Source organism: Paenibacillus crassostreae, assembly GCF_001857945.1.
Lineage (GTDB): Bacteria > Bacillota > Bacilli > Paenibacillales > Paenibacillaceae > Paenibacillus_AQ > Paenibacillus_AQ crassostreae.
The window spans coordinates 1,845,491-1,960,833 of the sequence record NZ_CP017770.1; the positions used below are offsets into that span (position 1 = coordinate 1,845,491).

The following is a 115,343-nucleotide window of genomic DNA, read 5'->3' on the forward strand; positions in this document are numbered from 1 at the left end:
AAGCTGCATCATACATACGCAGTTCGAGCCTTTCATCTTATTCTAGTACAATTTGAACCTCTTATTACTTCAACTTTGATCCGTTACAATTTCTCTACTTCAGCAAGCCGATCTACACTCACCGTGTGCGTATTGGTCGGACGTGACCCCACCTGCACGGTAGCCATACCATGAACTTCATCCACATGCTCTATCCAGACTGGATCTTCACCATCTAATTGAACAGCAATCGTCGCTTTATCGTTGAAGATATCCATTGCTCTTTTAACATCCATCATTTTTGCTCCTTTCATAACTTCTACTCTAATTTCACTCTCTTTCACTATCTTCTAGCAACTGTTCTAGCGGTATCTCGCCGATATACCCATTATCTATCGTTACTTCTCCGCCTCCCAGTCCTTCATTTACCATCCGATTAATTTCCATTAAATAATCTTCATCATCTGTATCATTCATCATTTTATCTTTCCCTTATCTACTTATGGTGGTTTGTATTTCTCCTACTCAATATACCCCATGTTATATTCTGTCATGCACTTCAACTGCAAACACAAATAAACCCAGAGAAAACTCTCAGGGTTTATTTGTATTCACACTATATGAGTTAATGGATCGCTTTCTTCTTGAAGCGTCCGCCTTTGACATCGTGAATGTTACCAATGGCAACGAATGCATTACTATCCCAATCAGATACAATCGTTTTTAACTTAGCTTCTTCAAGCCGAGTAATAACAACGAAGATAACCTTTTTACTCTCTCCAGAGTATGAGCCTTCACCCTCTAGATAGGTTACTCCACGTCCAAGCCGTTGAGTTAATGCATCACCAATTTCTTTGTATTTCTCACTAATAATCCAGACTGACTTCGATTGATCTACACCTTCATTGGTTACGTCAATCAATTTGAAAGCAATGTAATAAGCAATAAGAGAATACATAGCATGGTCCCATCCAAAAACAAATCCAGCACTACTTAGGATGAACACATTAATAAACATAACAACTTCGCCAACCGAGAATGATGATTTCTTGCTCAAAAGAATAGCGACAATCTCTGTACCATCTGTTGACCCACCTGCACGAATTACAAGACCTACACCAACCCCTAGAATTACGCCACCGAATACGGAACCTAGTAATGGATCACTTGTAAACGCTTGTACAGGATGCAATAGATAGGTACCTATAGACATTACAATGATAGAGAATAACGTCGATAATGCAAAGGTCTTACCAATTTGTCTATAGCCAAGAAATAAAAATGGAAGATTAAAAAGTGTTAGAAATATTCCTAATGGTAATCCGGAAAAATGCGATGCCATAATAGACAACCCTGTAATACCGCCATCAATAATATCATTGGGTACTAAGAAAATTTCCAGAGCAACGGCGACAAGACTTGCTCCAATCACCATCATTAGAAATCTAAATAGCTGTTTCCCTATTGAAGGTTGTGTGCTTGGTGGTATATTCGTTATTGCAGGAACTACTTTTTTAACTCTCTTTATCCCCTTACTCATCCAATTCCCCCTATAATTATCCACATCCTTATGTTGTATGACTAATATTATATCACAGCATCCTACGCAATTTTAGAAAACAGCAGCTATTTTATTGAAAAATATATCTTATTGATATAAAATAATTAATCTTTCATCATTTTTAAATTCATAATAATGGTGACAAAATACGACAAAAGACTTCTCCACCTTTCTGCAGAAGAGGTCTAGACTTAAAAGTGCTAAGCTGCATTTCTGTACTGTTCTGCATATCTTCCTCGAAATCTTTCTCAATCCGTTGGATCGTTGCCAAGTCAAATAACACCGCAGTCAGTTCGAAATTACTGAAGAAACTTCGCATATCCATATTCGCTGTTCCTACAGAGGCTAGAATTTCATCAGCGATGATGATTTTCGCATGAATGAATCCTTTGCGGTATTGATAGAATTGAACCCCTACCTCTAACAATTCTTCCACATAAGACAGAGTTGCAAGATGGACCCATAGCGAATCTGGCTTCCAAGGGATAATAATTCTTACATCTACACCGCTAAGTGCTGCTGTTTTGAGGCCTTCATTAATACCTGGATCAGGGATGAAATAGGGAGATGTAATCCAGATCCTTTCTTTAGCTATTGCTATTGCAGTGAAGCACATCTCTTGCAAGGCATCACGTATTTGGTCTGGTCCACTACTCAGTATTTGAACTTGCTGATCCTCACGACATTGATGTTCTGGGAAGAATGAGAGGTCCATCAGGTGCTCATTTGAAGCTAACCTCCAATCATGAAGAAATATAGTCTGTAGGAAATACACCGCATCACCTTCTAGCTGCAAGTGAGTATCACGCCAGAACCCTACTTTTGGGTATAATCCCAAATAGTCATCACCTACATTAAGTCCCCCTGCGAACCCCTTTTTTCCATCAACAATTACAATTTTGCGATGATTACGGTAATTTATTCGGCGATCAACCATAGCTATAATAGGCGGAAGGAAGAAATGAAATTCAACACCAGTCTCTTTAAATCGCTGTATAAATGATCGTTTCAAGTGGTAACTCCCAATCCCATCACAAAGTACCCGTACCTTGATTCCCTCTTGTGACTTCCGAATCATCACATCTTGAAATTCAGTTCCAATCATATCTGGCCTAAAAATGTAGAATTCCACATTTATGTGATTCTCAGCAGATTCCATTGCCTCAAGCATCGCATGATAAGCTATTTGTCCATCCGTAAGGATCTGGCTTTTATTACTTCCTGTTATAGGACTGCCTGGAATTTGAGATATATAGTCAAATAACCGCTTGTTGTATATAAAATCACTATTCTTCATATCTTCAACACTCTCGACAATATTAGCCACCTGCCATAAATGATCGCGAATGTCCTGCACTTGACTTGCTTTTACTGAACGAGTCTTTTTATGTATATTATATTCCTTCGCTACAAAGTAATAGACTATAAATCCAACCAGAGGACAACAAAATAATATTAATATCCATGCGAGTGCTTTGGCAGGATTTCGATATTCAATAATCAGAACAATAGCAACCTGAACGATAAAAACAAATAATATAATAATCAACCACATTCGTTTGATATCCTCCTTTTCAACAAAGATTCACTGTACCGTACAGCATTAACCAACATTTTAGAGATTTATTCAAGACATTTTGGCATGTTTAGCTAAACCATAGAATAAATAGTATATAAACGAGCTATCCCATTTCTTCACCTTAGTGAATAGAAAGGAGCGGCTATGAAAAGCATAAAATTTAAACAGCCATTAACGTTACTAATTGTTCGTGATGCACAACATGCCGTTAAGCAAGTACAACTCTCAAAGCCTTTACTCATTCTTGTTCCCACTGTTGCTATCTTGTCCCTTTCGGGCCTTATTATTTCTATGCAGGTCCAATCTTCACAATTGATCACTCGAATGGAGCAACAATTGAACCATCAGAACGTGACCCATCATCAGATGGAGATTACAGTCATCAATCGAGAAGAAGCCATTTCCAGATTACAAAATGAAATTATTCAGTTATCTTCAGAAGCTCAAGATATGAAAGACAAAATGCAACGTGTCCATGAATTAGAACAAGAGTTGCAGCAATTTATTAAGAAGAACGATACGAGCATGCTGACTGATAGTGACAGTAGTTATATGACCACCCAAAGTAACTTAACTAACGATCTCCCTATGCATGTAGGCGGTGAGTTCATAGCTGTATCCACTAGCGACATTATCAATCTCTCCGAAGAGATCAAGGATGACTATGAAGATCTCCGTAAGTTACTCGATACCATGGAGAGCAATGTACCTCGTACAATTGAAAAAGCACAAGAGACTCAAAATATGTTAGCAGGAATTCCGAATATATGGCCTACTTCCTCCCATGTTATTTCCTCGAGTTTCGGTTATAGGAAAGATCCATTTACGGGAGTAGCCGCTTATCACGCAGGGATTGACATTTCAGGAGATACAGGGGATCCCATCTATGCCGCAGGCGCAGGAACAGTCCTTGAAGCTGATAAACAAGGTGCTCGCGGTCTCTATATAAAGATTCAGCACCCGGATGGGTTACAGACTTCATATATGCATTTAAGCGACATTAAAGTATCTGTAGGAGATCGAATATCTAAGGGTGAAGTGATAGGAGAACTTGGAAATACTGGGCGAAGCACCGGTGCTCATCTGCACTTTCAAGTTGAAAAGAAGAACAATGTCGTAAACCCATTGAACTACATTAAATAAACTTATCAGGAGGGTTATGCTCTCCAAAAACTAAGTTACGCTTTCGATGCTAGTTTATTCGAAGTATATAGCAAGAAGTAATGCTCATAAACTTAGTTTATGCTTACGAAGCGAGTCTTTTTCGATGCATAACTAGATGTAAATCAATAAAAAAGACTTGGTTTATGCTTACGATGCTAGTTTTTTCGAAGATTACTCGAGAAGTAACGCTCAAAAACTTTTAGGAGGTGCAGTATGACGCGATCAAGACGGAATAACAAACAGAACAAAACGATGGATACGCTTATTGGACAAGGCTCAGAGATGACTGGAAAGTTGCACTGTGAGTCTAACCTACGAATTGAAGGGAAGTTTAATGGTGAAATAGAGAGTCAAGGAGAGGTAGTTGTTGGTGAAAATGCAGTAGCTCGTTCTAACATTCAAGCTAAAGAAGTTATTATTGCAGGTAAGGTGTACGGAGATATTGCTGCGGCGGGACGGCTTACGATTACACCTACAGGTCATATGTTTGGTGATGTATCTGCTACCTCTCTTATTATTATGGAAGGTGGATCATTAAGTGGTACAAGTACCATGAACTCAACGACAGAATCTGAGACATCCAAAGATATCGATTCACGATTTTTACAATCAGAAGTTAGTTGATCATCTAATAAGAAAGAGCTGTACCTCCCTTTTTTATTAAAAGGATGGTACAGCCCTTTCTGCGAAAAAAAATACCCTTTTATGTCGAAACATCTCGTTTGTTAAATGCTACCCATGCTAGTAGCATGAACACAACGTAGTATACTCCTAGTATCACTATTGAGAAGAGAAATGTTGACCCTCCCGGTCCAATAGATGAATTAATATATCCGCTTAAATTCATATGTGTGAATATGACATAATCCATCCATTCGTACTTATCTGGATTTAGAATAGCCAAGAGGATATCTTTAGTGAACAAGATCAATAATGACATAGAGATCGCAAAAGTATTGGAACGAAATAAGGTCGATATCATAAATGCGATCGTAATGATTAGCAATAGTTCAATATAATTAGCACCGAATGTCATGAACGTGTAAGTCATATCACTCCAAGAACTAGAGTTAAGGCCTAAGTTCCCCTCGTAACCGAACCAAATATTAGAAGAGAGAAATGATATTCCAAAAAGTAATAGGGTGCTCAATAGACTAAATAATATAACTGAAATATATTTAGACAATAGAATTTTCGAGCGACTCCAAGGACGAATCAGAAGCAACTTAATCGTTCCTCCAGAAAATTCACTAGCAACCGAATCAGCTGCAATAACAACACTAAATATAATATTCAGAAAAAATGTAAAGGACATCGAAAGAACAGTAACTTCCCAGACATTACTTTGTTCCTGTCCACCTATCAGAGAAAACACAAACGGCATCAACGCACTAAAGATAACTATAATACTCAACATGATCCATGTACGAATGCGGTAATATATTTTCATATTTTCATTTAATACTAGTTGGTAGAAGCTAGCCAATTTGCTCACTTCCTGTCATCTCCAAGAATTGATCCTCGAGCGAACGAGAAACTTCTTGTATACTATATACTTTGATGCCTGCTTGAACGAATCGTGCATTAATATCAGCCGCTTCTTCACGAGATACCTTTAATATAAGCTGATTATTCTCTACTCGATCAATCTGAATGATACCCAGTAATTCTGCAGCAGTTTCAGTCTGATCAACCTCAAATGCTATTTCAGTTGCGGTTACGGCCACGCCTACATCATTCTTCAATTTACGAACATCAATTAATCGCCCATTCTGAATAATAGCCACGCTATCACACATGAGTTCCATCTCAGATAGTAAGTGGCTTGATACGAATACCGTCGTACCTTCAATTTTACAAAGGTTCCTAAGATAATCACGTAGTTCACGAATACCTTGAGGATCTAGTCCATTTGTAGGTTCGTCCAAAATAAGTAATTTCGGATTATGCAAAATCGCTTGAGCTACCCCTAATCTCTGTCTCATTCCAAGTGAGTACGTTTTAACCTTGTCATGGATTCTATTATCGAGTCCCACAAGAGAAATAACTTCTATGATTCGTTGTTTCGTAATACCAGGCATCATTCGAGCAAAATGTCGTAAATTCTGATAGCCACTCAAATATTTGTACATTTCAGGATTCTCAACAATAGCTCCAACATTCGCTATAGCTGCTTCAAAATTATCCTTAATACTATGCCCACTTATCTTAATATCTCCCCGGCTAATCGATATTAAGCCCACCATCATTCGAATTGTCGTGGTCTTCCCCGCTCCATTCGGTCCAAGAAATCCAAATACTTGTCCCGGTTCAATTTCTAGGTTGAGGTTGTCTATGATTGCCTTTGAGGAAATCATCTTAGAGACGTCCTCGAACCGAACAACCGGTTCCTGTTCCATATTATTCACCCCTTTAAAGATAACTAGCACATAGACCATGGATTAGTCTCTATGTAGTTTAGCACATTATTCGCTCAATTATCTATAATTTGGAAATCACTACTTGGTTTACAGCCGATAACTTCACATTCAGAGCAATATCCCATGGAGATCTCATACTGATAAAATCCTGTTTTAAAAATGACAGTTGCCTTATCTACCGAAACAAGCTGCTCACAAAACACACAGAAAAACTGAAATCCTTCCATCATCAAAAAAACCTACCCCTCAAAGGATTCATCCCTGTAATTCGACAAAATCTACTGATCATGCCTTATAAGATACAATATGTATCATTAACAGTAATTTACTTGACATCCAGTATATTGTCAAGGATTTCCTTTGAATATTGAAGTTGGTTAATGTAATTTAGCCCACAATTTTCGACTGCCTTCATCCAATTTTTCAATATCAGAAATAATAAATCTGCGACCATCGGTACTCGTCAGTAACCAACTTATTGGGCTCATTGGATGTAAATTTTCAACCATTTCATTCATTCGAAAGCTAATTCTACCATAATTAGTGTTAATCTCCCATAACCATTCTTTACTATCTCGCTTTAAAGAAATAATATTCACGATAGTAGGAACCACATAATACCGCTGAAGTTCTTGCTCTGCCTCATTCCTACTCTTCTCTTCTAATCCTGAAAGATCTTCTATTATTGTAATTTCCACATCAGCTTCTGAGCGAACTGAAATATATTGACTAGGCATGGTCAATGGAAATATTCGAATCAATTTTACACCGCTATAATGCTTTCCGTCTTTATTCATTTCAAGTGTCCCAACAGCGTTCCTCATCAGCTCTATCAAATATTCCACTTCCTCCTTACTTCACTGATTCTCTACTGTCTGTAGATGCTCTTCAATTAATTGATGGACTCGTTCTTTCTCTGAAGATTCAATAACGTAATAATATATCCCATTTATCTTCTTGCCTTGGCCGTTTAACTCAAACGTTTCAATCTGATTCAGACCGGAGCGATAATCTGTTAGAAACTTTTTCATCTCATCGAAGGTTATATCTGTTTTTACATTGTTCCCAACTTCATCAATCATGGATTTGACATGTACGATATTCGTAACCTTAAGAGCATTCTTTATTATTTGCTTCAGGATCTCACGTTGTCTGGTGTTACGTCCGAAATCACCACGCGGATCATCATAGCGCATACGCGAATAAGCAAGTGCTTCATCACCACTTAATTCTAAATGCCCTTCTGCGAATTCATAACCTAAATACTGAAAAGAAAATGAATTCTCAACTTCTACTCCGCCCAGTAAATCTATAATTTGGCTAAAACCCTCCATGTTAACCTTAATGTAATAATGAATTGGCATGTCAAGGAAATTCTCCACAGTCTGAATAGTCATATTCACTCCACCAAAAGCGTAGGCGTGATTGATTTTATCTGTCGTACCATACCCTATAATTTCAGTTCGTGTATCTCTTGGAATATTGAACATAAGAATGGATTCTTTGGATGGGTTCACACTTAGAACTATCAACGTATCAGAGCGACCGACATCGTTCTCTCGCTGATCTACCCCCATAACTAGTACCGTGAAAGATTCCTGCTTATCCATTCTTACCGTCCTACTGCCCTGAGTATCCGTACTTATTGTGTTAGTAGTTGTCTGTATCGATTCACTGGGTTCACTAGGCTCTCTGGGTTCATAGATCGCATTAACAGTCGATTTCACAGATACATATAAATAGATTCCATATCCAACTATAATGAAAATAAATAATGATAACGCTATCAAAACTATTTTTACCCATCGTTTCATGAAGTTTTCCCCTTTATACTTCATTTAGATAAAGTTTAATGGAGGACAGATGTTTCACGTATATCGTCAACGATCGTACTTAAGTTTGGTCGGCCAACCGAGTAATACCTAAAGGGTGAACTCGCGATTTCCTCTGAACCATATACATTTCGACCATCAATCATGATAGATTGCTTCATGACAGACGCAAGTTCTACAAGTTCAATGACTGCGAACTCTGACCATTCTGTTAATAAGCAGATAGCGTCACAATCCTTAGCCGCTTCTAAAGCGCTCTTCGACCATTCGATCTCTGGTGCATCAAATATATTTCTAAAGTTATCAACAGCGATCGGATCATAGGCTTGAACATATGCACCCTTCTTGATTAGAGTACTGATAATATCAATCGCGGGTGCATCTCGAACATCATCTGTATTAGGCTTAAAAGCTAATCCCCAAACCCCTATTCTCTGACCATTCAATGTCCCAAGTGCATCCTCTAGCTTATGGATGACATTAAATCGTTGATCCTTATTCACTTCAACAACTGACTTTAGTAGTTTAAACTCATAATCTACATTCCCAGCGATTTGAATAAGTGCTTCTGTGTCTTTTGGGAAACAGGAGCCCCCATAACCAATTCCAGCTTGGAGAAAAGAAGGTCCGATACGCTTGTCATATCCCATACCTTCCGCCACCTTCGTTACATCAGCTCCAACCTTTTCACATATGTTTGCAATCTCATTAATAAATGAGATTTTAGTAGCCAGGAATGCATTGGAAGCATATTTGATCATTTCGCTTGAGCGAATATCCGTGATCACGATATGATCCGTTAAAGATTTATGAAGATTCACCAAAGTTTCTATCACCTTCGGATTATCAACTCCGATGACAACACGATCAGGGAATAATGTATCCTTGATCGCCGTGCCTTCTCGAAGAAATTCTGGTATAGACACGATATCGAATGGATGATCTGTTAATTCACTAATCCATTCCTTTACCTTATAGTTCGTTCCGACAGGAACCGTACTCTTTGTCACCACTATTTTATATTCATCCATCACAGATCCAATCTCTTTAGCAACCTGCTCAATATAGCTCAGATTAGCTTCTCCATTCGGCAATGAGGGAGTTCCAACAGCAATGATGATCATTTCTGAATTCCTTACAGCTTCCCCAATATCAGTTGTAAATGATAGTTTACCCGCTGCGACATTATGTTGCGCTAATTCTTGAAGACCAGGTTCGTAGATAGGAATTTCTCCATTCCGTAGTAACTCCACTTTACTGGAATCATTATCTACACATACCACATGATTCCCAATTTCCGAAAAGCAAACACCTGATACTAATCCAACATATCCTGTACCTATCACTGCTATTCTCATAAACTCACTCCTCTATTATTTCTTATGTATCTATAATGCAATCCTTAGAATGCATCTTTGGCTCTTAATAACATTCTTACCGTTCTGAGAATAATTCGAAGATCATACCAAATACTTCTCCGCTCTATATATTGAATGTCCAGTTCCACCATTTCTTCAAATCCAACACTATTTCTACCACTTACTTGCCAAAGACCTGTACAACCGGGTGTTACACGAAGCCTTTGTTTGTCATATGAGGTATAGTTCTCAACCTCTCTAACTAAAGGTGGTCTAGGACCTACCATGCTCATATCTCCACGAAGAACATTCCATAGTTGAGGTAATTCATCTATACTTGTTCTGCGAATGACTTTTCCGATTTTTGTAATACGAGGATCGTTCTTCATCTTAAACATGGCTCCACTGACTTCATTTTGATCGAGTAACTCATCAAGTAAGTCTTCTGCATTTGAGACCATCGAGCGGAATTTGAACATATGAAATCTTCTCTCATTTTTACCTACACGAATTTGATGAAAGAAAACAGGCCCTTTGGGATCTTCTATTTTAATAAGTAACGCTATAAATACAAATAAAGGGGACATAAAGAGGAGACCCACTAGAGCACCCATTATATCCATCATTCTCTTCATGAATATATATGATTTATCAGAATGGGAACGTTTAGGTACTACATGTGGGTAAGATAAGTGTTTCTCAAGGAGCAACTCAACTTCATTCCTTTGAGATGTTGGAATCATTTATATCCGCCCCCTACCCATCAACGATTGTTGTGTTGTTTGTTTCTCCATTAATTCTTCGAGAGCAGCTAACATTGGGAGTCTTAATTCACTATTCTGAAGGGCGAAATCCAAGGTTGTTAAAATAAACCCTAGCTTCTCCCCTACATCGTAACGGATACCTTCGAAATCATAAGCGTATACTCCTTGATGTTCATTCAGTAATTGGATGGCATCAGTCAACTGAATTTCTCCACCAGCACCAATTCTTTGTTCATCTAAATATTGAAATATTTCCGGTGATAATACATACCTACCCATAATCGCAAGATTAGAAGGGGCCGACCCTTGTGCTGGTTTTTCAACAAATCGATGAACTGAATTTAATCTACCTTGTGGGTTCAGAGGGTCTATAATGCCATAACGATGAGTATGCTGAGGTAAAACGGTCTGTACACCTACAATAGAGCGTCCCATGATCTCGTATTGCTCAATTAACTGCCTTGTGCAAGGTACTTCTGATACAACAATATCATCACCAAGTAGTACAGCAAACGGTTCATCTCCGATAAAGTTTCTAGCACACCATACCGCATGACCTAGCCCTTTAGCTTCTTTCTGTCTAATATAATGAATATCTACATTTGAAGATTTACGAACTTCTTCTAGTAATTCTAGCTTTCCTTGCCCAATGAGTGTTTGTTCTAGTTCGAATGCATTATCGAAGTGATCTTCGATCGCCCTCTTCCCCTTGCCGGTTACAATAATAATGTCCTCAATACCAGAAGCGATTGCCTCTTCAACGATGTATTGAATCGTAGGTTTATCAACGATGGGTAGCATTTCCTTCGGCATCGCCTTAGTGGCAGGTAAGAACCGGGTACCTAAACCAGCTGCTGGAATAATTGCTTTTCTTACTTTTCTCATCATTTTTCACCCTATCCTTCTATCTTTTTTTAAAAGCTCAGCGCCATAACAACGAGCTACGTTTTACCTTTTCATCTTCTTTAGTAACTATTGGCAGATTCTCTACTACAAGTTGTGCATTCAATTTCAAATCATTCACAAGTGCATTCCCGAATATTTTACCGATGGTAGCGTAAGATTCCTTCAATGCAAAGTTCCTTCGTATGACATGATGGGCATCAGATGAAATGAAATGTAAATAATTCTTCTTACATAAATGGAAACACCACTTCTGAACTTTTCTTCCGAAAAGTCCTGTAATTGAGTGAGCAGTAATTTGAAATAGAACACCTTGCTTGATTAATTGATCAACCAATCTGGGGGAATGCACGATTTCGGCATTTCGTTCAGGATGGGCAATAATCGGTGTGATATGATTTATCTTCAATTCGTGGAGTACATCGTTGAAATAGACTGGTACGCGCTTGAAGGGAAGTTCTAGTAACATATACCTACTATTCGCAAGTGTGCAAAGTTTACCTTGATACAATTCATGAATAATTAAAGGATGAACGTGAACTTCTTGCCCATACTTTATCTGTAGCGATATCTGACGCTGTGATAGTTCCAAATTTAACTGATCGACGGCTTTTTTAACGACTTCTGAAGGTGTAGTATACCTTCCATTCAGATGATGTGGAGTAGCAATAATAGTTGATATTCCAGATGACACTGCCATTTCTGAAAGTTCAATCGACTGTTGCAGTGTTGGGGGTCCATCATCAACGCCAGGTAGGATATGGCAGTGGATATCAATCATTTATCATCATCCTCAATATTATGATCACCTAAGTTCATTAAGATTTGTATTAATATTAATGAATATCTAGAACTAATGACACTTTGTAATGATTTATAGTAGAATAAATGAAAGTGTATTCACTATAGTCATTTACGAAATTAAAAAAATACATTAATATATTTATGCTTATGGATTGTTTGTTTATGTTTAGAGGTTAAGAAATAATCTAAATGGATCAACATTTTTTTCAAAAGAGACTTATTATACAATTGGTTTTCTTTAGCGTTATGAAAATCAACCCGATATTGAAATCTATGCTCATATATTCCTTTGGCTATAAGATTGCCTGTAAGGATAACCTTAGAAGTATTGTTTTCAATTTCAAATCCATATACTACATAGGAGAACATGGGCAGATCTAGATCACTTAAGAAGCCAATGGTATTATCGCCTAATTCCATTAAGAATATGGGACGACGCTTGCTGTTCACCTTTACGCCTCTAACCTCTCTAATATAGAGATGTGCGTTTAAAGTGAGATTAGCCCAATCATGAATGTTGGGTTTCATAGTTTCATTCCTTTTCAAAAAAAGTGGTTAATGTTTAGAAATAAACTATGCGGGTAATATATTACTGATACATTTAGTATCTACACACCTACTCGATGATACTTTAAGTATCTACTTTACTTAATTTACGATACAGAACGTATCATGTCAAGACTTAAATTTTATATCACTCACTTACTTAATAAATTACTAGTAGAATTCATAGACATAGGATTTTAACAGGAGGCTAATTCATGAATCATGAGAATCGTATTGCTCAATTAAGAGAGGCTCAAGGCTGGACACAGGAAGAGCTCTCGCGATCCATCGGTATAACAAGAGCTTCTCTCTCTCATTACGAGAAGAATCGAAGAAAGCCAGATTTTGAGATACTAACTAAACTCGCTGACGCATTCAATGTATCCATCGATTACCTTATCGGTAGAACAAATCAGTCAGACTTATCTATGGATGAAGGTGTTCGTGACTTTGTAGACAATCTAGAACTATCAGATAACAAACTGTTGGATAAATTCAATCTAACGATTGATGGACGTAGTCTTTCGGAGGATGAAGCTAAACGGTTTATTGCTTTTGTTCGTATGGAACGAACGCTGAAGTAGACTCCTGCATATAAATAGAAACGCCTTGGCCCAAAAACTTTTGAGGCAAAGGCGTTTCTATGTTAACAGTTCATGTGACCTGATGAAACATACTTACTTTTGTTCTACTCTTATGTATTCTTTCCACTTATCGGTTTGAATGCTGCATTGTTCCATAATTTTAATAATATCCAAATCCACTTTCTCCGGTATCCCTAGATTTAACCGGGCCTCATTTCGCACTTCTTTGTTTCCTTTCATCTAAGATACCTCTTTCTACTCAATTCTATTTAATATCACAGACCACAGTTTTCTTACTACCTAACTTAATAATTCATATTATATAATACTTATTTTTCAATTGTTGTCGTCTTGTGGGTTAATTCCCTTCGTTTAGGGTTCTTATTTTGTCGAATAAAAAAAACTTACTTACAAGGTTCCCCATTAGGTCCTTATAAGTAAGAAGAGTGTAATCAATCCTATTTTAGTTGCCACCTATACGAGTAAGCTCACGCATATTTGCTTCAAAAGCTGCTAGAAGTGCTTCATCACCTGTTAGTCCCTTGGCATGCACTTTCTCAATCATCTGTGTCATCTTTTTGTAATCCTTCGGAATCACTCTTACAAATTTACTCAAACACTCCGTCCAATGATCTAGTACCCATTGTCCAATAGTACTATCCGTACTAGAGACATGTTTCATAATCATGCCACGTAAATCCGCTGCTTCCTTGGTATCTTCAACTCGTTCGAGAAGCACCATTTCTAAGTTACAACGTTCAATAAAGGTAACCTCTGGGTCGTATACATAAGCGATACCGCCAGACATCCCTGCACCGAAGTTACGTCCCGTACCACCTAGAACGACTACACGCCCTCCCGTCATATATTCACAGCCGTGATCGCCAACCCCTTCAACAACGACTTTAACTCCAGAGTTACGAACAGCAAAGCGTTCACCAGCAATACCACGAATATAAGCTTCACCACTTGTTGCGCCATAGAATGCCGTGTTGCCGATGATGATATTCTCTTCCGCTTTAAATGTAGACTTCGGTGATGGCTTCACAATGAGTTTCCCCCCAGAAAGACCTTTACCTACATAGTCATTCGAGTCTCCCACAACCGTTAAGCTCAATCCCTTAGGAACGAATGCACCAAAGCTTTGTCCTGCAGTTCCCTCAAATGTAAACTGAATAGTATCATCAGGCAGACCAGCAGCTCCGTACTTACGTGTTATCTCACTTCCTAAGATTGTACCTACTGCACGGTTGACGTTGGTGATTGGAAGAACAGCTTCCACTACTGTACCATTCTCTAGTGAAGGTGCTGCTAGTTTTAACAACTGTTGCATATCTAGTGTTTCATCTAAACCATGATTCTGAGTCTTACTATTATAGCTTGTGCTATCTTCTGGTAGTTGCGGAGAATGAAGAAGAACCGAAAGGTCTATTCCTTCCTTCTTCCAATGACCCGTAGCCTTAATCGCATCTAAGCAATCTGTACGACCAACCATCTCTTGAATGGTACGGAAACCTAACTCAGCCATAATTTCACGTAAATCCTCAGCAATAAATGTCATAAAGTTAACTACATGATCTGGATCACCCATGAAATTCTTACGTAGTTCTGGATTCTGAGTTGCCACACCTACAGGACAGGTATCCATGTGACATACTCGCATCATAATACAACCGAGGGCCACCAAAGGAGCCGTTGCAAATCCATATTCTTCTGCTCCCAATAATGCAGCAACAGCTAAATCACGTCCACTCAACATCTTACCATCTGTTTCAAGTACTACACGATCACGTAGATTGTTCAGTATAAGTGTCTGATGGGTCTCTGCTAGCCCTAGTTCCCAAGGAAGTCCCGCATGGCGGATGGAGCCTTGAGGTGATGCTCCTGTACCCCCGTCATATCCACTAACAAGGATAATATCAGCACGACCCTTAGCTACACCTGCAGCAATCGTACCTACTCCAACTTCTGATACGAGCTTCACATTAATACTTGCACGTGGATTTGCATTCTTAAGGTCATATATCAACTCTGCTAAATCTTCAATCGAATAAATATCATGATGTGGTGGTGGAGAGATTAGACCTACACCTGGTGTAGATCCACGAACTTCCGCTACCCAAGGATACACTTTACGACCTGGAAGTTGACCCCCTTCACCTGGCTTCGCTCCTTGAGCCATCTTGATCTGAATCTCATCAGCATTTACAAGATAATTGGACGTTACACCGAAACGTCCAGATGCAACCTGTTTGATAGCACTCCGTCTAGAATCGCCATTAGCATCCGGAATATAACGAGCAGGATCTTCTCCACCCTCGCCGGTATTGCTCTTTCCTCCGATACGATTCATAGCAATAGCCATGCTCTCATGCGCTTCCTTACTTATCGAACCAAATGACATCGCACCTGTCTTAAATCTTCTCATAATAGATTGCACTGATTCTACTTCTTCCAAAGGAATAGCCTTGCCTACTGGCTTCAACTCTAACAGTGAACGAATCGTCAGACGTTGTTCATTCTCGCCTTGTACTAAACGTGCATATTTTTTATAGAGTGCATAATCATTCGTGCGAACGGATTGTTGTAGCAAATGTATCGTCTGTGGGTTGAAGAGATGTTCTTCCCCATCCTTACGCCATTGATAATCACCACCAGAATCTAATTCTTTATCATTCCCGTCCTTATCCGTGAATGCTCGATTATGATGAACCAATGTTTCCTTTGCTACTTCTTCCAGACCAATACCCTCGATCCGTGATGGTGTGCGGGTAAAGTATCGATCCACAAATTCCGTATTTAGCCCTACAGCTTCAAATATTTGAGCACCACGATAAGATTGAATCGTCGATATCCCCATTTTCGATAGCACTTTGACGACGCTCTTCGTAGCCGCTTTGATGTAATTATTTACAGCTTTCTCATGCGTGATTCCCCGTAACATACCTTGATTAATCATATCGTCTAAACTTTCGAAGGCAAGATATGGATTGACTGCACTAACTCCATAGCCTAGAAGAAGAGCATAATGATGTACTTCACGAGGTTCACCAGATTCAAGTAGGATACTTACCTTGGTACGTGTCCCCTGATTGATGAGATGATGATGGAGACAAGATACAGCAAGTAGCGCAGGAATAGCTACATTATCCTTATCCACACCTCGGTCGGATAAGATTAGAATATTATGTCCTTTAGCGATTACGCGATCTGCTGCTTCACAAAGGATATTTAAAGCTTCACGCATACCCTCCGCTCCATCCGAAGCAGGAAAGAGTATCGGTATCGTCATTGACTTGAATCCAGGGCGGTGCACATGGCGGATTTTGGCAAAATCCTCATTAGAAAGAACAGGTGAGTCCAATCGAATCTGACGGCAACTTTCCGGTTCTGGTTGTAGCAAATTACGTTCTGGACCAATCGTTGTAGCGGTTGAGGTAACGATTTCTTCACGAATAGCATCGATCGGTGGATTCGTGACTTGTGCAAACATTTGTTTGAAATAATTATATAGACGCTGCGGCCGTTCAGAGAAAACAGCTAATGGTGCATCATAACCCATGGAAGCAATGTTCTCCGCTCCAGTAGATGCCATTGGCTCCAAGACCTTCCGTAACTCTTCATAGGTATATCCAAAAGATTGTTGCAATTGTTGGACATTATCATGTTTCGGATTTGGAAGCTCAGGTGCGTCCGGTAATTCATCCAGATTAACTAGTTGCTCATCCAACCATTTACGATATGGTTTCTCAGCAGCGATACCAGCTTTGACTTCCTCATCGGAGATGATTCTACCTTCCTTCGTATCGACCAACAACATCCGTCCTGGACGAAGGCGATCTTTATAAAGAATATCTTCCGCTGGTATATCTAATACCCCTGCTTCAGAAGATAGAACAATCAGATCATTCTTCGTAACATAATAACGAGCTGGACGTAGTCCATTCCGATCAAGCATGGCTCCAATCTGAATTCCATCGGAGAATCCCATTGCAGCTGGGCCATCCCAGGGTTCCATAAGTGTACTGTGGTACTCATAGAAGGCTTTTCGCGTGTCATCCATGGTATCGTGATTATTCCAAGGCTCTGGAACCATCATCATGGCAACATGAGGTAATGAGCGTCCACTCAAATACAAGAACTCAAACGTATTATCAAACATTGCCGTATCTGAACCGTCAGGATTGATAATAGGTTTCACCTTCTCCAAATCATCACCGAACACATCACTTTCAAATAGCGACTGACGTGCATGCATCCAATTCACATTTCCACGTAGTGTGTTAATCTCTCCATTGTGAATCATATAGCGATAGGGGTGGGCACGCTCCCAGCTTGGGAAAGTATTCGTACTGAAACGTGAATGGATTAATGCAATCGCAGATTCAACGGATTCATCTTGTAAGTCCACATAGAATTGACCTACCTGAATCGTCGTAAGCATACCCTTATACACGATTTTCCGGCAGGATAGACTGGAGAGATAGAAGCTTTCCCCGTCCTTATCACCACTATAACGTGTTGCTAATTCCATACGTCGTCCAATCACATACAGTTTTCGTTCAAAAGCCATCTCATCCTGTAATGCACTATTCCGACCAATAAACACTTGGCGTACAAAAGGTTTAGCAGCCTTAGCGGATTGGCCCAAAGTATCATCAACGGTAGGAACATCACGGAAGCCCAGACAAACCTGGCCTTCTTCTTCAATAATATCCTTCAGCGCATTCTCATGAGCTTCTCGAATTTTCTGATCTTGGGAGAGAAACATCATCCCGACACCATATTGACCTAGCTCTGGAAGCACAAATCCTAACTGGGTTGCTTCTTTTACAAAAAAACGGTGAGGAATCTGCAGCATAATTCCAGCTCCATCGCCAGAATTAGGTTCACTTCCCTGCCCACCTCTATGCTCCATATTGACTAGCATAGTCAATCCTTGACTCACAATTTCGTGAGAGACCTTACCTTTAATATTAGCTACAAATCCCATTCCACAAGCATCTTTCTCATGCTGTGGATCATAAAGTCCCTGTTTAGGAGGGAGCACTGTATGTCTCATCGTCAGCAACCTCTCTGTATGAAATCATGATTCATGATGAATCAAATCCGTTACCATTAAATTGAAAATATTCCCTTTAAAAGATATTTCCATTTTGGTTTTATTATTTTATCACCATACAAATTGCTGAACAATCTAATTGTTTTTATGATTCCGATAAAAAAAATATTTTATAAAAAATAAAGACACCTCAGAATCGAAGTGTCTTATGCAATCATTTCCATTATTATGATGTTAAGAATTCATCTTCTTGTATACTGGCGTTATGTCTTTTCATTATGAAATACAAGAATGTCGCAATCAGGAATGCCGCTCCAAATATACACATGATACCGATGTGGGACCACATCATTCCATAATCACCTGTTGAGATAACTGCTTTATAACCTTGAACACTATATGTCATTGGGAACAATGGATTTAGTACTTTCAACCAACCTGGAAGAAGTTCGACCGGGAATGTACCAGCGCTTGTTGTAAGCTGTAAAATCAGAATGATAATAATTACAAATCGTCCTGGTTGATCCATCCATGTCACGAATGTCTGAACTAAGAACATAAATGTTAGACTTGTTATAATACTGAACAAGTAGAACATGGGTACATTTTGTACTTCAAGTCCCAGAGCGTACAGCACTAATGTTGCCGCTAACAGCGCTTGAAGTAAACCAATACTACTAAATGTTAACGTCCTACTTACAAATCGATTTAATCCAGATGCATTGGAAACACTAGACCCTTTAATAGGGATGACAATCGTTGTAATAAGTGCACCAACGAATAGACCAAGTGATAGAAAATATGGTGTAAAGCCCGTACCGTAGTTAGGTACCTCGTTCATTTTTTCTTCTGCAACAACCACTGGGTCGGCGAACATATTATATGTTTCCTCAGTCCCCTTCACTTCACCAGTCTGATCTGCTGCTTCATTTAGCTTGGTTCCCAATTCTTCTGAACCATCCTTTAGCTGAACAAGCCCATCTTTTAATTCACCAGCACCATCACTTAGCTGCTTCGATCCATCAGCAATGGTAATTACACCGCCATCTAATTGGCTCATACCTCCAACAAGCTGATCAGATCCAGTAGCAATCTTTTCTGCACCTCCAGCTAATTGTTGACTACCCGAGACGGCATCTCCCATCTTAGATCCAAACAATTGTAAGCCTTCAGCTAATTGCAATTGCCCTGCTTCTAATTGATTAGCACCCTCTACAAGTTTCTGCTGTCCTTGATACAGTTCAGTACTACCTTGGAGTAATTGCTGCGCACCTACATTCAATGCACTCGCACCTGTATGAAGTTGTGTTACACCTGTATGAAGTTCAGTTGCTCCCAGTACCAACTGTGTTTGTCCTTCGTTTAATTGAGTAGCACCTTGTGCTAATTGTTCTTGTCCTTGATGAAGTTTGTTACTACCTTCTGCTACAGCTTGACTCGCAGCTAACAATTTCTGTATTTCCGTATTCTGAGCAAGTTCGGGACTCGATTCTACTAATGTCTTCAGCCCTTGGGCTACACTAGACGCTCCTGTCGCCACTTGTTGACTACCGCTAACGGCATCTAGTAATCCCGCTGCAAGTTCAGCACTTCCATCTGCAGAAGTTTCAAGTCCACTCTGCAATTGAGCCGTTCCCCCAACCGTGGATTGAAGACCCACTTCCAGTTGCGAAGTACCGTCCACGGAAGATTGTAAGCCAGCCATGATCTTGGCACTACCTTCTGCTGATGAAGTAAGACCTGTTTGCAATTGTGTCGTACCATGTTGAGCCTGTACTGTACCATCTTCTAGCTGTTTCTCAGCAGCTAACAATTCGGCAAGTCCATCAGCAAGAGTTGAAGATCCGTTCTTGAGTTGTGTCGCACCTTCTCCAAGATCATTGACACCTTGGGACAGTGGCTGAATTCCATCTTGTAACTTCAATGCACCATTGGCTAATTTAGATAAGTTCTCTTTCAATAATAGTGCTCCGTCATCTAATTTAACAGCACCTTCTGTTATTTCATTAGCTCCAGTTCCAGCATCACTAAACCCTGTAGATACTGTTTCAATCTGATCAAATAATGTCTCTGTGTACACTTCAGTGACTTTCGCAGAGACTTTTGCTCTAATTTGTTCTACCGCCGTACTACCAATCTGTGATGCTAGGAAATTATAACCTTCGTTTGGTTGAAAAATAATCTCAGCAGGCTTTGGTTGCTCATTCAACAATGTTGTAGCTTTAGCAGAAAAGTCCTCTGGAATCAGGATCGTCATATAATATTTATTATTATTCATACCCTCTTTCGCTGCTTCCAAGCTGACGAATTCCCATTTGAAGCCATCGGTATTTTTCAATTCCTCAATTAACTCATCACCTACGTGTAGCGACTTACTTTCATAGGATGCCCCTAAATCTGTATTCACTACAGCAACGGGTAGATCATCCATTTTGCCATAGGGATCCCAAAAAGCACCTAAAAACATACCGCTATACATCACGGGGATAAATAGAATTGCGATCATAGATATTAGAAGTGTTCGATTTTTAACAGCAGCACCTATATCTTTTGAAAAAACAGATATTGATTTCATTATCAGTTTCTCTCCTCTTGGTTACAAATACATTGTGACTTAATTCCTCATCCGGTCAAGTGTGGGTAAATAAAAACTTCTCTTTTATATCGCGATGCTTACTTCTTTTTATAAAGCACCACTTTCAAAGGAAGTCCTTTTTAGCTAAATATTTGGTTATTTTTCCTCTAGCCCATCAGACAGGAACAAACGAAAATACTGCTTTATTTCTTCCTTACTTAATGGCGCACGATACTTACTAATTTCCGTGGATAGTGTAATATACAATTTCTTTAGTACCACGGACACAATTTGAGGATCACAAGGTTTAATCTCCTTATTCTCCAAAGCGATGTTCAATTCATGTTCTATATATTCCAGAACAACATTCTCTACTTTATCAAGTGCTTCTAATACTTGTGGCGTTCCGAAATCGTGGAATTCATGCGATAGCTTAATTAATAATTCATGTTCTCCACGAAACTCTAACAAACTATCCAATACTCTGTACAAATTATCAAAAAAAGACTTATCACGACTAATCTCCCGATCTGCAATATTCTTCATTTCGATAATAACACCATGCAAAATCTCATCAAATAGTTCTTCCTTATTAGCAAAAAAGGTATAGATCGTACCCTTACCAACATTCGCCATCTTAGCAACCTGATCCATCGTTGTTGCCTTGTACCCGAAATTTGCAAAAGATTGTGCTGCAGCAGTAAGCACTTGCTTACGACGATCCATTACAGCCATATCATCCCTCCTTCTAAATATAATATCCTATCAGAAACTGACTGATATTCTCATATGGTCAATAAGTCATTCATTACTTTATCATGTTTTTCATTTAAAATCCATATGTATTTTAAATTTCAACTATTCAAACTAAATATTATTATTATTCTTAACAAACCATTACATATCCCCACCTAAAGCCTAGGAAGAAGAATGGACTATAGTCTATTCATTATTCAGTGCATCTAACTTACAATATATACATAATTATCAATATCGGTGATCCGTTGAGAACATTAACGAATAAGAAGAGATGGTGAATAAATGAGAACATACAGAGTACTTCTATTATCCGAAGGATTCGGAACAGGGCATACCCAAGCGGCTCGCTCCTTGGCAGATGGAATGAGAAAACTTCAACCTCATTTGCAATGCAGAGTAATTGAGCTTGGTAACTTTCTAAATCCAACGATCGGACCTTTGATATTATCTACATACCGTAAGACAGTTAGTACTTCACCAAGTCTTGTAGGCTTACTCTATAGAAACAGATATAACAAATCATTAAATAGTGTCACGAAGCTTGCTCTTCACCGTATTTTCTACACACACGCTGCTCAAGTGATCTCACGGCTACAACCTGACATTATTATATGCACTCATCCAATACCCAATAGTGTCATCTCAAGATTAAGACAACAGGGAATGGAAATTCCTCTCATCACCCTGATTACAGATTACGATGTACATGGAACATGGATTAGTCCAGAAGTAAGTCACTATTTGGCATCCTCACCCAGAGTGAAAAACCTACTTATTGAACGTGGTGTACAGTCTTCTAATATCCAAACAACAGGTATCCCCGTTCATCCTAAATTCTGGGTGAGGGGGAATAAAGATCAACTTCGACAAGAATTGAAACTACAAAATATGCCTACTGTATTAATCATGGGCGGAGGGTGGGGCTTGACATTGAAACCCGACCTACTTCGTCAGCTAGCATCATGGGCAGACCGTATCCAGCTTATTTTCTGTTTGGGAAGCAATATTAAACTTTTAGACAAAATGAAAGAGAATCCAATATTTAATCATCCTCATATCAAGATTCTGGGATACACTCGTCAAATTGACAAGTTAATGGATGTATCTGATCTATTGATCACAAAACCTGGCGGAATGACGTGTACAGAGGGACTAGCCAAAGGGATACCTATGTTATTCTTTCAAGCCATCCCAGGACAAGAAGAGCAGAATAGTGAATTTTTCGTTCATCGAGGGTTTGCTGAAACGATGCACACTCCCTATGTAGTTCATCAATGGTTCCAACTTCTAACCCACCACTATGATCAAGTTGAATCACAAAGACAACAGGTTACACATCATGAGCCCTACCTTCAACCACATCACTGTGCACAAACCGTCATAGATATCGTTAATGGTCAATTACATAGTCAATCTACTACTAGAATGGCCGTCAATCCATAATACTTCTATACTCACTGTGGAACTCTACTTATAGAATGAATGGTTCCCAATCGTTCTACTAAAAGTACGCGTATGATGGACTGTCAAATCATCAGCTAACTGTAACGATAAGAAATAATATGTATCGTCACTAACTTCTTTGCGCCCATTTAACGCTTCATTCACAGCATGAATCGCATCCTCGTTTGGCACAACACGATCAAATCGACCATTTGCCACAGGACTGAATTGGTATTTCTGATGGATCACCTTATCAATTGTATTGGGAAAATTAGCTGACCGCAGCCTATTTAAGACAACATTCGTAACTGCTATCTTACCTTCGTACGGTTCGCCTTCTGCCTCTGCCATCACGATTTTGCGAAGCATAAGCAGTTCTTTATCAGTAACAGCGTATTGCCAAGTCGATTGTTCTTGCTCGTTCTGACTTAACATCTGCGTCCGAGTAAAGAATATTACATTTGGGGGGATGAGCTGAGTATTAACCATATTTACTTCATGCATATCTTCGGATTTTTCCGTAACTTCTGTAACTGCTTTAATTTCTGTGACTTCATCCGTCTTTACAGATTTATTCATCAAAGTACTATCTACTTCTAGATCCTTCGTGTCAGTGAGCAAAGACTTCTTATCTTTACTAATCGAAGAGTAGAAGGTTTCCTTATCTTCAAATGAAACCGCTAACATCGGCTTAAACATATACTCTTCTGTATCCTTGATCGTAAACTGCCTATACGTTTTCCCCTCATCCTTATCTTGTTTAACCTGCATCATAAAACTTATCGCAGAGAAACACACTAGAATAACACCAATCAACAGTGCAATCCAGCGGTTTTGTCTAATCATATTCATATTTACCTCTTACCTCCTAAAATTCCGGCACTCCCCTACTATGTAACCGAAAACATAGGTTTTAATAACCATTCTAGCAATTTTCGAAACATGCTTGTTACTATTGGGAAACGATCTACTCTATTATTCATAGACGCTCACGTCTAAAACACTCGTAGATAAAATACTAATTTACTCAAATGTGGGGCCGGTATTCACGTACTACCTTTGTGATTATAACTGTTTCAATTACATTCCTCAAGTCTCCCAAGTCAAAAATAAGAGCAAACGTTCCTATCGTTTACCCTTATTCTTAATAAATCTAGTAGAAACGTTTCTATTAAAAAGTGAGTAATATCAAGGCTTTGAGTCATCTTTCATTCAGCCTATTATTTGTGACAAAAGCGTGAAAGGATGCAGTGAAAATATTTTTTTGCCCTAATAAAATAGGCTCCAAATTCTGATAAATCTCTCTTAACAGCGATAATTAGCAACTTAAATAAATTCTTTTTGCAATTGTGTAGTGTAGAGTTGATAGTATTTTGTTCCCTGTTGCATAAGTTCTGCATGACTGCCGCTTTCCTCAATGCTGCCGTTCACCATCACTAGTATTCGATCTGCATGCGTAATCGTTGACAACCGATGTGCAATAACCAACGTGGTACGCCCTGTCATCAACCTAGATAATGCATCCTGCACAAGCCGTTCACTTTCATTATCTAGTGCAGCAGTAGCTTCATCAAGTAATAATACGGGGGCGTCCCTTAATATAGCACGGGCAATGGAGATTCGCTGTTTCTGCCCACCAGATAAGCGAATTCCCTGCTCACCAATCTCAGTATCCATGCCATCTTCCATCTGCATAATGAAGTCATATGCATTGGCGCTCCTAGCGGCGGCTATAATCTCATCTTCCGAAGCATCCACATTTCCATCAGCAATATTATCCCGAATCGTACCTGTGAAGAGATGATTCTCTTGAGGCACATAGGCAAAGTATCCTCTCAATTGCTGTAAGGACATATCTGTAAGTTTCCTACCATCAATTGACAACTCACCCAGTGTAATGGGATAGAACCCCAGTAACAGTCTGAATAATGTAGATTTCCCTCCCCCACTAGGTCCCACAATCGCGATAACCTCACCGGCGTCTGCCTGAAGATTTACAGAATTAAGAATAGGATTACCCTGACTTGAATATTCAAAGGTAACGTCACTCATATTTAAACTACGGAATGCCTTATTGGCCTTTCCTTCTTGAGGTAGCGTGTCAACTTCAGTTGGTGCATCCAGTAAAGAAAATATACGGTCAGCACTCCCTAACGACTTTTGAAAAGAAGCCCATTCTCCAGGAAGCTGCATAAAAGGACCAACTAAATAATTCATCAATTGTATGAAAGCAAGCATTGCCCCAATCTCTAAAGATCCTTCAGCAACCCAGAATGCTGCAACTAGAATAGCAATCAAAAAAGTGAGATTACCAAAAACAGTTGAGATTGACGACGCTGCCCCTTGGATCTTACCTCCACTAGTTTCCAATGTTACCAGTGTAGAATTTTGTCCACTAAATTTATTTAGTAGTTTACGCTCTAAACCAAATGTTTTTACAACTGAAGTTCCTCCAAGAACATCCTGCAAAAAAGCCGATAGACGACCTAACGTTTCCTGAAGTTGACCAGAATTGTTTCGCATCCATTTACCGAATACGCTCCCGAGCAAAACAGTCATAGGGCCGATAGCTAGACAGATTAAAGCTAACTGCCAATGGATCAACATCAAATATATAAATGAAGCTATAATAAGGATTGGATTCTTAATTAGCGACATAAGGGTATGACCACATCCATCACCAACTGCTTGATTATCCATTGTTATACGAGATAATAGCTCACCGGAATGATTATCATCCCGATATGCGACACTCACCTTAAGTAATTGTTCCATCGTATCGACTCGCATATCCTTTCGAATATTAACAGAAACTTTGGTTTTCCAGTAATGATCCAAATAAGAATTCAATCCTAATAAGATTAGTACAGTGATCCCCATAATGATGAAGAATGGCCATTTCTCCACTTCTCCAGTCGATGCGGCATTGGCGACATTCGACAGGAACCATGCCATCCATAGATCTAAAGTGACCCCAATTAACATTGTGATTATCAACCCTACATATAATAACCTTTGTCTTTTCATATAAAAGAAAAGCCTTTTGAGCGTTTTACCTTGACTCATGTTCGAACCTCCTCTTCTTAGGAATGATCGCGCAAAGTCTGCAAATAACTCTTGATGTCTGGTCGCGCTTTAATTATTCCAAATACTTTAACACTCGTAAATGTTTCTTGTACTAACTCAAGAGGGACATCCTCGGCGATGATCAGCGTACCAATCAACCTGATATCTACTTCCCTATTCCCCTGTTTCAACCCTTCTAACTCATCTATATTAAATTTAACTACTCCAAACACGGTATACTTATCTGTTGTCATTTGTTTTATTTCTGCAGAATGAACTGTTAGTTGTTGCCGGATCGACTGGCGAATAAAATCAGTGCGATTAGAATAAAATCCTTGATCCACTAATAAATCAATCTGACCTAAATCCACCGCTCCTAGGTTAATCGTTACTTTTTCTGACTCCGAAATATGAATCACCTCCATTTCATTTAATTACCATCTATATACCATCTACATACCATCCATATAGATGGTATTATAATCACTTTCACATAATATGTCTATATATACTTTTTTGTAACTTGAAGATAATGTTCTGACTTCTGCTAATAACATTAAAAAGCAGATCAAGGATTAACCACCTTAACCTGCTTTTTGACCATTCACTCTTTTATGTTAGACAATATGATAACTATATTTAGGATGTTCATATCCATTAATCTAGATCATAAATTGATCCAACCTTAAGTCCATACAATTCATTGTATATTTTCTCGGCAAAAGCATCTGTCATACCTGCGATATAATCAATCACCATATGTTCCCATGTCCACATCGGTTTATCCTTTAATTGATCTCGTTCTAAGCGTTGCAACCAATCGGATGGAATGATTGATTTGGATGTTTCAGGATCCACAAAAGCATCCCAGAGACGATGAATGATCCATTCACTTCTTTTTTGCAACCGCTGTACCCGTAAATCCTTAATCATGGTTACCCAAGCAAAGCTTTTAAGTACACTCACTGTACGCAACATATCCTCATTCTCGACATTCTCTTTCACGAAAGTGACTTTTTTCCAATTCCCATCCGTGATCACACCTAGATTACTCACGAATAGACTCACCCAATACGCTTTCACTTCACGTCTTGTGCGTGAGAAGTCATTCTCACATATCGGCATCTTATCTTTCCATACATGCAAAAAAGAAGATAACACTTCTTCAACCTTCGGTTGGATTTGTTCCTTGGTCCATCCTTCCCAAATCCCATCTTCAAGCGTCGTAACTTTCTCTACGATCAGCCGAATTATATACGGATCAAATAGGAAATGCTCATGAACTTCTATTTTACCCGCCTTAATTCCGTCCTCTAAATCATGTGATGAATAGGCAATGTCATCGCATAAATCCATAAGCTGAGCCTCTAACGTCTTTTTGCTATCAGGAATTCCCCAGTCCTTGCGGATCCCTGAGATATACTCCCATTCATGTTGATACAGTCCCTTTTTGAGCACAGCACCTGGGTAAGGGTATTTATTAATACCTAGTAATACCGCATCAGATAAATTTAGACCGTCTATATTCTCTCTTTTCTCTAGGAACATAATTAATCGGAAATTATGCGCATTTCCCTCGAAATGTTCATATTTGTTTTTTAGACCGCTACGTACTTTTATTAAATGCTCTGGTGAGGCATGTTTCCCTCTCGTTGCCTCTTTCACTTTCTTATCGATGAATCGTTCGAGAATCCCATCCAGTATCTCTTCGCCTTTATGTCCGAATGGTGGATGTCCAAAGTCATGTGCAATCGAGGCACATTCAACCACTTCTGGATCAATCACTAAGCCTGGATTATCTGCAAGTTCTAGCATCACCTCGGGATAAGAGCGAACTAAACTTTTCGCAGCTTCCCGGGCAATTTGTGCCACTTCAAGCGAATGAGTCAATCGTGTCCGATAATAATCACCGGTTCCTGCACCGAATACTTGGGATTTACCTTGTAGTCTACGAAATGTCGGAGAGTGTATGAGTCTTGAATAATCTCGTTCAAAAGTAGCTCGTGAAGCATCTAGTTTCGTCTGCTCGGGATGTTGTCGATGTTCTCTTTTCTCATTAATTGTCATAGTTGGTCTCTCCTTACTCCATCATCCATGTGAGTTTATATCTCATTATTATGCTCTTGAATCAAATTCATAATCGCCTATGCAGCTTAAATATGAACAATATATAGTTACATCTAGATAGGTTTGCGTAATTATGAAATTGATTATATTATATGCGATTTTTTACATGATGTATAAGAATAGACCACACGAAAAATCGATCTGGACGAATTTTGTATCAATTAATCATAGAAAAAGGCGAAGCTAGTTCAGCTACGCCTTTTCTATGATTCAATTTTATAGCGTTAATGTTGGTCTACCTAGTGCCGTTCTTTCTTCTTTTTACGTGATAATGAAATTCCACCAAAGCCACTAATTATAGCTATGTAGAACCCAAGATCGTACCACCAACCACTATTGTATATTTCGTAGATGCGAATATCTTCCTTGAAGAATCCTACAATTAATGAGATCGGTGCAATCCAGCCATGCCATACTCCCCAGAAGAATCCTGCTGGATACTCAACGGTGTTCTTCCCATCACCCGGAACACATCCCGTTAAAGATACCATCAAAAGTAAAGCCAGACCTAAAAGTAATAATGACTTCTTTCTCCTCATCAAGGTCACCTCCCTCTAATCTTTATTCATCTACTCTCACTATATGCCGATTGATATCCTATGTAAATATACAAGAAATAGAGTACCAAGTGAAACTTACACTTTCTTATATATGAAAAAAAAAGCGAATTCCCCCTCTAAGGAAACCCGCTTTCATTAAATGAATTTTACAATATCTGTTCTTCAATATGCGTCTCTGCAAACTTCGGAGGATTGAACCAGTTCCCACTTTGTGCCCATGTCGGATCCAGTGGGACCCACTCATCGGTATTGGTTAAATACACTTCATTCCATGCGTGAGGTCCATAACCACCTTGACCGTTATAACCAAGGCCAGTAACTACTTTTACTTCGATATCTACAGATCGAGCCATCACTGCATACAACCTTGCATAGTCGATACACACACCAAGCTTCGTATCAAAGGTATCCTGCGGTGTCTGTTCATGCCATATTCCTTTTTGTTCATAGTCATCTACTTTATTATAATCATAGGATACTCGCGAACCCACCCAATCATATAATAGCCGTGCTTTCTCTTCTTCGCTCTCAGCCTTTTCCGTAATCTGAATCGCTGCTTGTGCGATATCTTCTGAGATGACACTATCAATAACCTCATATCTTCGTTGCAGAATACCATTCAATTCTTGTTCCACAGCTTTCGTGAAGACCGGAAGTTTCTCTTTAACCAAATCTCCCGATAAAGGAACTATAATCATTTGAGCGCCATCCTGATAGACAGGCGAAGCCTCAACATGACGACTAAAGGCACTTGCTGGATATAAGGTAACATAAATGAAAAGAATAGCAACGACGACAATACAACGTGTAGCCCCCATTAATCCGCCAAACCCCATACCCGTTAAGCGACTAAGCATGCTAGAAGATTTCCCTTCACCACTGGAGAATAAAGATATCTTCCAAGATGGGAGTAAGAAGATCAACACACTGAATAACAGTCTAATAATAGAATAATTGACAATAAAAAGAACTGCAAACCGCATTAATGGAAAATCTGCCATTGAAGTTATCACTGTATAGTAGACTTGCGACCATTTGCTCAAGTTTTCGTTAGATAATGTTGCACTATAATCTGCCAACCATCCTTGTACCAGGGGTGACATCCATATCGTAAAGGGGATCGAAATTACTAGTCCAAGAAGTGTAAGCACAACGCTACGAAGTAATGATAACAATCTACCTACTGAATTCGAAGCCCCTCTACGCCAACCTTGGAATAACGATACTACAAGAATACATACTAAGATCATCGTAACCATGTTAAAATCTTGAAAACTTTGAAACCATGTGTAGAACACGTATTAATCTCCCCTTTATTGAAATCCAGGGATGGACAATCTACTTAGATGTGGTTGATTCATTACTTTGGGCGATCTCAATAAATGTAATGATCGAATCATTAACCTTCCATTCACCAACAGGTATTCCCTTGAAAGTCACTTCTACCGTTTCTGTACCTATCTCTCCAACCAAGCTCACATTAGGTGTAGATACGGTGTACGTACCATCTGTGTTTTTGATGTACTTTGCATCCTTTGCTTCCTTTAACATCACATTTATCGCTTCACTCTTGATGGTATCCACCGTCTCATCTTTTACCGTAGTAACAACTTCTCCGATCTTTTCAAGCGAGACGCCACTATAAATAAGTAATCCTGCCACAATAACAATCGCAAGCACCCATTTCACCATCGTCTTGACTAGATTGAGAACGATAAAGAGCACCACGAGAGCGATGACAATTACCAACCAATTTTGCTGTAAAAAATCAGTCCATACCTCTACGTTCATTAATTCATAGCACTCCCATCTACTAAACTTAATGACCATTCTTGTAAAACTAGAAAGACCATTCATTTATTATACATTATTCCCAGATACTCTGTCAGCCTAACCCTTCTAGGACAAAAAAAGGATGATGCAGTTCTGTTTCAATCTTTATCTGCGTACAAGTAGTATAGATAAGATGAATGGAGTGATGATGTGAAAACGGCTTTCTGGCTTTACTTATTTCTCTTTTTAGCTTTCTTCGACCTACATGCTCAGTACCCCATTCTTACCCCTTTTGCCATATCACTTGGTGCGGCTCCAGTCTTCATCGGTTGGATGGTAGGTATTTATGCACTGACCCACCTACCAGGGAACATTATTGCAGGCAAGGTGATTGATCGTCATGGAAGCCGTCGCTATATCATCTTTAGTCTATTATCTGCTGGGGCTATTCTCCTTCTGCAAGCACATGTTCAATTCCCATGGCAGCTACTCCTACTACGTGCATTAAGTGGATTTGTATTAGCCTTTCTTTCTCCAGCTTGCCTTGCATTACTAGCATCCTTATCTCAAGATCCTGTCACTCAAGGGAAATACATGTCAGGTCACGGAGTTATTCATACATTAGCTTCTGTTGTTTCCCCTGCGGCTGGCGCTTTTATTGTTGCCAAAGCAGGTTACTCCTTGACGTTCCAGAGTCTTGGTTGGTTACTTATTGCAACAGGTATTATGGCTATTTTCAGTGTGCCTTCAACATTTAAAACATCAAAAGATTCTACTGCAAGGTCCGGAAATTCTATCCCATTCGGTTCTTTCGCACATCCGCGGTTAGAATCTGTCTCTTTACGTTACTATATACTCCCATTTAGCGTCTCATGTGCACAAGGAATCCTCTTTTTTGAACTACCTCTAAGAAATACAGATATATCGGGAATTATGTCAACAGGTCTTCTTTTCTCTGTCATCAGCGTTGGAGCACTTCTGACTCTTTCTCTGCTCTTTCTAAATCGCTACTCACCTAATATACGAGTCGTAATAGGGATCCTGTTAATGGCTTGTTGTTTCTTTAGTCTAGCTGCGTTTCCACAAATTCCAATAGCTGTCTCTCTTTTTGTATTAGGTTCATCAAAAGGGATCATTTTCCCAGCTATGGCTTCACTATTCATTAAGCTAAGTGGTGGAACTCGTTTAGGAAGAGTATTTGCCTTTCAATCCATCGCTATGTCTCTAGGTTCATTCATAGGACCTGTTACTTCCGGACAATTTCGAGACCATGTTTCACCCTATTTCATAGCTTTTATTATTTTAATGGTTGGATTATTAATCATCCCGGTCTCTCGTCAGAATGCAACATCTTTGTATTCACCTAATACTCATACTAATCCCGATGCTGTATAGGCTTTGACCCGAAAAGGAAGACACTAGGCCAATACACAATCCATTAGCCCTCACTCACATAGGATACCATGTGGTAAATAACCACCTGAAAGTGAGGTGTAAGCAAATGGGTTATCCTAATCAACCATGTTGTCCTAATTCTCATCCTAATCCAGCACCACAAGTGATGCCAGCCGTTTCTTGTGGCGTTGGAATGTCAACAGGTATTGTTTTAGTTCTCTTTATTCTATTAGTAATTATTTTACGTACATTCCCTGGCTTCTATTAATAATAAATTTAAAACGATATGAAGGTCCACTAATGATCATGGATGGTGGACCTATTCACGTTCAAAATCCCTTTGCATGAATCTGGCAAATAAAGATACACTAGAATTACCCTTGGATACAAAATAACATTTCCCGGGGAATTCTGAGGAATATCTCCTCAAATATTGAGGTGAATAGATCATGTCGATCTACATTGTTGTCGAAGGAAAGAATGATCGAATCAAGTTACGGCGTCTATTGTCATCAGAAATCACCATTCTGTGCACCTTTGGCACATTGAACGCTGTGAAGTTGGAATGCTTACGTGATCGAATTCACGATGACGAGGTCTTTTTATTTATGGACAATGACAGTTCAGGCAAAAAAATACGTGGTGTATTACGAGACGCATTTCCAGACGCCCAACATCTATACACACGTCGTGGATATGCAGGAGTTGAAGGTACACCGGATGAATATCTAATCGCCCAATTAGAAAAAGCTGCTTTAGATGAATTTATAATTTATTAGGATACGCCATAGTGGTCACCTTCGTAAGTAGCCCGATCAGTGTATTTAAACAAAAAAACTTCTTACCTCCCTATATTCTGGGGCAAGAAGTGAGTGCAAAACCAAGCAATTTTATTAATCTTTGGCAAGATCCTTAATATCATTAACTAACATTTCTACGGTTACATCATCTGTATCATTAGCGTTATAAAGATTGCGTACTTGATTATCACGATCCACGAGAGCAATTAGATTAGCATGAGAATAGTTGCCTTCTTTATCCCCAATAATCATAATTTTAAAGGATTTCTCAGCTAAATCCCAGATACTTTGCTTATCCCCGCGTAAGAAATACCATCCATCATAATCCACCTTGAATTTATCACCGAATTCCCTGATCTTCTCAACACTATCAACTTCAGGATCAAATGAGATGGAGACAAACTCAACATCTTCCTTAAATATGCCTTCTTCCTGTAGCTTATCCTGCACTTGAGATAACATAAATGTCGTCACAGGACATACATCTGGACAACTGGTGAAAAAGAAGTAGAATAATCGAACTTTCCCCTTCGTGTCATCCAGAGTGACCGTCGTTTTATCTACATTTTCCAATGAAAAATCCTGAACAGTACTAATGACCGGCCACTTTTCCTTACCTAGATCTAGTGATGATACCAATAAATAGCCTGCTAATATGATAATGATCCCAATTAAAGCCCAAGTCCACTTATATCGTTTGAATGTTTGCATCCGTAGCTCCTCTCCATCCTTGCAATTAGGTCATTGTGATGTTGAACCTCTCACCCTATTCCTAGAATGTTGTATTAATAATCATTGCAATTAGACTTAATGTTAAATAATTGATTGAGAATAGGAATACTTTCTTAGCCCACACTTCATCATCCTTCGCGCGAAACCCTTTTAGAGCGAGATATAACCACATCACGGATAAGGCCAATGAAATCACCATGTAATAAATACCCGCGTATCCATATGTGTACATTAAGATAGGAACCATAATGAGCACAATAAGGTAAGGAATCATCTGGAATTTAGTTCGTCTGATTCCCTTGACTACAGGTAGTAATGGATAGCCTGCAGCACGATATTCTTCTACACGTCTTATACCCAATGCCCAGAAATGTGGAGGTTGCCATAAGAACAACATTGCAAATAATAACCAAGCAGCCATATCTACAGTTCCTGTGACCGCAACATAACCAATTACAGGAGGCATCGCACCCGATATTCCACCAACAGATGTACTCCAAGTTGAAGAACGTTTAAGCCATAACGTATAGATCACTACATAAACAAAGGCACCCAAGACCCCAAAGATACCTGCAAGAACGCCCGAAAATATAAACAATATACCTATTCCCAACACGCCTAGGGTAATCGCATACCATAATACTACACGTGGCTTCAATCGACCTGTAGGTAGCGAGCGTTCACGCGTCCGTTCCATCTTCAAGTCTAGTTCCCTGTCAAAGTAGTTATTAAACACACATGAGGATGCCATCACAAGGGCAGTACCCAGTAACGTCATAATCATCTTGCCATATTGAAAATCCCAGTGAGAGGCTAACCAGAATCCTGCAAACGCAGCTATTAAATTTGAACGAATAATCCCCGGTTTGGTTATATTAATAAAGTCTCTCCATGTTCCTGATTCACTTGGTGGCGTCTGACTAACAGAAATCGCTGCTGAATCAGAAGGAGCTTGGTAACTCATGTGACTATCCACGTGATAAGTTCCTCCTCTGTTCCGTCTATTACTTGAATTAAATATCATTCGCTATAAAGTTTATCATATTAAAAGTAAAAAGTATCACATTATACACCTGGTTTGAATTGATCATTTTGACGATTTGATGAATCTTTTTTTACAAGTAGCCAAGCAATTGGATTATACTGGTACATTTGCGATATAGTAAAGATGATAAAGGAGAGGTTATTGATGGATACTGGAACACATATTGTCATGGGACTTTCATTAGCAGGTTTAGCACATATTGATCCATTAGTGGCGACAACTCCTTCACTAGCGATAGCAGTAACCATAGGAACTGTCCTTGCATCACAAGCACCTGATCTTGATAGCGTTCTTCGGTTGAAGAATAATGCTGTATATATCCGTAATCACAGAGGTATTTCCCATTCTATCCCTTTCTTATTAATATGGACTGTACTCATCACGGCTGTTATTGCACTCCTCTTTCGTGGTGACGTCAACATCCCTCACTTAGCTTTGTGGACAGGGATTGCCGTATGTGTTCATGTATTTAGTGATTTATTTAATACTTACGGTACTCAAGCTTTTCGACCATTTACTGAACGGTGGGTTTCTTGGAATATCATTCACATTTTTGATCCATTTATATTCGGAACTCATATAGCGGCTCTTCTGCTTTGGGTTCTTGGAATGTTAGATCCTGCTCCACTATTTATTACTCTCTATTGTTTAACGATTGTTTATTATATATGGAGAACACTTGTCCATTTATTCAAAACAGCCGAAGTCGCTCAATTAGACCCACTACACAAAGAAGATGATATCTATTATCTCATCCCTACCGTTTTGTTATATCAATGGAACGTTGTTAAATTGCAAGCCGATGGAAGCTATACTATTGGGGTAATGAATCGACATCATCTCCAATGGAAACATCAATCCGTAACTTCTTCACAGCATGAAGCCGTTGAACACTCTAAGAACCATCCTAACGTACAAGCTCTACTGTATTTCACATCTTTCGCTGTTGCTGATGTGGAAGAAATAGACAAGGGTTATATCGTACGTTGGATTGATGTTCGCTACCTTCATCGAACACAGTATCCCTTCGTTGCCGTTGTCGTAATGGACAAGCATTTCACATTAATCAGCTCATATATCGGATGGTTGAGTGAAGACAAAATGAATGATCGCTTATCCATTGATTATTCTTCTTGACAAGAGTGGACCCGTCAAGCTTAATATACATGTAGACTGTTATGTAACTTATTCTACATGTATGAATCAATTTCATAATCGCCTATGCAGGTTCGCGTAATTATGAGATTGATTCGTGTTAAGCTAATTTTATAAACAAGCAGAAACGGCTATGCCGAAATAAAAAACCTAGAGCAAATGCTCTAGGCTTCATGATGCATCCATATATCAAGTATCAATTACAAGTTGCGATTTGTTCCTGAAAGCGATTGCTCAGCTAATTGAACCAATCGTTTGGTAATGTATCCTCCCAAAGATCCAGTCTCACGGGAAGTGTAATTGCCATAATACCCATCTTGAGGAATGGTAACACCAAGTTCTTGCGCTGCTTCCATCTTAAGTTGTTGTAATGCTGCTCTTGCCTGTGGAACCACGAGATTGTTGGAACCAGATTGTCCTCGAGCCATAGTATAATCTCCTTTCACTTCTGTTTCTGTAATGAAGTGCAAGCTTGCAAGCTTAGTATGGCTTCATGGAAGAACATTATACTTTATTCATCTAATAAAATACTGGAGGTTTTTAACATGAGCAAAGGTCTTTCATTATGGTTCGCAGCTTCATCCATTATCCTGTTGGCAATAGCAGCTATCGCTATTAGTCATTCAGGCTGGCTTGCATTTCTATTAACTGCATTAGCTGTCTGTAACATTGGTTGGGGCTTCGTCATCAAAGCTAAACGTAGAAAGTCATCTATAGAAGATGTTAATTAGTGCTTCGAAGGTAGAAATCCCATGCGTTGTTTCACATCATCTAGTACGCTACTGGCAATTTCACTGGCATTGTTAGCTCCTTGAGCTAAGATGTCATGGATTTCGCCAGACTCACGGATTTCATAATAACGTTTCTGCAGAGGTTCAAGTGTATTCACGATAACCTCTGCAAGCTCTTTCTTGAAGCCACCATACATCTTCCCTTCATACTTCAAACGAATATCTTCAAGAGATAATCCTGAACATTCCGCATAAATACTCATCAGATTACTGATCTCCGGCTTAGTCTCTACATCATATCTAACCTCTGCACCTGAATCTGTTGTTGCTCTACTGATCTTTTTACGAATCACATCTGGTTCATCTAATAAAGCAATATAGCTTGCAGGGACAGTGCTACTTTTACTCATTTTTTTGCTAGCATCATCAAGACACATCACGCGAGCTCCAACTTTGGGAATATAGGGTTCTGGCATGGTAAAGCATTCCCCATAACGGTGATTGAAGCGTCCTGCTAGATCCCGCGTTAACTCCAAATGCTGTTTCTGATCTTCGCCCACTGGAACTAAATCTGCGTTATATAGCAATATATCTGCAGCCATGAGCGATGGATACACAAATAGACCTGCACCAACAGATTCCTTACCATTTGATTTATCCTTATACTGAGTCATACGCTCTAACTCACCCATGGATGTTAACGTCGTCAATAACCAACCGAGCTCCGCATGCTGATGTACCGCAGATTGCAAGAATACATTTGATTTGGAAGCATCAATTCCTGCTGCAATATATAACGCTGCGTTCGCTTCTGATCTTTCCCGAAGATCTTCTGGTTCCTGTGGTACCGTAATTGCATGTAGATCAGCGACCATGAAATAACATTGATATTCATCCTGCAATTTCACGAAATTCTTCATAGCTCCAATATAATTTCCCAACGTTAATCTTCCACTAGGTGTTATGCCTGAAAGTACTTTTTTCAATGTAATCCCTCCCATATTTTGTATATAAAATAAACAACAGAAAAAGGCCCATCATCCGCAAGGGACGTGAGACCGTGGTGCCACCCTTATTTATCGCAAATAGCAAAGCACAACATTTGCGACCTTCAACTTCCGTAACGTGGAAAACACGGCCAGTCTATTAAGGAAATTAAATCTTCCCGTTCAACTTGGCACTCAAGGGCCCATTCAGTACATCGACACCACCGGTTTGCATCAACCACCGGCTTTCTGAAGGTCATCTAATGATACTTACTTGTCCCTGTCATCGCATTATATCTTTTCATGTTATATACCTGCAATCATAAGACTCAGCAGCCCTTATTGTCAAATATGAATCAAGTCACCAAAGGAAAATGAAGTGGTTTGAACTAATAATTACCACTTCTAAACCGACCATCTTGTTGTATGTTTTCATATGTTTAAATCCATAATAACCTCATTACTTACTAAGGAGGTGACAAACATGGGTCAAGCAGGTCAACAAAATCAAGGTCGGAGCGGTCGTTCCAATAACTTGGTAGTCCCTCAAGCTACTGCAGCTTTGCAACAATTAAAAATGGAAGCTGCCCAAGAATTAGGTGTTCAAATTCCTCAAGATGGTTACTATGGCAATTACACTTCCCGTGAAACTGGTTCTTTGGGAGGATATATTACCAAACGACTTGTTCAGTTAGCAGAACAACAACTATCAGGTCGTAATAACGGGTAGTTTGCTTTATTCTAATGGTATTCAATGTTGATTTAATAGAAATAGGGCTATCCCAAACGGTCAAAGTTGACCCGAGGGATTAGTCCTTTTTTTGCTTTATCCACGATACATTGCATTTACATGACAGTAATAGCTCTTTACTAAAGTTGATCGCACTGTTATAGTTGTAATATAACAGTTGATTAGGAGGTGCTTTATGATTATCAATTTAGATATGCAATCCGATATTCCAATCTACACGCAACTAATGAATCAGATAATCGAGGGTATAGCCCATGGTGATCTACAACCTGGAGAAGCTTTACCCTCCGTTCGTGGATTAGCATCTGATATTGGCGTCAATCTACACACCGTCAATAAGGCTTATACTATGCTCAAACAGGAAGGTTTCATTCAAATACATCGGCAAAAAGGAGTCGTTATTCAACCTGATGGCATGCCCGAAATCACGCCAGAGTATGAATTGAAACAGTATAACCAGTTAAAGCCGATCATTGCAGAAGCTATTTGTCGTGGTATGTCTGAAGAACAAATGTTAGATATTACAGAACAAATTTATCGTGAAATTTCGACCCCTAGAAAGGAGAATGACCAATGAATTGGCTATCAGTTCTGATTTTTATTCTTATGTTTCTTCCCATTGCTGCATCTCTTATCTTTATGCCTTACCTCACTCGGGATACAGTCAGCTTTGGAGTATCAATTAGTGAGGAAATGTACTACAGTGAACCCATAAGATCACTCCGTAAGAAATATGCTTGGATTAGTGCCATTATTTATATACTCATACTTCTCTTTTTTCTAATCTTTATACCCACAGAAAATTCTCTTAGGCAAGAGATCATGATCGGATTATCTGTCGGAATGTTTCTTGTAAGTTCTATGATACTTAATCTTACTTTCCACTTTACGATGAAGAAATACAAACTAGATCATCCTTCGCTTCCTGCATCTAGCAAGACTATGGTTTCTATTGATACAGGATTTAGACAACATAAACTAATTTTCTCTAACAAATGGTTTATCCTTCATCTAGTTATTACGGTAGGTAGCGCACTATTGGCAGTGAAATATTACAACCAATTCCCTGAAATAATACCTATGAAATTCGACCTTCAAGGTAATGTGATAAGAAGTGTAGATAAATCCTATGTTACAGTCCTCGGCCTCAACTTTATGCAGTTAATGATGACAATTTTATTCATGATCATTAATTTGTCTATCCAGAAGAGTAAACAACAACTCAATTCAAGTAATCCAAAGAAATCATTGAAACAGAATATGTTATTTCGTCGTAGCTGGTCGCTCTATCTGATCTTTACAGGTCTACTATTGGTGATTCTCTTCGCCTTCATCCAATTGAATATGATATTTGACCTCAATGTAGAAATTATCATGTTAGTCAGCATCCTATTTACAGCTATAATTATTATAGGGGCAGCAGTCTTGTCATTCATTACAGGTCAAAGTGGCAACCGAATTGGCAAATCTTCTAAACCTTCTAATTCACAGCCGGCAAATGATGATACCTACTGGAAGTTGGGGAGTTTTTACTACAATCCGCAAGACCCATCGATTTGGATTGAAAAGCGAACTGGGATCGGTTGGACAATCAATTTCGCCAGACCGATGAGCTGGGTCTTTCTGATTGGGATACCCTTTGTATTCATCGTAGTTTCCTTGCTCATAAATTAAATATATAAATTTAAATTAAGTATATTATGAAATCATTAACCCCATATCATGCGCTGCTTCCTTTAGTAAAGGGGCATATTGATCAAGTATTTCAATGGAAAGCCGGTTCACAGGACCTGATACGGAAAGTGCAGCTGTAATGATGCCATTTCGATTAAAAATCGGAACGGAGATCGCTGCTGCACCCGGCTCTCTTTCCTCAAAGCTAGTTGCGTATCCACATTCTATAATCTCTTGTAACTGTTTCATATAGTAATCACGATCTACAGCATCTGGCCACTCTGGATCGTTTAACAGTTCTACCTGTTCTTCAGGTGTTGCGAATGCGACAAGAACCTTACTAGAGGCACCTACATACAAGGGAAGTCTTGCACCAACCGGTGCCACACGTCGTACAGCTTGGGTGCTTTGCACCGCTTGTATACGAAGTCGTTCATTACCCTCACGTAAATAAAGACTAACTGTCTCTCCTAATCGATCTCTCAATTTCTTCATTGCTGGAAATAATATGGTAGCAGGATCATCACTTTGCGCTAAATGTGTAGATAACTCCCATACTTTTATACCTAGTCGATACTTTTCAGTCGATCTATCACGAGTAACAAATCCCTTTTCCTCAAGTGTTGAGAGCAGTCTATGAACCGTACTCTTATGAAGACCGATCTGCACGGCAATCTCTGTCAATCCAAGCTCATCATTTCTTGTGAAACACAACAATATATCAAGTGCCCGTTCTACTGACCGGACCGTCAATTTGCGTTCTTCCATAATGAATCGCCCCTTCTTATCGTTTCACCACGTGAAACATAGTTACATAATTATATAAAATAACGATTTCAAAGTCTACATATTACAATTGGCTTACAATTGTCCTAGTTCCATTGACTTTAATCCCCCCTAGGCATAACATAAATATTACAATAAGGGGGCCACAATATGAATATAGTATCTGAGACTACTGGCCTAGGCTCTCAACCAATCCACAACCTACCGGAGGCAATCTCGCCACCATTCATTCGCGTTAAGCACATTATAGTAGCACTAATATTATCGGCTATCTTTTTCTTAGTTTTTTGTTTCATCGCCTTACATGGTTATATTGCTTGGGTCTTATCTAATCCAACGGTTGCTCCGTTATACTCTAATCCTTTAGACGCCAAATCTATGAATTATGAGAATGTTACTTTTCCCGCCCTCGATGGAAGCCGCATGATGCATGGGTGGTATATACCTGCTGAAGGCTCCACTAGAACAATAGTATTCAGCCATGGCTATGGTGCAAATCGTGAAGAGTCTTGGGTTCCTATGTATGATCTTGCACATTACGCACATAAACTCAATTATAATATCGTTATGTTCGACTACGGATTTGCCGCTCAATATAATAAAGATGTGGCTACCGGAGGCAAGATTGAAACTCAACAACTACTTGGGGCTATCAAGCTTGCTAAAGAGCGCCAAGCAGAACAAATTATCGTTTGGGGTTTTTCTATGGGAGCTGGAACTGCACTTCAAGCAGGTCTTCAAACCAATGATGTTGATGCTATGATTCTTGATAGCGCATTCCTCTTGGAGCCGGACACACTGTATCATAATATTAAGAACCAGATTGATTTACCGCGACACCCCTCTTTAGAAATATTACAGATATTGTTCCCTGTGCTGAATGGAACTAGTATCAATCAAATTCCATACCAACAAGTGAAGAATAAAGATTATCCATTTCCCGTTTTCTTCATGCACGGAACAGAGGATGCGAAAGCCCCTTATGGGATCGCTGAGTCATTAGCTTCCAATCAGACTAATCCATTATCAGATGTGTGGATTGTTGAAGACAGTCATCATGAACTCATCTTTCGAGAACATTCTCGTGAATACTTACATCGGGTTTCTTCTTTCCTTAGTCAGGTGAATATGTCCTTGAATAAGAATATTCTAGAACAATAACTTTAGGAAGCAAAGTACAAAATCCCAATTAGCGGTAAAGAGGCACTGTCTTAGCGACAGTGCCTCTTATTCTTGAGAATACTTCAACATTCGGTATGATTCTATTATTTAACCAATGATAGAAACTCCGCTCGCGATGCTGAATCTTCACGAAATATTCCTCGAACAGCAGAAGTGACCGTTTTACTACCCGGTTTCTTTACTCCACGAGAGCACATGCATAAATGCTCTCCCTCTACGACAACCATCACACCATTAGGTTGCAATACTTCATTAATAATATCCGCAATTTGTGATGTGATCCGCTCTTGAACCTGTAACCGACGAGTGATTGCCTCGACTAGTCGTGCAAACTTACTAAGTCCAGCAATTTTGCCACTAGGGATATATCCGATATGAATCTTACCAAAGAAAGGTGCCATATGATGTTCACATTGGCTGTAATACACGATATCCTTTACAATGACAAGTTCTTCATGATTTTCATCAAAAGTTACACCTAGTACATCTCTAGGATCTACCTCATACCCTGCAAAAATCTCTTCGTACATACGAGTTACACGTGCTGGTGTCTCTAACAGTCCTTCTCGCTTAGCATCTTCACCAACAAGATTTAGTATTTGTTCGATATGATACTCGATCTTTTCACGGTTTTTACTTACTTCAGTATTTGAATAGTCTTTAACTCCAGCCACAGGTCATCTTCCTCTCTCAGCCACAACTCTTAGAAATGAAGGATTACTTACCTTTACGGTTTTGGCCTCTCTTTGGTACAGGCGGCTGATTCTTCATCATTTGTTGTGCTTTTTGCATTTGCTTGCCATTCAGATTATATCCCATCTGTTTAGCCATCTTTTGAAGCATTTGTGGATCACTTTGCATTTTTTCCATCTGTTTACGCAAGTAATATACGCCTATGAAAAACCCCCCGACTAATCCTACAACTAATGTGATAATAGGAAGTGCAATATCCATTCGTAGTCACCTCGACACAATTGATTATATTTTTTAGATACTCAATATCATAGCATTTCCAATAGTGGCTAGCAAATATAATCCTATGCAAGAACACCCTCAATAAAAATCGTCGTTTCTTGTGCTAAATCTATTTCTTTTATATCAATATCATTACCTTCATTACGAATAATACGCACTACTGGTCGGCCTGGAAGTCCTCTATGCTGACTCACCACAACACCGGTCTCTTTGGTGGACAAGCGGACAGCTGAACCATTCGGATAAACCGACACCATTCTCGTAAATTGAATCAATACTTCTCTATCTAGCTGTTGTTCTGACATTGCCATCATTTCCTCACAAGCCTCATGTGGAAGAAGTGATTTCCCACCTTCCAAATGACTGATTAAATGATCATACATATTGGCTACCGCAACGATTTTGGCATAGATATGAATCTCTTCCCCTGCTAAACCACGTGGAATACCTAAGCCATCCACTCTTTCATGATGTTGTAATGCCACATGTGCAATTAGAAGATTGAATTCTCGTTTGTTCTTAAGTTTTTCAAATCCACGCCAAGTATGGTGATTCTTCACTCCTGGAATGATTTCCTCTTCGGCTGACAACCCCGTCTTGCCTATGTCATGCAACAAGGCTCCGATTGCTAATTCTTTCGCCTGAATATAATTCAAGCCTAAATTAATGCCCATAACTGTTGATATTAAACAAACATTCATGGCATGTACATATTGATCATTGTCGACTGTACGAATCTCCGTCAATTCTATGAGTAGATCCTTATTATCTATAATATCAGTCAATAGCTTCTCAACACTTGTACCAATCTTTTGAGCGTTCCATTCCTTGCCTGATCGAACCGCCTCAAATGTGTCGCTTATTCCGTGAATGAGCGTCTGTTTGGTCGCTTCTTGCAATATATCCTCTGCCTCTACATCTTCAAATAGAGGATCCTGAATATAAAGCATTGTTACACCGATCCGATTAAGTGTATTAACCATATAAACAGTGAGCTGAACTCCTGCTGACAGGAGTACTGTTCCATTTCCTGAATATACTGCTTTTCCGAGAAACTGCCCTGCTTCTACATCATCAATATTTACATATCTCATGAATGCCCCCCTAAACCCTACTACTTACCATTTCTAATTTGATTTCTTTCAGATAATGAACCTTCTACAGACAAGAGATGACGTTTTATTTCCAGACCCCCACCGTATCCCACTAATTCACCTTGTGCACCAATAACACGATGGCAAGGGATGATAATGGGAACCGGATTTTTGTTATTGGCCCCTCCCACAGCTCGTATTGCTTTAGGACGATCAATAGACTCTGCCAATTGTTTATATGAACTAGTGTCCCCATATGGAATATCGGCAAGTGCTGTCCATACTTGTAGTTGAAATGGTGTACCTCTCATATCCATTGGTAGATCAAATTGTTTCCGCTCATTAGAAAAATACTGTTCCAACTGAATTCTCACTTCATTTAGTCGTGTTCCATCCTGTATAAATATAGCTTCTTTCGCCCAAATTCGCGCCCATTGTTGTATATTAGCTTCTCTAATGAAAAATGAACCAAATTCAACTAAACAAATGCCTATTTCAGTTGTACACAAGGTTAACACCCCAATGGGTGTCGTTATTTCATCGTAATAAATAACCTCATGCGAATTGTCCACTTCCATTTGTGCCGGTTGTAGCTTATCTTGGGCTTTCTTTAACATGTCTTGAACTGATTCATCTTGCTCTACAGCTATGCCCTTCATAATACTATTCAAAGCTTCATCTCCTCCAATTCTCCCCAACGCCCATGCAGCGGTTCCCCGCATTTCAACTCGTTCGTCGTGTAGCAATACTTCTTCTAATCTGGGAACAGCGGTACGATCTTTAAAATTACCCAGTGCAATAATAGCATTTCTCTGAATAGGTTTCTTCCCTCTCCAAGCCGCTGCACTCACCCCGAATTTTTCTTTGAATTCTCTATTACTTAAGTCTAATATAGGGAACAAGAGAGACTTAACTAGCTCTGGATCTGGTAAAAGCTGCTCGTTATGTTCCCAATTTTTACCACGATTCTTAGGGCAAACAATCTGACAAGTATCACAACCATAAAGCCGATTACCGATCTTCACCATCTGATCTTCGTTCAATAAACCTTTTGTTTGTGTCAAGAACGATATACAACGTTGCGCATTAAGCTGTCCGGGAGCCACAATCGCCCCTGTTGGGCAAGCATCGATACATTTCGTACACTCTCCACAATCTTCTGTTACTTGTGTATCCGGCGGAAAGGGAATATTCGTTACCATCTCGCCAAGATAGATCCATGATCCCCATTTCGGTGAAATAATCAAACAATTTTTACCACTAAATCCAATGCCTGCCCGTTCTGCAACTGCCCGATCGACCAGAGCTCCCGTATCAACCATATTCTCAATGACGGCTTCCGGAACACGATCTTTAATGAACTTTTCAAGTTTCTCCATCGCCTCACGTAATACATGATGATAATCTCTTCCCCAAGCAGTTCGAGCTAGAATCCCGCGATTCGCACCTGATTCCGATTTCGGTGGATTCACCATCTTCGATGGATATGCCACAGCGATTGCAATCAAGGATGCAGGTTGTGATGTAGCTAGAGTTGGTGTCACTCTTTTGTCCAAATCAGGTTCTTCGAATCCAGAATCATAACCACGATCACGTTGTTCCTGCAACAATGACTTCAGTGATACAAAAGGATCCGCCGTAGTAAAACCAATATCATCAATACCCATACTGGGTGCAGCTTCTTGGATATCTCTTTTCAGTTGCTCCCAAGGTGATGTTGAGGGAGCATAAGATGTCTGTAAACTTATTATTTCGTTCTTCATCTCCCCATCCCCCCTTTTTATTTATAGATTATAGTCCTCTAACTTTATTAAATGGCCAAAAAATAAATTCTGCCCTGCCGACAATCGAATCGGAGTTAACTGCACCAAAATAACGACTATCCTTACTCTCTCCCAGATGACGGTTATCTCCCATAACGAAATATTCATCCTCACCTATTGTAATCCCAGAGAAATCAGCATCTTGAATACTTATATCAATGTAATCCTCTTGTTGTAATTGTCCATTAATATACAGTTGATGGTCTTTAACCTCAACCACATCTCCAGGAACACCTATGATCCGCTTCACAAGAAACTCTTTCTTAGTATCATCCCGACTAGGATCATGAAGCACTACAATTTCACCTTTTTGAGGTGATGAGAAGTTATATATGATTTTATTGATGAACAATCGTTCACGTTCTACTAACGTTGGTTGCATAGATTGACCTTTTACCATAGATAAATTGAACACAAACATATTAAGTAATGACATGACTACAAACACCACAACAAGTGTTTTAATCCAGTCCCATAATTCCGCTTTCCAACCTGATTTTTTATCATTTACCGTTGGATTAGGAGAGGAACTTGGAGAAGAAGAGCTATCCAATGGAGCTCCATCTAATAAATCATTGCGATCCATATTACACCTCTTTTTCATTCTAATACACCTAAAAGTGCATATAAATAGAAAAGCATATCCGCTCCGTTTTTGCAACGGTTGCACGATATGCTTAATATTGGAAAATTAGTCTTACTCTATATATACTTAGTTATTATATCTGATTTTACAAGTGCGCCACGATACTAAGTTTCTGGAAAGCTTCCATAATTTTGTTAGCACCATAACCCATAGCTTCAAAAAATGGCATTGATGTGAGATTCTGTTCATCTCCAACAATCATGATACGGCTGACTTTTCGTTGTTGAAAACGTTGTTCCATGGCTTTAACAAGGGCTTTGCCAATCCCTCTACGCCGGTAATCAGGATGAATAGCAATTCTAAAATAGCAACCATGGTTGTACTCAATCGTACCGATCAATGCCCCCACAATTTCTCCATCTTCTTCTGCTACCATGATCAGGTCGGAATCCCATTGGAGTTGTCTAGAGAATGGTTGAATCGTATTCTCAAAACACTCCTCAGATAAAGCAACCTGAAGTAGTTCAGTTACTGGTTTACAGTCACTTAACTGAAAGGAACGTACATGCATATCATAAATCTCCCTTTTCTTCAGCATTATTCGGTTTACATAAAAACTCATCTTGATGTAACTTTTACAATAAACTCGAATATAATTATTACGACAAATATACTGAAATTCCATGTTTCTAGTCCATTAAAACACATTTTTCTTCATATTACACTTGTTTTCTTCTGTAAGCGCTTTATATCTATATTTTTTAAATATATTTTTGTCCTTTTACCATAAGTTTCTAATTTTATTTTTGATATTTCATTTAATATAGGGATAATATATATATGTTTTGTAAACAAGCAGAAAAAGGTGGAATTTATTAAACCGACTTTACAAACATAAATGTTGATTTAATCTGTTAAATACGGTTTAATAATACTATGTACACAATCAATTCTGCATAATAATCGTTGTACATCACCGGATGGCTTCTAAATAGTACATCCGTATGGAAACATGTGCTAAAGATTTCTTTAGTACAGTCAATATATCTACATATGTTGTATGAAGGATGCTTATACCATCCTTTATTCATAGAGATTAATAAAAACCAAAACGCAGGAGGTAATTTACCATGGCATTTCAACTACCATCTCTACCTTATTCAAATGATGCATTAGAACCACATATTGATGCACAAACGATGGAAATTCACCACGATCGTCACCATAACACATATGTTACCAATCTGAATGCAGCATTGGAAAAAGCACCTGAACTGCAAAACAAAACGATTGAAGAGTTACTTATAGGTCTTGGAAGTGTTCCTGAGGAAATTCGTACTGCTGTTCGTAATAACGGTGGAGGACACGCAAACCACAGCCTATTCTGGGAAATCATTGGACCAAACGGCGGTGGAAACCCTACCGGTGAATTGTCACAAGCCATTGATAGTGAGCTTGGTGGTCTTGATAAATTCAAAGAAGACTTTGCTAAAGCGGCTACGACTCGTTTCGGAAGTGGCTGGGCATGGCTTGTTGTTGGTAAAGACGGTAAACTAGCTGTAACAAGCACACCGAACCAAGACAACCCACTTAGTGAAGGCTTGACTCCTATTCTTGGACTTGACGTATGGGAGCATGCTTACTACCTAAAATACCAAAACAAACGTCCTGATTACATTTCTGCTTTCTGGAACGTAGTTAACTGGGATGCAGTTAGCAAGAATTACGCTGCTGCGAAATAATTGAAACAAGCTTAAACTCTCTACTATTTACAACAATAACCCGCATTCCAAATGGAATGCGGGTTATTATTATCTTACCTCTATTTAGTGTGTTGTTCTTCAAAATAAGCATTAGCAATTTTGAGGAAAACATTAGGAAAAGCATATAACTGCATATCCTCTTTACCAATCCAGCGATACTCCGTCATAGAATCTCCGATTTCCGCCTCATCCTCTACACCATACGTTGTTGCACTCTCCGCGATAAGATGCTGTTTCACTTCCTCCTTACAACGATAGACCTGAAGATTCCAACGAATATGACTAAATATATGTTCTGCGTCCATGAAATGCTCAACTGGTGTGGCTGGAATCCCTTCAGTTAGCAATTCAACACTCAAAACCTCCTGTGCTTGTTGGTCAACTAACCTCGCTCCGCGACTAATGGGAGATAGGACATGTGGGAGTTCCCACATCCGAGCAAGTAAGCCACTCTCTGGACGTTGTCTAATCAATAGCTGGCCAGTATGAGCCCCTTGCCCTTCAATAAGCCCCACTATACGTTGTTCTGGACGAGGTGGTTTACTCTTCGATTTCAGCGGAAGATCACCTTCCTTCCCAGTTATCCTTGCCTCACAATATTCCATGACGGGACAGGTTAGGCAATATGGAGACTTAGGCGTGCATACCAAAGCACCGAGCTCCATCAACGCCTGGTTAAAATGAGAGGCTTGCCCTTCAGGAATTAATTCCACCACTAATTTCTCCATAAGAGTACGTGTACTACCTTTCATGATATCTTCCTCAATTAAGAAGTATCTAGATAATACCCTCATTACATTGCCATCGACGGCTGGTTCAGGTTGATTATAAGCTATGCTAAGAATAGCTCCTGCTGTATATGGACCTACACCTTTGAGTGCGATAACACTCTCCTTGTCGTTGGGAACCAGTCCATCGTGCAAATCTAATACTTGTTGAGCAGCATACTGTAAATTTCGTGCACGTGAGTAATACCCAAGACCTTCCCAACACTTCAATACATCCTGTTCAGGTGCGTTAGCCAGATCCGTAATCGTTGGGAATCTTTCTATAAATCGATTGAAGTAGGGAATGACTGTATCTACACGTGTTTGTTGAAGCATAATTTCAGATATCCAAATATAATAAGGGTTACGATGGCGACGCCAAGGTAAATCCCGACGATTCTTAAGATACCATTCCAGCAGATTCTTACTGAAATAGCGTTGTTGTTCAACATTAGACATGATGTTTCTCCTTCTCTATCCTGTATTCCAATCAAATCGAATCGCCTCTAACTATACCTATGTTACTCTCTCTATGACAGCAAATGCTGACGCCAGTTCTCTTTGATGTGTAATGCTCAAATGAATAGTATACTCCATCGGTTGTGCAGGAAGATTTAATCTTTCCCATGCAACCTTACTTAATTCCACCTTTGGCTTCCCTAAGGGATCCGGAAGTATCTCAATATCTCCAAAATTTATAATCGCACCTATACCACAACCAAACGCTTTAACAATAGCCTCTTTGGCTGCAAATCTCCCAGCCGTAAATTCTACTTTCTTCAGTCCGCGTCCTTGAGCTAATTGAAATTCCTGGCTTGTCAGCACCCTTCTCATGAACGCTTGTCCCGTTCTTCCGTTAAGAATATCATCCACTCGCTTAATTTCAAGCACATCATGTCCAATTCCATATATCATATATTTCACACCTTCCGTACCTTCCTTTATACCTTATTGTATCAGGCACTACTTCTCGTTGCGACAATTCCATTTATTACATTCCAAATAAATAAATAGAGTGCCAACTCTGTTACCAGTGTTGCACTCCATTGGAAGAATTCATCTTATTCAATTCTTGAACACAAGTTATAATACACCTGCTTATATTCCCGGTATGGAATTGCGTTTGTGAGTTGTCTTCAAATAGAAACTTTCCAGCCGTTCTTTAGATGCCGAGGGTATTTCCTTGCCTTCCAGATAATCGCTATTCTCTTCGTATGTAATCCCTAGCTCATTCTCATCCGTCTGGCCTTCCCAGAGCCCAGCAGAAGGTGCTTTATCTAATATGGACTGTGGTACACCCATATATGCCGCAAGCTGACGAACTTGACGCTTATTCAGGGAACTAAGTGGTGTAATATCTACCGCGCCGTCTCCCCATTTCGTATAAAATCCTGTAATCGCTTCAGATGCATGATCCGTTCCTACAACAATCAGATTCAATTCAAATGCTAGTGCATATTGTACAACCATCCGCGTTCTTGCTTTGACATTCCCTTTACCTTGATGGGTCATATGACGATGTATTCCCAAACCCTTGAGTCCCTGCTCAACTTCCAATGCTACTTCAGTCACCGCATCCTCAATGTTTGTCTCTAACGTATGTTTAAGATCAAATGCCTTAGCAACAGCATAACTATCATCGATATCTTCCTGAGTCCCATAAGGTTGAAATACACCAAGCGTCATGTAATCTCGACCTGTTTCTTTCGATAATTCATCCGTAGCTATATTGCACAAACCTGCAGCTACAGCACTATCAATCCCACCACTAATCGCAATAAGAAGCCCTGTGGATCCTGCTTTTTTCACGTAATCTTTTAAAAAGTCTACTCTTTTCTTAACTTCTGATTCTACATTTATTGATGATTTCACACCTAATTCGTCAATAATTTGTGCTTGTAAACTCATATGATACGCACTCCAATCCCTAAATATGATGACCTACATAAAACCCCGGAGCTGCCTGAATACCACAACTTCGGGGTTCTAATATACAATTCACTCTGAATAATTATTTACACAACCGATCAAATGCATCTGTCAGATCAGCAGCAATCTCTTGAGCAGATCTATCTTCTATTTGATGACGTTCAATGAAATGTACCAATTCCCCATCTTTCATTAATGCAATGGAAGGGGAAGAAGGAGCGTATGGAGCAAAGTACTCCCGCGCTTTGGCTGTTGCTTCTTTATCTTGTCCTGCAAATACCGTATACAGTTGATCCGGAACAATGCCATGCTCCAGTGCCATACCTACACCAGGTCGGCACTGGCCAGCAGCACAACCACACACAGAATTAATTACGATCAATGTCGTACCCTTCGCATTTGGTACTTGGGCTTCTACTTCTTCAGGAGTTTTAAGTTCCTTGATCCCTAGACTTGTTAATTCATCCCGCATCGGTTGGATCATATCTTGCATATATCGATCAAAAGACATTGCCATTCTTAATCACTCCTCTTTAATAATAGATTAAATCTTAACCATTTAGTATGATTATACCTATTGTGAATGTTTGAAAGCAAGTAAGTGAGCTGGATTCGTGCACATTCTTTCACCAATTTATGAAAGTAAATCAATTTCAGACCTTACGCTCCAGAAATATGTTCAATCACGGAAATGCCACGAGGAAATCCTACTGTAAACATAGTTCCACCACCTACTTTAGAATCCACCGTAATTTTGCCTTTATGGCGTTCTACAATACTAAGACACAGTACTAATCCTAACCCAGTACCTTGCTCTTTCGTTGTAAAAAAGGGCACAAATAATTGATCTATCTCATTCTGAGAAATGCCAGAACCAGAGTCTTTAATTATCAAATCTACACTATTCAAACTCATCTTGGTCTGCAATGTAAGCTGACCTTTGTCATCCATCGCTTCCATTCCATTGCGGGCTAGGTTAAGAATAAGTTGTTTTATCTCTTTCGCATTTAGTCGAAGTTCAGGAACATTCTCATCAAGGTCTAATACAATAGTATGTCCTCTTAGATTAGCGTCTGCCGACAATAGCGGATTGAGCTCATTTATGATAGTATGCAGGTGGCAATCTTCCATTTCTGAAACTCTATTTTGTGCAAGAGATAAAAAATTATTAATAATACTATTCACTCGATCTAGTTCTTCCATAACAATCCGGTAATAATGATCCAACGAACCCGGACTCTTCTCTCTCATTAATTGCATAAAGCCATGAACCACCGCCATTGGGTTACGAATTTCATGAGTTATACTCGCAGCCATCTGACCCACTAAACTAAGCCGATCTACATTCCCCAACTCACTACGTAACCTCTCAAGTTCAGTAATATCTTGAATGACCAACACAGCCCCTATAATTCCACCAGTAAACGTATTCGTAAGTGGAGAACACCTCGTATAATATGTTCTCGAATCACTATAGTTCAATTCATGTTCTGAAATATTTCCATTAAGTGCTTTAGTAAGCTGTAACTCAATCACACCTTGTTCCACCAAGTCAGCAAACAAACTTATAGAGTTCCCAAGGACATTCTCTTTAATTAGTTGGGGATTCTGCTTTTTTAATAGATTCATCATCATTTCATTGATGCTAGTTACTTTACCATTCCTATTAAAAGAAACCATGCACAGTGGCGCCACATCCATCACCTGCTGTAATTGCTCTTCCCCATGTATATAATTCTCTGATATCGTTTTTAATTGTTCGATGTGGAATAATTGCACAAACATAATTTCGGACAGATATACATGCATTGCACCACTTAACATAGTAAGAATTAGGTAGCCAATAGACATAAGGATTACTTCCATGTTATATATATTCGAATCATCTATTGTAAGCATCGAAAAGATATTCGCCGACAAGATCGCAGGTAATAAGCATAGTATCATTCGCCATAGTTTTCCCTTTAGAGAAATATTAAAATATCCTGAAGAAATAACGAAGAGAAGCGGACAAATGATAAGTCCCGTATGAAGGAGCAAACCAGTAATAGAAGATTCCTGTGTAAATATAAAATATAAAGCGATATATAAAAGAATAAGAGGTATTCCAGCCTTATACCTACCATATAAAATAGCAAAGTACAGCAACAAAATACCCAAATTAATAGGTACCACTCCATAAAGTGTAGAGGAGAAAATAAAACAAACAATCATGCAGATTGCATACGATACTACGATCACCATGGTAAAACCAGAGGAACCAACAACCCTTGTGTTCAACTTATTGCGTATAAATTTATCTATAACTAACGTAAGAAGTAATGATAATGCGACGGATACTAAAATCTGAAATAAGATATCCTTAAGTGCAATATAAATATTTATCCCACCTTTCATACCTATGCACTATGTAATTATTATTAACACGATTAAATCACAGCCTGCAATATATTACAATATATTCTATTTTATATTATGTATATTCTTTATAAGTTGTTGTATGCTATCACTATTTGTTATGATCCATGTAGAATCAGCAACAATATTGACAGAAGGTAAAATGTAAAGGGAGATTATGTCATGATATACGATGTTATTGTCATTGGAGGAGGACCATCTGGCCTAATGGCTTGTGTTGCAGCAGCTGGAAACGGCGCTTCGGTCCTATTATTAGATAAAGGAAATAAATTAGGACGTAAACTAGGGATCTCTGGAGGAGGTCGCTGTAATGTCACGAATGCGAAAGAAACAGAAGACCTTATTGCTCATATTCCAGGGAATGGGCGCTTTTTATATAGTGCTTTTGGACATTTCAACAATCGCGATATTATGGCCTTCTTCGAGGGCTTAGGAATAGAATTGAAAGAGGAAGACCATGGAAGAATGTTTCCTGTAACGGATAAAGCTTCTAGCGTCGTCAACACCTTACTAAATAAAGTACGGGAATTAGGAGTCAAAATAAATACACATAGTCCTGTTGCTGAAGTTCTATATGAGAATGGACATACATCAGGTGTACGACTCATCTCAGGCGAGAAGTTCAAGGCTTCCTCTGTCATTATCGCTACAGGTGGTAAATCTGTACCCCAAACGGGTTCAACCGGGGATGGATATCCATGGGCCGAGGCAGCTGGACACACCATTACAGAACTATATCCTACTGAGGTTCCCATTGTCTCCAATGAGAAATGGATCCAAAACCGTGAATTACAAGGGCTCTCCCTACGTGATGTGGATCTATCTGTGTGGAATCCTAAGGGCAAACAAGTCATTCATCACCGAGGTGACTTTATATTCACTCATTTCGGAGTATCCGGTCCAATCGCACTTCGCTGTAGTCAGTTTATTCGGCAAGTTCAGAAAAAATTCGACGTCAATAAAGTAGAGATGAGCGTGGATCTTTTTCCAGACCATTCCGCTACGGAACTCAGTGAACTCCTCATGGAACGACTTGAGGCTGAGCCCAAGAAGGCCATAAAGAATGTCTTAAAAGGAACCTTGTCTGAGCGTATGATCCCGCTTCTCTTATCTAAATCCGAAATTGATGGTGATACAACCTACGCCCATTTACCTAAAATTCAATGGCAAGATTTCTTGAAGTTATTGAAGAAATTCAGCTTCTATGTTGTAGGGACGAAATCAATTGAGGAAGCATTCGTTACTGGTGGTGGCGTACATCTCAAAGAGATCAACCCTAAAACGATGGAATCCAAGCTCATGCCTGGATTGTTCTTTTGCGGAGAAATTCTAGATATTCATGGATACACCGGAGGTTACAACATCACCGCAGCCTTCTCCACTGGCTATACAGCCGGGATGCATGCAGCACAAGGCAGTCATGATTAACTACTATAATTGACATTCCACTGTATTATGCTCTGGATAAACTCATGAAGAAAAGAATATAGCTAATCAAATAATTCAAAGTGATTACAAGTGGAACAACTAGTAACCATCCCCAAATGAAACCCAACCATGAACATGAGAACGCAATCGACATGACCACAATAAAAGGAAGAAGCATACTCCGAAATGCTATTCCTTGTGCTTTGGAGATTATTTCAGATGACCAGGGAAGTAGAGTCATCCATTGATCATCGAGGAAACTCATCCAATAACGATAATGCCAATAGATGAATAAGCTATACACTGCCACTAGCACCACACATTTAATGATCAAAGGCGGAACAATAATAGCGAGCACGCATATGCCTGAGAATTGCAAATATAACCAGAGATGACTAGGATTGCGGAATAACGCCTTAACAGCTGCTCCTGCCAACCGTCTTTCGGAAGAACGAGAGCGGTACAGGTAAGGAGAGTGCCGAAAGAGCCAGGTTTTTGTTCTCGTCGGTCGAGGTTTGTCTATAGCTTGGCTTAACACCATGTTGACTAGCTTCATTCTCCCCCTGCTATCCTCTGCAACATCATTCATGAAAGTGCCTCGTATCCTTAATCTACTCTGGATTAATAGAATAACAATACATAGCAACAACAAAGAAATGATCCAGAGGACTTGAGGTTCATGCACCCAGATCATCGAAGCCTGTACATACAGAAATCCGGGTATCCCTAACGATGGGATCAACAGCAACTTCATTCTCCATCCTGAAAAACTCACACTTACCAGATGGCGAATCCAAGCCATAGTCCAACCCATCATGACAGACAATATCCAATAACTTGTAGCTTCTATAGCATTTATGTTCAGACGTTGTACCAGAAAAGGTAATAAAATGATAAATGATAATGCCATAATGATGAAGATCAACGTCATGCTATACATTGCTCCACCCATTATCAATCCAGCCATCCAGCGCCGATTCATTCGTATGAATAGAACATCTGCTTCCTGCACGAATAGGATTACGCCCATACTATACATCACGAGGAGCATAACTGAAGGTATTAATCCAGTAGGCAAATTCTCACTCCATCCTGGAAGACCCTCCACCCATAAACCATAATATAATCGAAATGCTAGTAAGCTGCCTGGTATAAGTATATAGAGCCATACGGTCCAATCTGACATAGAACGAAGAACTCCAACTTGGGTTCGTAGATATTCTTTCAACCTACGTCGAAAGAGGTCACCAGGACTAGTAATTTGATAAGAATTGAACGACTTCAACCTAAGTTCTCCCTTCGTTTGATCATAACATCGAAACATTCGAATAACGATGCCTGTTCTGATTGCTCTGCAATTCTACGAATCTCATCTAATGTTCCCTGCGCAACTACTTTCCCATTCCCAATCATTATAAACGAATCACAGATCTTCTCTGCCGTATCTAGAACATGTGTTGACATCAATACGCCTGCACCTCGATGCCGCTCTTCTTCCAATAAATCAAGAAAGTCCTTGGTTGCATGAGGATCAAGACCAACAAAAGGCTCATCTATAATATAAATATCCGGTCGTGCCAGAAATCCAATCATCAACATCATCTTCTGCTTCATCCCTTTTGAAAATCCTGCCGGTAGTAAATCTCTAGACTCGGTCATACCAAAACGTGTTAGTAGTTTCTCTGCATGAATAACAAAGGTATCATAATCTATTTCATAGGCTGCACCTGCTAGATCTAAGTGCTCCCACAACGTTAAATCTTCGTAAAAAACAGGTTGCTCTGGGATATAGGCATACGTACCAGAACCTCCTCCAATGGATACCTCTGCCTTCACATGCTTCAGAAGTCCAAGTATAGTCTTGATGGTTGTACTCTTACCCGCACCATTAGGTCCAATGATCCCTAACAATTCACTATTTCTCACCTGAAAAGATATATCAGAAATACGAGGGTCTCCCTCAGCGTATCCCGCCTGTTCAATGTTAACCTCTAACACGATTTTCAAAGCTTATTCTCTCCCCCTCTCAACGTCTAGCTCTAATACACCATCTAAGGATATTTACAAAGTGGATTTTACCATAATATAGAGGAATATTGTAGTAACCATCATGATTAAATTCCTCATCTGAATTGATTAGGAATGCAAAATGATTCTCAGAAAAAGAATTTTAAATTTTATTTATCAAAAGAAAAGTCATTGTGACAAATCACATTTTCGTCCCCATTTTTATCACGTAAAATAAGTAAATAATCATCAATTATAGCCATTTATGAATATAAGGGCGGTGAAAAGAATGATCCAAATCGAAGAAGTTGATACTCAAATGTCTCTACATTTATATCGTGTATTCGCTAAATCATTCAAAAGTGTAAGTGATCATGCTATAACTGGTAGCAAGATTGAAGGTTTCAATCCAACGGCTTTCGCTGTGATGGAGGTTCTTTATTATAAAGGAGCACAGCCCATCCAACAGATCGGTTCAAAATTACTACTTCAAAGTGGAAATGTCACCTATGTTATAGATAAACTTGAAGAACGCGGATATTTAGTACGTAAACCATGTCCTACTGATCGTCGAGTTATTTTCGCAGAGTTAACAGCTGATGGTGAACATCTCATGAATGATTTATATCCCAAATACTCTGAAAGAATTCATCGAGCAGTAAGCGGTCTGAATGCTGAAGAGAAATGCCAAATGATATCTCTCCTTAAAAAAATGGGACTTCAAGCTGAACGCTTATCTCCTTCTGGAAGAAAGTAAATATGAAGCTATAATTTCCATATCTCAACAAGAAAAAACGGCTGTACTCACCTTACATAAGGAGGGTACAGCCGTTTTTGTGATAATTATTGGTCAGAGTAAAGCTTCGTTTTTCTAAATCTAGTCACTACCAACATACTCATAATAGCAATCACAGCCATCACGATAAATAATGAATGCAAGCTTCCTTCTAGTACATCATGCATCATATGCCATACAGGTTCTGAGAAATGGTTACTTTCCTCTGGTGTGAGGAGCTTGTTAATATCTTCTGGAGATATATTCTCAGCCCCAGCTGTATTGTTTAATAAAGCTGCCATTCTTAAATTGATCCATGAACCAAAAGCAGCTACACCAATCGTCTGTCCCAAAGTCCGAATAAATGAATTCAATGCAGTTGAGGACCCACGTAGCTCATATCCTACGGAAGATTGTGCAATTAAAGTGAAAACTGTCGTTGTATAGCCAAAGCCAATCCCATATATAAAGGTGATCATTAGAAGAACTATATCCGGTGTTTCTCCAGTCATCATCACCATTCCAAAGGCACTAATGACAATGGCTCCTACCCCAATCAAGGTCGTCTTTCTTGAACCCGCAGTAAGAATCATTCGACCAGCGGCAACAGAACCTAGCACCCATCCAACCGACATCGGGGCTAATGCGAGACCAGAGAATGTAGCGTTCTTACCTAAAACGCCTTGAATCCATAGTGGTGTATATGTTGTAAGCCCAATTAGGAGAGCACCAATCAGCAAATTAGCAACTGAAGATACCGCAATATCACGAATTCGAAAGAGCTTAAGCGGAAGCATCGGCTCCTCAGCCCTTTTCTCCACAATAAAAAATAGCGTAATGCACAATATGGCAATAATGATACATCCAATGAGAACTGGAGAATTCCATGAGAAATTCTGACCACCTGTGGCCATTACGAACAAAAGTGCCGATACTCCAACCGTAAACGTAAGTGCTCCCGCTACATCTACTCGAGCCTTTCTGCTCACTATGTGTTTAGGAAGATAGCGAGCAATAAGTACAATCGATACCAACCCAAATGGCACATTAAATCCAAATATCCAGCGCCAGCTCCAATAATCTACAAGATAACCTCCAATTAATGGCCCTATTAACGAAGAGATACCCCAGACAGAGCTAATAAGTGCCTGGATTTTGGCACGTTGTTCTATGGGATATATATCTCCTATGATTGTAAACGCTACAGGTACGATAGCTCCTGCACCAATCCCTTGTATCGCTCGAAATACAATCAATTGTTCCATATTCTGCGAGAAACCACAAAGTAATGATCCTAATGCAAATATGATTGAGCCAATAATAAATACCGGCTTACGACCATATATATCACTAACTTTTCCAAAAATAGGAGTAGTTACTGCCATCGTTAGAAGATATGCGGTAAATATCCAACTCATAAGTTGCATACCCCCGAATGAACTTACGATAGCTGGCCCCGCGGGTCCAGTAACCGTCCCCTCAATCGCCGACATGAATGTTGAGAGCAAAAGTCCAATCAATATAAATTTACGTTTCATTTCTTCGGAAGAATTCACAGTTCGAGTTTCCTTTCTAATCGTATATCTAGTTACCTTACTATCTATCAGTTTCGTTACTTATAAAGATTAAGCTAAAAATAATAGTTGGCAATAACTCATGAAGTACTCGTAAATAAAATGAATATATTATATTAGTTCCGGCTGCAGCACCATTCTCAATAACTTTTATCATTTCTCCAGTGCCTATGTTTTGATACGATCTAAAATCAATTTTTGACACTTTAGAAAGTGCCATTATCTTTAGCTTTTCTAAAATACTATGTGATAAATAAACTTCAGGGTATTCTATAAAGTAATTTAGTATTGTCGAACCTAATAATAATAAACCATAGATAATGATTAGTTGTGCAACATCGCTCATCCCACTTGATACAACTACTTTATCTAATAGCTCTTGAAATAACTTAAAATGACAACACACTTTCTTAACACGAATACCAACCTCCATTGAGACAAGTAGAAACGGCTATGCCGTCCTTTTTCATAGACGGCATCCGTTTCAGCGGAAATATAAGGATAAAAGTATCAAGTGAAACTTATACTTTTATCCTTATATTTTAATAAAAAGCCAAAGAATATCAGGTATTCTTCGACTTTAATTTCAAAGTAATGTCAAATAACATCGTTCCAAGCTATAGTCTTCATTTGGATTGACATCCACTTCTCACCTCAATTGGTATATTGCCCTAATTCTATATTATGGAGGATCAGTTCCACAAGCAATATTTATGGGTGCACTTAGTTAGGATTCCATCTGCGTCCAATCGCGATTCAGAATTGAATATATATGTACATCGTGAAACCCTTCAGCAGTATGACGGTACCCTCTTAGATATCCCTCCATCTGAAACTTTTGAGCCGTGAATAATCTGTTTGCACGTTCATTCTGCGGATCAACTAGAGCTTCAATTCGGTGAAGTCCCATTACTTCGAATCCGTAATGTAATAGAAGATCAATCGATTCATGCATATATCCATATCCCCAATATTGATTAGATAGTTCACATCCAATCTCTCCTCGATATGCTCCTTCTAATTGCCAGAAATTATATCCACAACTCCCCATCCACTGATCCGTTTCCTTATTGACAATTCCCCATCTTAACCCATCTTCCGTTAATGACAATCTATTCAGGAACTGAATCATTTCCGCAGCATCTTCAATGGAATCAAGTTCTGGTATACCTGAATGTTCGCGTACCTCTTTCCTTGACCAACACTCGAATAGCGAGAAGGCGTCTGTACTTCGCATTCTTCGAAGGCGAATCCGTTCACCTTCAAGCTGTGGAATATCACCACCGCACACATACATATGTAAATCCTCCTACGCCATATTTCACGAAAAAGAGTGCCCGACTGTTTCCAGCCTGCACTCCTATCCGTGACGCTACCTAATTATTGTTTGTTCCTCATTTAATTCTATATCCTCTTCTTCTCCATCGCTTCTTCCAGCTAGCATAAGGCATATGATCATAATAAAAGCAATTAGTGCAAGTAATGGAATTGTAATAAATCCGAACCAGTTCAAATAATCCACATTGCATGGGATTCCTACAGAACACGGTGCAATCTTAGAGAATGCGGGAACCATCTGCTCCAAATAATGAAATATTGAGACACAACCACCTATAATACTCAAGGGAAGAACATACGAAATGATCTTACGATCATCTTTATAGCTAGCAATTCCCAATAGTATTACTTGAGGATACATAAAAATCCTTTGAATCCAGCATAGTTTGCAAGGTTCATAGAGTAGCACTTCACTTAAATACAAACTTCCACCTGTAGCAATAATCGATACCATCCAGGCTAAGTACAGCGAGTAAGTCTTGAAGAAACCTTTCACTTTCATGGTTATTTCTCCTCTTGCCCCGCATTCTGTAATGCCACTTCATCTTTGATTGCCTTTGCAAGGTCTTCATAATTCATGCCACTAGGTGCATCGAACTGCTTACCATTAATAAATACGGTAGGTGTACTACGTACATTATTCGATCCCGCTAGCCTAATATGCTCGTCCACTTCATCCTGATACGTCTTATTGGCAATATCTTCTGTTAGCTTGTCATAATCAATATTGAGATTCGCTTGACGTGCTAATTCTACAAGATACTCAGGTGTAGCCCACTCCGTACTCTCATCTTGTTGGTTATCATACAGAGCATGATAGTATTTCCAGAATTCTTCGTTATTCTGATGGTATACTGATTGAGCTGCTAATGCCGCAGTATTCGAATCCCCATCCGGACTAATGACAAGATAATTCATATAGTGAAAAGATGCGAGTCCCGTATCTACAAAATCCTTTATCAGTTGCGGTTTAAACTGCTGACTGAAATATTGACAGGATGGACATTTATAATCACCAAACTCAACTATTTTGACGGGTGCATCGACATTCCCCACTACGGGTAGTTGATCATACGGAAATGAAGCAACCTCATCATTCGAACTTGGTCTAAGGGCAAGTGCTAGGATAATAATGATGACAATCGCTGCCCCACTGATCCACATGATTTTTTGTACTCGTTTTCTTTGCAATTCTCTTTCTGCTTTACGCATAGCGATCGCATTGGCATTCTTCTTTGGTTTCATGGACCTGATCTAACCCCTTCCTTCTTCCTATTTCACGCTGGAAATTTAATATGTGTACTCACCTATGAATACTCATAGATGCTTAACTATAGCAATTATAGTAACTCACCAGTATCAAGTCAAACGGTTTAGAAACTCCTAACAATATAGTACACTTAGTTTAATCTAAATATATCCAAAAGGAGTCCTTACCTATGGCATTAATTCAATGTAACTTTTTCTCTGAAGTTCTCGGATTGAGTACTTCCATGACTGTCATTCTACCACAGCAAACAAGAAATCAGATTGGTATGAACAATAAGAAGTTCGGGGATAAACATCCTACCTTGTATCTATTACATGGATTAAGCGATGATGATTCCATTTGGCTACGTCGTACCTCTATAGAACGTTATGTGGCGGAAATTGGAATTGCTGTCGTCATGCCACAGGTTCATCTTAGCTTCTATACCGATATGAGTCACGGCAATCGTTATTGGACCTTTATTAATGAAGAACTACCTCAGATTGCTAGATCCTTCTTCCCCCTCTCGGATGCAAGAGAAGATAATTTTGTCGCAGGGTTATCCATGGGTGGCTATGGTGCCATGAAGCTAGCTTTACGTAGACCAGATCAATATGCCGCTGCAGCTAGCTTGTCCGGTGCGCTTGATATAGCAAATGGTAGGTTACGTGGAGATCATCCTTTGATTTTTGACCAGATCTTTGGCAACCAAGATATCCATGGAACCGATGATGACCTTCTATGGTTACTCCAACAGTCTGATCAATCCGACGGACCTAAACCTCTTCTTTATCAATGCTGTGGAACAGAAGACTTCCTATATGATGATAATCAAGCCTTTCGAGAAGCATGCTCTCGAACCAATCACCATCTGACCTATGAGGAAGAATCAGGTTCGCACGAATGGGGATATTGGGATGCCAAAATTCAAAACGTCTTGAAATGGCTCCCGCTTCGGACTGCCTACGATAAGTCATAAACTCACTTTATACTTGACGATAAGGGTAGCTCTGTACTATCTTTTATAATTAACCAATGGTTGAAAGGATGGTGAAGCATGATGTTTCAAGCGATTCCTTACGAGGAAGACCGAAGCAATTCATTCGCAGCTGTATTAGAACAATTAAAATCTCTTATTCATGACGAGCCTAATGCTATCGCTAACTTAAGCAATGCTTCTGCTCTGCTCAACTTATTTATGAAGGATATTAATTGGGTCGGGTTCTATCTCTTTGACGGCAAGGAACTTGTACTTGGTCCATTCCAGGGCTTACCCGCATGTATACGAATCCCATTAAGTCGTGGTGTATGTGGAACTGCTGCTTCCGAACGACGCACGTTATTGGTCGATGATGTTCACGACTTCCCAGGTCATATCGCTTGCGATGCAGCCTCGAACAGTGAAATTGTCGTTCCAATCATTAAGAATGGTGAATTGTACGGTGTACTCGATATCGACAGTCCCCTGAAGAAGCGCTTTGATAGCGATGAGCAACAATTTCTAGAGCAGTTTGTGGAGATCCTTACAGCTCAGATTTAGCTCAATGCATAGATTATATCCATTCGAAAGAAAAGAAGCCCCTCCAGTTACATAACTTAACTGATGGGGCTTCTTTTGTAATATCTAAATTTAATGATAGTCGACTATGCCAAAATAGACCTAACATTTCGAAGTATATCTTTTACCACTTCGGAATCGGCACCTCACTTCATTCCTTAACCGATCCTAATGTAATACCCGTGATGAAGAACCGTTGCAGAAACGGGTAAACCACTAGTACAGGGATCATAGCAATAAATATTTTAGCTGAATTCAAGGTACGGTTAGATAGCTCACTCATACGTTGAATTTGTTCAGCTGTCATCGTATTGGCATCAATAACAACAACCATCTGTTGGATATAGGTCTGTAGCGGATAATGATCTGCAGTTGACATGAGTACTAATCCGTTAAAAAACTCATTCCAGTGATACACGATACTAAATAGTGTCACCGTAGCAATAACAGGACCTGCAAGAGGCACAAAGATCTGAATCATCATCCGCCAAGGACCTGCGCCATCTACTAATGCTGCCTCTTCAAGTTCCTTGGGTAAATTACGGAAAAAGTTAATGACGAGAATCACACTGAATACAGGAACACTACTTCCTAATACTAACGCCCATATATTATTAATTAACCCTAGTGATTTAACCGTCATATACCAAGGGATCAATCCACCATTAAATAGCATAGTGAATACGAGAATCCACATGAGCACATTGCGGAATGGCAATTCCTTATTGCCTTTGGATAGGGGATATGCCATCAATAAAATGATCACAAAGTTCAATCCGGCGCCTAGAACCACACGTTGTATGGAAATCCAGAATGAATTAAAGAATTTGCTATCACCCATAATTTCTTTATATGAACTCAAGTTAAATCCTACCGGCCATAATCCAACTCGACCTGAGCTGGCTGCTGCATTATCACTAAGTGATACGGCAAGAGTATACCAAATTGGAAGTATACATAAGAGAGCAATACCCACCAGGAAGATGATAAGAAAGACATCGAACAGCTTAGAACCTGCTGTGTTATCTTTAACCATAGAAGTATTCTCCTTTTTATTAAAAGATACGATAATTAGCGAATCTCGATGCCAAGTAGTAAGAGATTGTAATCATTAAGAAGCTGACGACAGATTTCAGTAGACCCATTGCTGTGGCTAAACTGAATTGTAAATTCACTAGCCCTGTACGATATACCCATGTATCAATGATATCACCACTTGAGTAGACAAGAGGGTTGTATAGATTGAATATTTGTTCAAATCCAGCATTCAAAACATTTCCTAAACTAAGTACGGAAAGCAATATAATAGCTGATACGATTCCAGGGATCGTGATATTTTTCATCCGTTGTAAACGTGAAGCTCCATCAATTGCTGCAGCCTCGTATAAGGCAGGGTTAATGCTTGTTAGAGCTGCTAAATAGATAATCGTATTGAATCCAAATTCCTTCCAGACGTCACTTCCGACGACTAATGCTGGAAATAGATCTGCTCTGCCAAAGAATAGAATTGGCTTCACATCAAATACGGATAACATCTGATTCACCGGTCCTGTATAACCAAACACATCTAATAAAATTCCAGATAAAATAACCCAAGAGATAAAGTGAGGTAAATAGACAATGGTTTGAATCCATCTTTTTAGATAGTTTATCCTAAGCTCATTTAGCAATAAGGCGAAAATTAGTGGAATCAGTAGATTCCCAATTATTTTTAATATAGCTATAAAGACTGTGTTAAACAGAATCGTACCGCTATCGTTAAGTGAGAACATATATTTGAAATTTTCTAAGCCAACCCACTCTGAATGGAGAATGCCGAGACCGGGATTATAGTCTTGAAAAGCCATAACAATTCCAAACATGGGCACGATACTGAACAAAATTAACCAGATGAAGCCGGGAAGAAGCATGAGATAATAATGTTTGGCAAATCCCTTGTTTACCATGGATATCACACTTCCTTTCTCCTCATGTTGATAGAAAGGCACCAGAGGTTGCCTGGTGCCTACAACTTATTACTTCGCCAATTCTGCTACTTCTGCCAGAATTTCATCTCCACCCTGCTTCTTCCAATCCTCTACGAACGTATCGAATGTATCAAGGGGTGCTGCTCCCATAATGATCTTAAGGAATGTTTCTTTCTCCATCTTGTCGAGCGTAGCCCATTTACTCTCCATCGTCTTCGTTTGTGAATACGTTAAACTGTACGTTTTCTTGTATGGCTCCATAAGTGGTGCAATACCAACCATGGTAGAGTACATTCGCTTCCAGGCACCATTATCCGCATTAGGGTCCCAATATTGGATATCCATATTGTCATATGGCTCAAGTTTAACTTTCTTAATATTCTCAGCGTCTGCCTTCAATAATTTATAACCGGGAATATCCAACTCCTCTGCTGTCTTGGTTCCCGCCATAACTTCCTTCATCATATTGTAGGTAACATACATTTCATCCATTGGGGCAAATACGATCCGTAGTGGATAATTACCAATACCTACATTCACATCAAATGTAGATTCATCTCTTAATAGGAGATTCTCCATCTTAATAGCTGCTTCTGGATACTTATAGTCCTTGCGAACAACGAGATATTGATTCGAAGGTGTACCCATATGTGGTGTGAATTCTCCATTACTATCTAAGAGGGAATAAGCCTGCCAATTTGCTTCTGGATTGTTCTTAATGGCATCCGCTAAGGGTCCATATCCTCCTGCCCACCAAAGACCGAAATAAATACCTGAGGTTCCATTCTTAATTAATTCTTGCGCATCCTTACGAATGCTCATCTCTTGATCAATTAGTCCCTTAGCATACAAGTCACGTAGTTTGGCAAGCGCTTCTTTCGTTTCCGGTTCAATCGAACCATATGTTGGCTTCCCATCAGCACCTTCTAACCAAAATCCTGGATAGGAATGATACGCACCGAAGACTGGGTCAAAACCATAGTTGTTGTTGTTAGGATTAATAAAATCTGCATTTAGCAGCCCACCTGATTGTGGACCGGTGATACCGATGGTATCCGCTTTCCCGTTCCCATCAGGATCTTGTTCAACAAATGCTTTTGCAACTTTCTCTAAATCTTCTATGTTTCTTGGTACCTCAAGATTCAATTTCTCTAACCAATCCTTACGAATCCACATGATATGCTGCATATCGGATTCCGCTGTTACGTTAGGCAATGCATACATTTTACCGTCAAATGTCACGGACTTCATAGCGAGTCCCTCAGTTGTCTCAATAATGGATTTGAGTGTAGGCGAAGCGTATTGCTCATATGCCTCAGTCAGGTCAGCCAGTTGATTACTTTTCACCATCTGTCTAAGTTGTGTATCCGTCACAACAAGTGCATCTGGAAGATCATCACTAGCAATAGACAGGTTAACTTTTTGCGTGTAATCCTTCCCAACTCCAGCTTGCCAAATAATCTTTGTTTCTATATTCAATTTCTCTTTTACATATCTTGTATAGGTATTGTTCTCTGGTGTATCTCCAGAAGGTAAGCTTTTATCCGCTGAATCCACTTCTTTACCAATGTTAATTGTGATGATATCACTGTACTTACCGAACGGGTCGTTTGGGTCTTGAGTAACATTATCTGTCTTACTAGCAGTATTGCCATTTCCACATGCTGTTAGGATCAGCAACACCGTTATCAATGTCAAGGTAATGCCTTTTCTCATACTCTTCATATTCGCCCCTTCTTTCATCCTTGGTATTTACTTGCATCCTTAAAGTAACACAGGATCTAACTAACCTAAGATAGAAAGCGGTTACAACATTAGATAGAAAAATGACTTGGATTGGACATATTGTTAGCGCTTATACATATGAATTACAACGTTTATCTACCTATTTTCCAGACACTACTCTACCCTCTTGCACTTTGATACGATACTCACTTGGGAGCATACCCGTATGTTCGCGGAAGGAGCGACTGAAATATTTATCATCTTCGTATCCTACATTACCAGCGATCCAGAGAATGGTTTTATTACTGTATTGCAGGTAATGTTTGGCTTTCTCGATACGTGTTTCTCGTAAATATTGATTGAAACTTTTACCGACAATCTCCTTGAAACATTGACTAAAGTAACTTCGACTCATGTTGACTCTTTTGGCGATGTCTGTGGCAGTCAGCTGATGATCAAACTCCTCATGAATGAACACTACCGCATTCATAATACATTTAATAACCTCTGGTGAGAATCCTGTCTTATTCAAAGCATGACGAATCTGATGACGCATTTGAGTAAACCATACTTCTACCTGTTGCCAAGAGTCTAGTGAATCCTGAAGTTGAACAGAAATTGGACTGATTTTGACAAATTGATTGTTCCAATGATCTAAGAATGCGTAAAGAAATCCAATAAGTTTAGCCTGTGGCAAGTGATATGTCTTTAATTCCTCTAAAATCTTGTAGTAAACAGCATCTTGATATACCCATTCCAAAGCATACCAATTCACCTTAAACAGATTCATTGTATCTTCTATAAGATCCTCTCGTGCATGATCTACCGTTCGTATAGACTTCCCAATAATTCTCCTAGTTGGATTGTAATCGTAGAAGAAATCATTTTCCTTATATTCTTGGATCCAGCCATACACTTCTTGAGTTGATAAATCTAGAATTCCGTTCAAATCTATAATTGCCCATTCTGATCTTGATTCTATCTCCTTCACAAGTGTTTCTAGCCAGCGTTCACCTTCAACACTATTCGATGGGGTAAAGAGAAAGAGATTGTGTCCTAGTTCTACTACACCCTCATTATATCTAGGTATCCAAGTGCTTGTAGGGTTACCACTAGAAACACGATTTATAGATAGCAATACATAGGTCTGATTAACGATGAACCGATCCTCATGATTATCTTGTCTACTCAGCCCACCAATTCTTAATTGTTCATGTTCTAATATGCGGTTATGAATCCTCCCGAGAACCTCTTCAAACTTCTCCTTCTCAAGCTGAACCTTAGCAATATAATCTATGGCCCCAAGTCTCATCGCTTCCTGTATATATTCAAAATCCTGATGGAGCGTCAATACAACGACATGCACATGGGGATACCTCTTTCGCACGATTCGCATCAGTTCAATCCCGGACATAACCGGCATAGAGAGATCTGTTAGCATTAGATCAACCTCATGTTCATCGAGAAATTCAAGTGCTTTCTCACCGTTACTTGCTTCTCCGACAACTGACATTCCGAAGTTCTGCCAAGGCATAGCAGATATGAGACCTTTGCGAACCAACTTATCATCATCAACGATAATCACTCTAATCATGATGAACAACACCTCCAATAGGTAAGCTTAAGTGAATCGTTGTTCCTTTACCGATGATACTTGTGACTCTAAGTTCGGCCTGACCTCCATAATAGACCTCAATCATACGCTTAACATAATTCATTCCAATTCCCATACCAACTTTTCGATTCTCTGTTTCCGGATGGTGAAGTATATTCTGTATTTTCTCCTCTGACATTCCTGCACCATCATCCCGAATGAAGATGTTTATAAAGTCAGATATCTGAACATCGATTTCGATGTAACCATCATCATCTAGACCATGGTAAAGAGAATTCTCAACTAGCGGTTGTAGTATAAACCTTGGAATTGGGATTTCCAATACTTCCTGATCCACATGAATATGAACATCGAATTGAAAATCGTACCGGATTTGTTGCAGAATCAAATATTGTTTCACAGCTTCGATTTCTTCTTGAATGGTAGATGATTGGCCTAATTTACCTAGATTATAATGCAGCAATTTATTTAACGATGAGACCAGGCGATCAATTTCATCCTGCCCATTCATGACTGCTAGCCAATGGACGGTGTCGAGTGTATTCATTAGAAAATGTGGATTAATCTGATACAATAATTTCTCCACTTCTAGATCGGCTCTGCGCTTCTCTTTGTTCTCTACCTCAGCAAACAGGTCCCATATTTGAATCTTCATTTGTTGAAATTGATGTAATAGAGAATCAAACTCTGGTATTTTGGTCTTCATAACGCTGACTTGAACATTATTCTGTGCCATGAGTTTTATTTCCTTATTGAAGCCCGTTAGCGGACGGTATACCATTGTCCACAATAACCAAGCTAGAAATAGAGTCATTCCAAGGAAGAGTAACGCAAACAAGGCGATTTGAACAAACCAACGATTCATTTCTTTGTTATAATCAGACTTTGAGATGAGTGAAATGACGCTCCAACCTTGATTACTTATCTGCCTATACCAATAATACCCGTGTTGTGTACCTGATAATTGATCTTTATCAAAATGAGGAAATAACGAATCTATCTCAAAGTCAGCAGTAGCATCACTATAGGCTATTCTACCATTATTATCCAATATCACATGTGAAGTTAAGCCACCAATATCATTATGTAGAATACTTTGCGTTAATTTAAAACCTGTTTCAATATATACATACACATTCTGAAGATTAGGTGAATCTACCTTTCGCATAGCAGATAATACAAATTGATTGTCGAAGCGATTGTTACTAACATGCGGACCATAATAGGAAATCTTACTATATTCCGCGAGTAGTGGTAGGTCTTGTGGAGAGAAAGGATCCTTAACACCTGAGTTTTCAAGTTCGTAACTATGGTCATTAAGAAAATAATAGAGGGTAAGTCCAATGCTGGGGTTAGTAAAGGTGATTAGACCTAGTTCTTCCTTCAGATCACTCATCACTTTGGATCGAGCGAACGGCTCAGTAGTTGACATTAATTCATCAAGCTTATTGCCAACGACACCTCCAAAGGCAAGCTGTTGGGACACATGGTTTAAATTATTGATTGAGTTCTCTAACGAAAGCCCCACTTGTCTTAGGTTATTCTGAATGCCTGTTTGAATTTTGTTGGTGAGAATCGAGTAAATGGTGAAGTAAGATATCAGAACGATAGTAATAAAAGGAATGACCGAACTAAATAAAAAAATGATAATAATTCTTCTCTTAAGAGTCAGATAGTCATAGAGGTACACTCGTAATCTATTCATAAATCCCTTCATGATGACATTCCCTCTTCTACAATATCGGATTACCACCTGTTCTCCCTTTCAACTCTCCTAAGAACTACTTTCATGTGTATTGTACCAAAAAAAAGAAATTAATCTAGTAAATTGAATCAATTTCATAATTACGCAAACCTATTTAGGCGATTATGAAATTGATTCTTGAATAATATTATTTCCCTTTACTCTTCCCCAGGTTCACGAATTATCGTAAGTCCTTCAATGTGTTTCCGTCCCATGACTTTTCTCTTCTTGCGGTTCTCCTTGGAATCAAAAATAATATCTAAATCATAATCATCGGGATATAGTTCTCCCTTCTCCAGAAATAGCTGCAGTCTTTTCTTATTCACTTGAAACCTCTGCTTCTGAATCATCACTCCCACCATTCCCATCGCGTCCTCTTGTCTGTAGACAATTCCTGTCCTTCCGAGATTGCTGGCATAGACGCTATCCCCTACTTGAAATTTTACTGAAGGAGTGGGAGGTTTCTTCGGGTTGTCTGGATTTGTCTTATCTATTGTCACTGACGTTGTATCGAAATTCGCTTCATTAGCACCATCACTTGCGTTTGCATGATCTTCGATGAACATATGCTGCCTCCAATCTTCCGAAATCGAGCTACGTTGTTTCGTAACGATATCCCGTGACCGATCCACGATGATAGAGGCCATTCCGAGTTTCTGAGCAATCTCAATGGCATAACTTTGTCCCGACTCTCCAATGGTTAAGCGGTACAAAGGCTCTAACGTCTCTACATCGAACTCCATTCTAGCATTCTGAAATCCAGCAGTACGGGAAGCAAAGCTCTTCAATTCGTTGAAATGTGTTGTGACCATCATGCAGGCACCTCTACGGTTCAATTCTTCCAGAATCGCAATCGACAATGCCATTCCTTCTCCCGGGTCAGTACCTGCTGCCAGTTCATCAATCAGTAAAAGTGTCGACCTATCTGCAATCCTGACCATATGAGTGATCCGCTGAATTTGTGCTGAGAAGGTACTTAGGGACTGCTCGATACTCTGACCATCGCCAATAACCGTCATGACATTGGAAAATACAGCGAACATGCTACCTGGCTCGACAGGTACTAGCATTCCTGACTGTACCATAAGCGTAAGTAGTCCTAATGTTTTTAACGCTACCGTCTTACCACCTGTGTTCGGTCCTGTAATAATTAATGATCGATACCCCTGCCCCATTTCCACAGATAGAGGAATCATCTTTTGTAGAAGCAGTGGATGCTTCGCTCCATGAATAGAGATTAACCCACGATCATTTAATTGAACAGCGACACCTCCAATAGACCGAGCATATTTAGCTTTAGCGATAATAAAATCATACGTCCCTGTGATTTCAATGTTCAGCTTGATGGCAGTAGCATCTGCTTCGAGCAAAAGTGTTAGTCCATGAAGTACAATCCCTTCCTCCCTTGCTTCTTCTGCCTCCAGCATATTCATCTCTACTTGGAGATCCGAGATTTCATCTGGCTCCATATAGACGGTTTGCCCGCTAGTTGATTGATCCAACACCACTCCCTTAACCAACTTGTGGTACTCCTTCTTTACTGGAATCACATATCGTCCATTCCTAACACTAACTAAGTTTTCTTGTAAAATTGCTTGGTGCTTGGAAAGAATGGTTGCTATCTTTTTCTGAATACGCTCTTTAATTACGACGATTTTCTTACGAACCCTCTCTAGATTTTTACTGGCTTGATCACTCACTCTGCCATACTCAATACAACGTTCAATCTCGCTTCTCACTTTCGTTAATTCATCCAGAGAAGAAGCATACGTACTAATGACAGGTGCAATATCCCCTTTACTCGCCATATATTTCTTCAACTGACTGCAACTGTTGAGAAAGGTGTATACTGCCATAAAGTCATGCTCCGTGAACATATAGCCTGTATTCAGCAAAGAGATGACATAATCAACCCCCTCCAAAGAGGGTAAAGGAATACTTGCACCTTTCTCCAGCAATGCCCTAGCCTCATCTGTCTCTTCCATTGCTCGCTGAATGGCTCTCATTTGGTCCATCGGTTGAAGCTCTGTGATTCTCTTTCTTCCTGCATAAGATACCGCATATGCCATGATACTTTCCTTCATTCTGTCATACTCCAACATACTTAAAGTTACTTTATCCATGTTGTACATGAACCTCCTTTTTTTATAAAAAACAAAAAGAGGGCAAAGAAGTGACGAATGTCATTCTTTGCCCTCAAATCCAGTTATTCATTTCTCTGTGTAAACGCAAAAAATCGTGCTCCAAGAGCACGATCGCGTACAGTTTGAACGGAACGCCTCCTCATGCTCTAGTCATGAGGAACTTCCATTCATACTATATTTACAAAGAAATAAACAGCCAAAGGCGCCGTTTGATGCTTCGCGTGTTCTTAACTATTCCCAGACCTTTATACAACATAAGAAAATAAACCCACTCATTTGAGTGAAATTTTCTTATCATACAATCAGTCCATATGGAGTTTTATTAGTTAAGAACATACCCCGTCATCAAAATCTCTCCCTTTTGGTTAGGATGAAACCAATTTACCAGTGATCCCTTCTAAAGTCAATAGGCTTTCGCTGGCCGTTTCAATACAACTGCTCCAGCTTGCTGTAGGTGCACGTTACCCTGAACTGCTTCCTCCGTCAACAGATCAGTATAGGAGTGATCATCAAGAGTGACTTCTTGCTTCTCTCCGCTGAAATTCAACAAAAAGACGAAGTCGGATTCACCGTCACTGCGCATCTGAACTGTTACACCAGTGGGTAGCAAAGAATCGATCACTTTAGAAATTCCAAGATTGGTTACAAGCTTACGATAGAATTCGGTATGGAAGCTTTCATCTGAACGTGCTGCGATATAGTACGCTTGGCCTTTTCCTAATGTATTAACAGTTAAGGCTGGTTTACCTACATAGAAATCATTAGTATAACTAGCTAGTACTTCTGCTCCTTCTACATGAATAAGGTCACATAATTCACTCAGCTCATAGTCTCCTGATAATCCTAGTGAATTCCCTTCCACCATACGGAATCCATTCTTATCCCGTTCATGCAATCCATCGATCTCCTCTGACCAGATCCCCAGTGTCTTGCGCAGTGGTCCGGGGAAACCACCTAAGAAACATAGATCATTCTCATCGACAATACCAGACCAATAGGTTGCCACGAACGTACCACCACTCTGTACCAATTGTTCAATTCGTTCACCTACCCCAGGTCGAACCATATATAACATAGGTGCAATAACCAGCTTATAAGCAGAAAGGTCTTGCTCCATATCAATGATAGCAACAGGTATCCCTAAATCCCAGAACGCCTGATAATGCTGGATCACCGTATCCTCATATTTAATTCCTACATTACGAGGCCCCTGTGCATCTTTGATGGCCCAACGATTCTCCCAATCAAAAATAATGGCTACTTCTGGTTGTACACTACTCCCCTTCACTTCATTCAGCTTCTCTAGTGCATCTCCAACTTCTGCTACATCGCGGAATACACGGGTATGCTCATGTCCAACATGATCAACAACAGCACCATGGAACTTCTCGCTAGATCCTCGACTCTTGCGCCATTGGAAGTATTGTACTGAATCGGATCCATGAGCGACCGCATGCAAGGATGATAGTAGATGCATGCCAGGACGCTTATTCTTACTGACTTCCTGCCAATTCGTCAGGCTAGGTGTGCTCTCCATGAGTAGGAATGGCTGACCACCTTTAATCGAACGAAATATATCATGGTTAAATGAGAACCATGTCGCTTGCTTACGATCACTACTTGCATCATGCCAAGTAGGATAAGCATCCCAGGAGACAACATCAACCACGTCAGCGAATTTCCAATAGTTTAATCCTTCATATAGATCCATGAAGTTGGTTGTTGCAGGTAATGCTGGATTAATCTCCTTCAATGGTTTGATTTCATGACGATAGAAGTCTACTGTCTGATCCGTTACGAATCGCTTCCAATCCAGATTCTGACCATGTACCATCATCTCACCACGTGGTGAAGGGGATTCGACCTGCGCCCAATCACTATACGTATGACTCCAGAACGTTGTCCACCACGCATGATTCAAGGCATCCAAATTCACATACTTACGTTTAAGCCATTCACGAAACGCTTCCTGACAGTAATCGCAGTGACAATCTCCACCATATTCATTCGAGATATGCCAACCAATGACGGCTGGATGCTGTGAATAACGTTCAGCGAGTTTGCTATTCATGATCTCAACTTTGTCCCGATACACAGGAGAAGTATAGCAATGGTTATGCCGAAATCCATGTATATTGCGTACACGCTCACGATTCACGCGAAGCACCTCTGGATATGCAGCCGACATCCATGCAGGTCTGGCACCACTCGGTGTCGCTAAGAAGGCATAGATTCCATTCTTCGCGAAGCGATCCAATACCCCATCAAGCCATTCGAACGTAAATATTCCTTCTTCTGGCTCCAAGGAGGCCCAGGCAAAGATTCCAACTGACATCACATTACATTTCGCAAGCTTCATCAGTCGAATATCTTCTGTTAATACGTCAGGATATTGTTGCCATTGATCTGGATTATAGTCTGCCCCATGTAACATACTAGGGATCTTATCACTGAAAGGTGGATATACTTTTGCTGGCATGGAGAATCAACACTCCTTAAATTTATATTTTAAAACGGAGAACAACATCACATCTATCATGAAACTGTCGACCACTATTCCTTAACCGAACCCATTACGAGACCTGATGCGAAATACTTCTGTAAGAATGGATATACAATTAGGATAGGTAATGCACCAATAAAAATTTGTGCCGATTTCACCGTCTTCGTAGAGATTAACTCCATTTCCTTTGGATTAATACTCATTGAACTCATATCTCTTTGAATAATAACCGTTTGCAAAAAGGTGGCCAGAGGATAATCTTTCGAATTATTAATATACAGTAGACCATCAAACCATGAGTTCCATTGTGTCACCATGCTGAATAGTGCTAATGTTGCAATCGCAGGTAGTGATACGGGTAAATAGATACTGAACATAACCCGAAAATGCCCTGCACCATCAATTAATGCCGCTTCCTCCATCTCTTTAGGTACACCACGGAAAAAGTTAAGAAGCAGAATCGTAAGATACACATTAACCGCACCTGGTAGTACAAGCACCCAGAAGGAATCCATCAGTCCGATCTTCTGAATGACGATGTAGAATGGAACGAGTCCCCCACTAAAGATCATCGTAAACACAAACAACCACGAGTATATATTTCTTCCTTTGAATGCCGAATCCTCTTTAGATAGTGGGTAGGCTGCAAGAAAGGCTAATAATAGTGTTAATCCTGTACCAATGACTGTTCTTTTAATTGATACCCAGATCGAATGTACGAAAATGGGATTAGACATCGTCTTTTTATAAGATTCAATCGTAAAATCTATCGGCCATAATCCAACTAAATTTGCGTCTGCTGCTGCTTTGGAGCTAAATGATACAGCTAATACATGAACAAGTGGAATGATACATAACAACGCAATGATGATCATGAAGCAAATGTTAATAACATTAAATACACGATATGATAATGTTTTGTGATACATATATGCCTCTCCTTTCTCTAGAAAATTCGGTAGTTTGCCCATTTATAAGCTAAACGGTATGAGATTAGAATCAAGATCATACTGATCACGGACTTGAAGAGGCCAATCGCAGTTCCGAATCCCATCTCTCCATTTAAGATCGCTGTCCGGTATACAAATGTATCAATGATGTCACCTTTCTCGTAGACCAATGAATTGTATAAGTTAAAAATCTGATCAAATCCTGCGTTTAGCACATTCCCAAGTGCTAAAGTACCTACAACTATTGCTATAGGAATCATTGATGGAATCGTGATATGAATGGTTTGTTTCAAGCGACTAGCCCCATCAACCTCCGCTGCCTCATAGAGCGATGGATTAATATTAGCCAAGGCAGCTAAGAATACCACGGTACCAAATCCGAATTCCTTCCATACATCGGATACGATAACAGTGAATCTGAACCAGTTTCCTTTACCAAGAAAGAAGATCGGTTCTATACCGAACACTCCGACCAACACTCGATTAACAATTCCTCCATCTGTTGAGAGAATATCAATTAATATCCCTCCCAAGATCACCCATGATAGGAAATGGGGAAGATACACTAATGTTTGTACGAATCGTTTGAAGAACATTTTACGAAGCTCATTTAGTAATAAAGAGAATACAAAAGGAACACTTAAATTAAAGACTAATTTCAATACCGCAATAACTAGTGTGTTCCAGATGACTTGAATGCTATCTTGTCTTTCGAATAAATAACGAAAATTATCTAATCCCACCCACTCAGACCCTGATATTCCAAGCCACGGCTTAAAATTCTGAAAAGCCATCACCACGCCGCCCATTGGAATAAAGTTAAAGATGATAAGGAATAGAAGTGAAGGCAACAACATCAGATGAAATTGCCAGTTCTTTTTTAAAGTTCCCATAAGCTCACTCCTTGCAAATTTCAAGTCTTATTAAACATCCCAGAACCACAATTTCATGGCCTGGGATGCTCATTCAATCTATTTATTTGACTGTGTCATACCAGTCATTAACTTCTTGAGTGATTTGGTCACCACCAGAGCTCTTCCATGTTTCTACAAATTGATCAAAAGAATCTACCGATTTTTCTCCATATATAATTTCGTTAAAGGCTTGGCTTTCGATTTTGTTCAAATAATCCATCTTCGATTTCATCGTAGTTGTTGTTGGACCCGTGAACATATTCTTCATTGAAATACTATCTTGCTCTAATAATACTTTAGCAGCCGCTGGAGTCTCTGCTCCATAATTATTCTTCACTTCAAGTTCAAGTTTGGTCTTAGCTTCTTGGCCGTTAGCTAGATTCAATAGTGCCTTCATCTGAGCATCAGGGATACGTGCTCCGTCGCGAACAAGCAGATAACGTATACTGTTTACATAACCACCTGGAATATCGTCCAAGTGTAGTACCTTTCCACTGGCATCAACATCATAGTCATACCCTTTAAATAGACCATTATCAAATTCACTACCTACTTCAGGATTAGCTAAATTGTTAAACATATAGTTCTGATAAGTGAATAACGCTTCTGGATTCTTCATATCCTTATTAATTAACACAACACCATTCGTGAAATGCGTACCATGCCGTCCCGCTTTACCATCTGGACCGGTAGGAATAGCAATCGGCTTCCATACCGCACCTTCCACATTCTTCACTGTATCTGACAATGGCCAACCACTCATCCAGTAAGGACCTGGTATAATTCCCGCTTTCCCTGCAACAGCAGGTTCTGAGGCCTTATTCTCATCCCACAACGCTGCTTCCTTAGGAATATACCCTTTGGTGAACCATTCGTTAATCTTCTGTAACGCCTGTTTGCTACCAGAGTTAATAGAACCGTACTCCAGCTTCCCATCCGTACCAACATTCCATTGTTGTGGAATAGTTCCATATGCTCCGAATACCCAAGATGGATCAGCCATCCATGAGTTCCATGAATTTTTGAAGCCAATACTAAGCGGTACGACTTCATCAGGTGCAAGACCATCTGGATTGTTATTCTTAAATGCCTCCATCACGATCTCTAATTCATCTAACGTCTTAGGCGCTTCTAATCCTAATTTTTCCAACCAATCGTGACGAATCCAAAGTAAATAATCATGGTTATATGCGTAATCTAATACTGGAATTCCCATCTTTTCACCATTGCGAATGTATGTGTCCCACACATGATTGTCAATCTCAACCGCTTGCTTCCAAGCATCAGAAGCGTATTGGTCAAAAAGTGACCCTACTTCCCTAAACATTCCTGAATCTATCAAGTCTTGAGCAAGTTGTGCATCACCAATCGTAACAACATCAGGCATTTCCTGCCCAGATGACATCGCAAGTCTCATTTTTGTGGCAAATGCACCATTGGTATCTGTTACAGACCACAGAGATCTAATCTCAATACCAAGTGTATCTTTCGCCCATTGGGTTGCTACATTGTTCTCAATCGTCTCGCCATTCTTAAATTTAAGTTCCGGATCTACACCCCACACAGTCGTGATCGTCACAGGTGTATCGTATTTATCTTTGTATGCGTTTTCAATATTTGCGGTTTCACTCGTAGCTGGTTGGTTCTTGTCCGTAACTTGACTTCCCTCATTCTTATTACCAGAACATCCCGCTACAATGGCTACTACCATCAATAGGCATACCGATAACAACCCTTTCCTTGAGAAGGCCTTCATCCTTCATCCCCCTTATATTTCTTAATGAAAGTTAATTAACTACAACTTTAATTATAAAGGGCAATAGGCCTTCATCCTATGTCACGAACTTAAGATTTCTGCACCTTTAACAACCTATTTAAGCTAATTTAATGCTTGAAATTAATGTTCACGATATTCATGAGGTGTCACTCCATAGTATTTTTTAAACATTTTGCTGAAATATTGTGGGTTCTGATACCCGAGTTCACTCGTAATCTCATAAATCTTCATATTACTATTCTTCAATAAATATAGTGCACGCTCCATCCGTTTCCGAATCATATAATCACTCAAGCTTTCCCCTGTCTCCGTCTTATAAATCTTCGATAGATACACTGGATGCAGGAATACTTTATCTGCAATCGACTTAACTGATGTGTCCTGTCCCAAATGATTGTCTACGATTTCATGAACTTGTTTGATAATATAACTATTCGTATATTCATCGTTTGTATATAATTCTCTTTTTAGCTTATCCATCATCTCGGTTGACCAGCTTTTCAGTGTATCTAAAGAATGAATAATCCTCTGATCTATGAATAAGTCGAATCCAGAATGATCAATTTGATGCATGAACACACCATGCTTATGTGCAATATATAAGAAGGCATTGGTTATAGACAAGAAGACCTCATACAAATGCTCCCGCATATAAGATACTCGTTCCATATCACGGAATACACTGTCTATTTTGTCCTGAGCGGATTCCCATTGTTTCGATTCCAACAAATGAATGAGCGTCGGTGGCTTGTATAACATCTCAATAGCTTTAATAACAGACTCTCTACCTTGAGTAAGATCCTCTATAAATAGAAGACGATCAGAGCCTTGAGTCTCAGTCTTAAAAATAGCACTTAATCCCGCTCGGTATGCCGCAGCTATCCCCACTGGGAACTCGAACCACTCTGTCAATACAATTGAAATATCACCTTTTAAATAATTACTAACATTTCTCTGTAAAATTTGGACTAGTTTTGTTAGTTGTTCTCTATGATGTTCTCTCACATTCCTATTTATTTCTGAAGTATGTTCCAATGAAGTTTTTAGTGTTGCCATGATAATCAGACAGTCATGAGGGGATTTACTGTGCCATATATGATAATCCTCAGAGAATACTTCCTCCGCAATATTGCCAATGGCATACTCCATAAGTGAAATGGAATGATGGTCCATTGAAGCAAATGTCTTCGGTAAAGGAATAAGCATCATCATAGCTGACTCGTCTACTCGGAGCGGTATTTCATATTGGTTACATTTATCTCGAATGATCTTAGTTGATAGCGTACGCCCAAGGAGTAGATCATGCATTAAATTCGCCTTCAACACTGTAAAGTCAGACTTACGGTCATAGAGCAATTGCTGGTATCTCTCAGCCTGTTCCCATTCATCCTGCAGCAATTCTACTGCATTCGAAATAATTGACACAAATTCATCATCATTAACAGGTTTTAATATATAATCAAAAGCTTGTAATTGAATGGCTTTCTTCGCATATTGAAAGTCTGTATCACCTGTAAGTAAAATACACCGCGTGTTCTCCCATCTTTCTGCAACAAGTTCGATCAACTGTAACCCATCCATTTCAGGCATGCGAATATCCGTTACGACGATGTCGATCGATTGCTCTTCCAGCACTTGCAATGCTTCCGCTGCAGAACTCGCTTGATATACCTTACTAATTCCCATTTCACTCCACTGGATAGTCTGCGCTATACTCTCGGTTACATATGACTCATCATCCACTAATAATAATTCAATCATGATTCTACTAACCTCCATCTACTACTTGTAATCACTTGCGATCATCATGCGATTTATTAGAAACCCCGATTCATACGAATTTCCAGAATAATATAGCTTTCAGTCCACCTAACTCTGAATCACATAATGTCAATCCTGAGCCTTCCCCATACCTAAGTTGCATTCTTTGTTGAATATTCCAAAGTCCATAACCCATCTCCCCCTCAACAGGTCGTGTAAGTTTATATTGTAGTGACAGAAGCTCGCGCTCCTTCATCCCTTTCCCATTATCTTCTACGATCAAAGTTATGCCTTGTTCATCCATCTGCCCCGTGATTCGCACTAGACCAGGTCCGGCATTCGATTCAATCCCATGAATAACAGCATTCTCAACCAAAGGTTGAATAATAAGTGAAGGAATATCCAGTTGTTTAAGCATCTCGGGGGGCAGATCAACACTGTAATCGAGACGACTCATTCTCATCTTCTGTATTTCTAAATAATTGGTTACAAAAGCTATTTCCTCCGTTAACGGAACTACTTCCCGTTCCTGACGAGTCGTATATCGATAATAATTAGATAGGTTCTGAGACATGGCCACGACAGCATGGTAGTTCTTGAGTTTAGCCATACTAGAAATAAAAGAGAAACAATTGTAGAAGAAATGCGGGTTTATCTGTGATTGTAACTGCTTCAATCTCGCTTCACGCACATGGATCTTTTCCAAATACACTTTCTCAAAAAGCTCTTGAATCTGGGCTACCATGGAGTTGAATCTAGTAAATACGAAACTAAATTCACTATTTCCTCGCGGAACCATACGAACTGAATAATCCCCATTCTTCAGAAGTTGGAAGCTGTGAACAAGCTTCATCATAGGCACCTGAACCTGTGCATATAACATGTAGGATGAAACAGAACTCATCAAGAGCAAGGCCCCAATCGCTATATAGAATAATAGATTTGACTGCTCGATCGGATGCATAATTTCAGATAACGGCATATAATCAATCAAATACCACCCCGTTGTCTCCGACAATACAATATTAACCATATAACTTTCACCGCTAAGTTCCACACGTCGATGCACTCTATCCTGTTGTAAGTCTGACTCCTCCAGTTCTTGAATGAGTTGTGCTACTAAATTTCGATCAGAAGTATGATTATAAATCACACCCAGATCCTTCCTGTAATAGAATGGATCCCGGCGACCGTCACTCTTAAATTTATCGAGCATTTCCTCAAGGCTCCTACTGTTGAACCTAATCTCAATGATAAGATTAGCATCTTGCGGATCTAAGAAGGCTGAATAAGGAGATACTGTAAACATTGAGAATTGAAAGGTTTCTTCATTACCTTCACCTTGTGGAGTAACTTGCCAACCGGGAGATATCATTTGTTTTAAATCAGCATCGTTATAGGATTTGACATCATTCAGTGATACAACACGACTTAATGATGGTGAATAGATGAATAATTCACTCTTCCAATTTAAAGAACTTTGCTGAAGACTTAATTTCTCCTGTATTCGCTTTACAAGCGTAATGGCGTCGAGATTCAAATAAGGCTCATTCAAATAGATATCACGAAAACTAGATATATCAGGATCATGGATCAATTGATTAGGTAATATAGATAACAGATCAAAGTTCATATTCACTTGACTCTGAAAGAATGTTAACTGACTCTCATTGGATTTATTCAATTCTGATTTTAGGACATCTGTTGTCGTCTGATTTGAATAAAAATACAATCCTACTATTGGGATTAACATCATTAGAATCATTAATATTATTTTTTTGAAAAAGTTATACTTAGGCATGTAATATTCCCACCCTGTAAATTGGTAAAATAGTCCTATTAATATTATCCTACTATTGTAAGGGCAAACGTAACATTCTGAAAGACCATAGATGAAACATTTCTGCTGTTATTGAAACGAATAACCCTAAATTCCCTTCTTAATATATCTTCATTACCACATATAAATAGCAGCAACATCCATACGCGGATGTGCTGCTATTGGACTTACTTCTATTCTGTAACTCTATGTTCTTCTATTCCGCTTGTTCTATGATTAACGTATATTGACGTGTCGTAGAATTTAGTTCCGATTCCACTGAGACATACTGCTGATCCAATCGACTAAGTAGCTCTTTAACGGTATCCATCTTGTCTTCCACTTGTGATAAAGTCTCATTTATTCTGCCTTGAACCATCCAATCAGAGATAAATCCATCGAAGAAATAATCTGCAAATTCAAGAAATTCCCCAATATCTATCTCAATAGATAAGTTCATTTCAACATCCCTCAATTCTCTTACAAAAGCACCTAGATCACGTTGAGCTTCATGCACATACTCCATCGCCTTATCAATATTGCTATGCTTCAAATGAGTGGATATCATTCCCCCTCCAAGCATATCATAGGTTCCCCAATTGCTAGCCGTCTTAAGGGCATCCACAGCTCGATCCAAACTCTCTACTACTGACATACCTGCTTGGTTGGCTTCATTGATCTCCTTCAATGTCATTGACAGATCCGCTTGTTGGTTCATCAATTCCATAAGTTTTCGATTGCCTCGCAACATTTGTTCTTCCTTAATCTGCATAATTTCGTCATATTCAGTTCTCCAACCGCTAAATGTTGAGAGTTCTTGTTGAACATGTTGTATTTGGGTATCTATGTCCTTCATTGTGCGTAGAGCTTCATCATATTTCACTTTAACTTCAAGTAGTTCGAGCTGCTCTTGCTCCAACTTCTCTTCTTTCTTACCGATTATTGTGTAGATGAGGTTAGACAAACTCATACCCGTCAACTTCTCTACATCTTGCTCTTCTTCATTAAGATGCCGACCCCACTGCTCTAACTCAACCTTCTTCTTATTTCTATCAAATTCTAGATCCTCAAGTCTCTTTTCCCACTTCTCATGCTTTCGTCCTTGCTCCTTAACGTGAGCCAATCGTGCATTCAAATCCTGAAACATTAGCATCCCCCAATCTAAAAATAAATGCATAATTCTAAGTTAAATAATGGTTAACCATTCGTTATTCATATAACGTTTCAGCTCATTCATTAGTTTCAATATCTGAAAGCATAATGAAGCAAATGATGCGAAAACTAGATTTTTAAATGAAATATGGATATGATATAACAAGATTTGTATAAAGGAGTGGGACAAGTAATTATGAATAAAAAAAATGTAATTATGCCTCTAGCCACGATGATGTTGGCTGTGCTGTTACTAGCTGGTTGTGGCAACAACAATGCAAAAAGTGGGGACACCACTACTAGCCAACCAACGGAGCAAGCGCCTGCGGAACAGGCAACAACGTTGAGCTGGGACAACCCTCCAGCAATGGAGATCGATATTACGAAATCCTATGAGGCCGAAATGACGACTTCCAAAGGAACATTTACGATTGAATTATTTGCAAAAGATGCACCTATCACAGTTAATAACTTTGTATTTTTAGCTAAACAAGGTTTTTACGATGATGTTATTTTCCACCGTATTATTGAATCCTTTATGATTCAGACGGGTGACCCTGAAGGTTCAGGTCGAGGTGGTCCCGGATATAAATTCGAAGATGAGAAGACAACTTATCAGTATGAACCTGGGATTGTAGCCATGGCTAACGCGGGATCCAATACGAATGGTAGCCAGTTCTTTATTTGTACCGGAGCAGATAGTGCGTCACTTAACAGTCAGCCTAACTACACCATCTTCGGTAAGGTAACGAATGGTATGGATGTAGTACAAGCAATCGCAGCTACCCCTGTTGAAGTAGGTGCTTCTGGAGAGATGAGCTCACCAACAGAAACAGTCCAGATTAAAGAGATTAAGATTACAGAGAAGTAAGTTACTCTAATGCATCATCACAATAAAAATCACAATATATATGCAGTCTTCGCAAATTACAGAGTTCACAACTTGCAGTTTCAGAATTAACTGGTTGAGCATTGCATAAATTTTAGGGTCAGCTCAATAACATCGTCATCAGTACATCTAGAACCTCCCTTATCTCTTTAGATTATATGTAGGTTTTACAACTGAACACATCCCTGTGGACTCTATAATTACTTGCTTAGTAGAGTGGAGAACTGGGTTTTCATTAAAGGGCGTAAGCCCTTTTTTTTACTTTTCCAGTTCCCCATCAAACCGGATGTACCTATGTATCATAGGCCATCCGGTTAGTTTGTTATTTCATTATTTCGTTACATTAACGACAATCGCCTCACTCTTGGTTACACCTGCGTCATTCTCCAGTTCCACAATATACTCATAGTTGCTGGCTTCTCGATCAGAGATTTGCGTTAAAGCAGATTGTGCGAGTGATGTATTGGGCGTCAATGTTTGAGTATCGATCAGAATGCCATTTTCGTACAATCTGTATACCTTTGCATTCGTACCCCACCACTTATTCATTGTTATGACATAATTTCCATCGCCATCCCAGTTGTCATGGGATAATACCGGCTTGGCAGGATCGGCATCCTTGACCTGAACTGTGAGCGGATCGCTTGTTGTTGCTCCTTGCTTATTAATGAGTTTCGCAGTGTATGCATAGGCTCCATTTACCCGTCCTATAATTACCGTCTTCGCTAATTGAGCCTGAGGTGAATTCATGGTAAGCTGCTGCGTATCGATGAGAATGTCATTCTCATACAATTCGTACTTATCGCCATTCTCACCCCACCACAAGTTCATCGTTATAGTGTAATCACCGTCCAATAATCCGGTATCATGGCCATTATCACTCGACAATACCGATTTGGCTGGTATACCTTGCACAGGGCCTTCTTTACCTAAGGTTGTCACTTGCAGACTAGGCCCCTCTGAACTCCAGTTCCCTGCTGCATCGCCTGCTTCTACTCTAAACAGATAGGAAGTCTCAGGATTCAATCCAGTTACTTGGTAACTCTCTGCAGTTACTGTATCTAACAACTGACCATCCATATATACGAGATAGGATGTTACATCAGTATCATCGCTTGCACCTGTCCAGGAGAGAGTTACCCCTTCGCTGGTTATATCGGATGCAGCTAATTTCGCATCGGTCCAAATCGGAGCCGTGACATCTCCTGTAGCTTGGCTGGTAAATTCGACAATATACTTGCGAACTGTACCATCTACGGCAGTAACTTCTATCGTTGCCGAACCTGGCAGAGCTTCAGCCTGGATCACTTGCACAGAGGCAGCAATAGTTTCTTGATCCGCCGTTACCACCGGAATCGACGAGCCTTCTGGTAGCTCTACCTTATAGTGATACTCGTTCTTGTTAAAATCAGCCAAGGCTACTCCATCAATCGCTACCCCACTTGTTTGCGCGTTGCTATCAGGCAACACCAATCTCTCGGTCGGATCCCATTGATCCGTACCGCCCAGCATCGATTGAACGGTGTATTGCTCAGCTTCATCCATCGTTAACTGCTTACTCCAATCCATTCGTTGTCCTGGCTTCGCGCCCGGTCCGGAGGAATTATACTCAGCATAACGCGCAGTCAGTTCATTCGCAGGATTGCTCCAATTATGCCATCCGGCAGGCTTAATATGATCATCCATCCAGGTATTGATATAGACCACTTGAGCGTAAGGACGCCAAGGTCTTCCCAAATCAACCGTACCCAATCCCAAGCTATCCGCTTTCGTTAGACGGCTGTTCAGCATTAAATATCCAGGCTGGCCTTGTTCACTTGCGGCTGCTGTGATGTATCCATTGCTCTTGCTGTGCAGCACACTATTCTCGAATACGGCCTTCGCCCCACCGAAAATATAGTCCACATCCCCTTCAATATAACTATCGACATAATATTGCCGTCCGCTATGAGTATAGAGTGTATCCTGGTCACCGAGTAAATGTACATTCTTCAGAACCCCATGGTCACTCTTAATCAACAGCGCCACTGCCTGACCTGTATCATCGCCAGAGTCATTCTGAATCGTCAGATCTCGAGCTGTAAATTCATCACTTTCCACCAGTACACTATAGCTTCCAGAGGTGCCAACCGTGCTGCCGGGTTCAAGACCGATGGTGTTGGCGTTATCGTTATACACGAGAACGGTCTGCTCCGGTCCTTCACCGATCAAAGTCAATTTGTTCTTGCCGGATGAAATCTTGATTTTCTCCCGATACTCGCCCGCTTTAATTAATAACGTCCGCGGTACGGTGACGTTGTCGGGCAGTGAATCGATAGCCGCTTGCACTGTATCGAAATCGCCCGATCCGTCTTTGGCAACTACCACTAGCGGGCCCGGAATAATGCTAACCTGTTCAGAGGCGTAGCTCTCTCCATGCTCATTCAACGCGGTTACGACATAATAATACGTAGTTCCATCCGTTAACCCACTATCCGTAAATGTTAACGTATTTAAATTCTCGCCTACAACTTCATAATGACTACCACTTACCGTACTGCGCTTCACTTGATATGCAGACGCTCTATCCACGGCTTCCCATGATAGTTGAGCTTTCTCCTGTCCACCGGACAGAGCTTCAATTACCGCAGGCGCTACTGGTATATCGATGGAATCGAGTGAACGAGAACCGATTACTTTAGATGCAAGCCCCTTAGTCATCCCATTCATCGCCGTCACTTTATAGAAGTAAGGCGTACCGTTAGTAACCGCTGTATCCACATATTTCGTATCACCGTCTTGATTCGCTACTACAGTAAAGCTACCGTCTGCCGCTGCAGCACGTTCAATCAAATAAGATGTTGCTCCATCGACTGCTAACCAAGAGAGCTCTATCTTGTCTATTCGCGCTGCTGCCGTTACATCGATTGCCGTACCGAGCGGAGTGATAGGAGTAGCTGTGATCGCTGTGGAATCCTCGCTCTCTCCACCCACATTACTTGCAGTTACAACATAATAATAGGTTGTAGCGTTGCTTAATCCTGCATCTCGATACGTTGTTAACTTGGTCGTAGCGACGTTATCAAAAGGCCCGTTTGCAACCAGTCCCCGCTTCACTATATATTGAACTGCACCTTCTACAGCATCCCAAGATAAATCAGCTGATTCATTTCTGGATAATGAGGCTAGGTTAAGTGGTGCAGCTGGCTTATCTGGATGAATCGTTGGCGTAACCTTTGCCTGATTAGACGATTTGCTCTCTCCTGACACACCTACCGCAGTGACAACATAATAGTAAGTCACATCATTACTAAGCGTTTCGTCGAGATAACGAGCCTCTTTGATGCCTTTGGCAATCGTTTCGTATGGGCCACCGTCTATGAGGCTACGTTTGATGTTATAGCTTAGCGCCCCATCCGCAGGTACCCAATCCAATTGCACCTTGCTGTCCCCCGCACTGGCCATTAATCCCTTAGGAGTCTCGACGGGTTCGATATAAACCTTGATGTTATCGTAGTAGAAGTTACCGCTTCCCGACCCCGGCATCTTCGCTTGAAAAGCGCCAATCCCTTGGGATTTAATATCAGCCAGATCTTTCATCGGAACAGTCACTTTGAACTCATCATTCACATAAATATCCGCATCTCCGATGGACGGATTGGCAACCATTTTCAGATTAATCCACTCGTTGTTCCATGCAACTTGACCCGCCTCGTTAACCGGCGCTTCCATCAGCTTGTAATACGTGCTATTGACATTGGCGACGAGCGTATAGTTACTTTCCTCGGTACCATTCTCTTTTTTCGGCTTACGCATCTCAATCGAAACGGCAACTTTGGATTTCGCCGCATTGGTTAATTGGAACACAATTGCCGTTCCCACGGCAGCACCCGGCTCAGATGGCATCATCACATCCGCCTCGGCAACGATTGTTCCTAGCTGCGGAGTGAATGTCTTACTCATATCGGTGTTGCCTGTCGCTGGCTGACCTGTTCCCGACTCCTTATCGTACATAAACATGGCTCTACCCGACATGTTACCGATTCCAGCAGCACCTGAAGGTACTGCTTCTACTGTCACCTTGTGATTGCTATCCTGCTTCGAGTTCGTATAACTCTTCGGTAGCTCTCCTATAGCATCGATCTCAAAGTCGTCATTCACCAGATATAACGTTTCATCTTGTTTCAATTGTTCGATTCTAATACTATCAATGACAACAACTGAACTTCCTTCAGTACGTAATTGAACAAATGATTCTTCCGTTCCGATTTCTGATTCAATAATAATTTCCCCTGGAGTGAGGGTTGAAACGGTTTGCTGAAACACATTAGAGCCAGCTCCATGGATAGAATTATTATTATTTGATGTATTATTATCAACAAATACTTGCAATCGTCTCCCCAGATTACTTGGGTCTAGGGCAGTATCTGCTATATTGATGACCATTCTGTATGGTTCACTTAAATCAAAAGCACCACCTGGAGTATAGTCAACTGTTGAATCAACCGAATCTCTTGCTCCAATTGTTAATCTGCCTGAGAGAGTTACTTTTCCAGAATCTACAGTTACTGTACCACTCTTTTTAAGATACATTGGTTTGGATGCATCATCTAATAATGCCTTGTATTCAGGTGTGAAAATGGTGTCCGTTGTCGCATTTGAGAAATCATCTTCCATGATTGTCTCATATTCTATCGGCTTTTCTGGTTCTACTTCATCATCTGGATGTGCCATTGTCGTACTTACATCAGAAAATACCGCTGTATTATAGTTGTTAATTTTGCTTGTATCTTTAGCCGACTCCACAGCAAATCCAACGTAAGCTACTTCGCCTAGAGCAATACTTCTGCTTCCTACTGATTTCCACTCACTTCCATCTGGTGATGCATAGGCTGTGATACTATTTCCTTTGCGATCTAGCTTTAACCAGTAGGGGAAGTCAGTAGATAATATGCTTGGCAGAGTTTGGTCAGGATAACTAGCATCATTTAATGTTGCGATCGTCTGACCGTTAGCTAGTCTAGAAGATAAATGGATTGAATATGGCGTTTTAGACTCAATTCTGTCTGACTTTATAATAGATGTACTCAATATCGCCGTTGCCGCATCCGGTGCAAGACTTGATCTTATCATAATACCTGCAATCGCATTGGTCTCGACAGGTGTAGCAGAATTTATCTTTGCAACAAATTCACCATCACCTTTAAGCTCTCGATAACCAAAATGGAAAGCATCATTTATACTCGTAATTCTTCCCGAACCTTTGACCGTTATTACACCATCTTTATCCACACTCGTATTCCCTTTAATTGCAACATTCCCAACATCCGTGGAATTCCAAACATCACTAATTAATGGACTATTGATGTGTATAGGTGCTGATGTTGATTGTGTTTGATTCCCTTTTCTATCTGTAACTAGAATGTTTACAAAGTGTGTTCCATCTGGTGACCCCTTCCAAGTGAAAGTGTAGGGTTCAGATGTCGCTTCACCTATTTTGTCCGCTCCATTAAAGAATTCGACCTTCTCAATTCCATTAGGGCTTGAAACATTTGTCTTAACTTCTAAGTCCTTACCCGCCTCATGGATTGAATTTAATGTTGGACTCGTGATTTCCGCAACTGGATTATCTGCAGCATGATCCATATCTACGAGTGAATTTAGATAGACTTCAAGATTAGAATATCCACTTGCGGTAATTTCCTTACCATTGTCTGGATTACTCGGATCAAGACTCTGTGCTGTTTCCCAAGCATCTGGTATACCATCAGCATCACTATCTGTCGGTGCAGGTAAAGATTGAAGTTCTGGATAACCTCCTACCTCATATTCATTGTTAATAAATCTACCTGTTTCATTGATGATATCGCTTACAATTCGAGCATCAACTGCATCTCTCTTTGGAAGAGTCGCTCCTGCTTTACCAAGAATATCTTGATAGGCAACTTCCGCAGGTTTAAGCTCCCTCATTCTCCTCTCCGGGAAAGGAATGGGTTCTGTTCTAAGGGTAGCATCTGCAGACGGACTAACAATTCCCAGTTTATTATTTGTAGTTACATCTGGTGCTCCAAACATATAATTACCAGTTACATACCAAGAACTTGGACTACCAAAGATCCCTGGATTGACAATGGTCTTTCTTTGATTCTCTTTCGTTCCTGGACCTGGTTTCATATAGTTATTCACAATATTCACATCCGAGAAGTTACCACCATATATGGAGTTAAATCCCCAGTTATAAATGACATTATTATTAAAATCTACTGTCGTTTGCCCTGGATTGGAACCACCAATTCTCGGATTTCTACTAGTATGTGTGGCAATGATATTATTATGATACGTAGAGTTTTTTCCGCCAAAAATACCACCATACCCATGCTTTCCTTTTTCATGTCCAGACATAGTTAGACTTTCACTTACCATACTCCATTGTACGGTAATATTTTCACTTCGATAGACGGATAATGTTTCATCTGTAGACCAGCTCGTTGAGACGTGGTCAAGAATTAAATTTTTAATATCAACTCCGTCGATTGCATCCGGCTCATCTTTCAGATTGGTAATTCCGGGACGGAACCTCATGTATCTGATGATCACATTTTCTGAACCACCTAGATTTAATCCATAGTGAGCTAAAGTTATTCCATCCCCTGGTGCTGTTTGTCCAGCAATCGTTACATTTTTAAGTTGAGAACTTAACGTACTCTTCAATTTAATTGTACCTGAGACTGCAAATATAACCGTTCGATTATTTTCACTTAATGCGTCTCTCAATGAACCTGGAATTGGAGTTTCCCCTGGGCCATAATCCTCTAATGTGGTAACGGTATATACATCATGTCCTCTACCACCCGTTGTGAATTTCCCTCCACCTTCAGCTCCCGGGAAAGCAACCATTTTATCCGTGTTTTCTTTCACTTCAATATGAACAACGTCAGAAGTAGAAGAGCCTTTTGCGTTATTTGCCTCGATTTTAAAATAATAAGTACCATCTTTAACAACATCAATCTTTGAATAGGTCAATACCGATTCAATAGCACCAACGACAGCTTCAAAAGGACCATTGGGATCTGTTGCCATTGTCACTGTATATGATGCAGCACCATATACGGCATCCCACTTTAAGAAAGTAGATAAATCTTCCGTGCTAACAGTCACATTCTCTACTTTTGCTGGTGCAGCCTCTGGGTTCACTAACGGATCATCAATTCCTTCATAAACTTTCATATTATCGAAGTAAACGGATATGGCTGGGCCAGCTGGTGCCCTTGTCTTCACTTTATCAATCCCAGCTGTCCCATCTGCAGACAGGAATCTCCATTTATACGTTGGTTTTAAAATATTATTGATAATCGGGGTTGCTTCTTGAGTTTGCGGATCTACTAACAATCTTATGTTATACCATTCTTTCACTTGGAAATCATCAACAAGGATTGCATGTCCGCCAGGTATAGAATATCCAAGAATATTCTTTCCATTAATCGTTCGTAATTCAACTTCAAGAGCTACTCCACTTCCATTTAGTAATCTAAGAACCTTCGTAGCATGTCCAAACGTTTCTGTCATAAAGTCAATTTCTACTGTAAACGGTTTGGTTTGTCTAGGAATGTTTTTAACAACCGCTGGGTCTGAATCACTTAAGTCTTCAACCGATATAACGTTACCTTTTTCCCTCAATGGGTCAACAACTACTTTAGGTATACTTTTAATGGTCTTATCTTTACTCCATTCGTATAGTACGAAATAGTTATCTGATGCTGGAAGCTCTTCAACAGCAGTACCTGATGTTTTGTTTTCAAAGTCATCATTCACTATATATACACGCTCTGTTAACTTAGAATTAGGAGTTTCTTCTGAAAAAACCTCTATATTCATAGACGGTAATACCATTAGCATGATTAAGGAAATGGCTACAATTTTTCTGAGTCTTATCATTTTATCCTCCCAAGTATAGATTTTTTTGGTTGCGCTTACATGAATAAATCTTCTAACTATTAACAAACTTTCATTGTAAACTATACCAACTCCCAACCTTTATATTTTAAGATTCAGGGTACATTGGATAGCCCATCAAAGGCTACCTACAATTACCTATATTCAAATTTTAACAAAATTTGGCAAGTAATTCTTACTCTTTTTTACCCACTTTGTATAAAAAATTCGCATTTTTTGACATTTATAAGCAATGTAAATGTGAAATTTCAATTATTAAAAGCATAGCCCTTTGAATTCTCCATTTCACTATTTTCCATTTTTCCGATATTTTAATGGTGATGTATTAGTGATTTTTTTAAAGACTTTATTGAAATGAGCGATTTGTGTAAAACCAACTAATTCTGCGATATCAATGATCCTAAGATTAGTTTCTTTCAGAAGTTTTTGTGCTTCTCTTATTCTCACAAGTTGTATATACCTGCTAATATTAAAACCTGTAACATTCTTAAATGTTCTACTAAGATAGCTAGCACTAATATAAAATTCATTGGCCATGCTATTGAGTGAAAGTTTGGTACTGTAATTTGTATTTATATAAGAAGCGATGTTTAACATGTTTCTATCCACAAGATTTATCATTTCTTCTTGGGCGACGTTTACATTTAAGCCATGTCTATGTATCGCTATTAGGAGCATAGAAAGTGAAGACTTAATATATAGCCCATGTTGCTCCTCTTTCATCTCACATTCCTTGAGCATCTCATTTAAGATTCTTTCGACCTGCATTTGTTCTTGAACAGTACAATGAATCTTATATGGCAACTCTCTCAGATAAGCTAAATTGAAGCTCTCCATACCAATCTGTCTTTCGATAAACTCTTCTTTAAAATGCACGACGATTCTTTCTGCTTCTGTCTCTTTAACACTAGATGTTTTATGAACGTCATACGGATGAATAATCACTAGATCACCTTTTCCTGCGTGAAATAACTGATCATTGACAAAGAAAAGCTTTTCACCTCTTAGCAGATAATATAGTTCAAAACCATCATGGAAATGAGTGTTCCTCATTTCTGTATAACTTTTTTCATTTACATATCTAATTCTAAAAGTTTCATCTTGCAAATCATAACTTTCAATTGTAAGATCATCCATCGGATTACTCCCTCCATTTAAGAAAATCTTCTAATCCACTTGCTCTAAAGGGTCCTTCGATCATAATTTGAAATAATAGTGTCGCCATCTCTTTCGGAGTATGCTGAGTATTATTCTCTAACCAATATCGAATTAAGCCTATATGCGCTGAGGATACGTACATGATGAGAATATCTATAGGAATGATTAATCGTTCCAACGGAACCTGTGCCAAAATACGCTCATGCATATTTTTAATTAGGAGTTGACGGTTTTTTTCTTGAAAGGAAATATCGCCATTAGGACCCAGAAGCACCTTCATGAGTGCTCTTTCTTTTTTTCAACCCCTCTGGCTCACTACGTACAGTGCTATATTAATTTGGATGCTAGGCTATGAATTTGATAGCTTTATGACCATTGCCTTATTCTTAATAATTTCAAGTGTAAGCTTTGGATTATTCATTCTGGGCTTAGCTTTTTGGATTGGATTTGGAGCATTACCCATCATAATCTTACTCATGTTCTTCGGAGCGACATTGCTACAATTAGCGCCTGAAATGATGCCATTTAGGGATGTTCTTAACCTTCGCTAAAGGAACTTCCAAAGCAGCTGAAACTAACCAAGAAATAAGTGCATAAAATCCTTAATAGCCACTTTTAACAACCTAAAAAACCACTTCTTAATTAGATTCATTATTGAAGTGGTTTTTAGGTTGAAATGACCCTTTATTTGAAATTGATTAGTTAAGTATACTGTATTTTCGATAATCAAATCTTAATATAATCTGCTCTTCAGGTTAAGTTATGATGCTGACCGATAACCGCTGCTTGGCTGATGATCCAACTTGTAGCATATACACGCTATCGCACATGCCGATATCGCCAGGATGGCAGCAGCTACAGGAAGTGAGGTTAATCCTCCATGTTGGACAACCACTCCACCAATCGCGGATCCACCTGCGATCCCTAAGTTAGAGGCTACTGGATTCAACGATGCAGCAAGGTCCTTCGCTTTTGGTGAAGACTTCTTGGCCAAATCAATCAAATAGAGCTGGGCGGGTGCACTCACAATACTCGACATTGTGGCTAGAACAATAAGTACGAGCATTCCTAGAATCGAGATCGATGCGGTCATACTAAAGATGATATAGACCGAAGCTTGTACAAGAAATACCACTCTAAGCTTACTTACCGCATTTCCAGTCGCAATCTTGCCTCCAATCCAGTTGCTGACAATCGTGGCAACCCCATATACTAATAGGACGCCGCTAACCGAGCTCTTAGGTATATTCATCACTTGCTCTAGTATTGGTGTAATGTAAGTGTACATCACAAATACAGCTCCCACTGCCGTAACCGGAATGAGAAATGCAAGAATAATGCGTCCATTCGTGAACAGTCCGATCTGATCCTTAAGTGAGCTGGGTACAGGCTTCGGTAGTTTGCGTGGAACATAGACATAATTTAGTACTATGGCAATTCCAGCTAATATTCCATTTAGAACAAATGCTGCAGGCCAAGTGAAAAACTGCCCTACAAAAGTGCCCAGCGGCACACCAAATACATTCGCGACAGCGAAACCGCTCAAAATTGTAGCAATCGCTTTACCTCTCTTCTCCGGGTCAACCGCTTCATTCGCTACCGTAATTGCTACTGACAGAACAAAACCACATAGTACAGCAGTAACTATTCTAGTCACCAGTAGCATACCGTAAGTTCCAACTATAGCACTCCACAAATTCAGCAGCAGAATCAATACAAGCGATACAAGAATCGTAATCCGTTTCGGAACACGGCTGCACAAGGACATCATAATGGGTGTGCCAATGGCATACGAGATCGCGAAACCAGATACCAATCCTCCGGCTGTCGCTATCGTCACTCCGAGGCTCGCGGATATTTCCGAGAGTAAGCCTACAATAATATACTCCGTCGTACCAAGAATAAAAGCCATAAAAGTAAATGAGAAAATCAATGCGTTCTGTCGTATTGTCTTCATGGTGCTCTCCATCCTATTTATCTCTATTTTATATTAAACATACCTTACTCATAATACTCATTACGACTATATTGAGCAAGACTATTTATCGCACAACATGAATGACGCCCCTCACAATTGGCAAAATAAAGAATCCCCCCACAAGTTCAATGAAATCATAAGAAGCTTCTTTTTGTTAACATTTAGAGATTTCCTATCCAGAAAACCCATGATGTTCACTACCTCATCAGAAAAAGATTTAACAGTAGTTCTTCGGTTGCCTATAACCAGTGTTAAAAAAAGGCTTCGCCCTCCCAATCATGGATGGCGAAGCCTTTATTCTTCATTCAATCATTAATATCCTTCAGTAAGAAGCCTCTGTAAATTCAAGGGAATCACGAATTGATTATTATTACTCATGAACTGACTAAGCTCTGCTAAGGAATCCTCAGGATGAGCATCCTTAATCTCCTTGATCTCATGATGAAGCCGTTCCATCTGTAAATCCAAAGCATTCGCAGATTCGGCAGCACTCTTCAACTCCAAAAGTAGACTTGCAGGAACCGATTGATTATATTTATAGAAAATTTTATGCTCTAGACTTGCCCAAAAATCCATCGCAATGGTCCGAATCTGGACTTCAACACAGACCTTTTCCACACGATCTGACATAAATACCGGCACTTCAATCAACAGATGGAGGCTTCGATAACCATTGGGTTTAGGATTCTTAATGTAATCTTTCACTGCTATCGTCACAAGATCACTCTGTTTCTGAAGCATTTCACTAACACGGTATATGTCAGACATGAACGCGCAAGTGATCCGAATCCCTGCAACATCATTAATATTATCCCGTATACTTGTAAAACTCATATCATATTTCTTGCGAAACATCTTATTCATAATACTCTCTGGTGATTTCAACCGAGAATTGATATGTTCAATGGGACTATAATCATGCAAAGACTGAAATTCTTCTTTGAGTATATTAATCTTAGTTTCCATTTCTTCCAATGCGAATTTGTAGACAAGCATGAATAATGTGATGTCATGTTTAAATTTTTTGATTTGTTCGATTTGAAAATGTTGTTCCATAAATGTTCTTCCTTCCCCTGATGGTTTACCGTGAATAACCCTCATCAACATGTGGTATCATGCAGGATATCCCCAATTTCCAGTATAACATTCAGGGTTGAAGAAAACGAATTAAGCTCTCCAAAGGAAACCTAACCTTACCTTACCTTACCTTCACATTTTTATTCGCTGGTAGATTTGAGACAACTGCATTCTGGAAACCTAATCCTGTATCTCCGTTCAGATATTGCGCCCGCTCCGTTGCAGCTGACTCACCAAACATTTTCTCTGCCTGGAAGTTAAGTAGCTTGATTAAGGCTTCCGGATACTCATAGCCCTTACGTACTGCGAATACGCCTCCCAGAGTGAGATGATTTTGCGTCTTCGCTGGTTGATCGTCAATAGACTGTACTACTGCGTAAGGTACCCAATTGACGTTTCCATCTTTTTTAATCATATCTTTCACTTGAAAAGGAGCCCACTGCGGAAGGAATAGCATTCCGGATTTACCGGCATTTACATCTTCCATCGCTTTGGCGAAGTCCTTCACCCCAAATTCAGGGTCAATAACTCCCTCTTTATATAATCTTTGAAGTTCCCCTAGTCCAGCTTTCGTCTCTGGTTGAATAGTACCGTTCACAATATTCCCGTCGGCATCTTTGATCCAAGTAGTAGTCACCATATTACATCTCTACTTCAAAATATTCATTTCCCACTACCACTTTTTCCAGTTCCGACTCCTTCAACAAGGGTTGATACATCATGATCGCATGATTCTCAGTCACAAACTGATCATCTACCAACTCTTGCTGAGCGTTATATTTCTTCCGATGAATGATATTATGCCTTGTATAACCTCCCCATGGTTCAAGCACAATTCGATGATCTCGTTCATAGACTTCATATGTATAAGATTCGGGCTCTGTCGCTCTCCATTCCCCAATTAAATCTTTATCATCCATGTGAAGGCAGAGCTGATAGGGAACCTCAGTGTCATTACGGATCTGAAGGTCCAAATAGTTGTATGCACAGGTCGCACCACTACCAAATGGTTGTGTCCGTCTAGCATCCGGGAACACGTCGTAACTATGGCGATGTCTCTCCGTTATCGTTAGAGAACTGTGGATAGTTATCCAATAGATAAGATTCGAGCATTGGCATAATCCACCACCCACACCCGCCTTGAAATTTCCATAGAACAATACCATACCCTCTTGATATCCTTTACGCTTGGTCGGCTTTCCAATTAACTTCCAATAAGAGAATGTCTCTCCAGGTTGAAGGATAACTCCATTCAGTTTCTTAACAGCAATCTTTAAATTAATCACTTTATTATGTTGCATCCACATATCTACATTCTTCAATTCTCTTAGCATGGGTGTGTTATGCGAACTTATCCTATGTGCCAATGGATCTAGTGAGGTCTTCTTAGCATATTTTTCTTGTCCAACAATCCATCTAAGATATCTTCGATAGGTGAAATATCGCTTCCCAATATATAGTCTAAGTGCTGATCTCTGCTTAGGCTTCATCGGAACTCCTCCTTATTTTTGAGCTTCCCATTCAACACGCAATATACACCGAGTAATAATATAGAATATTTTAACTTATGAATCAATTTCATAATTACACAAATATGAAATTGATTCTATATCTAATAATTTGTATGTAATCTTCTTGTTAACAGAAAGATCCCATAACAGCACTATTCACTGTCATGGGATCTGATTCATTTCTATGAAATAACTTATGATTCCTGATCATTCCCTTGATTCGTTCTGTTGAGACGACCCGCTTCCTTTAGCGATTCGCGTAACAAGAACTCTATATGTCCGTTTACGCTACGAAATTCGTCTTGTGCCCACCGCTCTAAGGCTGCGTATATTTTAGGATCAAGTCTCAAGGGAAAGTTCTTCTTCGGTGCCATGCTAATATACACTACCCGTATTTATTACAGGCTGTGCTGAGCGGTCCGAGACAATTGCCACCAATAAATTATTGATCATGACTGCCTTACGTTCTTCATCCAACTGTACGAATCCTTCACTTTCAATCCGTGATACAGCCATTTGTACCATGGTAACTGCACCTTCAACGATCTTCTCACGAGCTGAAATAATAGCAGACGCCTGTTGTCGTTGCAACATAGCACTCGCGATTTCAGTAGCATAAGCTAAATGCGTTAGTCTTGTCTCCATTACCTCTACTCCTGCCACAACCAATCTCTTCTGCAATTCAATATTTAACTCATTAGCGACTTCCTCTGAATTACCTCGAAGGGAGTAACCTTCACCCTCAAATCGGTCATATGGGTATTTACTCGCTACATGACGAAGTGCGGTTTCACTCTGAATCTCCACGAACATTTCATAATTATCAACTTCAAATAGTGCTTTAGCAGAATCTGTTACACGGAATACGACAACAGCCGCAATCTCAACCGGATTCCCTTCAATGTCATTTACTTTGAGTTTCGCACTGTTAAAGTTGCGTACACGTAGGGATACCTTCTTTTGAATTGAAAAAGGTACCGTCACCCAGAACCCACTTTTTCGAATGGAGCCCATATATTTACCAAAGAATGTTAGCGCTAAAGCCTGATTAGGCTGTACCACCGTAAATGACGCAATGATGGTAACGGCAACCAGAATCGATACTACACCTACTGCAATCCAACCACTTAATAAACTATAGGTTGCAACACCAATCAGACACAGCATAATCAACAAACCTACAAACCCATTAATTGTCCAAACCTTCAATTCTTTCATACATAATCTCCTCCACGATAGATATCTTTAAGATATTATTATGATATCACTTTTGGTTTATTTTAGCAATACATATTAAAAAAATGAACTTCCCATCTCACAGGGAAGTCCATTTAGCAAGCTGAAACGGCTACGCCGTCCTTTTGAAGGAGTTTATCCTTCCGATGTTAGCGATACTTCGTATCACTTTAGGGTATCCGTCTCTGCCGAAATATAAGGGTATAAAGTATGAAGAATCAATTTCATAATTACGCAACCCGATTCAGGTGCATCGGCGATTATGAAATTGATTCAAGTGAAACTTATACTTTCTTATATTTTCAAATAGAGTTTAGCTCTATAAGTATATTATTTCGCCACACTTCTTGCTGCTCTAGCGATCTCAGTCGCCTGTACCATATTTCTCAAGGATGCTACGGTCTCTTCTATGCCACGTGTCTTCAATCCGCAATCTGGATTTATCCAGAATAATGCTGGATCTAGCACTTGTAAGGCTCTATCGATCATAGATACCATTTCTTCGACTGGAGGAATTCTTGGACTATGAATATCGTACACACCCAGCCCAATACCAAGCTCATACGTAGATTCTTCAAATGTATGAATCAATTCTCCGTGACTACGTGATGTTTCGATAGAAATAACGTCAGCATCCAACGCTGTGATAGCATCAATCATTTCATGGAATTCACAATAGCACATATGTGTGTGAATTTGCGTCGTGTCTTTTACAGTTGAGGTAGATAAGCGGAAAGCTAGAATGGAGTCCTCAAGATAACGATCCCACTTCTCCTTCTTTAACGGTAGCCCCTCTCGAAGTGCAGGCTCATCAACTTGAATCATCTCAATTCCCGCTTTCTCGAGCGCCTCCACTTCTTCTCGTAATGCCAATGCAATCTGAAAAGCTACCTCGCTACGAGGAAGATCATCGCGTACAAAGGACCAGTTCAGTATCGTCAATGGACCAGTAAGCATTCCCTTCACCGGTCTATCTGTTAGGGATTGCGCGTACACACTTTCTTTCACGGTCATTGGAGTCGTAAATTCTACATCTCCAAATATAACCGGAGGTTTCACGCAACGTGAGCCATAAGATTGCACCCAACCATTCAACGTAAAAGCAAATCCATTCAATTTCTCACCAAAAAATTCAACCATATCCGTTCGTTCAAACTCACCATGAACCAATACGTCGATCCCAATCTCTTCTTGGAGCTTAATCCATATTTGAATCTGCGCTTGAATGAACTCCTCATATTGCTCATTGCTCCAATCTCCCTTTCGGAAGCTTTGACGAGCTTTTCTAACTTCTGGTGATTGTGGGAAACTCCCAATCGTCGTTGTTGGTAAGAACGGCAATTGCCACTTCTCCTGCTGGCTAATTTGACGTTTGACGAACACATTCTCTCTGCTTGCTGGTTGCAAATCAATATTAGCAGCCGCTTGTCTAACATGCTCTTTATTTCTTGATGAAGACGCGTTTAATAGTTCAACTGCCTTCCTACTGTCATCTAACTTTGCTTGTACCGATTCTTGTCCATCATTACCCGCCTGTACGAGAAGTATAATTTCGTCTAGCTTCTCGTCTGCATAAGCCAAGGCATTCTTCAATACAGGATCCAATGCCGTTTCTGGTCTAGTGCTAACTGGAACATGCAGCAGACTGCAAGACGGTTGAACCAAGATTCGCTCATATGGAACATAATCAGATATCTCTTGTAGCAATTGGAGTGGAGCCTCAAGACTAGAACGCCAAATATTCCGTCCATCAATCAGGCCTGCACCAAGTATTTTCCCATCAGGGAAACCAAATGATTTAATCGACTCCAGATTCTGACCAAGCCCATGAATAAGGTCAAGTCCAATTCCCTGCACGGGTAATGAGACAATCTCTTCATAGAAATCCACTGCTTCAAAATACGTTTGCAACATAATATTGAGACTTGGTGCTGCTTCATGTAGAGTAGAATAAATTCGACGAATCCTTAATAAGTCTTCTTGTGTGATCGATGTAACGAGAATAGGCTCATCAATCTGGATCCACTGGACACCTTCTTGCGCCAACTCCTGTACAATTTGTGTGTAGATCGGTAAGAATTGTTCTATGAGTTCATCAAGTTGATTCAGTTCATACCCCTTAGAAAGTTTCAAATACGAATACAATCCAATCAATACTGGTTTCCCTTCAATTCCCAACTTCTCTTTCGCTTCTTGATAGGCTTTCAGCGGGCGATTCTCGGTTAGCGTTGGTTTAGCACCATTCAACTCAGGCACAATATAGTGATAATTGGTATTGAACCACTTGGTCATCTCACATGCCGTTGCTCCCTTATCCCCTCTTGCCATCGCATAATACGTAGAGAGTGGAACAACACCACCTGCATATTGAAACCGTGGTGGTACAAGTCCAAACATCGCCGTTGCATCCAAAATATGATCGTAATAGGAGAAATCATTTACAGGGATAAGTTCAATTCCTTTGTCTTGCTGAAGCTTCAAATGATCTAACCGAATACGCTCTAATTGTCCTATCAGCTGTGCTTCATCACATTTACCTGCCCAGTAAGCCTCCAGTGCCTTCTTCCACTCACGGTTAGCACCAATTCGTGGGTAACCTAGATTGCTACTCTTTAACATCTGTAGATAACGCCTCCTCATATTTCTTTCTAGTCGTTCTCATATAATCGCTATCCAAGCCTAGTAAAGCATGGTTATTAATCCTTTATTTCAAGTGAAACACCAACATCAACACCAATAGTTGCATAAAGTATTACTCACAAATTAACTGTATATTTTGCAACTATTCCCCTCATAACCCGCATTTCTTCTGATTAAGTGTAGTTTATACATCTATTCAACACTTTCTCTTCGATTTGATTCGAGGATTCCCCATATGAGTGCCGACTCTAAAATATACTTTCTAATAGAGCAAAAAGGGGCAAAAAAGGACATCTTCACCCTAAATAAAAAGGATAAAGATGCCCTAGAATATATCTATCTTGGCTGGAATCTTTAACACCTCCCTATCTCCCGTAGGTAAAGCAGTGTTGTCAAAATAGGCAGGTCTCCTGGCTCCAGAATCGTCATCCATCTGCTCTCCTTCCCGATCTGAGATCAGTGGTTTTTAGCAGCGACTCCTCTGTTACAGTGGCGGGACCGCGTCGGTATTACACCGAACTTCCCTTTTAAGCTCAAGTTATTCTAGAGCACCTATTTCCACATTATTGAATTATTATTACCTCACATGCATACATATTACATTATATTGTATATTTATGCAATACATTCATTTGATTGAATACTTATTCTATCATAATTTGAAGCGTTATTCTCTTTAATAACAGCACAACAAAGCCGAGCTCTCGCCCGACTTCGTTTCGTTAAGATATTAATGAGACTAAGATCATTACTCATCATCTTGCTAAAAATATAAGCGGTTTGAAAATAAGCTATTGATTACTCGCCCAGCGATCCTCACCTGGAAAAGGGCATTTCTTATCCTTAAATTTCGCTGTGATCGGTACAATACAGCCGCATAACGTACAAGTGTGATTGTTCATCAACTTAGTACAACCACTACAGATCTGTAATCGTTCTGCATATACAGCATCGCTAGCACTTTGCTCAGGCGTTATTTTCATCGTGGCGAGCACACGAGTTATTTGTTGATCTGTAACTTTGTATTCCTCTCGACAACCCTTACAGGTAGTTTCTTGTTCAATCATTCCGCAATTAGTTCTAGCACCGTTACTGACATAGGAGCAAGCTTCACATCAATATCTGTTCCATTAAGCTTAAATGCAGTGAACTCAGATGGCGCTACATTCTCAGGTTGCTCAAACGTATTATGCGCGTCCATAGTTGTCGCCTTCAATTCCGTCCCACTGATCTTCACCTGACTTCCCGTTAAACCACGAAGGTCGATCTTCAAGTCCGCTTCATCTTTATGACTGACGTTACACAAACTGATGTGGATAATCCCGTTCTTGTCTTTGGAAGCAGATACGGATACTTGAGGTATCTTGTTGCCATCTAATTCATAATCAGCAGTCACAGTATGGTTATATAGAAGTTCTGCATCTTGATGTACCTTGAACATATCGAATACATGGTACGTAGGTGTAAGAATCATCTTCTCACCCTCTGTCAAAATAACCGATTGCAGTACATTTACAACTTGAGCAATGTTCGCCATTTCTACACGATCACAGTGATCATGGAATATGTGGAAGGTCAACCCAGCCACCAGAGCATCACGAATCGTATTCTGTTGATACAAGAAACCTGGATTCGTTCCTGGTTCAACATCGAACCATGTTCCCCATTCGTCTACGATAAGACCCACGCGCTTCTCAGGATCATGGCGATCCATGATCGTCGAATGCTTGGTAATCAGCTCATCCATCCATAACGCTTTCTTTAATGTGCCGAACCAATCGGATTCGGAGAATCCTGTAGCTGCACCCTTCTCTGTCCAGAATTCACCTGGGATGGTATAGTAATGCAGACTGATAGCATCCATGTGACGATGCGCATTCGCCATAAGGACTTCCATCCAGTTATAGTCATCCACATTCGGACCGCATGCTATTTTATGAATCTTATTGTCCCCATAATTACGGACATAAGTTTGAAATTGACGGTATAGGTCAGCATAATACTCAGGGCGCATATTACCACCACAACCCCAGTTCTCATTCCCCACTCCGAAATATTTAATTTTCCATGGCTTCTCGTGACCATTCTGACCTCGCAATTCCGCCATCGGAGATACACCATCGAATGTCATATACTCTACCCATTCGGACATTTCCTGAACAGTACCACTACCAACATTCCCAGATATGTAAGGCTCGCATTCTAACATCTCACATAACAACATGAACTCATGTGTCCCGAAATGGTTATTCTCAACAACACCGCCCCAATGCGTATTCACCATTTGTTTGCGGTTCTCATTAGGTCCTATGCCATCTTTCCAATGATATTCATCCGCAAAGCATCCACCCGGCCAACGCAATACAGGGATTTTAATTTTTCGGAGTGCCTCAACTACATCATTACGAATCCCAGCGGTATTAGGTATAGGCGAATCCTCTCCCACCCAGAATCCTTCGTAAATACAGCGTCCCAAATGTTCGGAGAAATGACCATAAATATTACGGTTAATCGTCCCCGCTGATTGATCTACATGAATCGTAACTTGATTTGCCATTGTGTACCCTCACTTTCGATAATTAATATTTATATTATATTTTAATATTGATATTACTCATGGTTTTAGTTTAATACTCCCCTCTAGTAGTGTCAACCATTATATAAAGCGCTTACTAAAATTACGTTAAACTAATATTAAACTATTTTTTGTAGTAAATATACTATTTCAATTTGGAGCGGTAGTTTCTCCGTCTTATATAAATATCTATCCATTCAAGATCATAGTTCCGAAAATACTATAAATGAAATAGTTGTCAGTATATAGTGTAAAGCTGAACTATAATAAAAAGGAGATGTACCATAATCCGTTAAATACGGCCTACGGACATCTCCTTCGTATGATTATGAATACTCTATCTCAACCCTCTACATCTATCCATTTGCGATCACTGTCAAATCATCATAAGAAGTGATCATTATATCCGCATACTGTAAAGGTATGGACGATCCCGATCCTATACCGATCCTCAGTCCTACGCCCGCCGCTTTAGCGGCTTGCATGTCTCCCACGGTATCACCAACCATCGCTACCCTCTCCGGAGATACGTTGAGTCGAGCACAAGCTAACTGAAGCATATCAGGGGCCGGCTTACCTTGGATTACCATATCACTACCAATGATATGTTTGAAATGTCCTTCCAAACCCATCCAAGTTAGATGCTTGCGCGCTTCTGCTGCATAATCCGCAGTCACGACAGCTAACGGTAGTTGGATATCCTCACATTGTCCAAGAAACGCTTGCAAGCCTGGGAGGGCAAGAACAGGGTGTTCACGCTCCAACTCTTCACTAGCAACAACACTAAATTGGCGGACAAGCTGAATCGATTTATTCCACGATAGCCCAGCATGATAGAGTTGCCAAGCAAGCGCACCTTCAATTTCTGAGACTGTTCCCATTGAGAGTGGGCCCTGCACATCATAGGAGATCGCTCTTCCTGTTACATCAAATTCTAATCCTAGTAGCTTTGACGCGAACCCCTCTTTAGTGACTACACCAAGACTCTGAATCGTAACCATCATTTGAACAGTCATTGACTCAGCCCAATATCCCCATAAGGACATAAATTCAAGCAGAGTACCATCTTTATCAAAAAGAATGGCATCCACCTCATACCCTTCTCCCTGCACAGTCAGTATAGGCATATGAGGACACCTCCTAACAATTCTAATAACTAGTAGTATCTCTCAATCACTTCTTTTAAAGCAGTTAATTTGATGGGCTTGCTTAAATAATTATCCATTCCAGCAGCCAAACATTTCTCACGGTCACCCTTCAAAGCATTCGCCGTGACGGCTATAATAATCGGACATAGGTTAGAAGGTATCGTTTCTTTGATCCATGCCGTAACTTCAAATCCATTCATTCCAGGCATCTGTATATCCATGAATATAATGTCATAATGTTCATCGGCCAACGCTTGAATCACTTCATGCCCGTTACTTACGATGTTGGTTGTATATCCTTGCTTTTCAAGCATTATCTTTAATACAAGTTGATTAATCTCATTATCTTCTGCAATTAGAATATGAATAGAGTTGATCCCCTTTGGAGTTTCATCATTAGGAAATTTAGGTTCCGTTATCTCCGTAGTATTAAGAGTTTTTTTTAGGTGAATCGTGAAAACAAAGGTAGTTCCTTTCTCATTACTCTCTTCTAATTTAAGCTCTCCACCCATTAATTCTACTAATCTTTTACTTATTGTTAGACCTAACCCTGTTCCTTCATGTGTCCGTGTCAGAATATGATCAACTTGGTTAAATGGTTCAAACAAATTCTTGACCTTTTCCTGCGGGATACCTATTCCCGTATCCTTAATTAGAAATTTCAGATCCATATTATGATCAGTCCGAGGAGTTAGCTCAACGCTAATCGAAATTTCACCTGAGAATGTAAACTTCACAGCATTTCCGATCAGATTAATTAGCACCTGCTTCAATCGTTCTGGATCACCCATGCATACGTACGGTACGTTTGGGTTAATAAATGCACTCATGCCAATCTTCTTTTTTTCAGCGATTGTCGATAGTATGTTTAGTGTGTCTGTAACACATTCTCTCACATCTAGATGCACGTCCTGCAATTCAATTTTACCAGATTCAATTTTGGAGAAGTCTAGAATATCATTAATAATATTTATTAGACTATCACTACTTTTACGCATAATCTCCACATATTCCCTCTGTTGTGCATCTAATTGTGTCGTCTCTAATAATAACTCTCCCATACCAATCAACCCAGTGATAGGTGTGCGAATCTCATGACTCATCATGGTCACAAATTGATCTTTAGCTTTACTCATACTCTCCGCTGTTTCTTTTTCGATGAGTAACCTTTTATGTTCCGTCATATCTTTGATTAGGATATAGAACCCCACGTTAAGTTCTCTAATAATGATTGGCACAATTGTCGCTATCACATCTACACGATGTCCTAGCTTATGTACAATATTAGCATTTTTATTCTCTCTTGTTACATTACTCAATGAATAAGAAAGGACACTCTCCAAATGAACATCCCCAATAAGCTTAGATATATTCCGTCCTACTAGTTCATTAATAGAATAGCCGGTAAGCTCTTCAGCTCTGCCATTAGAATTAATTATTACGCCATTTAGATCTAGCGAAATAACAGTATCATGATTATATTTCTTAAGTGATGTATATCGTTCGACCGTCTCTTGAAGCTCTAACTCCACCTTTTTACGATCTGTAACATCCTGGACTGTACCATTCAATCGGACTGGACGCCCTTCTTCATCTTTAGTTATGAATCCTCGTAAATGTAGGTATTGTAGATTCTCATGATCTAATAGCTTATGAAATTCAAAGTTTAAATCATTACCCTCTTGCAATATCTCATCAATACTCTCCTTGAATCGTTCTCTCTCATGGTCTTGCACAAGATCAAGAACTCCTAAATCCTGTTGGTTCACTCCATCCATAGTCCACTGATATATATCCGCAAATTGTTGTGTGAACGTCATCTTACACTTCCCTACATCCCACTCCCATGACCCCATTAAGGCACTGCGTTGCGATTCTGTCATTTGAAGAATCTGTTGTTCCGTTTCCTTCCTACCAGAAATATCAATCATATGTATACAATAATATATAATTTCTTCATTAAATGTATCCTTCAACGCAGTTAATTGAATGGAGAGCCAGATCACAGATCCATCATGATGATGATACTCCCTTTCAAAAGATTGCGATGTAGAACCTTCATAAAGATTGCTATTAAGCGCTTCCAACATCGAATACCAATCGTTCTCAAATAATAATTTCTTTATATCTAGCAACATGATCTCTTTCGACGAATACCCCAAACATTCACACCAACTAGAATTAACCTTAACCCAATGACCATCCCGTGTCACTACTGCAATCCCTATTGGAGCAGTTTCAAATATTTGCTGGAATACGGTAGTTTGCTCTGATTGTTTAATATGCATATTAGCTCCCCCAGTAATAATTATAGGATCATACATATAATAACCATATTTTATGTAAAAAGCGACATATTTCATAATCATTTGGCTCCCAAAAGAGGTTCAAACCCCAAATAACCTTAATTCATCCTACTGATGAATTAAGGTTGTTAAGTGAATCTATAATTATAACGCTTCTTGTAGCGTAACACCTTCTGGTATAACCGATAGAACAGCTTCGCGTACAGCATCTCTCTGCTGCAATTCCTCACAGAGAATAGCAATAATCCCATGGTCTCCACGTGATCGAATTAGACGTCCTATCCCTTGTCTTAGACGTAATAACATATGTGGTAAATCGACTTCTACAAAAGGATCCAGCGATGCATTACGCTTCGCCATAAATACCGGATCATTCGGAGGAAATGGAAGTGACCATATAATTACATTTGATAATGATGGTCCTGGTACATCCAAGCCTTCCCAGAGGCTTATCGCACATAGAACACTCGCTTCATTACTTTGGAATGCCGAGATCAAATAACTAATCTCCTGATCACCCTCATAGTAGAAAGTCATATTAGCACATCTAGGGTCCGACGTGATTTGTTGCTTGAACTGTTGCAATTCTTCATGTGTTCGAAACAGGATAAGAGCTCTACCATCCGTTCGTTCTAATAGCTGACCTGCGATCCCCATTTTCTCGGAAAAAGACCCACCATGTACTAAATTCGGTGCATAAGCCTGCATCTGATTCGGATAATCATATGGCGAATTCACAGAAAAGGATAAGTAATTCTCCAACCCTAGACTATCGGTAACATATTGGAATGATCCATCAACTGATAATGTAGCTGATGAGAATACAATCGGCATATTGGTACTGAATACTCGTTCCTGTAACACTTCTTTAACCGCCTTCGGCATAATCGATAAGGTAAGCCCATCCTCACTATCCGTTACCCAACAGATCAAAGCCTCAGAATTCTCAAACAGGCTTAATGCCTTCTGCATCATTTCAATATGTTCTTCAACGATTCGTAGTTGATAATCATCTAAGCTATAAAGCTGACTTTCAAATACAAGATCTTCTTCAATCGCTGTCAAAATACTACGGAAACGATGAACCGCCTTCAGCAGTTGCTCATTCAAATGAATCTGCTTCCGATCTGAGCCAGGAATAGCTTCACTATGTTGTTCTAATAAATGGAACATGATTTCCGATTGATCAATTGCTTCATCTATAAGCACAGCGAGCGACTCACGTATTTCCCCCTGTAATAAGCGCGTAATTAATTCTTCAAACACGACATGTCTCATCTTATATCCAAGAGCCTTCATCGCAGCCGATTCCAATAAATGCCCTTCATCAAATACGACAGCACAGTGATCTGGTAAAAGAGGCAGTTGCCCTTCGCGTTTTCTGCCCTCGAATGTCCACACATGCTCCATATAATAATCATGAGAGCAGATGACTAGATCGGACGAATGACGGTAATATTCTCTAGATAGCGTTTGTCCACACCGATGTCTTCTATCACAAGTAAAGCAATCTTGGAAGGTATCCCAGTTAATCTTACGCCATTGCTCATCATTCAAATGTGGATAGTCCTTCCGATCTCCATAAGCATAGAACTTCTGCATCGGCTGAGGGTTATTCACAAATTCAGGTAAATTCTCGTATAAATCCTCCCATTGCGCTCCTCCTTGCTCATCCTTAAATCTAGCTTCGTCTAACTTCACTAGACAGAGATACTGGTCTGGAGATTTCCCTAAACGCGCATCAATAGCCAAGCTTAGATGCTGAGCCAATTTGGCAACATCACCTTCAGGCTTCACTAACTGTTCAATCAACGACTCGTCCGCACAAGCGATAATAGCTGGCTTCCTTGTATATCTGGCATAACATATCGCATATAACAAATAAACCAATGTCTTACCTGTACCTACTCCCGCTTCTGCAAAGATTGCCTTCTTCTCCATAAAAGCTCGTTCCAATTGAAACGCCATATAGATCTGTTCGTCACGAACTTCAAATCCAGCTGCTGGTAATAGTTCATAGAATACATCTGCCACCCAATCGCCCACTTGTTGAATAAAAGGCTTAGAAGGATCATGTACAAAAGGATAACGCTCCACTATATATTTTACCCCCATCAATTTAATTCATTAGAAATTCCAAATACACTACATGCGCTAACATTTCATTATGTCATAATATTAGGGTAAATACAATTCCTTTTCCTCTTATATATCATCTTTTAAGGTTCAATTGTTGTATGTGAATAGATATTTCAGTTATACTATTTGCAACAAGCTACTATACTAGAGAAATAGAGTACAACTTATTGTTGTTATTAATTTATTTGGAGGATATGAAGAGTGGAAAACTGGATTACAAGTTTTATGGAGCAATTTGGGTATTGGGGTATTTTCCTACTTATCGCATTAGAAAATATATTTCCGCCGATACCATCAGAGGTCATTCTTACTTTTGGTGGATTTATGACCACTTATACGAATTTAACAGCCACCGGAGTCATTGTGATGGCAACGCTAGGATCTGTAATTGGTGCTATCATTTTATATGGATTGGGCTATCTGATCAATGTCGACAGACTAGAGCTTATCATCGATCGTTGGGGACGGTACTTACGCGTGAAGAAAGAAGACATTCGAAAGGCAGATGCCTGGTTTGAACGTTATGGTTATTGGACCGTGTTCTTTTGCCGGATGATCCCTTTGATTCGTAGTCTTATCTCCATCCCTGCAGGTATGGCAAAAATGAAATTTGGACTTTTCTTGCTATATACCCTGTTTGGTACTTTAATCTGGAATATCATTCTTGTCTCAGTGGGTGCCGCTGTCGGAGATAATTGGGAGAACATCGTCGAATTTATGGATGTATACTCTAACATTGCTTATGCAATCATCGCTTTGGTTATTGTCGCTGCACTCTTCTTCTGGATTCGTAGTAGAAAAAAAGCGTGATTCATTCAAAAGAGGTTAGCCACATTGAACACTTGTGGCTAACCTCTTTTAATTTCCCCTAATCAATATCCCTAATTCCGAACTAACCGATAAGTGAAATTGCCTTTCTCTCCACTGCAAGTAATTGTTCTCGAACCCTGACAACTTCTCCAATAATAATTAATGCTGGATTCGTTAATTCAGCTGCTTTTGCAAGTTTGTGTATATCGGCTAACGTACCCACGAATGTTCGTTCATTCTTCGTTGTACCCTTTTCAATTAGGGCAACAGGTGTCATCGGATTCTTGCCATGGTGGATCAATTCCATACAAATCGAATTCAATTCGCTAACTCCCATATATACCACTAATGTATCCACACTATGCGCGAGTAGATCCCATCTCACAGGTGATTGATCCCCGTGACATCGACTTCCTGTCACACAGGCGAAAGACGCTGCATAGCCACGATGTGTCAATGGGATCGCCGCAGAAGCCGCAGCGCCAATAGCTGAAGTAATTCCTGGAACAATCTCGTAAGGTATCCCATATGCCCCTAGCTCAAGTACCTCTTCACCCCCACGTCCGAAGACGAAAGGATCTCCCCCCTTTAGACGGACGACATGTTGCCCTGCTAAAGCGTAAGTAATCATCGTGTTATTAATCTCATCCTGAGACATCGTATGCGCTCCTGGTTTCTTTCCGCAATAGACTAGAATGGCCCCTTGGCGTGCTAAACCTACGATTTCTTTATTGACTAGACGATCATACATAATAACATCTGCAGACTCTATCCGTCTTAATGCCTTGACCGTTAACAATTCAGGATCTCCTGGACCCGCACCAACAATGCTCACCTTACCTGTCATATTCATAGGCGTTCCTCTGCAATCTTAGGGATTAGTGTTCCATTCTGATCTACTCCAACACTCCCACTGTGATCACGATTCCCAGATAATCCTTTTATACTCACTTTCTTATGTGACATATAGAGGAAGAGACCTGTAAATACAGAGCCGCCAATAAAGTTACCTAATAGAACAGGAATCTGGTTCCATATCCACCAATCCCCCATACTTACGTCTGCACCCAGCATCATCCCTGCGGGGATGACGAACATATTCACCACAGCATGTTCGAACCCTTGAGCAAAGAAGATGAAGATTGGTAACCACATCGCAATAATTTTGCCTGAGGTAGATTTCGAAGTCATCGCCATCACTACACCTAATGTAACCATCCAATTACATAATACGGCTTTAATTATGACCAGGGTCATCCCATTCCATCCCATATTCTTGTAGCCCAACGTCTTAGTTTCACTCACTTGTATGATGGTCTGTATCATAGAATTGCTCATATCAGTACCCATCTTCGTTATCGTCAATCCGTACAAAATAGCATATAACCCACAACCGATCAAATGTCCCGCAATAACCCATGAAAAGTTTGACAACATCCGCAATGCGGTCGTCTTACGTTCCATAACAGACAGTGGGATGAGTGCAAAATTTCCGGTAACTAACTCCAATCCTAGCAATACGATAATGACGAATCCAACTGGAAATACAAGCGCCCCCACTAAACCTAAGGATGTCTGAGCAGTCGCAGTAAACGCAAGTGTTGTTGCAAAGGCAAGTATAGCTCCCCCAAGAAACCCCCTAATCAACATTTGAAGTTTACTCAGTTCAGCTTTCGTTGAACCCACTTCAATCATATTCCCTATCACTTCAGTAGGTTTCACATAATCCATCCCTATTCGCCCCTTATAAAGTGATATATATAGAACCGTTTGTTTCATCAACTTCCGTTAGATAGGTCGTTATACAACCATCATCTGGTTTATGCACTTCCCCACTGTTAAGATCAATCTTCCAATCATGCAGAGGGCAGTGTACAGATGAACCACACACCATACCCTCCGATAACTTGCCGCCCTTATGAGGACAGCGATTCTCAACCGCCTTCACAGTACCATCACTTAATCGAAATACCGCAACCTCTATATCATCAATTTGGATCGTACGTGATCCCAATATATCAATATCTGTAATATTACCCACCTGTATTTTCCCCATAATCATCTCTCCCCTAGCTATTCACTGTCTCTACACCAGATAAAGTATGAAAATTCTTGCGAAGATCATCATTATTAATGATATCTTTCCACGGATCCTTGCTATAACTCAGCGTCTCTTCAATTCGACCCATAAGAGCTTGACGATCCTCAGCATTTTCTAATGCCTTTATAATCGATTCAAGACCCACTCGTTCGATCCAATTAGCAGTCCGTTCATTCCAGTTGGCATTCTCGCGGTAATATTGTAGATAGGCCGATGTCCATTCCACAACTTCATCTTCTGTTTTGACTACACATAGAAATTCTGATGCCCTAACTTTAACCCCAGCATTTCCACCAACGTAAAGTTCCCAACCACCGTCGATTGCGACAACCCCAAGATCCTTAACGGTTGCCTCCGCACAATTCCGGGGACATCCCGATACAGCAAGCTTCACTTTTGCTGGTGTGTTTATTCGTTCGAACGCCTTCTCTAATCGGATCCCCATTCCAATGGCATCCTGTGTACCGAATCGACAAAATGTGTTACCCACGCAGGTTTTCACTGTACGAAGTGCTTTACCGTATCCATGACCAGAGGGCATATCTAGTTCCTCCCAAATCCCTGGAAGGTCCTCCTTCTTCACACCGAACAAATCTAATCGTTGACCACCAGTAAATTTCACCAAAGGCACATCATATTTTTCAGCTACGGTAGCAATTTTCTTCAATTCAGCAGGCGATGTCACTCCACCATAAATCCGCGGAATAACAGAATAGGTGCCATCCTTTTGAATATTTGCATGGTATCTTTCATTGGCGAAACGGGATTCCTTCTCATCTTTATATTCTGCAGGGTAGAGCATACCCAGATAGTAATTTAACGCAGGGCGACATTTAGAGCAGCCTTCAGGTTCGCGCCACTCAAGTACATTCATCACTTCCTTGACACTCATCAAGTGCATAGCTTTCATACTTTCCACGATTTCATCACGACCAAGGCTTGTGCATCCACAAATTCCTTCTTTTACCGGCTCACCAATTGTATCTCCTGCATACAGTTGTAGGAGCGCTTCTACTTGAGGTTTACATCCACCACATGATCCTGTGGCCTTTGTACACATTTTGATCTCAGCAACACTTGAACAACCATTGCCAATCGCCTCAGCAATCGTCCCCTTAGTTACACCATTACAGCCACAAATAATTTCATCGTCTGCCATCTTCCCTAGCTTGCTCGCTAATGATTCTCCTGCCTTTCCCGTTGAGAACCCAAGTAATAATTCTTTTTCCCTTCCCTCAATCGATTCCCCACTCTTAATTAAAGAGAACAATGGGGCACCATCAGTTATATCGCCGAACAATACCGCTCCAACCAATCGATTATCCTGAATAACAATTTTTTTATAAATACCATCAATCTCATCTTGGAACCGTAATGAGCGCATTCCAGGTTTATCATTGAAATACCCTGCAGAGAATACATCTACACCGGATACCTTTAATTTAGTTGATGTCACCGAACCAGCATATCCAGCCGTTACAGTACCCGCTAGTCTCTTCGCCAACACCGCACCTTGTTCATATAGTGGAGCAACTAAGCCATAGGCAATGCCGCGATGTTCAGCACACTCACCAACCGCATAGATGCCCGGAATACTCGTCTCCATATAATCATTTACTACAATGCCACGATTGACTTTTAGTCCAGTACGTTTAGCTAATTCAACATTTGGAGTAATTCCTACAGCCATAATCACAAGGTCTGCCTCGATCTCCCCACCATCTGCAAAAGTTAAACCTTGAACACGACGTCTACCTACGATGCTAGCTGTATGCTTCTCCAATAGGAACTTCATCCCTTGCTGCTCTAGGTCATGCTGTAACATCAAGGATGCAGACTGATCAAGCTGACGATCCATTAAATATTTATGAATATGAATGACATTAACATCCATCCCTAGATTAAGCAGCCCTCTTGCTGCTTCTAACCCAAGTAATCCACCGCCAATAACGGCAGCCTTCTTATATGTCTTAGAGGTATCCATCATGATCTGACAATCTTTAATATTCCTAAAGCCGATGACGCCTTCCTTATTCGCTCCTGGAAGTGGAAGCATGAACGGATTCGAGCCTGTTGCCATAATCAATATGTCGTAAGCTACCTCAATTCCGGACGCTGAAATTACCTTCTTGCCCACCGAATCAATACTTGTAACTGGATCACCTGTGTATAATTTAATATTGTTTTCTGTGTACCAGTCCCAATCATTTATGACAATATCACTCAACTCTACTCCACCTGCGAGCACCGAGGATAACATGATCCGATTATAGTTAGGATGTGGTTCTTCACCGAATACTGTAATTTCATAAGCTTCAGTTGAGAGCTTGAGAATATGTTCAATTGTCCGCATTCCCGCCATTCCATTTCCGATTAACACCAATCTTTTTAC

The 115,343-nt window shown here is 39.8% G+C and carries 100 protein-coding genes, 1 pseudogene, 1 riboswitch and 1 other annotated feature (1 of these 103 cut by a window edge); of the genes and pseudogenes, 21 read left to right on the plus strand and 80 right to left on the minus strand.

Features of this window, described 5'->3' with window-relative positions; genetic code table 11:
• Positions 1-83 precede the first annotated feature (83 nt).
• The 4 genes from LPB68_RS08760 to cls all read right to left on the minus strand — a co-directional run bounded on the left by LPB68_RS08760 (position 84) and on the right by cls (position 3,095).
• A complete protein-coding gene (locus LPB68_RS08760; RefSeq protein WP_068661371.1) occupies positions 84-275 on the minus strand; it encodes an H-type small acid-soluble spore protein in 192 nt (63 codons plus the stop codon).
• A 34-nt stretch (positions 276-309) separates the two neighbouring features.
• Entirely contained in the window at positions 310-459 is a 150-nt protein-coding gene (locus LPB68_RS23130) for a hypothetical protein (protein ID WP_198402190.1), read from the minus strand.
• Between the two features lie 145 nt (positions 460-604).
• A complete protein-coding gene (locus tag LPB68_RS08765) occupies positions 605-1,519 on the minus strand; it encodes a YitT family protein (protein WP_068661372.1) in 915 nt (304 codons plus the stop codon).
• 148 nt (positions 1,520-1,667) lie between these two features.
• Positions 1,668-3,095, minus strand: coding sequence for a cardiolipin synthase (gene cls, locus LPB68_RS08770; protein WP_068661373.1), 1,428 nt, complete (start codon positions 3,093-3,095; stop codon positions 1,668-1,670).
• A 168-nt stretch (positions 3,096-3,263) separates the two neighbouring features.
• Here cls and LPB68_RS23705 point away from each other — a divergent pair, with 168 nt between their 5' ends.
• On the plus strand, positions 3,264-4,262 hold the full coding sequence (locus LPB68_RS23705) for a M23 family metallopeptidase (protein WP_068661374.1): 999 nt from the start codon (positions 3,264-3,266) through the stop codon (positions 4,260-4,262).
• Between the two features lie 234 nt (positions 4,263-4,496).
• Entirely contained in the window at positions 4,497-4,907 is a 411-nt protein-coding gene (locus LPB68_RS08780) for a bactofilin family protein (RefSeq protein WP_068661375.1), read from the plus strand.
• Positions 4,908-4,986: 79 nt separating this feature from the next.
• Here LPB68_RS08780 and LPB68_RS08785 read toward each other — a convergent pair whose 3' ends face one another.
• From LPB68_RS08785 to LPB68_RS08825, 10 genes are all read right to left on the minus strand, one after another.
• The gene (locus LPB68_RS08785; RefSeq protein WP_232510322.1) at positions 4,987-5,778 is read right to left on the minus strand and encodes an ABC transporter permease; all 792 of its coding nucleotides are present in this window, start codon (positions 5,776-5,778) and stop codon (positions 4,987-4,989) included.
• Entirely contained in the window at positions 5,762-6,682 is a 921-nt protein-coding gene (locus LPB68_RS08790; protein ID WP_068661473.1) for an ABC transporter ATP-binding protein, read from the minus strand. The genes LPB68_RS08785 and LPB68_RS08790 overlap by 17 nt, the downstream gene beginning before the upstream one ends.
• Before the next feature lie 74 nt (positions 6,683-6,756).
• Positions 6,757-6,933 carry a hypothetical protein gene (locus LPB68_RS22745; protein ID WP_157756249.1) on the minus strand — a complete coding sequence of 59 codons (177 nt, stop codon included), beginning with the start codon at positions 6,931-6,933 and terminating at the stop codon, positions 6,757-6,759.
• Positions 6,934-7,080: 147 nt separating this feature from the next.
• Entirely contained in the window at positions 7,081-7,539 is a 459-nt protein-coding gene (locus LPB68_RS08795) for a DUF1854 domain-containing protein (protein WP_068661377.1), read from the minus strand.
• 21 nt (positions 7,540-7,560) lie between these two features.
• The gene (locus tag LPB68_RS08800) at positions 7,561-8,517 is read right to left on the minus strand and encodes an LCP family glycopolymer transferase (protein WP_068661378.1); all 957 of its coding nucleotides are present in this window, start codon (positions 8,515-8,517) and stop codon (positions 7,561-7,563) included.
• A gap of 35 nt (positions 8,518-8,552) precedes the next feature.
• Positions 8,553-9,893 (minus strand): UDP-glucose dehydrogenase family protein, encoded by a 1,341-nt coding sequence (locus LPB68_RS08805; protein WP_068661379.1) that lies wholly within the window; start codon positions 9,891-9,893, stop codon positions 8,553-8,555.
• Between the two features lie 44 nt (positions 9,894-9,937).
• Entirely contained in the window at positions 9,938-10,636 is a 699-nt protein-coding gene (locus tag LPB68_RS08810) for a sugar transferase (protein ID WP_068661380.1), read from the minus strand.
• Positions 10,637-11,542, minus strand: coding sequence for a UTP--glucose-1-phosphate uridylyltransferase GalU (gene galU, locus LPB68_RS08815; protein ID WP_068661474.1), 906 nt, complete (start codon positions 11,540-11,542; stop codon positions 10,637-10,639).
• 37 nt (positions 11,543-11,579) lie between these two features.
• Positions 11,580-12,341: a tyrosine-protein phosphatase gene (locus LPB68_RS08820; RefSeq protein ID WP_068661381.1), complete on the minus strand. Its 762-nt coding sequence runs from the start codon at positions 12,339-12,341 to the stop codon at positions 11,580-11,582.
• Positions 12,342-12,481: 140 nt separating this feature from the next.
• A complete protein-coding gene (locus LPB68_RS08825) occupies positions 12,482-12,892 on the minus strand; it encodes a hypothetical protein (RefSeq protein WP_068661382.1) in 411 nt (136 codons plus the stop codon).
• A 233-nt stretch (positions 12,893-13,125) separates the two neighbouring features.
• Here LPB68_RS08825 and LPB68_RS08830 point away from each other — a divergent pair, with 233 nt between their 5' ends.
• Positions 13,126-13,494, plus strand: coding sequence for a helix-turn-helix domain-containing protein (locus tag LPB68_RS08830; protein ID WP_068661383.1), 369 nt, complete (start codon positions 13,126-13,128; stop codon positions 13,492-13,494).
• A 93-nt stretch (positions 13,495-13,587) separates the two neighbouring features.
• Here the strand turns inward: LPB68_RS08830 and LPB68_RS22750 are convergent, their stop codons facing one another.
• From LPB68_RS22750 to LPB68_RS08845, 4 genes are all read right to left on the minus strand, one after another.
• Entirely contained in the window at positions 13,588-13,734 is a 147-nt protein-coding gene (locus LPB68_RS22750; protein ID WP_157756250.1) for a hypothetical protein, read from the minus strand.
• 223 nt (positions 13,735-13,957) lie between these two features.
• Entirely contained in the window at positions 13,958-18,556 is a 4,599-nt protein-coding gene (gene gltB, locus LPB68_RS08835) for a glutamate synthase large subunit (protein ID WP_068661384.1), read from the minus strand.
• Positions 18,557-18,782: 226 nt separating this feature from the next.
• Positions 18,783-21,131 (minus strand): YhgE/Pip domain-containing protein, encoded by a 2,349-nt coding sequence (locus LPB68_RS08840; RefSeq protein WP_068661385.1) that lies wholly within the window; start codon positions 21,129-21,131, stop codon positions 18,783-18,785.
• Between the two features lie 156 nt (positions 21,132-21,287).
• Positions 21,288-21,866, minus strand: a complete 579-nt coding sequence (locus LPB68_RS08845; protein WP_068661386.1) for a TetR/AcrR family transcriptional regulator — start codon at positions 21,864-21,866, stop codon at positions 21,288-21,290.
• A 306-nt stretch (positions 21,867-22,172) separates the two neighbouring features.
• Here LPB68_RS08845 and LPB68_RS08850 point away from each other — a divergent pair, with 306 nt between their 5' ends.
• Positions 22,173-23,333 carry an MGDG synthase family glycosyltransferase gene (locus tag LPB68_RS08850; protein ID WP_068661387.1) on the plus strand — a complete coding sequence of 387 codons (1,161 nt, stop codon included), beginning with the start codon at positions 22,173-22,175 and terminating at the stop codon, positions 23,331-23,333.
• Between the two features lie 24 nt (positions 23,334-23,357).
• On the opposite strand, the gene LPB68_RS08855 is transcribed toward LPB68_RS08850, so the two are convergent.
• The 7 genes from LPB68_RS08855 to LPB68_RS08885 all read right to left on the minus strand — a co-directional run bounded on the left by LPB68_RS08855 (position 23,358) and on the right by LPB68_RS08885 (position 30,877).
• Entirely contained in the window at positions 23,358-24,185 is an 828-nt protein-coding gene (locus LPB68_RS08855) for a cell wall hydrolase (protein WP_068661388.1), read from the minus strand.
• A gap of 474 nt (positions 24,186-24,659) precedes the next feature.
• On the minus strand, positions 24,660-26,399 hold the full coding sequence (locus LPB68_RS08860; RefSeq protein ID WP_068661389.1) for an ABC transporter ATP-binding protein: 1,740 nt from the start codon (positions 26,397-26,399) through the stop codon (positions 24,660-24,662).
• A gap of 17 nt (positions 26,400-26,416) precedes the next feature.
• Positions 26,417-26,824 (minus strand): hypothetical protein, encoded by a 408-nt coding sequence (locus LPB68_RS08865; RefSeq protein ID WP_068661390.1) that lies wholly within the window; start codon positions 26,822-26,824, stop codon positions 26,417-26,419.
• 232 nt (positions 26,825-27,056) lie between these two features.
• Complete coding sequence (locus LPB68_RS08870) at positions 27,057-28,466, minus strand: deoxyguanosinetriphosphate triphosphohydrolase family protein (protein ID WP_068661391.1); 1,410 nt, start codon at positions 28,464-28,466, stop codon at positions 27,057-27,059.
• Positions 28,467-28,765: 299 nt separating this feature from the next.
• On the minus strand, positions 28,766-29,065 hold the full coding sequence (locus LPB68_RS08875) for a hypothetical protein (protein WP_068661392.1): 300 nt from the start codon (positions 29,063-29,065) through the stop codon (positions 28,766-28,768).
• Positions 29,066-29,232: 167 nt separating this feature from the next.
• Complete coding sequence (locus tag LPB68_RS08880) at positions 29,233-30,345, minus strand: transglutaminase domain-containing protein (RefSeq protein WP_068661475.1); 1,113 nt, start codon at positions 30,343-30,345, stop codon at positions 29,233-29,235.
• A gap of 79 nt (positions 30,346-30,424) precedes the next feature.
• A complete protein-coding gene (locus LPB68_RS08885; protein WP_068661393.1) occupies positions 30,425-30,877 on the minus strand; it encodes a hypothetical protein in 453 nt (150 codons plus the stop codon).
• Between the two features lie 192 nt (positions 30,878-31,069).
• On the opposite strand from LPB68_RS08885, the gene LPB68_RS08890 reads away from it, so the two are divergent.
• The 3 genes from LPB68_RS08890 to LPB68_RS08895 all read left to right on the plus strand — a co-directional run bounded on the left by LPB68_RS08890 (position 31,070) and on the right by LPB68_RS08895 (position 33,033).
• Positions 31,070-32,254 (plus strand): MFS transporter, encoded by a 1,185-nt coding sequence (locus tag LPB68_RS08890; protein ID WP_068661394.1) that lies wholly within the window; start codon positions 31,070-31,072, stop codon positions 32,252-32,254.
• 106 nt (positions 32,255-32,360) lie between these two features.
• Positions 32,361-32,522, plus strand: a complete 162-nt coding sequence (locus LPB68_RS23385; RefSeq protein ID WP_157756251.1) for a hypothetical protein — start codon at positions 32,361-32,363, stop codon at positions 32,520-32,522.
• Between the two features lie 181 nt (positions 32,523-32,703).
• Positions 32,704-33,033, plus strand: a complete 330-nt coding sequence (locus LPB68_RS08895) for a toprim domain-containing protein (RefSeq protein ID WP_068661395.1) — start codon at positions 32,704-32,706, stop codon at positions 33,031-33,033.
• 114 nt (positions 33,034-33,147) lie between these two features.
• Here the strand turns inward: LPB68_RS08895 and LPB68_RS08900 are convergent, their stop codons facing one another.
• Both LPB68_RS08900 and cyoE read right to left on the minus strand, forming a co-directional pair.
• Positions 33,148-33,765: an SCO family protein gene (locus LPB68_RS08900; protein WP_068661396.1), complete on the minus strand. Its 618-nt coding sequence runs from the start codon at positions 33,763-33,765 to the stop codon at positions 33,148-33,150.
• 61 nt (positions 33,766-33,826) lie between these two features.
• The gene (gene cyoE / locus LPB68_RS08905; RefSeq protein ID WP_418303832.1) at positions 33,827-34,750 is read right to left on the minus strand and encodes a heme o synthase; all 924 of its coding nucleotides are present in this window, start codon (positions 34,748-34,750) and stop codon (positions 33,827-33,829) included.
• A gap of 225 nt (positions 34,751-34,975) precedes the next feature.
• On the opposite strand from cyoE, the gene LPB68_RS08910 reads away from it, so the two are divergent.
• Positions 34,976-35,968 (plus strand): metal-dependent hydrolase, encoded by a 993-nt coding sequence (locus LPB68_RS08910; RefSeq protein ID WP_068661398.1) that lies wholly within the window; start codon positions 34,976-34,978, stop codon positions 35,966-35,968.
• Positions 35,969-36,186: 218 nt separating this feature from the next.
• Here the strand turns inward: LPB68_RS08910 and LPB68_RS08915 are convergent, their stop codons facing one another.
• Positions 36,187-36,414, minus strand: coding sequence for an alpha/beta-type small acid-soluble spore protein (locus tag LPB68_RS08915; protein ID WP_068661399.1), 228 nt, complete (start codon positions 36,412-36,414; stop codon positions 36,187-36,189).
• A gap of 117 nt (positions 36,415-36,531) precedes the next feature.
• On the opposite strand from LPB68_RS08915, the gene LPB68_RS08920 reads away from it, so the two are divergent.
• A complete protein-coding gene (locus tag LPB68_RS08920; protein ID WP_068661400.1) occupies positions 36,532-36,717 on the plus strand; it encodes a hypothetical protein in 186 nt (61 codons plus the stop codon).
• Here LPB68_RS08920 and trpS read toward each other — a convergent pair.
• Complete coding sequence (gene trpS, locus LPB68_RS08925) at positions 36,714-37,703, minus strand: tryptophan--tRNA ligase (protein ID WP_068661401.1); 990 nt, start codon at positions 37,701-37,703, stop codon at positions 36,714-36,716. The genes LPB68_RS08920 and trpS overlap by 4 nt on opposite strands.
• 57 nt (positions 37,704-37,760) lie before the next feature.
• Positions 37,761-37,999 (minus strand) — a binding site (T-box leader).
• 188 nt (positions 38,000-38,187) lie between these two features.
• On the opposite strand from trpS, the gene LPB68_RS08930 reads away from it, so the two are divergent.
• From LPB68_RS08930 to LPB68_RS08940, 3 genes are all read left to right on the plus strand, one after another.
• Positions 38,188-38,433 carry an alpha/beta-type small acid-soluble spore protein gene (locus tag LPB68_RS08930; protein WP_068661402.1) on the plus strand — a complete coding sequence of 82 codons (246 nt, stop codon included), beginning with the start codon at positions 38,188-38,190 and terminating at the stop codon, positions 38,431-38,433.
• Positions 38,434-38,629: 196 nt separating this feature from the next.
• Positions 38,630-39,031 carry a GntR family transcriptional regulator gene (locus LPB68_RS08935; RefSeq protein ID WP_068661403.1) on the plus strand — a complete coding sequence of 134 codons (402 nt, stop codon included), beginning with the start codon at positions 38,630-38,632 and terminating at the stop codon, positions 39,029-39,031.
• Positions 39,028-40,128: a DUF1648 domain-containing protein gene (locus LPB68_RS08940; RefSeq protein WP_068661404.1), complete on the plus strand. Its 1,101-nt coding sequence runs from the start codon at positions 39,028-39,030 to the stop codon at positions 40,126-40,128. The genes LPB68_RS08935 and LPB68_RS08940 overlap by 4 nt, the downstream gene beginning before the upstream one ends.
• 24 nt (positions 40,129-40,152) lie before the next feature.
• Here the strand turns inward: LPB68_RS08940 and LPB68_RS08945 are convergent, their stop codons facing one another.
• Complete coding sequence (locus tag LPB68_RS08945) at positions 40,153-40,896, minus strand: IclR family transcriptional regulator (protein ID WP_068661405.1); 744 nt, start codon at positions 40,894-40,896, stop codon at positions 40,153-40,155.
• Positions 40,897-41,064: 168 nt separating this feature from the next.
• Here LPB68_RS08945 and LPB68_RS08950 point away from each other — a divergent pair, with 168 nt between their 5' ends.
• On the plus strand, positions 41,065-42,075 hold the full coding sequence (locus tag LPB68_RS08950; RefSeq protein WP_099458734.1) for an alpha/beta hydrolase: 1,011 nt from the start codon (positions 41,065-41,067) through the stop codon (positions 42,073-42,075).
• Between the two features lie 104 nt (positions 42,076-42,179).
• Here LPB68_RS08950 and folE read toward each other — a convergent pair whose 3' ends face one another.
• The 6 genes from folE to LPB68_RS08980 form a co-directional block, all read right to left on the minus strand.
• A complete protein-coding gene (gene folE / locus LPB68_RS08955) occupies positions 42,180-42,770 on the minus strand; it encodes a GTP cyclohydrolase I FolE (protein WP_068661406.1) in 591 nt (196 codons plus the stop codon).
• Between the two features lie 43 nt (positions 42,771-42,813).
• Positions 42,814-43,050: a YneF family protein gene (locus LPB68_RS08960; RefSeq protein WP_068661407.1), complete on the minus strand. Its 237-nt coding sequence runs from the start codon at positions 43,048-43,050 to the stop codon at positions 42,814-42,816.
• Between the two features lie 83 nt (positions 43,051-43,133).
• The gene (locus LPB68_RS08965; RefSeq protein ID WP_068661408.1) at positions 43,134-44,165 is read right to left on the minus strand and encodes an HD-GYP domain-containing protein; all 1,032 of its coding nucleotides are present in this window, start codon (positions 44,163-44,165) and stop codon (positions 43,134-43,136) included.
• A 20-nt stretch (positions 44,166-44,185) separates the two neighbouring features.
• Positions 44,186-45,928, minus strand: coding sequence for a tRNA epoxyqueuosine(34) reductase QueG (gene queG / locus LPB68_RS08970; RefSeq protein WP_068661409.1), 1,743 nt, complete (start codon positions 45,926-45,928; stop codon positions 44,186-44,188).
• 28 nt (positions 45,929-45,956) lie between these two features.
• Complete coding sequence (gene lepB, locus LPB68_RS08975; protein ID WP_068661410.1) at positions 45,957-46,574, minus strand: signal peptidase I; 618 nt, start codon at positions 46,572-46,574, stop codon at positions 45,957-45,959.
• Positions 46,575-46,719: 145 nt separating this feature from the next.
• Complete coding sequence (locus LPB68_RS08980; RefSeq protein WP_068661411.1) at positions 46,720-47,145, minus strand: GNAT family N-acetyltransferase; 426 nt, start codon at positions 47,143-47,145, stop codon at positions 46,720-46,722.
• A 559-nt stretch (positions 47,146-47,704) separates the two neighbouring features.
• Between LPB68_RS08980 and LPB68_RS08985 the strand changes: the two genes are divergently transcribed.
• Positions 47,705-48,316 carry a superoxide dismutase gene (locus LPB68_RS08985; protein WP_068661412.1) on the plus strand — a complete coding sequence of 204 codons (612 nt, stop codon included), beginning with the start codon at positions 47,705-47,707 and terminating at the stop codon, positions 48,314-48,316.
• An 80-nt stretch (positions 48,317-48,396) separates the two neighbouring features.
• On the opposite strand, the gene mutY is transcribed toward LPB68_RS08985, so the two are convergent.
• The 5 genes and pseudogenes from mutY to LPB68_RS23855 form a co-directional block, all read right to left on the minus strand.
• The gene (gene mutY / locus LPB68_RS08990; RefSeq protein ID WP_068661413.1) at positions 48,397-49,563 is read right to left on the minus strand and encodes an A/G-specific adenine glycosylase; all 1,167 of its coding nucleotides are present in this window, start codon (positions 49,561-49,563) and stop codon (positions 48,397-48,399) included.
• Positions 49,564-49,620: 57 nt separating this feature from the next.
• Positions 49,621-50,019, minus strand: coding sequence for a holo-ACP synthase (acpS, locus tag LPB68_RS08995; RefSeq protein ID WP_068661414.1), 399 nt, complete (start codon positions 50,017-50,019; stop codon positions 49,621-49,623).
• A 183-nt stretch (positions 50,020-50,202) separates the two neighbouring features.
• Positions 50,203-51,012 carry an ammonia-dependent NAD(+) synthetase gene (gene nadE / locus LPB68_RS09000; RefSeq protein WP_068661415.1) on the minus strand — a complete coding sequence of 270 codons (810 nt, stop codon included), beginning with the start codon at positions 51,010-51,012 and terminating at the stop codon, positions 50,203-50,205.
• A gap of 103 nt (positions 51,013-51,115) precedes the next feature.
• Entirely contained in the window at positions 51,116-51,550 is a 435-nt protein-coding gene (locus LPB68_RS09005) for a BrxA/BrxB family bacilliredoxin (protein ID WP_068661416.1), read from the minus strand.
• Positions 51,551-51,693: 143 nt separating this feature from the next.
• Positions 51,694-52,425, minus strand: a pseudogene (locus LPB68_RS23855) (ATP-binding protein); the annotation flags it as partial.
• A gap of 1,188 nt (positions 52,426-53,613) precedes the next feature.
• Here LPB68_RS23855 and LPB68_RS09015 point away from each other — a divergent pair.
• Positions 53,614-54,879 carry a BaiN/RdsA family NAD(P)/FAD-dependent oxidoreductase gene (locus tag LPB68_RS09015; RefSeq protein ID WP_068661418.1) on the plus strand — a complete coding sequence of 422 codons (1,266 nt, stop codon included), beginning with the start codon at positions 53,614-53,616 and terminating at the stop codon, positions 54,877-54,879.
• A gap of 25 nt (positions 54,880-54,904) precedes the next feature.
• Here the strand turns inward: LPB68_RS09015 and LPB68_RS09020 are convergent, their stop codons facing one another.
• Together LPB68_RS09020 and LPB68_RS09025 are read right to left on the minus strand one after the other, a co-directional pair.
• Positions 54,905-56,164 carry an ABC transporter permease gene (locus LPB68_RS09020; protein ID WP_068661419.1) on the minus strand — a complete coding sequence of 420 codons (1,260 nt, stop codon included), beginning with the start codon at positions 56,162-56,164 and terminating at the stop codon, positions 54,905-54,907.
• Positions 56,161-56,886, minus strand: a complete 726-nt coding sequence (locus LPB68_RS09025) for an ABC transporter ATP-binding protein (protein WP_068661420.1) — start codon at positions 56,884-56,886, stop codon at positions 56,161-56,163. Before LPB68_RS09025 ends, LPB68_RS09020 begins: the two co-directional genes overlap by 4 nt.
• 289 nt (positions 56,887-57,175) lie before the next feature.
• Between LPB68_RS09025 and LPB68_RS09030 the strand changes: the two genes are divergently transcribed.
• Positions 57,176-57,643 (plus strand): MarR family winged helix-turn-helix transcriptional regulator, encoded by a 468-nt coding sequence (locus tag LPB68_RS09030; RefSeq protein ID WP_068661421.1) that lies wholly within the window; start codon positions 57,176-57,178, stop codon positions 57,641-57,643.
• 86 nt (positions 57,644-57,729) lie between these two features.
• Here the strand turns inward: LPB68_RS09030 and LPB68_RS09035 are convergent, their stop codons facing one another.
• The 5 genes from LPB68_RS09035 to LPB68_RS09055 form a co-directional block, all read right to left on the minus strand.
• The gene (locus LPB68_RS09035; protein ID WP_068661477.1) at positions 57,730-59,199 is read right to left on the minus strand and encodes an MDR family MFS transporter; all 1,470 of its coding nucleotides are present in this window, start codon (positions 59,197-59,199) and stop codon (positions 57,730-57,732) included.
• 58 nt (positions 59,200-59,257) lie between these two features.
• Positions 59,258-59,581 (minus strand): hypothetical protein, encoded by a 324-nt coding sequence (locus LPB68_RS09040; protein WP_237087915.1) that lies wholly within the window; start codon positions 59,579-59,581, stop codon positions 59,258-59,260.
• 381 nt (positions 59,582-59,962) lie between these two features.
• Positions 59,963-60,532: a GNAT family N-acetyltransferase gene (locus LPB68_RS09045; RefSeq protein ID WP_068661423.1), complete on the minus strand. Its 570-nt coding sequence runs from the start codon at positions 60,530-60,532 to the stop codon at positions 59,963-59,965.
• Between the two features lie 75 nt (positions 60,533-60,607).
• The gene (locus LPB68_RS09050; RefSeq protein ID WP_068661424.1) at positions 60,608-61,075 is read right to left on the minus strand and encodes a disulfide oxidoreductase; all 468 of its coding nucleotides are present in this window, start codon (positions 61,073-61,075) and stop codon (positions 60,608-60,610) included.
• 2 nt (positions 61,076-61,077) lie between these two features.
• Positions 61,078-61,818 carry a DsbA family protein gene (locus tag LPB68_RS09055; protein WP_068661425.1) on the minus strand — a complete coding sequence of 247 codons (741 nt, stop codon included), beginning with the start codon at positions 61,816-61,818 and terminating at the stop codon, positions 61,078-61,080.
• A 194-nt stretch (positions 61,819-62,012) separates the two neighbouring features.
• On the opposite strand from LPB68_RS09055, the gene LPB68_RS09060 reads away from it, so the two are divergent.
• Complete coding sequence (locus LPB68_RS09060; RefSeq protein ID WP_068661426.1) at positions 62,013-62,801, plus strand: alpha/beta hydrolase; 789 nt, start codon at positions 62,013-62,015, stop codon at positions 62,799-62,801.
• A gap of 81 nt (positions 62,802-62,882) precedes the next feature.
• Positions 62,883-63,362, plus strand: coding sequence for a GAF domain-containing protein (locus LPB68_RS09065; RefSeq protein WP_068661478.1), 480 nt, complete (start codon positions 62,883-62,885; stop codon positions 63,360-63,362).
• A gap of 169 nt (positions 63,363-63,531) precedes the next feature.
• Here the strand turns inward: LPB68_RS09065 and LPB68_RS09070 are convergent, their stop codons facing one another.
• The 13 genes from LPB68_RS09070 to LPB68_RS09130 form a co-directional block, all read right to left on the minus strand.
• Positions 63,532-64,416, minus strand: coding sequence for a carbohydrate ABC transporter permease (locus LPB68_RS09070; RefSeq protein ID WP_068661427.1), 885 nt, complete (start codon positions 64,414-64,416; stop codon positions 63,532-63,534).
• Between the two features lie 19 nt (positions 64,417-64,435).
• Positions 64,436-65,326: an ABC transporter permease gene (locus LPB68_RS09075; protein ID WP_068661479.1), complete on the minus strand. Its 891-nt coding sequence runs from the start codon at positions 65,324-65,326 to the stop codon at positions 64,436-64,438.
• Positions 65,327-65,395: 69 nt separating this feature from the next.
• Positions 65,396-67,072 carry an extracellular solute-binding protein gene (locus tag LPB68_RS09080; protein WP_068661428.1) on the minus strand — a complete coding sequence of 559 codons (1,677 nt, stop codon included), beginning with the start codon at positions 67,070-67,072 and terminating at the stop codon, positions 65,396-65,398.
• 160 nt (positions 67,073-67,232) lie between these two features.
• Positions 67,233-68,666 (minus strand): response regulator transcription factor, encoded by a 1,434-nt coding sequence (locus LPB68_RS09085; protein ID WP_068661429.1) that lies wholly within the window; start codon positions 68,664-68,666, stop codon positions 67,233-67,235.
• On the minus strand, positions 68,659-70,404 hold the full coding sequence (locus LPB68_RS09090) for a sensor histidine kinase (protein WP_237087916.1): 1,746 nt from the start codon (positions 70,402-70,404) through the stop codon (positions 68,659-68,661). The genes LPB68_RS09085 and LPB68_RS09090 overlap by 8 nt, the downstream gene beginning before the upstream one ends.
• Positions 70,405-70,589: 185 nt before the next feature.
• The gene (locus LPB68_RS09095) at positions 70,590-72,554 is read right to left on the minus strand and encodes an endonuclease MutS2 (RefSeq protein ID WP_068661430.1); all 1,965 of its coding nucleotides are present in this window, start codon (positions 72,552-72,554) and stop codon (positions 70,590-70,592) included.
• Positions 72,555-72,978: 424 nt separating this feature from the next.
• Positions 72,979-75,054, minus strand: a complete 2,076-nt coding sequence (locus tag LPB68_RS09100) for a beta-galactosidase (RefSeq protein ID WP_068661431.1) — start codon at positions 75,052-75,054, stop codon at positions 72,979-72,981.
• A 74-nt stretch (positions 75,055-75,128) separates the two neighbouring features.
• Positions 75,129-76,007, minus strand: coding sequence for a carbohydrate ABC transporter permease (locus LPB68_RS09105; RefSeq protein ID WP_068661432.1), 879 nt, complete (start codon positions 76,005-76,007; stop codon positions 75,129-75,131).
• A gap of 17 nt (positions 76,008-76,024) precedes the next feature.
• Positions 76,025-76,921, minus strand: a complete 897-nt coding sequence (locus tag LPB68_RS09110; protein ID WP_068661433.1) for an ABC transporter permease — start codon at positions 76,919-76,921, stop codon at positions 76,025-76,027.
• A gap of 82 nt (positions 76,922-77,003) precedes the next feature.
• Entirely contained in the window at positions 77,004-78,698 is a 1,695-nt protein-coding gene (locus LPB68_RS09115; RefSeq protein WP_068661434.1) for an extracellular solute-binding protein, read from the minus strand.
• A gap of 141 nt (positions 78,699-78,839) precedes the next feature.
• Positions 78,840-80,480, minus strand: coding sequence for a response regulator (locus LPB68_RS09120; protein ID WP_068661435.1), 1,641 nt, complete (start codon positions 80,478-80,480; stop codon positions 78,840-78,842).
• Positions 80,481-80,550: 70 nt separating this feature from the next.
• Positions 80,551-82,281, minus strand: coding sequence for a sensor histidine kinase (locus LPB68_RS09125; RefSeq protein ID WP_068661436.1), 1,731 nt, complete (start codon positions 82,279-82,281; stop codon positions 80,551-80,553).
• A gap of 235 nt (positions 82,282-82,516) precedes the next feature.
• Positions 82,517-83,446: a hypothetical protein gene (locus LPB68_RS09130; protein ID WP_068661437.1), complete on the minus strand. Its 930-nt coding sequence runs from the start codon at positions 83,444-83,446 to the stop codon at positions 82,517-82,519.
• Positions 83,447-83,647: 201 nt separating this feature from the next.
• On the opposite strand from LPB68_RS09130, the gene LPB68_RS09135 reads away from it, so the two are divergent.
• The gene (locus tag LPB68_RS09135) at positions 83,648-84,322 is read left to right on the plus strand and encodes a peptidylprolyl isomerase (RefSeq protein WP_068661438.1); all 675 of its coding nucleotides are present in this window, start codon (positions 83,648-83,650) and stop codon (positions 84,320-84,322) included.
• Between the two features lie 348 nt (positions 84,323-84,670).
• Here LPB68_RS09135 and LPB68_RS09140 read toward each other — a convergent pair whose 3' ends face one another.
• The 3 genes from LPB68_RS09140 to LPB68_RS09150 all read right to left on the minus strand — a co-directional run bounded on the left by LPB68_RS09140 (position 84,671) and on the right by LPB68_RS09150 (position 93,710).
• Positions 84,671-92,254 (minus strand): pectinesterase family protein, encoded by a 7,584-nt coding sequence (locus LPB68_RS09140; protein WP_068661439.1) that lies wholly within the window; start codon positions 92,252-92,254, stop codon positions 84,671-84,673.
• Between the two features lie 306 nt (positions 92,255-92,560).
• A complete protein-coding gene (locus LPB68_RS09145) occupies positions 92,561-93,409 on the minus strand; it encodes a helix-turn-helix transcriptional regulator (RefSeq protein WP_068661440.1) in 849 nt (282 codons plus the stop codon).
• A 4-nt stretch (positions 93,410-93,413) separates the two neighbouring features.
• The gene (locus LPB68_RS09150) at positions 93,414-93,710 is read right to left on the minus strand and encodes a TetR-like C-terminal domain-containing protein (protein WP_068661441.1); all 297 of its coding nucleotides are present in this window, start codon (positions 93,708-93,710) and stop codon (positions 93,414-93,416) included.
• On the opposite strand from LPB68_RS09150, the gene LPB68_RS09155 reads away from it, so the two are divergent.
• Positions 93,709-93,981 (plus strand): hypothetical protein, encoded by a 273-nt coding sequence (locus LPB68_RS09155; RefSeq protein ID WP_068661442.1) that lies wholly within the window; start codon positions 93,709-93,711, stop codon positions 93,979-93,981. The genes LPB68_RS09150 and LPB68_RS09155 overlap by 2 nt on opposite strands.
• A gap of 209 nt (positions 93,982-94,190) precedes the next feature.
• Here the strand turns inward: LPB68_RS09155 and LPB68_RS09160 are convergent, their stop codons facing one another.
• The 12 genes from LPB68_RS09160 to LPB68_RS09215 all read right to left on the minus strand — a co-directional run bounded on the left by LPB68_RS09160 (position 94,191) and on the right by LPB68_RS09215 (position 109,998).
• Entirely contained in the window at positions 94,191-95,387 is a 1,197-nt protein-coding gene (locus LPB68_RS09160; RefSeq protein WP_068661443.1) for an MFS transporter, read from the minus strand.
• A 333-nt stretch (positions 95,388-95,720) separates the two neighbouring features.
• Complete coding sequence (locus tag LPB68_RS09165) at positions 95,721-96,464, minus strand: GTP pyrophosphokinase (protein WP_068661444.1); 744 nt, start codon at positions 96,462-96,464, stop codon at positions 95,721-95,723.
• A gap of 142 nt (positions 96,465-96,606) precedes the next feature.
• A complete protein-coding gene (locus tag LPB68_RS09170; RefSeq protein ID WP_068661445.1) occupies positions 96,607-97,125 on the minus strand; it encodes a type 2 periplasmic-binding domain-containing protein in 519 nt (172 codons plus the stop codon).
• Between the two features lies 1 nt (position 97,126).
• Positions 97,127-97,975 (minus strand): VanW family protein, encoded by an 849-nt coding sequence (locus tag LPB68_RS09175; RefSeq protein WP_068661446.1) that lies wholly within the window; start codon positions 97,973-97,975, stop codon positions 97,127-97,129.
• 215 nt (positions 97,976-98,190) lie between these two features.
• Positions 98,191-98,370: a type II toxin-antitoxin system antitoxin gene (locus LPB68_RS09180; RefSeq protein ID WP_068661447.1), complete on the minus strand. Its 180-nt coding sequence runs from the start codon at positions 98,368-98,370 to the stop codon at positions 98,191-98,193.
• A gap of 1 nt (position 98,371) precedes the next feature.
• Complete coding sequence (locus tag LPB68_RS09185; RefSeq protein ID WP_068661448.1) at positions 98,372-99,214, minus strand: SPFH domain-containing protein; 843 nt, start codon at positions 99,212-99,214, stop codon at positions 98,372-98,374.
• A gap of 348 nt (positions 99,215-99,562) precedes the next feature.
• Positions 99,563-101,851, minus strand: a complete 2,289-nt coding sequence (gene metE / locus LPB68_RS09190; protein ID WP_068661449.1) for a 5-methyltetrahydropteroyltriglutamate--homocysteine S-methyltransferase — start codon at positions 101,849-101,851, stop codon at positions 99,563-99,565.
• Positions 101,852-102,255: 404 nt separating this feature from the next.
• A riboswitch (cobalamin riboswitch) is annotated at positions 102,256-102,443 on the minus strand.
• 220 nt (positions 102,444-102,663) lie between these two features.
• Positions 102,664-102,939, minus strand: coding sequence for a DUF6171 family protein (locus LPB68_RS09195; RefSeq protein WP_068661450.1), 276 nt, complete (start codon positions 102,937-102,939; stop codon positions 102,664-102,666).
• Entirely contained in the window at positions 102,936-104,429 is a 1,494-nt protein-coding gene (locus LPB68_RS09200) for an alpha-N-arabinofuranosidase (protein ID WP_068661451.1), read from the minus strand. The genes LPB68_RS09195 and LPB68_RS09200 overlap by 4 nt, the downstream gene beginning before the upstream one ends.
• Positions 104,430-104,803: 374 nt before the next feature.
• Entirely contained in the window at positions 104,804-105,574 is a 771-nt protein-coding gene (locus LPB68_RS09205; RefSeq protein WP_068661452.1) for an HAD family hydrolase, read from the minus strand.
• A 29-nt stretch (positions 105,575-105,603) separates the two neighbouring features.
• Entirely contained in the window at positions 105,604-107,883 is a 2,280-nt protein-coding gene (locus LPB68_RS09210; RefSeq protein WP_162274311.1) for a PAS domain S-box protein, read from the minus strand.
• A gap of 162 nt (positions 107,884-108,045) precedes the next feature.
• Positions 108,046-109,998 carry an ATP-dependent DNA helicase gene (locus LPB68_RS09215; protein WP_068661454.1) on the minus strand — a complete coding sequence of 651 codons (1,953 nt, stop codon included), beginning with the start codon at positions 109,996-109,998 and terminating at the stop codon, positions 108,046-108,048.
• A gap of 243 nt (positions 109,999-110,241) precedes the next feature.
• On the opposite strand from LPB68_RS09215, the gene LPB68_RS09220 reads away from it, so the two are divergent.
• The gene (locus tag LPB68_RS09220) at positions 110,242-110,850 is read left to right on the plus strand and encodes a DedA family protein (RefSeq protein ID WP_068661455.1); all 609 of its coding nucleotides are present in this window, start codon (positions 110,242-110,244) and stop codon (positions 110,848-110,850) included.
• 82 nt (positions 110,851-110,932) lie between these two features.
• On the opposite strand, the gene cobA is transcribed toward LPB68_RS09220, so the two are convergent.
• The 4 genes in view from cobA to nirB are tightly spaced (at most 13 nt apart) and all read right to left on the minus strand, a layout consistent with a single transcriptional unit that may run on beyond the window.
• Positions 110,933-111,697: a uroporphyrinogen-III C-methyltransferase gene (cobA, locus tag LPB68_RS09225; protein WP_068661481.1), complete on the minus strand. Its 765-nt coding sequence runs from the start codon at positions 111,695-111,697 to the stop codon at positions 110,933-110,935.
• A 2-nt stretch (positions 111,698-111,699) separates the two neighbouring features.
• On the minus strand, positions 111,700-112,581 hold the full coding sequence (locus tag LPB68_RS09230; protein WP_068661456.1) for a formate/nitrite transporter family protein: 882 nt from the start codon (positions 112,579-112,581) through the stop codon (positions 111,700-111,702).
• A gap of 13 nt (positions 112,582-112,594) precedes the next feature.
• Positions 112,595-112,906, minus strand: a complete 312-nt coding sequence (nirD, locus tag LPB68_RS09235; RefSeq protein WP_068661457.1) for a nitrite reductase small subunit NirD — start codon at positions 112,904-112,906, stop codon at positions 112,595-112,597.
• 13 nt (positions 112,907-112,919) lie between these two features.
• Positions 112,920-115,343, minus strand: partial view of a nitrite reductase large subunit NirB gene (gene nirB, locus LPB68_RS09240; RefSeq protein WP_068661458.1) — the 3' portion only. Its footprint extends 9 nt past the window's final position; the window shows 2,424 of its 2,433 coding nt (coding positions 10-2,433); the start codon falls outside the window, past its right edge — the gene reads right to left on this strand; the stop codon is at positions 112,920-112,922.

Bases quoted from the DNA above. Each gene is read 5' to 3' on its own strand.
- LPB68_RS08760 (WP_068661371.1), bottom strand. From the start codon at position 275: ATGGATGTTAAAAGAGCAATGGATATCTTCAACGATAAAGCGACGATT.
- LPB68_RS23130 (WP_198402190.1), bottom strand. From the start codon at position 459: ATGATGAATGATACAGATGATGAAGATTATTTAATGGAAATTAATCGG.
- LPB68_RS08765 (WP_068661372.1), bottom strand. From the start codon at position 1,519: ATGAGTAAGGGGATAAAGAGAGTTAAAAAAGTAGTTCCTGCAATAACG.
- cls (WP_068661373.1), bottom strand. From the start codon at position 3,095: ATGTGGTTGATTATTATATTATTTGTTTTTATCGTTCAGGTTGCTATT.
- LPB68_RS23705 (WP_068661374.1), top strand. From the start codon at position 3,264: ATGAAAAGCATAAAATTTAAACAGCCATTAACGTTACTAATTGTTCGT.
- LPB68_RS08780 (WP_068661375.1), top strand. From the start codon at position 4,497: ATGACGCGATCAAGACGGAATAACAAACAGAACAAAACGATGGATACG.
- LPB68_RS08790 (WP_068661473.1), bottom strand. From the start codon at position 6,682: ATGGAACAGGAACCGGTTGTTCGGTTCGAGGACGTCTCTAAGATGATT.
- LPB68_RS22745 (WP_157756249.1), bottom strand. From the start codon at position 6,933: ATGATGGAAGGATTTCAGTTTTTCTGTGTGTTTTGTGAGCAGCTTGTT.
- LPB68_RS08800 (WP_068661378.1), bottom strand. From the start codon at position 8,517: ATGAAACGATGGGTAAAAATAGTTTTGATAGCGTTATCATTATTTATT.
- LPB68_RS08805 (WP_068661379.1), bottom strand. From the start codon at position 9,893: ATGAGAATAGCAGTGATAGGTACAGGATATGTTGGATTAGTATCAGGT.
- LPB68_RS08810 (WP_068661380.1), bottom strand. From the start codon at position 10,636: ATGATTCCAACATCTCAAAGGAATGAAGTTGAGTTGCTCCTTGAGAAA.
- galU (WP_068661474.1), bottom strand. From the start codon at position 11,542: ATGAGAAAAGTAAGAAAAGCAATTATTCCAGCAGCTGGTTTAGGTACC.
- LPB68_RS08820 (WP_068661381.1), bottom strand. From the start codon at position 12,341: ATGATTGATATCCACTGCCATATCCTACCTGGCGTTGATGATGGACCC.
- LPB68_RS08825 (WP_068661382.1), bottom strand. From the start codon at position 12,892: ATGAAACCCAACATTCATGATTGGGCTAATCTCACTTTAAACGCACAT.
- LPB68_RS08830 (WP_068661383.1), top strand. From the start codon at position 13,126: ATGAATCATGAGAATCGTATTGCTCAATTAAGAGAGGCTCAAGGCTGG.
- LPB68_RS22750 (WP_157756250.1), bottom strand. From the start codon at position 13,734: ATGAAAGGAAACAAAGAAGTGCGAAATGAGGCCCGGTTAAATCTAGGG.
- gltB (WP_068661384.1), bottom strand. From the start codon at position 18,556: ATGAGACATACAGTGCTCCCTCCTAAACAGGGACTTTATGATCCACAG.
- LPB68_RS08840 (WP_068661385.1), bottom strand. From the start codon at position 21,131: ATGAAATCAATATCTGTTTTTTCAAAAGATATAGGTGCTGCTGTTAAA.
- LPB68_RS08845 (WP_068661386.1), bottom strand. From the start codon at position 21,866: ATGGCTGTAATGGATCGTCGTAAGCAAGTGCTTACTGCTGCAGCACAA.
- LPB68_RS08850 (WP_068661387.1), top strand. From the start codon at position 22,173: ATGAGAACATACAGAGTACTTCTATTATCCGAAGGATTCGGAACAGGG.
- LPB68_RS08855 (WP_068661388.1), bottom strand. From the start codon at position 24,185: ATGAATATGATTAGACAAAACCGCTGGATTGCACTGTTGATTGGTGTT.
- LPB68_RS08860 (WP_068661389.1), bottom strand. From the start codon at position 26,399: ATGAGTCAAGGTAAAACGCTCAAAAGGCTTTTCTTTTATATGAAAAGA.
- LPB68_RS08865 (WP_068661390.1), bottom strand. From the start codon at position 26,824: ATGGAGGTGATTCATATTTCGGAGTCAGAAAAAGTAACGATTAACCTA.
- LPB68_RS08870 (WP_068661391.1), bottom strand. From the start codon at position 28,466: ATGACAATTAATGAGAAAAGAGAACATCGACAACATCCCGAGCAGACG.
- LPB68_RS08875 (WP_068661392.1), bottom strand. From the start codon at position 29,065: ATGAGGAGAAAGAAGTCATTATTACTTTTAGGTCTGGCTTTACTTTTG.
- LPB68_RS08880 (WP_068661475.1), bottom strand. From the start codon at position 30,345: ATGGTTACGATGATCTTAGTATGTATTCTTGTAGTATCGTTATTCCAA.
- LPB68_RS08885 (WP_068661393.1), bottom strand. From the start codon at position 30,877: ATGAACGTAGAGGTATGGACTGATTTTTTACAGCAAAATTGGTTGGTA.
- LPB68_RS23385 (WP_157756251.1), top strand. From the start codon at position 32,361: ATGGGTTATCCTAATCAACCATGTTGTCCTAATTCTCATCCTAATCCA.
- LPB68_RS08895 (WP_068661395.1), top strand. From the start codon at position 32,704: ATGTCGATCTACATTGTTGTCGAAGGAAAGAATGATCGAATCAAGTTA.
- LPB68_RS08900 (WP_068661396.1), bottom strand. From the start codon at position 33,765: ATGCAAACATTCAAACGATATAAGTGGACTTGGGCTTTAATTGGGATC.
- cyoE (WP_418303832.1), bottom strand. From the start codon at position 34,750: ATGAGTTACCAAGCTCCTTCTGATTCAGCAGCGATTTCTGTTAGTCAG.
- LPB68_RS08910 (WP_068661398.1), top strand. From the start codon at position 34,976: ATGGATACTGGAACACATATTGTCATGGGACTTTCATTAGCAGGTTTA.
- LPB68_RS08915 (WP_068661399.1), bottom strand. From the start codon at position 36,414: ATGGCTCGAGGACAATCTGGTTCCAACAATCTCGTGGTTCCACAGGCA.
- LPB68_RS08920 (WP_068661400.1), top strand. From the start codon at position 36,532: ATGAGCAAAGGTCTTTCATTATGGTTCGCAGCTTCATCCATTATCCTG.
- LPB68_RS08930 (WP_068661402.1), top strand. From the start codon at position 38,188: ATGGGTCAAGCAGGTCAACAAAATCAAGGTCGGAGCGGTCGTTCCAAT.
- LPB68_RS08935 (WP_068661403.1), top strand. From the start codon at position 38,630: ATGATTATCAATTTAGATATGCAATCCGATATTCCAATCTACACGCAA.
- LPB68_RS08940 (WP_068661404.1), top strand. From the start codon at position 39,028: ATGAATTGGCTATCAGTTCTGATTTTTATTCTTATGTTTCTTCCCATT.
- LPB68_RS08945 (WP_068661405.1), bottom strand. From the start codon at position 40,896: ATGGAAGAACGCAAATTGACGGTCCGGTCAGTAGAACGGGCACTTGAT.
- LPB68_RS08950 (WP_099458734.1), top strand. From the start codon at position 41,065: ATGAATATAGTATCTGAGACTACTGGCCTAGGCTCTCAACCAATCCAC.
- LPB68_RS08960 (WP_068661407.1), bottom strand. From the start codon at position 43,050: ATGGATATTGCACTTCCTATTATCACATTAGTTGTAGGATTAGTCGGG.
- LPB68_RS08965 (WP_068661408.1), bottom strand. From the start codon at position 44,165: ATGAGATATGTAAATATTGATGATGTAGAAGCAGGGCAGTTTCTCGGA.
- queG (WP_068661409.1), bottom strand. From the start codon at position 45,928: ATGAAGAACGAAATAATAAGTTTACAGACATCTTATGCTCCCTCAACA.
- lepB (WP_068661410.1), bottom strand. From the start codon at position 46,574: ATGGATCGCAATGATTTATTAGATGGAGCTCCATTGGATAGCTCTTCT.
- LPB68_RS08980 (WP_068661411.1), bottom strand. From the start codon at position 47,145: ATGCATGTACGTTCCTTTCAGTTAAGTGACTGTAAACCAGTAACTGAA.
- LPB68_RS08985 (WP_068661412.1), top strand. From the start codon at position 47,705: ATGGCATTTCAACTACCATCTCTACCTTATTCAAATGATGCATTAGAA.
- mutY (WP_068661413.1), bottom strand. From the start codon at position 49,563: ATGTCTAATGTTGAACAACAACGCTATTTCAGTAAGAATCTGCTGGAA.
- acpS (WP_068661414.1), bottom strand. From the start codon at position 50,019: ATGATATATGGAATTGGACATGATGTGCTTGAAATTAAGCGAGTGGAT.
- nadE (WP_068661415.1), bottom strand. From the start codon at position 51,012: ATGAGTTTACAAGCACAAATTATTGACGAATTAGGTGTGAAATCATCA.
- LPB68_RS09005 (WP_068661416.1), bottom strand. From the start codon at position 51,550: ATGGCAATGTCTTTTGATCGATATATGCAAGATATGATCCAACCGATG.
- LPB68_RS09015 (WP_068661418.1), top strand. From the start codon at position 53,614: ATGATATACGATGTTATTGTCATTGGAGGAGGACCATCTGGCCTAATG.
- LPB68_RS09030 (WP_068661421.1), top strand. From the start codon at position 57,176: ATGATCCAAATCGAAGAAGTTGATACTCAAATGTCTCTACATTTATAT.
- LPB68_RS09035 (WP_068661477.1), bottom strand. From the start codon at position 59,199: ATGAAACGTAAATTTATATTGATTGGACTTTTGCTCTCAACATTCATG.
- LPB68_RS09040 (WP_237087915.1), bottom strand. From the start codon at position 59,581: ATGAGCGATGTTGCACAACTAATCATTATCTATGGTTTATTATTATTA.
- LPB68_RS09045 (WP_068661423.1), bottom strand. From the start codon at position 60,532: ATGTATGTGTGCGGTGGTGATATTCCACAGCTTGAAGGTGAACGGATT.
- LPB68_RS09050 (WP_068661424.1), bottom strand. From the start codon at position 61,075: ATGAAAGTGAAAGGTTTCTTCAAGACTTACTCGCTGTACTTAGCCTGG.
- LPB68_RS09055 (WP_068661425.1), bottom strand. From the start codon at position 61,818: ATGAAACCAAAGAAGAATGCCAATGCGATCGCTATGCGTAAAGCAGAA.
- LPB68_RS09060 (WP_068661426.1), top strand. From the start codon at position 62,013: ATGGCATTAATTCAATGTAACTTTTTCTCTGAAGTTCTCGGATTGAGT.
- LPB68_RS09065 (WP_068661478.1), top strand. From the start codon at position 62,883: ATGTTTCAAGCGATTCCTTACGAGGAAGACCGAAGCAATTCATTCGCA.
- LPB68_RS09070 (WP_068661427.1), bottom strand. From the start codon at position 64,416: ATGGTTAAAGATAACACAGCAGGTTCTAAGCTGTTCGATGTCTTTCTT.
- LPB68_RS09075 (WP_068661479.1), bottom strand. From the start codon at position 65,326: ATGGTAAACAAGGGATTTGCCAAACATTATTATCTCATGCTTCTTCCC.
- LPB68_RS09080 (WP_068661428.1), bottom strand. From the start codon at position 67,072: ATGAAGAGTATGAGAAAAGGCATTACCTTGACATTGATAACGGTGTTG.
- LPB68_RS09085 (WP_068661429.1), bottom strand. From the start codon at position 68,666: ATGATTAGAGTGATTATCGTTGATGATGATAAGTTGGTTCGCAAAGGT.
- LPB68_RS09090 (WP_237087916.1), bottom strand. From the start codon at position 70,404: ATGAAGGGATTTATGAATAGATTACGAGTGTACCTCTATGACTATCTG.
- LPB68_RS09095 (WP_068661430.1), bottom strand. From the start codon at position 72,554: ATGGATAAAGTAACTTTAAGTATGTTGGAGTATGACAGAATGAAGGAA.
- LPB68_RS09100 (WP_068661431.1), bottom strand. From the start codon at position 75,054: ATGCCAGCAAAAGTATATCCACCTTTCAGTGATAAGATCCCTAGTATG.
- LPB68_RS09105 (WP_068661432.1), bottom strand. From the start codon at position 76,007: ATGTATCACAAAACATTATCATATCGTGTATTTAATGTTATTAACATT.
- LPB68_RS09110 (WP_068661433.1), bottom strand. From the start codon at position 76,921: ATGGGAACTTTAAAAAAGAACTGGCAATTTCATCTGATGTTGTTGCCT.
- LPB68_RS09115 (WP_068661434.1), bottom strand. From the start codon at position 78,698: ATGAAGGCCTTCTCAAGGAAAGGGTTGTTATCGGTATGCCTATTGATG.
- LPB68_RS09120 (WP_068661435.1), bottom strand. From the start codon at position 80,480: ATGATTGAATTATTATTAGTGGATGATGAGTCATATGTAACCGAGAGT.
- LPB68_RS09125 (WP_068661436.1), bottom strand. From the start codon at position 82,281: ATGCCTAAGTATAACTTTTTCAAAAAAATAATATTAATGATTCTAATG.
- LPB68_RS09130 (WP_068661437.1), bottom strand. From the start codon at position 83,446: ATGTTTCAGGATTTGAATGCACGATTGGCTCACGTTAAGGAGCAAGGA.
- LPB68_RS09135 (WP_068661438.1), top strand. From the start codon at position 83,648: ATGAATAAAAAAAATGTAATTATGCCTCTAGCCACGATGATGTTGGCT.
- LPB68_RS09140 (WP_068661439.1), bottom strand. From the start codon at position 92,254: ATGATAAGACTCAGAAAAATTGTAGCCATTTCCTTAATCATGCTAATG.
- LPB68_RS09145 (WP_068661440.1), bottom strand. From the start codon at position 93,409: ATGGATGATCTTACAATTGAAAGTTATGATTTGCAAGATGAAACTTTT.
- LPB68_RS09155 (WP_068661442.1), top strand. From the start codon at position 93,709: ATGAGTGCTCTTTCTTTTTTTCAACCCCTCTGGCTCACTACGTACAGT.
- LPB68_RS09150 (WP_068661441.1), bottom strand. From the start codon at position 93,710: ATGAAGGTGCTTCTGGGTCCTAATGGCGATATTTCCTTTCAAGAAAAA.
- LPB68_RS09160 (WP_068661443.1), bottom strand. From the start codon at position 95,387: ATGAAGACAATACGACAGAACGCATTGATTTTCTCATTTACTTTTATG.
- LPB68_RS09165 (WP_068661444.1), bottom strand. From the start codon at position 96,464: ATGGAACAACATTTTCAAATCGAACAAATCAAAAAATTTAAACATGAC.
- LPB68_RS09170 (WP_068661445.1), bottom strand. From the start codon at position 97,125: ATGGTGACTACTACTTGGATCAAAGATGCCGACGGGAATATTGTGAAC.
- LPB68_RS09175 (WP_068661446.1), bottom strand. From the start codon at position 97,975: ATGAAGCCTAAGCAGAGATCAGCACTTAGACTATATATTGGGAAGCGA.
- LPB68_RS09180 (WP_068661447.1), bottom strand. From the start codon at position 98,370: ATGGCACCGAAGAAGAACTTTCCCTTGAGACTTGATCCTAAAATATAC.
- LPB68_RS09185 (WP_068661448.1), bottom strand. From the start codon at position 99,214: ATGAAAGAATTGAAGGTTTGGACAATTAATGGGTTTGTAGGTTTGTTG.
- metE (WP_068661449.1), bottom strand. From the start codon at position 101,851: ATGTTAAAGAGTAGCAATCTAGGTTACCCACGAATTGGTGCTAACCGT.
- LPB68_RS09195 (WP_068661450.1), bottom strand. From the start codon at position 102,939: ATGATTGAACAAGAAACTACCTGTAAGGGTTGTCGAGAGGAATACAAA.
- LPB68_RS09200 (WP_068661451.1), bottom strand. From the start codon at position 104,429: ATGGCAAATCAAGTTACGATTCATGTAGATCAATCAGCGGGGACGATT.
- LPB68_RS09205 (WP_068661452.1), bottom strand. From the start codon at position 105,574: ATGCCTATACTGACTGTGCAGGGAGAAGGGTATGAGGTGGATGCCATT.
- LPB68_RS09210 (WP_162274311.1), bottom strand. From the start codon at position 107,883: ATGCATATTAAACAATCAGAGCAAACTACCGTATTCCAGCAAATATTT.
- cobA (WP_068661481.1), bottom strand. From the start codon at position 111,697: ATGACAGGTAAGGTGAGCATTGTTGGTGCGGGTCCAGGAGATCCTGAA.
- LPB68_RS09230 (WP_068661456.1), bottom strand. From the start codon at position 112,581: ATGGATTATGTGAAACCTACTGAAGTGATAGGGAATATGATTGAAGTG.
- nirD (WP_068661457.1), bottom strand. From the start codon at position 112,906: ATGGGGAAAATACAGGTGGGTAATATTACAGATATTGATATATTGGGA.